General features: G+C 68.4%; 103 protein-coding genes and 1 pseudogene. 50 read left to right on the forward strand and 54 right to left on the reverse strand.

The window, feature by feature from the left end:
- Positions 1-94 precede the first annotated feature (94 nt).
- From ACFYY8_RS12660 to ACFYY8_RS12690, 7 genes are all read right to left on the reverse strand, one after another.
- The gene (locus tag ACFYY8_RS12660) at positions 95-757 is read right to left on the reverse strand and encodes a pentapeptide repeat-containing protein (protein WP_390040105.1); all 663 of its coding nucleotides are present in this window, start codon (positions 755-757) and stop codon (positions 95-97) included.
- A gap of 43 nt (positions 758-800) precedes the next feature.
- Complete coding sequence (amcA, locus tag ACFYY8_RS12665) at positions 801-989, reverse strand: multiple cyclophane-containing RiPP AmcA (RefSeq protein WP_362784437.1); 189 nt, start codon at positions 987-989, stop codon at positions 801-803.
- The gene (gene amcB / locus ACFYY8_RS12670) at positions 986-2,119 is read right to left on the reverse strand and encodes a cyclophane-forming radical SAM peptide maturase AmcB (RefSeq protein WP_390040108.1); all 1,134 of its coding nucleotides are present in this window, start codon (positions 2,117-2,119) and stop codon (positions 986-988) included. Before amcB ends, amcA begins: the two co-directional genes overlap by 4 nt.
- Positions 2,120-2,231: 112 nt before the next feature.
- Positions 2,232-2,456, reverse strand: a complete 225-nt coding sequence (locus ACFYY8_RS12675) for a BldC family transcriptional regulator (RefSeq protein ID WP_390040110.1) — start codon at positions 2,454-2,456, stop codon at positions 2,232-2,234.
- A 307-nt stretch (positions 2,457-2,763) separates the two neighbouring features.
- The gene (locus ACFYY8_RS12680) at positions 2,764-3,063 is read right to left on the reverse strand and encodes a hypothetical protein (RefSeq protein ID WP_390040112.1); all 300 of its coding nucleotides are present in this window, start codon (positions 3,061-3,063) and stop codon (positions 2,764-2,766) included.
- Between the two features lie 59 nt (positions 3,064-3,122).
- Positions 3,123-3,473: a hypothetical protein gene (locus ACFYY8_RS12685; RefSeq protein ID WP_390040114.1), complete on the reverse strand. Its 351-nt coding sequence runs from the start codon at positions 3,471-3,473 to the stop codon at positions 3,123-3,125.
- Positions 3,470-3,697, reverse strand: coding sequence for a hypothetical protein (locus ACFYY8_RS12690; RefSeq protein WP_390040115.1), 228 nt, complete (start codon positions 3,695-3,697; stop codon positions 3,470-3,472). The genes ACFYY8_RS12685 and ACFYY8_RS12690 overlap by 4 nt, the downstream gene beginning before the upstream one ends.
- 261 nt (positions 3,698-3,958) lie before the next feature.
- Between ACFYY8_RS12690 and ACFYY8_RS12695 the strand changes: the two genes are divergently transcribed.
- On the forward strand, positions 3,959-5,104 hold the full coding sequence (locus ACFYY8_RS12695; RefSeq protein WP_390040117.1) for a hypothetical protein: 1,146 nt from the start codon (positions 3,959-3,961) through the stop codon (positions 5,102-5,104).
- A 21-nt stretch (positions 5,105-5,125) separates the two neighbouring features.
- Positions 5,126-5,434 (forward strand): 4a-hydroxytetrahydrobiopterin dehydratase, encoded by a 309-nt coding sequence (locus ACFYY8_RS12700; RefSeq protein ID WP_390040119.1) that lies wholly within the window; start codon positions 5,126-5,128, stop codon positions 5,432-5,434.
- 237 nt (positions 5,435-5,671) lie between these two features.
- Here the strand turns inward: ACFYY8_RS12700 and ACFYY8_RS12705 are convergent, their stop codons facing one another.
- A complete protein-coding gene (locus tag ACFYY8_RS12705) occupies positions 5,672-6,046 on the reverse strand; it encodes a hypothetical protein (protein WP_390040121.1) in 375 nt (124 codons plus the stop codon).
- Between the two features lie 202 nt (positions 6,047-6,248).
- On the opposite strand from ACFYY8_RS12705, the gene sigJ reads away from it, so the two are divergent.
- Positions 6,249-7,145 carry an RNA polymerase sigma factor SigJ gene (sigJ, locus tag ACFYY8_RS12710; protein ID WP_390040123.1) on the forward strand — a complete coding sequence of 299 codons (897 nt, stop codon included), beginning with the start codon at positions 6,249-6,251 and terminating at the stop codon, positions 7,143-7,145.
- A 286-nt stretch (positions 7,146-7,431) separates the two neighbouring features.
- On the opposite strand, the gene ACFYY8_RS12715 is transcribed toward sigJ, so the two are convergent.
- The 4 genes from ACFYY8_RS12715 to ACFYY8_RS12730 form a co-directional block, all read right to left on the reverse strand.
- Complete coding sequence (locus tag ACFYY8_RS12715; RefSeq protein WP_390040125.1) at positions 7,432-8,046, reverse strand: hypothetical protein; 615 nt, start codon at positions 8,044-8,046, stop codon at positions 7,432-7,434.
- On the reverse strand, positions 8,043-8,594 hold the full coding sequence (locus ACFYY8_RS12720; RefSeq protein ID WP_352014021.1) for a sigma-70 family RNA polymerase sigma factor: 552 nt from the start codon (positions 8,592-8,594) through the stop codon (positions 8,043-8,045). The genes ACFYY8_RS12715 and ACFYY8_RS12720 overlap by 4 nt, the downstream gene beginning before the upstream one ends.
- A gap of 672 nt (positions 8,595-9,266) precedes the next feature.
- A complete protein-coding gene (locus ACFYY8_RS12725; RefSeq protein WP_390040127.1) occupies positions 9,267-10,691 on the reverse strand; it encodes a gamma-aminobutyraldehyde dehydrogenase in 1,425 nt (474 codons plus the stop codon).
- A gap of 8 nt (positions 10,692-10,699) precedes the next feature.
- Entirely contained in the window at positions 10,700-11,635 is a 936-nt protein-coding gene (locus ACFYY8_RS12730) for a TIGR03619 family F420-dependent LLM class oxidoreductase (protein ID WP_390040129.1), read from the reverse strand.
- A gap of 159 nt (positions 11,636-11,794) precedes the next feature.
- Between ACFYY8_RS12730 and ACFYY8_RS12735 the strand changes: the two genes are divergently transcribed.
- Positions 11,795-13,501 carry an amidohydrolase gene (locus ACFYY8_RS12735; protein WP_390040131.1) on the forward strand — a complete coding sequence of 569 codons (1,707 nt, stop codon included), beginning with the start codon at positions 11,795-11,797 and terminating at the stop codon, positions 13,499-13,501.
- A 50-nt stretch (positions 13,502-13,551) separates the two neighbouring features.
- Here ACFYY8_RS12735 and ACFYY8_RS12740 read toward each other — a convergent pair whose 3' ends face one another.
- Both ACFYY8_RS12740 and ACFYY8_RS12745 read right to left on the reverse strand, forming a co-directional pair.
- Positions 13,552-14,355, reverse strand: a complete 804-nt coding sequence (locus tag ACFYY8_RS12740) for an ABC transporter permease (RefSeq protein ID WP_390040133.1) — start codon at positions 14,353-14,355, stop codon at positions 13,552-13,554.
- Positions 14,352-15,311 (reverse strand): ATP-binding cassette domain-containing protein, encoded by a 960-nt coding sequence (locus ACFYY8_RS12745; RefSeq protein WP_390040135.1) that lies wholly within the window; start codon positions 15,309-15,311, stop codon positions 14,352-14,354. Before ACFYY8_RS12745 ends, ACFYY8_RS12740 begins: the two co-directional genes overlap by 4 nt.
- 81 nt (positions 15,312-15,392) lie before the next feature.
- On the opposite strand from ACFYY8_RS12745, the gene ACFYY8_RS12750 reads away from it, so the two are divergent.
- Positions 15,393-16,154: a TetR/AcrR family transcriptional regulator gene (locus tag ACFYY8_RS12750; protein WP_390040137.1), complete on the forward strand. Its 762-nt coding sequence runs from the start codon at positions 15,393-15,395 to the stop codon at positions 16,152-16,154.
- Positions 16,155-16,173: 19 nt separating this feature from the next.
- Here ACFYY8_RS12750 and ACFYY8_RS12755 read toward each other — a convergent pair whose 3' ends face one another.
- On the reverse strand, positions 16,174-16,797 hold the full coding sequence (locus ACFYY8_RS12755) for a dioxygenase (protein WP_390040139.1): 624 nt from the start codon (positions 16,795-16,797) through the stop codon (positions 16,174-16,176).
- Positions 16,798-17,256: 459 nt separating this feature from the next.
- Here ACFYY8_RS12755 and ACFYY8_RS12760 point away from each other — a divergent pair, with 459 nt between their 5' ends.
- Positions 17,257-19,764: a M28 family peptidase gene (locus ACFYY8_RS12760; protein ID WP_390040141.1), complete on the forward strand. Its 2,508-nt coding sequence runs from the start codon at positions 17,257-17,259 to the stop codon at positions 19,762-19,764.
- Positions 19,765-19,907: 143 nt separating this feature from the next.
- Here ACFYY8_RS12760 and ACFYY8_RS12765 read toward each other — a convergent pair whose 3' ends face one another.
- The 3 genes from ACFYY8_RS12765 to ACFYY8_RS12775 all read right to left on the reverse strand — a co-directional run bounded on the left by ACFYY8_RS12765 (position 19,908) and on the right by ACFYY8_RS12775 (position 23,197).
- Complete coding sequence (locus ACFYY8_RS12765) at positions 19,908-20,753, reverse strand: fumarylacetoacetate hydrolase family protein (protein ID WP_352014012.1); 846 nt, start codon at positions 20,751-20,753, stop codon at positions 19,908-19,910.
- 78 nt (positions 20,754-20,831) lie between these two features.
- Complete coding sequence (locus ACFYY8_RS12770; protein ID WP_390040143.1) at positions 20,832-21,761, reverse strand: catechol 1,2-dioxygenase; 930 nt, start codon at positions 21,759-21,761, stop codon at positions 20,832-20,834.
- Positions 21,749-23,197: an aldehyde dehydrogenase gene (locus ACFYY8_RS12775; RefSeq protein ID WP_390040145.1), complete on the reverse strand. Its 1,449-nt coding sequence runs from the start codon at positions 23,195-23,197 to the stop codon at positions 21,749-21,751. The genes ACFYY8_RS12770 and ACFYY8_RS12775 overlap by 13 nt, the downstream gene beginning before the upstream one ends.
- 119 nt (positions 23,198-23,316) lie before the next feature.
- Between ACFYY8_RS12775 and ACFYY8_RS12780 the strand changes: the two genes are divergently transcribed.
- The 3 genes from ACFYY8_RS12780 (at position 23,317) to ACFYY8_RS12790 (ending at position 25,949) form a co-directional block, all read left to right on the forward strand.
- Positions 23,317-24,009, forward strand: coding sequence for a gamma-glutamyl-gamma-aminobutyrate hydrolase family protein (locus tag ACFYY8_RS12780; protein WP_352014009.1), 693 nt, complete (start codon positions 23,317-23,319; stop codon positions 24,007-24,009).
- 240 nt (positions 24,010-24,249) lie between these two features.
- Complete coding sequence (locus ACFYY8_RS12785) at positions 24,250-25,188, forward strand: hypothetical protein (protein ID WP_362911244.1); 939 nt, start codon at positions 24,250-24,252, stop codon at positions 25,186-25,188.
- A gap of 197 nt (positions 25,189-25,385) precedes the next feature.
- On the forward strand, positions 25,386-25,949 hold the full coding sequence (locus ACFYY8_RS12790; protein WP_390040148.1) for a DUF11 domain-containing protein: 564 nt from the start codon (positions 25,386-25,388) through the stop codon (positions 25,947-25,949).
- Positions 25,950-26,119: 170 nt separating this feature from the next.
- On the opposite strand, the gene ACFYY8_RS12795 is transcribed toward ACFYY8_RS12790, so the two are convergent.
- The 3 genes from ACFYY8_RS12795 to ACFYY8_RS12805 all read right to left on the reverse strand — a co-directional run bounded on the left by ACFYY8_RS12795 (position 26,120) and on the right by ACFYY8_RS12805 (position 29,083).
- Complete coding sequence (locus ACFYY8_RS12795) at positions 26,120-27,145, reverse strand: DUF11 domain-containing protein (protein WP_390040150.1); 1,026 nt, start codon at positions 27,143-27,145, stop codon at positions 26,120-26,122.
- Positions 27,146-27,489: 344 nt separating this feature from the next.
- Positions 27,490-28,062 carry a MarR family transcriptional regulator gene (locus ACFYY8_RS12800; RefSeq protein ID WP_352014005.1) on the reverse strand — a complete coding sequence of 191 codons (573 nt, stop codon included), beginning with the start codon at positions 28,060-28,062 and terminating at the stop codon, positions 27,490-27,492.
- 211 nt (positions 28,063-28,273) lie between these two features.
- Complete coding sequence (locus ACFYY8_RS12805) at positions 28,274-29,083, reverse strand: acetoacetate decarboxylase family protein (RefSeq protein ID WP_352014004.1); 810 nt, start codon at positions 29,081-29,083, stop codon at positions 28,274-28,276.
- 175 nt (positions 29,084-29,258) lie between these two features.
- Between ACFYY8_RS12805 and ACFYY8_RS12810 the strand changes: the two genes are divergently transcribed.
- Positions 29,259-30,623, forward strand: coding sequence for a glutamine synthetase family protein (locus ACFYY8_RS12810; protein ID WP_390040152.1), 1,365 nt, complete (start codon positions 29,259-29,261; stop codon positions 30,621-30,623).
- Between the two features lie 61 nt (positions 30,624-30,684).
- On the opposite strand, the gene ACFYY8_RS12815 is transcribed toward ACFYY8_RS12810, so the two are convergent.
- Entirely contained in the window at positions 30,685-30,885 is a 201-nt protein-coding gene (locus ACFYY8_RS12815; RefSeq protein WP_352014002.1) for a ferredoxin, read from the reverse strand.
- Positions 30,886-31,013: 128 nt separating this feature from the next.
- Here ACFYY8_RS12815 and ACFYY8_RS12820 point away from each other — a divergent pair, with 128 nt between their 5' ends.
- From ACFYY8_RS12820 to ACFYY8_RS12830, 3 genes are all read left to right on the forward strand, one after another.
- Entirely contained in the window at positions 31,014-31,637 is a 624-nt protein-coding gene (locus ACFYY8_RS12820; RefSeq protein WP_390040154.1) for a TetR/AcrR family transcriptional regulator, read from the forward strand.
- 183 nt (positions 31,638-31,820) lie between these two features.
- Positions 31,821-33,215, forward strand: coding sequence for a YncE family protein (locus ACFYY8_RS12825; RefSeq protein WP_390040156.1), 1,395 nt, complete (start codon positions 31,821-31,823; stop codon positions 33,213-33,215).
- The gene (locus tag ACFYY8_RS12830; RefSeq protein ID WP_390040158.1) at positions 33,212-34,297 is read left to right on the forward strand and encodes a polysaccharide deacetylase family protein; all 1,086 of its coding nucleotides are present in this window, start codon (positions 33,212-33,214) and stop codon (positions 34,295-34,297) included. The genes ACFYY8_RS12825 and ACFYY8_RS12830 overlap by 4 nt, the downstream gene beginning before the upstream one ends.
- 3 nt (positions 34,298-34,300) lie before the next feature.
- Here the strand turns inward: ACFYY8_RS12830 and ACFYY8_RS12835 are convergent, their stop codons facing one another.
- Positions 34,301-35,140, reverse strand: coding sequence for an SAM-dependent methyltransferase (locus ACFYY8_RS12835; RefSeq protein WP_390040160.1), 840 nt, complete (start codon positions 35,138-35,140; stop codon positions 34,301-34,303).
- A 146-nt stretch (positions 35,141-35,286) separates the two neighbouring features.
- Here ACFYY8_RS12835 and ACFYY8_RS12840 point away from each other — a divergent pair, with 146 nt between their 5' ends.
- From ACFYY8_RS12840 to ACFYY8_RS12850, 3 genes are all read left to right on the forward strand, one after another.
- On the forward strand, positions 35,287-36,174 hold the full coding sequence (locus tag ACFYY8_RS12840) for a helix-turn-helix domain-containing protein (RefSeq protein WP_390040970.1): 888 nt from the start codon (positions 35,287-35,289) through the stop codon (positions 36,172-36,174).
- Between the two features lie 82 nt (positions 36,175-36,256).
- Positions 36,257-36,919: an HAD family hydrolase gene (locus ACFYY8_RS12845; protein WP_390040162.1), complete on the forward strand. Its 663-nt coding sequence runs from the start codon at positions 36,257-36,259 to the stop codon at positions 36,917-36,919.
- Positions 36,916-37,074, forward strand: coding sequence for a hypothetical protein (locus tag ACFYY8_RS12850; RefSeq protein WP_390040164.1), 159 nt, complete (start codon positions 36,916-36,918; stop codon positions 37,072-37,074). Before ACFYY8_RS12845 ends, ACFYY8_RS12850 begins: the two co-directional genes overlap by 4 nt.
- A gap of 233 nt (positions 37,075-37,307) precedes the next feature.
- On the opposite strand, the gene ACFYY8_RS12855 is transcribed toward ACFYY8_RS12850, so the two are convergent.
- Together ACFYY8_RS12855 and ACFYY8_RS12860 are read right to left on the reverse strand one after the other, a co-directional pair.
- Complete coding sequence (locus tag ACFYY8_RS12855) at positions 37,308-38,162, reverse strand: inositol monophosphatase family protein (protein ID WP_390040166.1); 855 nt, start codon at positions 38,160-38,162, stop codon at positions 37,308-37,310.
- A complete protein-coding gene (locus ACFYY8_RS12860; protein ID WP_390040168.1) occupies positions 38,159-39,031 on the reverse strand; it encodes a DUF5919 domain-containing protein in 873 nt (290 codons plus the stop codon). Before ACFYY8_RS12860 ends, ACFYY8_RS12855 begins: the two co-directional genes overlap by 4 nt.
- Before the next feature lie 293 nt (positions 39,032-39,324).
- On the opposite strand from ACFYY8_RS12860, the gene ACFYY8_RS12865 reads away from it, so the two are divergent.
- From ACFYY8_RS12865 to ACFYY8_RS12885, 5 genes are all read left to right on the forward strand, one after another.
- Positions 39,325-39,552, forward strand: a complete 228-nt coding sequence (locus ACFYY8_RS12865) for a hypothetical protein (protein ID WP_390040170.1) — start codon at positions 39,325-39,327, stop codon at positions 39,550-39,552.
- Positions 39,549-39,932 (forward strand): hypothetical protein, encoded by a 384-nt coding sequence (locus ACFYY8_RS12870; RefSeq protein WP_390040172.1) that lies wholly within the window; start codon positions 39,549-39,551, stop codon positions 39,930-39,932. The genes ACFYY8_RS12865 and ACFYY8_RS12870 overlap by 4 nt, the downstream gene beginning before the upstream one ends.
- 59 nt (positions 39,933-39,991) lie before the next feature.
- A complete protein-coding gene (locus ACFYY8_RS12875) occupies positions 39,992-40,330 on the forward strand; it encodes a hypothetical protein (protein ID WP_390040174.1) in 339 nt (112 codons plus the stop codon).
- Between the two features lie 353 nt (positions 40,331-40,683).
- On the forward strand, positions 40,684-40,917 hold the full coding sequence (locus ACFYY8_RS12880; RefSeq protein WP_390040176.1) for a hypothetical protein: 234 nt from the start codon (positions 40,684-40,686) through the stop codon (positions 40,915-40,917).
- Between the two features lie 17 nt (positions 40,918-40,934).
- Entirely contained in the window at positions 40,935-41,159 is a 225-nt protein-coding gene (locus ACFYY8_RS12885; RefSeq protein WP_390040178.1) for a BldC family transcriptional regulator, read from the forward strand.
- A gap of 232 nt (positions 41,160-41,391) precedes the next feature.
- Here ACFYY8_RS12885 and ACFYY8_RS12890 read toward each other — a convergent pair whose 3' ends face one another.
- Positions 41,392-42,210 (reverse strand): SAM-dependent methyltransferase, encoded by an 819-nt coding sequence (locus ACFYY8_RS12890; RefSeq protein WP_390040180.1) that lies wholly within the window; start codon positions 42,208-42,210, stop codon positions 41,392-41,394.
- A gap of 401 nt (positions 42,211-42,611) precedes the next feature.
- Here ACFYY8_RS12890 and ACFYY8_RS12895 point away from each other — a divergent pair, with 401 nt between their 5' ends.
- The 5 genes from ACFYY8_RS12895 to hutI all read left to right on the forward strand — a co-directional run bounded on the left by ACFYY8_RS12895 (position 42,612) and on the right by hutI (position 49,257).
- The gene (locus ACFYY8_RS12895) at positions 42,612-43,475 is read left to right on the forward strand and encodes a MurR/RpiR family transcriptional regulator (RefSeq protein ID WP_352013983.1); all 864 of its coding nucleotides are present in this window, start codon (positions 42,612-42,614) and stop codon (positions 43,473-43,475) included.
- Positions 43,476-43,565: 90 nt separating this feature from the next.
- Positions 43,566-45,236 (forward strand): urocanate hydratase, encoded by a 1,671-nt coding sequence (hutU, locus tag ACFYY8_RS12900; RefSeq protein WP_352013982.1) that lies wholly within the window; start codon positions 43,566-43,568, stop codon positions 45,234-45,236.
- A 47-nt stretch (positions 45,237-45,283) separates the two neighbouring features.
- Positions 45,284-46,441, forward strand: a complete 1,158-nt coding sequence (locus ACFYY8_RS12905) for an allantoate amidohydrolase (RefSeq protein WP_390040972.1) — start codon at positions 45,284-45,286, stop codon at positions 46,439-46,441.
- A gap of 119 nt (positions 46,442-46,560) precedes the next feature.
- Entirely contained in the window at positions 46,561-47,841 is a 1,281-nt protein-coding gene (locus ACFYY8_RS12910) for a formimidoylglutamate deiminase (protein WP_390040183.1), read from the forward strand.
- Between the two features lie 255 nt (positions 47,842-48,096).
- On the forward strand, positions 48,097-49,257 hold the full coding sequence (gene hutI, locus ACFYY8_RS12915; RefSeq protein WP_390040185.1) for an imidazolonepropionase: 1,161 nt from the start codon (positions 48,097-48,099) through the stop codon (positions 49,255-49,257).
- Between the two features lie 75 nt (positions 49,258-49,332).
- Here hutI and ACFYY8_RS12920 read toward each other — a convergent pair whose 3' ends face one another.
- Together ACFYY8_RS12920 and ACFYY8_RS12925 are read right to left on the reverse strand one after the other, a co-directional pair.
- Positions 49,333-49,632 carry a putative quinol monooxygenase gene (locus tag ACFYY8_RS12920; protein WP_390040187.1) on the reverse strand — a complete coding sequence of 100 codons (300 nt, stop codon included), beginning with the start codon at positions 49,630-49,632 and terminating at the stop codon, positions 49,333-49,335.
- A gap of 34 nt (positions 49,633-49,666) precedes the next feature.
- Complete coding sequence (locus ACFYY8_RS12925; protein WP_390040189.1) at positions 49,667-50,707, reverse strand: aldo/keto reductase; 1,041 nt, start codon at positions 50,705-50,707, stop codon at positions 49,667-49,669.
- A gap of 132 nt (positions 50,708-50,839) precedes the next feature.
- Between ACFYY8_RS12925 and ACFYY8_RS12930 the strand changes: the two genes are divergently transcribed.
- Positions 50,840-51,715, forward strand: coding sequence for a helix-turn-helix transcriptional regulator (locus tag ACFYY8_RS12930; RefSeq protein ID WP_390040191.1), 876 nt, complete (start codon positions 50,840-50,842; stop codon positions 51,713-51,715).
- Here ACFYY8_RS12930 and ACFYY8_RS12935 read toward each other — a convergent pair.
- The 4 genes from ACFYY8_RS12935 to ACFYY8_RS12950 form a co-directional block, all read right to left on the reverse strand.
- A complete protein-coding gene (locus tag ACFYY8_RS12935; protein ID WP_390040193.1) occupies positions 51,693-52,472 on the reverse strand; it encodes a MerR family transcriptional regulator in 780 nt (259 codons plus the stop codon). The two genes, ACFYY8_RS12930 and ACFYY8_RS12935, sit on opposite strands and share 23 nt — an antisense overlap.
- Before the next feature lie 102 nt (positions 52,473-52,574).
- Positions 52,575-52,868: a hypothetical protein gene (locus ACFYY8_RS12940; RefSeq protein WP_390040195.1), complete on the reverse strand. Its 294-nt coding sequence runs from the start codon at positions 52,866-52,868 to the stop codon at positions 52,575-52,577.
- 314 nt (positions 52,869-53,182) lie between these two features.
- A complete protein-coding gene (locus ACFYY8_RS12945) occupies positions 53,183-53,695 on the reverse strand; it encodes a GNAT family N-acetyltransferase (protein WP_390040197.1) in 513 nt (170 codons plus the stop codon).
- A 688-nt stretch (positions 53,696-54,383) separates the two neighbouring features.
- The gene (locus ACFYY8_RS12950; protein ID WP_390040199.1) at positions 54,384-56,147 is read right to left on the reverse strand and encodes a hypothetical protein; all 1,764 of its coding nucleotides are present in this window, start codon (positions 56,145-56,147) and stop codon (positions 54,384-54,386) included.
- Positions 56,148-56,387: 240 nt separating this feature from the next.
- Between ACFYY8_RS12950 and ACFYY8_RS12955 the strand changes: the two genes are divergently transcribed.
- Positions 56,388-57,086: a 2-phosphosulfolactate phosphatase gene (locus ACFYY8_RS12955; RefSeq protein WP_390040201.1), complete on the forward strand. Its 699-nt coding sequence runs from the start codon at positions 56,388-56,390 to the stop codon at positions 57,084-57,086.
- 109 nt (positions 57,087-57,195) lie between these two features.
- Positions 57,196-57,588 (forward strand): hypothetical protein, encoded by a 393-nt coding sequence (locus tag ACFYY8_RS12960; RefSeq protein WP_390040203.1) that lies wholly within the window; start codon positions 57,196-57,198, stop codon positions 57,586-57,588.
- A 128-nt stretch (positions 57,589-57,716) separates the two neighbouring features.
- Here ACFYY8_RS12960 and ACFYY8_RS12965 read toward each other — a convergent pair whose 3' ends face one another.
- From ACFYY8_RS12965 to ACFYY8_RS12975, 3 genes are all read right to left on the reverse strand, one after another.
- Positions 57,717-58,604: a hypothetical protein gene (locus ACFYY8_RS12965; RefSeq protein WP_390040204.1), complete on the reverse strand. Its 888-nt coding sequence runs from the start codon at positions 58,602-58,604 to the stop codon at positions 57,717-57,719.
- Entirely contained in the window at positions 58,601-59,176 is a 576-nt protein-coding gene (locus ACFYY8_RS12970; RefSeq protein WP_390040206.1) for an RNA polymerase sigma factor, read from the reverse strand. Before ACFYY8_RS12970 ends, ACFYY8_RS12965 begins: the two co-directional genes overlap by 4 nt.
- 111 nt (positions 59,177-59,287) lie before the next feature.
- Entirely contained in the window at positions 59,288-60,478 is a 1,191-nt protein-coding gene (locus ACFYY8_RS12975; RefSeq protein WP_390040208.1) for an MFS transporter, read from the reverse strand.
- Between the two features lie 101 nt (positions 60,479-60,579).
- On the opposite strand from ACFYY8_RS12975, the gene ACFYY8_RS12980 reads away from it, so the two are divergent.
- Positions 60,580-61,161, forward strand: coding sequence for a TetR/AcrR family transcriptional regulator (locus tag ACFYY8_RS12980; RefSeq protein ID WP_390040210.1), 582 nt, complete (start codon positions 60,580-60,582; stop codon positions 61,159-61,161).
- A 23-nt stretch (positions 61,162-61,184) separates the two neighbouring features.
- On the opposite strand, the gene ACFYY8_RS12985 is transcribed toward ACFYY8_RS12980, so the two are convergent.
- A complete protein-coding gene (locus tag ACFYY8_RS12985; protein ID WP_390040212.1) occupies positions 61,185-61,955 on the reverse strand; it encodes a hypothetical protein in 771 nt (256 codons plus the stop codon).
- Positions 61,956-62,259: 304 nt separating this feature from the next.
- On the opposite strand from ACFYY8_RS12985, the gene ACFYY8_RS12990 reads away from it, so the two are divergent.
- Positions 62,260-63,549, forward strand: a complete 1,290-nt coding sequence (locus ACFYY8_RS12990) for a cytochrome P450 (protein WP_390040214.1) — start codon at positions 62,260-62,262, stop codon at positions 63,547-63,549.
- Here the strand turns inward: ACFYY8_RS12990 and ACFYY8_RS12995 are convergent.
- Together ACFYY8_RS12995 and ACFYY8_RS13000 are read right to left on the reverse strand one after the other, a co-directional pair.
- On the reverse strand, positions 63,501-64,184 hold the full coding sequence (locus ACFYY8_RS12995; protein WP_390040216.1) for a TetR family transcriptional regulator: 684 nt from the start codon (positions 64,182-64,184) through the stop codon (positions 63,501-63,503). The two genes, ACFYY8_RS12990 and ACFYY8_RS12995, sit on opposite strands and share 49 nt — an antisense overlap.
- A 173-nt stretch (positions 64,185-64,357) precedes the next feature.
- A complete protein-coding gene (locus ACFYY8_RS13000; RefSeq protein WP_390040218.1) occupies positions 64,358-65,626 on the reverse strand; it encodes an MFS transporter in 1,269 nt (422 codons plus the stop codon).
- Positions 65,627-65,776: 150 nt separating this feature from the next.
- On the opposite strand from ACFYY8_RS13000, the gene ACFYY8_RS13005 reads away from it, so the two are divergent.
- Together ACFYY8_RS13005 and ACFYY8_RS13010 are read left to right on the forward strand one after the other, a co-directional pair.
- Positions 65,777-65,977 (forward strand): hypothetical protein, encoded by a 201-nt coding sequence (locus tag ACFYY8_RS13005; protein ID WP_390040220.1) that lies wholly within the window; start codon positions 65,777-65,779, stop codon positions 65,975-65,977.
- Positions 65,978-66,117: 140 nt separating this feature from the next.
- Positions 66,118-67,227, forward strand: coding sequence for a serine hydrolase domain-containing protein (locus ACFYY8_RS13010; RefSeq protein WP_390040222.1), 1,110 nt, complete (start codon positions 66,118-66,120; stop codon positions 67,225-67,227).
- A 365-nt stretch (positions 67,228-67,592) separates the two neighbouring features.
- Here ACFYY8_RS13010 and ACFYY8_RS13015 read toward each other — a convergent pair whose 3' ends face one another.
- A complete protein-coding gene (locus tag ACFYY8_RS13015; RefSeq protein WP_390040224.1) occupies positions 67,593-67,754 on the reverse strand; it encodes a lasso RiPP family leader peptide-containing protein in 162 nt (53 codons plus the stop codon).
- Between the two features lie 190 nt (positions 67,755-67,944).
- Between ACFYY8_RS13015 and ACFYY8_RS13020 the strand changes: the two genes are divergently transcribed.
- Positions 67,945-68,256: a hypothetical protein gene (locus ACFYY8_RS13020; RefSeq protein WP_390040226.1), complete on the forward strand. Its 312-nt coding sequence runs from the start codon at positions 67,945-67,947 to the stop codon at positions 68,254-68,256.
- Positions 68,257-68,479: 223 nt separating this feature from the next.
- Here the strand turns inward: ACFYY8_RS13020 and ACFYY8_RS13025 are convergent, their stop codons facing one another.
- Complete coding sequence (locus ACFYY8_RS13025; RefSeq protein WP_390040228.1) at positions 68,480-68,896, reverse strand: ribonuclease domain-containing protein; 417 nt, start codon at positions 68,894-68,896, stop codon at positions 68,480-68,482.
- 198 nt (positions 68,897-69,094) lie between these two features.
- Positions 69,095-70,042, reverse strand: coding sequence for a helix-turn-helix transcriptional regulator (locus tag ACFYY8_RS13030; protein WP_390040230.1), 948 nt, complete (start codon positions 70,040-70,042; stop codon positions 69,095-69,097).
- Between the two features lie 157 nt (positions 70,043-70,199).
- On the opposite strand from ACFYY8_RS13030, the gene ACFYY8_RS13035 reads away from it, so the two are divergent.
- On the forward strand, positions 70,200-71,144 hold the full coding sequence (locus tag ACFYY8_RS13035; protein WP_390040232.1) for an alpha/beta fold hydrolase: 945 nt from the start codon (positions 70,200-70,202) through the stop codon (positions 71,142-71,144).
- Positions 71,145-71,352: 208 nt separating this feature from the next.
- Here the strand turns inward: ACFYY8_RS13035 and ACFYY8_RS13040 are convergent, their stop codons facing one another.
- Together ACFYY8_RS13040 and ACFYY8_RS13045 are read right to left on the reverse strand one after the other, a co-directional pair.
- Positions 71,353-72,663 carry an FAD-dependent oxidoreductase gene (locus ACFYY8_RS13040; protein ID WP_390040234.1) on the reverse strand — a complete coding sequence of 437 codons (1,311 nt, stop codon included), beginning with the start codon at positions 72,661-72,663 and terminating at the stop codon, positions 71,353-71,355.
- Between the two features lie 27 nt (positions 72,664-72,690).
- Positions 72,691-73,263, reverse strand: a complete 573-nt coding sequence (locus ACFYY8_RS13045; protein WP_390040236.1) for a TetR/AcrR family transcriptional regulator — start codon at positions 73,261-73,263, stop codon at positions 72,691-72,693.
- Positions 73,264-73,375: 112 nt separating this feature from the next.
- On the opposite strand from ACFYY8_RS13045, the gene ACFYY8_RS13050 reads away from it, so the two are divergent.
- Positions 73,376-73,507 (forward strand): hypothetical protein, encoded by a 132-nt coding sequence (locus ACFYY8_RS13050; RefSeq protein ID WP_390040238.1) that lies wholly within the window; start codon positions 73,376-73,378, stop codon positions 73,505-73,507.
- A 202-nt stretch (positions 73,508-73,709) separates the two neighbouring features.
- Here ACFYY8_RS13050 and ACFYY8_RS13055 read toward each other — a convergent pair whose 3' ends face one another.
- Positions 73,710-73,955: a hypothetical protein gene (locus tag ACFYY8_RS13055; RefSeq protein WP_390040239.1), complete on the reverse strand. Its 246-nt coding sequence runs from the start codon at positions 73,953-73,955 to the stop codon at positions 73,710-73,712.
- 757 nt (positions 73,956-74,712) lie between these two features.
- On the reverse strand, positions 74,713-76,818 hold the full coding sequence (locus tag ACFYY8_RS13060; protein WP_390040241.1) for a HelD family protein: 2,106 nt from the start codon (positions 76,816-76,818) through the stop codon (positions 74,713-74,715).
- A gap of 676 nt (positions 76,819-77,494) precedes the next feature.
- On the opposite strand from ACFYY8_RS13060, the gene ACFYY8_RS13065 reads away from it, so the two are divergent.
- A complete protein-coding gene (locus tag ACFYY8_RS13065) occupies positions 77,495-78,580 on the forward strand; it encodes a hypothetical protein (protein WP_390040243.1) in 1,086 nt (361 codons plus the stop codon).
- A 189-nt stretch (positions 78,581-78,769) separates the two neighbouring features.
- Here ACFYY8_RS13065 and ACFYY8_RS13070 read toward each other — a convergent pair whose 3' ends face one another.
- Positions 78,770-83,149 carry a hypothetical protein gene (locus ACFYY8_RS13070; RefSeq protein ID WP_390040245.1) on the reverse strand — a complete coding sequence of 1,460 codons (4,380 nt, stop codon included), beginning with the start codon at positions 83,147-83,149 and terminating at the stop codon, positions 78,770-78,772.
- Positions 83,150-83,408: 259 nt separating this feature from the next.
- Between ACFYY8_RS13070 and ACFYY8_RS13075 the strand changes: the two genes are divergently transcribed.
- Positions 83,409-84,371: an alpha/beta fold hydrolase gene (locus ACFYY8_RS13075; RefSeq protein ID WP_390040247.1), complete on the forward strand. Its 963-nt coding sequence runs from the start codon at positions 83,409-83,411 to the stop codon at positions 84,369-84,371.
- Between the two features lie 145 nt (positions 84,372-84,516).
- Here ACFYY8_RS13075 and ACFYY8_RS13080 read toward each other — a convergent pair whose 3' ends face one another.
- The 4 genes from ACFYY8_RS13080 to ACFYY8_RS13095 form a co-directional block, all read right to left on the reverse strand.
- The gene (locus tag ACFYY8_RS13080; RefSeq protein ID WP_390040249.1) at positions 84,517-84,732 is read right to left on the reverse strand and encodes a hypothetical protein; all 216 of its coding nucleotides are present in this window, start codon (positions 84,730-84,732) and stop codon (positions 84,517-84,519) included.
- A 489-nt stretch (positions 84,733-85,221) separates the two neighbouring features.
- Positions 85,222-85,731, reverse strand: coding sequence for a DUF397 domain-containing protein (locus tag ACFYY8_RS13085; protein WP_390040251.1), 510 nt, complete (start codon positions 85,729-85,731; stop codon positions 85,222-85,224).
- Positions 85,667-86,020, reverse strand: coding sequence for a hypothetical protein (locus ACFYY8_RS13090; protein ID WP_390040981.1), 354 nt, complete (start codon positions 86,018-86,020; stop codon positions 85,667-85,669). Before ACFYY8_RS13090 ends, ACFYY8_RS13085 begins: the two co-directional genes overlap by 65 nt.
- Before the next feature lie 144 nt (positions 86,021-86,164).
- On the reverse strand, positions 86,165-86,350 hold the full coding sequence (locus tag ACFYY8_RS13095; RefSeq protein ID WP_390040253.1) for a DUF397 domain-containing protein: 186 nt from the start codon (positions 86,348-86,350) through the stop codon (positions 86,165-86,167).
- 122 nt (positions 86,351-86,472) lie between these two features.
- Between ACFYY8_RS13095 and ACFYY8_RS13100 the strand changes: the two genes are divergently transcribed.
- Positions 86,473-86,913 (forward strand): hypothetical protein, encoded by a 441-nt coding sequence (locus ACFYY8_RS13100; RefSeq protein ID WP_390040255.1) that lies wholly within the window; start codon positions 86,473-86,475, stop codon positions 86,911-86,913.
- Positions 86,914-87,217: 304 nt separating this feature from the next.
- Here ACFYY8_RS13100 and ACFYY8_RS13105 read toward each other — a convergent pair whose 3' ends face one another.
- The gene (locus ACFYY8_RS13105; protein WP_390040257.1) at positions 87,218-87,991 is read right to left on the reverse strand and encodes a GntR family transcriptional regulator; all 774 of its coding nucleotides are present in this window, start codon (positions 87,989-87,991) and stop codon (positions 87,218-87,220) included.
- 1,012 nt (positions 87,992-89,003) lie between these two features.
- On the opposite strand from ACFYY8_RS13105, the gene ACFYY8_RS13110 reads away from it, so the two are divergent.
- The 3 genes from ACFYY8_RS13110 to ACFYY8_RS13120 all read left to right on the forward strand — a co-directional run bounded on the left by ACFYY8_RS13110 (position 89,004) and on the right by ACFYY8_RS13120 (position 94,767).
- Complete coding sequence (locus ACFYY8_RS13110; protein WP_390040259.1) at positions 89,004-93,941, forward strand: DNRLRE domain-containing protein; 4,938 nt, start codon at positions 89,004-89,006, stop codon at positions 93,939-93,941.
- Positions 93,942-94,077: 136 nt separating this feature from the next.
- Positions 94,078-94,551 (forward strand): hypothetical protein, encoded by a 474-nt coding sequence (locus ACFYY8_RS13115; protein WP_390040261.1) that lies wholly within the window; start codon positions 94,078-94,080, stop codon positions 94,549-94,551.
- A gap of 12 nt (positions 94,552-94,563) precedes the next feature.
- The gene (locus ACFYY8_RS13120; protein ID WP_390040263.1) at positions 94,564-94,767 is read left to right on the forward strand and encodes a transposase family protein; all 204 of its coding nucleotides are present in this window, start codon (positions 94,564-94,566) and stop codon (positions 94,765-94,767) included.
- Positions 94,768-94,891: 124 nt separating this feature from the next.
- On the opposite strand, the gene ACFYY8_RS13125 is transcribed toward ACFYY8_RS13120, so the two are convergent.
- Positions 94,892-95,488: a TetR family transcriptional regulator gene (locus tag ACFYY8_RS13125; RefSeq protein WP_390040265.1), complete on the reverse strand. Its 597-nt coding sequence runs from the start codon at positions 95,486-95,488 to the stop codon at positions 94,892-94,894.
- A gap of 69 nt (positions 95,489-95,557) precedes the next feature.
- Between ACFYY8_RS13125 and ACFYY8_RS13130 the strand changes: the two genes are divergently transcribed.
- Positions 95,558-96,097, forward strand: coding sequence for a nuclear transport factor 2 family protein (locus ACFYY8_RS13130; protein ID WP_390040974.1), 540 nt, complete (start codon positions 95,558-95,560; stop codon positions 96,095-96,097).
- Between the two features lie 220 nt (positions 96,098-96,317).
- Here the strand turns inward: ACFYY8_RS13130 and ACFYY8_RS13135 are convergent, their stop codons facing one another.
- Positions 96,318-96,671: a nuclear transport factor 2 family protein gene (locus ACFYY8_RS13135; protein WP_390040267.1), complete on the reverse strand. Its 354-nt coding sequence runs from the start codon at positions 96,669-96,671 to the stop codon at positions 96,318-96,320.
- A 99-nt stretch (positions 96,672-96,770) separates the two neighbouring features.
- On the opposite strand from ACFYY8_RS13135, the gene ACFYY8_RS13140 reads away from it, so the two are divergent.
- From ACFYY8_RS13140 to ACFYY8_RS13165, 6 genes and pseudogenes are all read left to right on the forward strand, one after another.
- Positions 96,771-97,361: a TetR/AcrR family transcriptional regulator gene (locus tag ACFYY8_RS13140; protein WP_390040269.1), complete on the forward strand. Its 591-nt coding sequence runs from the start codon at positions 96,771-96,773 to the stop codon at positions 97,359-97,361.
- A gap of 104 nt (positions 97,362-97,465) precedes the next feature.
- Positions 97,466-97,675, forward strand: coding sequence for a hypothetical protein (locus tag ACFYY8_RS13145; protein WP_390040271.1), 210 nt, complete (start codon positions 97,466-97,468; stop codon positions 97,673-97,675).
- 137 nt (positions 97,676-97,812) lie between these two features.
- Positions 97,813-98,196, forward strand: a complete 384-nt coding sequence (locus ACFYY8_RS13150) for a VOC family protein (RefSeq protein WP_390040273.1) — start codon at positions 97,813-97,815, stop codon at positions 98,194-98,196.
- A 60-nt stretch (positions 98,197-98,256) separates the two neighbouring features.
- A complete protein-coding gene (locus tag ACFYY8_RS13155) occupies positions 98,257-98,694 on the forward strand; it encodes a hypothetical protein (RefSeq protein ID WP_390040275.1) in 438 nt (145 codons plus the stop codon).
- Positions 98,695-98,827: 133 nt separating this feature from the next.
- A complete protein-coding gene (locus ACFYY8_RS13160; protein WP_390040277.1) occupies positions 98,828-99,673 on the forward strand; it encodes a hypothetical protein in 846 nt (281 codons plus the stop codon).
- Between the two features lie 112 nt (positions 99,674-99,785).
- Positions 99,786-99,953, forward strand: a pseudogene (locus tag ACFYY8_RS13165) (transposase); the annotation flags it as partial.
- Between the two features lie 357 nt (positions 99,954-100,310).
- On the opposite strand, the gene ACFYY8_RS13170 reads toward ACFYY8_RS13165, so the two are convergent.
- Positions 100,311-100,712: a hypothetical protein gene (locus tag ACFYY8_RS13170; RefSeq protein ID WP_390040279.1), complete on the reverse strand. Its 402-nt coding sequence runs from the start codon at positions 100,710-100,712 to the stop codon at positions 100,311-100,313.
- 377 nt (positions 100,713-101,089) lie between these two features.
- Here ACFYY8_RS13170 and ACFYY8_RS13175 point away from each other — a divergent pair.
- Positions 101,090-101,532: hypothetical protein (locus tag ACFYY8_RS13175; protein ID WP_390040281.1), on the forward strand; the 443-nt coding region annotated here is incomplete at its 3' end.

Below are 101,532 nucleotides of genomic sequence, written 5' to 3' on the forward strand. Positions count from 1 at the left end.
TCGCCGCCAGCAACGCCTCAGTCTCAGCCGCTACGCCCATACCAGACCAACGAGTGGCATCTCCGAAGGCTACGGGTTAATTATCTGCAAGCCCTTAGCCAACGGTGATCTCCAGCTCGGCCGCGAACGCCTCGGCGAGATCCTGGAGCTGAGACCGATCAACGATGATCTTCCTGAGGGCGCTCACTCCACGGAGGCCGGACAGGTCGTTACCGCGCAGGTCGCAGGCCTGGTAGACGCCGCCGTCGAACTCGGTCAGACGCAGGTCGCACTCGTCGAACGCCACGCCGCCCAGGTCGGACCCGCTGAACCGCGCTTCCCGCAACGAGCAGTCAGCGAAGATCACCGAACCCACGGCACGAAGCCGGGTGAAGGCCGTGTAGTCGAGCTTGCACCGTTCGAAGACCACGTCATCGAACGTGACGTCCTCCCATATGGCGCCGAGCGCCTTGCAGTCGGTGAACGTGACCCGAGAGAGCTTGCTGTCCACCCAGCGGAGGCCGGACAGGTCGCACTCGGTGAACTCCACCGAGTGCAGGCTCAGATCGTCCAGGCGGGCACGCTGGGTGGTGAGACCGGCGACGCGTCCGTCCATGAGTTGGGTTTCCGACAGGGACAGTTCGCGCAGGCTGGCGCTGGCATATCGGAAGTCGCGCAACCGCCCGTCCTCGCCCTCCAGCGAATCGACCTCGTCGAGGTCCGCGTCGTCCAGATCAGGCAGTGTGACGCTCGTCTGGCGTATGGTTCGTGTGCTCATCGTGCCTTCCAGGGGGATGCTCGGTCGCCTAGCCGGCCATTTACTACTTTTTCTTGCTCCAGTTGTCCCAACCGGGCCTGTTGTCGAAGGCTCCGCCCTTCTGGTTGTCCCAGCTCGGCTTGTTGTCGAACTTAGCGGCTTGAAGCGGACCAGGGGCTTGAAATGCGCTGGTACTGATCAGCTCATCGATCACCTTCGCATCTGCCGTGGTCAGGTACTCCAACATGGTCATGCCGCGTTCTCCTTTTTGGTTGAGGTGTACAGGGCAGTGACGAGGGCTTGGCGAGTGAGCCGGCAGTAGTCGGTCTCAGTCGTGGCGAAACTGCCGTTCTCGAAGTAGCGGTTTCCCGCCTGGGCGCCTTGGCAGAATTTCCAGAATTCGCATTCAGCTTCGCAGCGCCGCAGGCCGGCCATGAACTCGCGGACGTAGCGCAGCCGGTGGGCATGGACCAGCATGCTGGAAATGGTCTGAGAGCAGACGTTCCCGGCGAGGAAGCTGCCATAGGTTTTGTCGTCGATGCCTGCCAGTTCAGGCGACATCAGCACCACGTTTCCATCCACCGAAACGGTCGGAATCGGATCGAGCCCGTACCTGCACCACTCGTCGAGTTGCCCGCTGCGGGCGAGATACAGATAATCGGCGAGCCGATCGAGTTCCCGCAGTGCGGGTCCCCCGCGATGGGCTCTGCGCCAATCCATGACCCCCTTCCAGAACCGTTCGGCCTGGTCTCGGGTGATCTCGCACCGCCGATCGTTGACACCTTCCATCTCCTCCACGTTCAGTCCGATGGTGCTCGGTCCCAGATCGGCGAGGGTATCGAGGAGTGACTCGGGCTGTTCGATGCCTTCGGTCCCCACGACAGCGATCACGCTGAAGCGGATACCGTGCTCACGCAGGCGGTCGATGCCACGCACGATCCGGTCGAAGGCCGGACGGCCGCGCAGATCGACTCGCCGAGCGTTCAGAGCCGCCGGGCCGTCGATACTGACGCCGACACGGATCTGGTGACGAGCAAGCAGGTCGCACCATTCGTCGTCGACGAGGGTGGCATTGGTCTGCATGTAGTGCTGAACCTGCCCCATATCGCGGAACTGTTCGAACGGCATGAGCAGCGCGTGGAACTTGCGCAGGCCCAGAGCCATGGGTTCCCCGCCGTGCCACACGATTTCCAACGGATGGTTGGGGCTGATCAGCTCGGCCGCTGATTCGGCAATGGCTTGGGCGACCTTGGGAGACATCTCATTGCTGAGACGCCGGTGCGGAAGGTAACAGTAAACACAATCAAGATTGCATAGTGTGGTCGGCTGTAGTATTAGGGTTCTGGTCTTTCCGAACCACCGATGGAATTCTAGATCTTCCATTTCGCGGCATTCCTTTCATCAGGGAAGAACCGGGTTTTTGGCGGGAAAATCGTTAATATCTGTGTGCTCTCCTTCCAGCGGCTATCGCAATTAGTCGGGCCTGGAAGAGCGATCAAGGCGAGGTGTTGAGGAGGGCCTTGATGTCGGTTTCGCGGTAGCGACGTTGTTTGCTGGGGGTTCTTACCGAGGGGATGCGGCCGGTGAGGGCCCAGCGGTTGACGGTTTTGGGGTCCACCCCGAAAATCCGGGCGACCTCACCAGGAGTGAGGAGGCGTTCGGTGGTGTCCGGCCCGGTGGCGAAGGTCCCGTCGGGGGCGACGACCTTGAGTGGGGACATGCGGTTCTCCTGGAGGGACTGATGCGGTGGGCAGGCGTTCAGTAGCTGCTGCGGTGGAGGATCTCGTCTTCGCGAGGCGGGTGCCCGGCCCCGAGCCGGGGAGCAGGCGGCCGGGCACCCTGGAGGAGGACCAGCCCCAAACTCGGGGCTGGTGCGCCAGACGGCTCCCCCTTCCCCAGCACGTCAGCGTGCGTGGAAGCCGTCTCGCGGGGTGTGCGGCTCAGGTCCCTCCTACCTGAGCCGCACGTTCATGGGGTACGGCGAGGCGGCGGGTGGGATGACGTTCCACCGCCCGCCGTACCGGCTCCTAGGAGCGCAGAAGTCTGCGCAACGCCGTGGACCGACCTGGCCCGACGGCGTGAACGGCCCGGGAACCCCAAGCGGTTCGAGCTTGCAGGGCGCGGGCGACGGCCACGGCCTGAATGCTCGGCGGCACCACCGGAGACACCTGGGCGGCCAGCTTGCGATCCAGCTCCTCGGCGGACTCGGCCCGCACCAACAGCACCTTTCCGGGGTACGGCCTGCCGGACAGGACGCTCCGGTAGGCGCTCCACAGGCCGGACCGCGAGCTGTGGAAGATCAGCCAGTCCGGGTGAGCCGTCTGCACGGAGTTACAGGCTCGATCTGAAAACTCAGAAACTTGACGAGAAGCCCAGGCCGGGATCATCACGCCGCCCTCCCACCTGGCGAACGCCCTTTTTCCACGACCCGACCCCGCACCTCAGCGGCCAGCCGCCTCCGCCGAACCAACGAAGGCGGCACAAGCCGAATCGCCCGGATCGTCTCCGCCTCCCGCATCCGCTCCTCCAACCCCTCACCCGTGACGTCCTCGACGATCACCGGTCGCGGGCCGTCCCAAGCGGCCATGGCGTAGAAGCACCGCTTTCCCAGGCTGTAGAGAACTGTCCACTCAGCCCACGCCAGGTCGATCCGCTCCGCCTCGGCGCGAGCCGGGCCGTCCCAGACTCGCCGATACACCGGCGCGTACGGCAGGCCGTCCCGATGCCGCCCGGTCACGATGACACCCCCTCAACAGCGGTGCGGGCCTTTTCCTCCTGCTCGGCCACGGCCTCCCGGACCTCCTCGAAGGTGTCGGCGTCCACCGTCGGCTCCGCTCCGGCGCGCAACGCCGTACGCGGAAAGGCTCGGTTGCGGATGGCCCAGAACCGGCCGGTGTCGCTGATGATCAACCGCCAGCCAGGGATCGCCGGTGCGGTCGTCGTGGACGTGTCGTCATGCACGACTCAGACCTCCTCTGTCCGATCAAGGAACCGTCTCGGTGGTTCAGCCGCCGGGCGAGTCCGCCGGTTGCCTCAAGTGCTGATCTGTAGTCATCCCAGCGCGTTAAGTACACGCGCGAACAGGTGGCAGTAGGGGAGACTGAGGGAAGGTCGTGGTTCCCCAGCCCCGTGAAGAGGTGCGTTGCGATGCCCGGCACAACACCCCCATGGGCCGTGCGGCTACGAGCTGAACGACGTAAGCGCCGCTGGACCCAAAAGGAAATGGCGCGAGAACTCGTCAGGGCTGCCGGGCCGGAAACGCAGAGCCGCCTTCCCGAACGCGAAAGCCTCATCCGCAACATCAAGAAATGGGAAGCTGGCGAACACCAGCCCAAAGACCCCTACCGCCTGCTGTACTGCCAGGTGTTCTGCCTCGAAGAGGCCCAGCTCTTCGATTCCGCTAGGCCAGAACAGCGCACCATCACCGACGTGGACGCAAGTACCATCGAGCCCACTCCGTACCCGCCCCACCAAGGCCCCGTAGCACCGGAGCTCGTCATGTACTTCCTCGAACAGCTTCCCGGCCACTACAAGGCCGACATGTGGCTAGGACCTCGCCACCTCATTCCCACCGTCGCAACCCAGGCTCAGCTGATCAGAGAACTCGCCCAAGCAGCTGACGCACCCGTGCGCCGTGGCCTGTTGAGCGCCGGAGTCGCCTACGCGGCGCTGCTCGGCTGGCTCTACCAGGACGCGGGCGACATCAAGCACTCCGGGAGCTGGCGAACCCTCACTCTGGACATGGCCCATCGCTCCCAGAACCCGCAACTCATCAGCTATGCCCTCACCAACAAGGCGATGCTGGCCGTCGATCTGGAAGACGGCCGGATGGTGGTCGACTACGCCGAGGCCGCGCTGGCCGAAGAGAGCAAACTGTGCCCGAAGGTCCGCGTTCTCGCTCTGGTGCATCAGGCGCATGGTCATTCGATGCTTCCCGCGAAGGACAAGGAGCAGGTCGATCGTCTCCTTGACCGGGCCGCCGAACTGGTAGGCCATGTGGATGACGAACACCCATGGGGCAATGCATGCCGCCGAACCCCCGGATACATCGACATCCAACGGGCGACCGCGTACCTGCGGCTCGGGGCCTACCGTGAGGCCATCACGCTCTGGGACCAAATCCTGGGCGCAGCCCCGGAATCAGCCCGGCGCGACAACGGCGTTTTCTGGGCGCGTCATGCAAGCGCTCTGGCGGCGATTCCCGAGCCGGAACGAGTTATCCAGATCGTTTCGACCACCGCACCGATCGCTCAGGGCACAGGATCGGTGCGGCTACGTCAGGAGCTCAAGGCTATTCCGCGACACGCGACGGCATGGGCGGCCACAGCTTCAGGCCGGGAACTGGCTGAGATCATTTCCTTGGTTTGACCCCTCACGATGGAGATGACGATGACCCTCCACCCGTTGTCCGATGAGGAGATCGCCGAGCGTCTGGCCGGGCTGCCCGGCTGGGAACGGAACGGGCACACGATCGAGCGCACCTTCCGGCACACCTACCACGAGTGCGTCCACCTGGCCGTGTACGTCGCGGCCAAGGCCCGCGAGGTCGGACACCACCCCGACATGCACATCACCTGGCAACGCATCCGCTTCGCCGTCACCACCCACGACGCCGGGCACCGCCTCACCGCCAAGGACTTCGACCTGGCCCACCACATCGACGCCATCGCCACCGCCCACGGCGCCGAACCAGCCTGAACCACACACTCCACAGGTTGGCGCGGACAAGAGCCCGGGGTTCGTCGCGGCCTGCCTGATCTGGGACTTTACCCTCGGGCCGCTCATCACCCTGAAGGGTTCGCAACAGCATCTCAGTCGGCGCGGTCTTCTCCGCCGAGGTGAGTCGCTCATCACCCTGAAGGGTTCGGGACTCGGGCCATCGCGCCTTCGTGTGCCACGAAAGGTGGTTGGCGGCCGAGGGGGTGAAACACGGGTTCAGGGCCTGCGCCAGGTCCGGGCCAGGGCCAGCAGGCTCAGGCCGAACATCAGGACGCCCAGGGGGAGGTGGACCGAGGGGATGTGGGCGATGCCGAGCAGTACCTGGACGGAGGCCAGGACGAGGAAGCCGGAGGCGTGGAGGATGGGGCGGGGGGAGCCGCCGCCTGGTCTCCAGGCCAGGATCGCCGCGAGGACGTAGAGGACCGACGCTCCGTACATGACGCGGGCTCCGGCGCTGTGCAGGGTCTCCCCGTAGGGAGTGGTCAGCAGCAGTCCGGCGGAGGTCGCCTGAACGAAGATGGTCAGGGTCTGCAGAGCGATCGCGATCCGCAGAAACGAGAAGTTGCGCTGTGCCGTCACCTGAGTGGCCATGTCACGGTCCCCTGTTCCGCCCTGGAAGTGTCTCGAAGTGCCTGTTGGTGCCTGGTAGTGCTCTGAAGTGCCTGGAAGTATCCAGAAATATCCGGACACATCAGGAAGTGCTGAAAAGTACCCCGAGGTAGTGGATCGATAAGGTCTCATCAGTCCGACGACGCAGGCCCGCGAAAGGTAAGGCGAGGAGGCGGCCGGGAGCATGGACACGGCTGGGACGGCCGCTGAGCGGCGCCAACTGATCAATGTCGCCTACCGGTTGCTCGGTTCACTGGCCGAGGCCGAGGACGCCGTACAGGAGGCCTATACGCGCTGGTACGCGCTGCCGCGAGGCAAACGGGAGGAGATCGCGTCCCCCGGCGCCTGGCTGACGACCGTGACCGGCCGCGTCTGCCTGGACGTGCTCGGTTCCGCGCGGGCCCGGCGTGAGCGCTACGTCGGCGCGTGGTTGCCCGAGCCGCTGCCCGACCGTGCCGAGTGGGGCCGCGGCCAGGGCGCCGACCCCGCCGACCAGCTGGTCCTGGACGAGTCGGTGGCCATGGCCTTCCTCGTCGTCCTGGAGTCGATGACCCCGGCCGAGCGGGTGGCGTTCGTTCTGCACGACGTCTTCCGCTACTCCTTCGCCGAGATCGCCGACGTTCTCGACCGGACCCCCGCGTCCTGCAAGCAGCTGGCGGCCTCCGCCCGGCGGCGGGTGGACGGCACACGGGCCCCGACGACGGCGACGGTGGCGACGACAGCGCGGGCCGACGCGGTACGGCAGGTCAAGGAGGCGTGGGAGACGAAGGACATCACGGCCCTCGTCGGCCTCCTCGACCCGGCCGCCGTGATGGTCGCCGACGGCGGGGGAGCGGTCGGCACCGTACCGCACCCGGTCGAGGGCGGCGCGCGCATCGCCCGGTACATGGTCGCCATCGCCGACATGGCCCCGGGGCTCGAACTTCTGGAGCGGTCGGTCAACGGCATGCCGGGTCTGGTGGCCCGGCGTGCCGGTGTGGTCACGACCGTGGCCGCGTTCGACATCGTCGACGGTCATGTCACCCGGATCTGGGTGGTCCGCAACCCGGAGAAACTACGCCTCTGGGCACAGGACGGCTGACACTCCGGCGGAGAACACAAGAAGGGACGTGCCTGGTGGGCACGTCCCTTCCTCATGGAAGACCTCCCCGATCGGAAAGCCTCCTCCGGATCAGAAAACTCGCTTCTCCGGATCAGGAGGCTCGCGACCTGAAGAGGCCCGCTTCTCCGGGCCAGAGGGCTCGCGACCTGAAGGGGAGGCCGTCAGGAGTGGCCGATCACCACGGCTTGATCACGGACCCCGGCGGCCACGGTCGGGGCGGAAGGAGTGGAGGGCGCCTGGACGGCCAGGGGCACTCCTGGCGGGTTCAGCTTCCCGCCGGGGGCCCGCCGGAGCCGTCGACGTCGTTCCAGAGCGGGTCGTCGACCACAACGCATGGTTTGACCTGGCCATTGACCACGTAGGTGGGGAGCTGCCACTGCGTCCCCGATCTCGCCGACCCGAACACGCGGTCCTTGTTCTCGGTGAGCATCATCACCAGGGTCTGCCCGTTTCCGACATACCGAGGATCGATTTCCAACCCTCCTCCGTGAGGCAGCAGGCGAACGGCCTTGGCGGACGCGGAGCCCTCCCATTCCTCCGGGGACGCGCCCCCAACGATGTCTCCCCTGTTCCCCTGGCACGCCTTACCGGACTTGAGGTAGGTGATGTCCGCGGACACCCCCATCCTTTTCAGATCCTGTTCCAGCTTGTCGGCGTCCCTGAACTCGTTCAGCTTGACGTTGATCGTGCCGTCGGTGTTCTTGGTCACCGCGTACGCGGCCTGTTCCGACCCGGTCAGCAGCGGCATCGCGATCGTCGCCGCCGCGGCCAGCCCGGCCACCGCCGCCCCCGTGAGCAGGCGGCGACCGATGCGTCGACGGTTGGCGCGCGCGGTGATCTCGGCTTTCATCTGCATCAGTATCTGTTCCTCGAAACTCATCCCAGTGTTCCTTCCAGAACGAAGGGCAATCCCCGCAGCCTGCGGCGAGCGCGGTGCAGCCGCACCTTGGCGGCCCCCGGCTGGATGCCGAGGGCCACCGCCGCCTCGGTGACCGTGAGCTGGTCGATGACGACCAGTTCGAGTACGGCGCGTTCCCCCTTCGGCAGGCCGGCCATGGCCGTGAAGAGCCGCCTGGCGGGCTGCTCCGCGTCGATGCGCTCCTCAAGCTTGGCGATGTCGTCACTGTCCAGTGGTCGCCTCCCGCTCATCCGACTCGCCAGCCGCCACTCCTTGAACGACCGCCGCCGCTCGGTCGAGACCCTGTTGCGTGCCACGCCGTACAGCCACGCGAGCTCGGTCCCCTGCTCGGCCCGGTAGGTGTGGGCGGAGTTGAGCACCGCCATGAACACCTCGGCCACCATGTCGGCCACGGTGTGCGGGTCGTCGACGCGTCGTGCGAGGAAGCGGGTGACCGCATCGACGTGCCGCCGGTAGAAGGCTTCGAACGCCGCGTGATCTGTGGCGATCTCCGCCTGTTTGCGAAGCACTGGCAATGCCCCCCTTCATTGGCTAACACCCCCTTTGGTCAGAATCTCCTAAAGGGTTACAAGGGGCGGATCCGCTCCTCCGGCCCGGCTGGAGCGGCGCCGTCGTCCCAGGTCGAAACGCCACACGACACAGGGCGGGAACATGAGCACCCGCCCTGTGCGCGACCACTCACCGCCTTCGCGAGGGTGACGGAGGCGTCGGTACCGGTTGCTTCGGTCGGCTCGTCCAGTGAGAACCGGGTCCACCGCAGCCCACGCATCGCCCGGTACATGGTCGCGACATGGCCCCGGAGCTCGAACTCCTGGAGCGGTCGGTCAACGGCGTGCCGGTGTGGTCACGACCGTGGCCGCGTTCGACGTCGCCGACGGTCACGTCACCCGGATCTGGGTGGTCCGCAACCCGGAGAGACTACGTCTCTGGACACAGGACGGCTGACACCCCAAACAGACGCTTCAGCTGGAAGAGCCCTGGACGGAAAGCTTCAGCGGGCAGGCCTCAGGTGGAAGGTCCGGACGGAAGGCGCCGAGCGGAAATCCCGGCTGGAAGAGCCCAGGTGGAAAGGCCGGATGGGAAGGAAACAGAGGAAGGGGCGTGCCCGTTGGGCGCGCCCCTTCCTCGTCGGAAACCCCGGTCGGCGAGCCTCCTCCGGACAGAAGGCTCACGACCGGAAGTCAGGAGTGGCTGATCATCACGTGCTTGATCCGGGTGTAGGCGTCGAAGCCGTACCGCGACAGGTCCTTGCCGGTTCCCGAGTGCTTGAAGCCGCCGTGGGGCAGTTCGGGGATGATCACCTGGTGGCAGTTGACCCAGACCGCGCCGAAGTCCAGCTCCGCGGTCAGCCGCATCGCCCGGCCCGTGTCGCGGGTCCAGACGCTGGCGGCCAGGGCGTAGGGGACGCCGTTGGCCAGCTCGATCGCCTCCCGCTCGTCGGCGAAGGACTGCACGGTCACGACCGGGCCGAAGACCTCCTGCTGCACGATGTCGTCGTCCTGGCGGACCCCGGCGACCACGGTCGGGGCGAAGAAGTAGCCGGGCCTGTCCAGGCGGTGGCCACCGGTGACGACACGGGCGTGGCCGGGCAGCCCCTCGACGAAGGAGGCGACCCGTTCGGCCTGCGCGGCGTTGTTGGACGGACCGAGGAAGACGCCCTCCTCGTCGGGGGCGCCGACGGTCAGGGCGTCCGCGGCCTCGGCGAGAGCCTGGGTGAAGGCCTCGGCGACGCTCTCCTCGACCAGGACGCGGGTGACGGCGGTGCAGTCCTGGCCGGTGTTGAAGAAGGCGGCCTCGGCGACCGAGCGGGCCGTCTCGACCACGTCCACGTCGCCGAAGACCACGGCCGGGGCCTTGCCGCCCAGTTCGAGGTGGACGTCCTTGAGGTCGTCGGCGGCCGAGCGCATGACCTCGATCCCGGCGCGGGTCGAACCGGTGATGGCGACCATCTCGACGCCGGGGTGCTCGACGAGCGCCCGGCCCGTGTCGCGGTCGCCGCAGACGACGTTGACGACGCCGGGCGGGAAGACCTGCGCGCACAGCTCACCGAGCAGCACGGTCGAGCCGGGCGTACTGTCGGCGGGCTTGATGACCAGGGTGTTGCCCGCGGCCAGGGCGGGACCGATCTTCCAGGCGGCCATCATGAGCGGGTAGTTCCACGGCGTCACCTGGGCGACGACGCCGATCGGCTCACGCCGTACGAACGAGGTGTGGCCCTCGGCGTACTCGGTGGCACCCAGGCCCTCCAGGACCCGGGCGGCGCCGGCGAAGTAGCGGATGGCGTCGATGGACCCGCCGACGTCCACGCGGCGGGTGATGCCGCGGGGCTTGCCGGTTGACCGTACCTCGGCCTCGGTCAGCGCGTCGCGGTTCTCCTCCATCAGCCGGGCGAGGTCGAGCAGGAGCTCCTGCCGCCTGGCCGGGGTGCTGCGCCGCCAGGAGCGGGCGGCCTCGGTGGCGGAGGCGACCGCGGCGGCGACGTCGTCGGCGTTCGAGCGGGGCGCGCGGCCGTACACCTTCTCCGTGGCCGGGTCGACGAGGTCCATCCACTCGCCGCCCGCGGGCTCCCCGCTCTGCCCGCCGATCACGTTGCGCAGCGTGTCCATGGGTCTCCTTAGCTGGTGAGGGTCTCGACGCGGGCCATCACCCGGCGGCAGAAGGCCGCGACGTCGTGCGGGTCGTCGGTGAACTGGGAGGGCTTGATGCAGAAGGTGTCGAAGCCCTGGGCCATCTGGTCGGGGATGGTGGACAGCGCCTGGTCGAGGTCGGCGACCGAGTCGTTGTCGGGGAAGATCGCCCGGGTGCCGCCGATCATCTCAAGCTCGGAGATGTCCCGCCCGGCCTCGCGCATCGCGTTCGCGAGCAGGTCGAGCTCCTCGGGCTTGGGCCTGCCGAGCGGGTTGAAGCCGTGGCCGTAACGGACCAGGCGTCGCAGCAGCGGGCCGTGCAGGGTCTGGCCGCCGAACCAGAGGGTGGGGCCGCCGGGGCGGAAGGGCTTGGGCTCCAGGTAGACGTCCTCGAACGGGTAGTACTCGCCGTCGAAGCTCGCCGGGGACTCCCGCCAGAGCAGGTCCCAGGCGGCCAGGTGCTCGTCGAGGAGCTTGCCGCGCTTCTCGTACGGCACGCCGAGGGCGGCGTACTCGTCGCGGCTCCAGCTCACCGTGGGGAGCACGACGAGGCGGCCCTCGCTGAGCCGGTCCAGGGTGGCCATCTCCTTGGCCAGCAGCAGCGGGTGGCGCAGCGGGGCCAGGATCGCCCCGGCGACGAGCCGGATCTGGCTGGTCACCGCGGCGATGGCGCTGAGCAGGACGATCGAGTTGGGCCAGGAGGTCTTCGGGTCCTGGTTGCCGGGCAGGGCGTACTCCCTGGGGTTGGGCATGACCCCCAGGGCGCCGGAGTCGGGGCCGAGCACCACGTGTTCGCTGAGCATCACCGAGTCGAACCCGGCGTCCTCCGCCTCACGGGCCCACCGGACGACGGAGGCCAGGTCGTCTCCCGGCGTCATCGTCCAGTTCTCGCTGAGGATGAGCAGCATCTTGGGGGTCGCCACGGGCACGCCTCCGCCTGTCGTCTAAAGATTTGGGTCCAAACGGTATGTCCCGGGGGCGGGTGTTGGCAAGGTTTGTACGCCGTGAGCTGCACGGCGCCCCATTGACGGAGAGTCATTTGGGTCCATACATTCATTCAAACAACCCCTTGGAGGCCTCCGATGTCCCAACCAGCGGACCTGATCCTGGTCAACGGCGACGTCCTGACCGTCGACGCCGACTTCTCCGTGGCCCAGGCGGTCGCGGTGCGGGACGGACGCATTCTCGCCGTCGGCGAGACCGCGGAGATCGAGGCGCTGGCCGGACCGGAGACCCGGGTGATCGACCTGGCGGGCCGTACGCTCCTGCCCGGCATCAACGACTCGCACCTGCACGGTGCCGCCTGGGGTCTGACCAGGCCGCCCTTCGCGCTCAGCGTCGGCTACCCCGCCGTCAAGTCCATCGCCGACATCGTCGAGACCGTACGGCGGGCCACCGAGACCACCCCCGAGGGGGAGTGGATCACCGGCCTCGGCTGGGACCTCGGCTACCTCGCCGAAGTCCTCGCCGACCCGTCCCGCCGGCCGCACCACCGCGACCTGGACGCCGTCTCCCCCGACCACCCGGTCGCGCTGACCGACTTCTCCGCGCACATGCTGTGGGTCAACGCCAAGGCCCTGGAGATCGCCGGGATCACCCGTGACACCGTCGCCCCTCCCGGTGGGGTGATCGAGGTGGGCGCCGACGGTGAGCCGACCGGCATCCTGAAGGAGGCCGCCCAGGCCCTCGTGCAGGGCCTCATCCCGGTCGCGAGCGTCGAGCAGCGCAAGGAGGCCATCCGCGAGGCCGTCGCCGCCCTGCACGCCGAGGGCATCACCAGCTACACCGAGCCCGGCCTCGGCCCCGGCGGCACCCAGATCCTCGGCGGCGGCCTCAGCACCGAGTCCCTCGACGCCTACATCGAGCTGGCCCGTGCCGGGGAACTGGCCGCCAGGGTCAGGGTCCTGCTGCTGCCCGCCGCCATCGGCGGCTCCGCGGCCGACCTGGTCGCCGGGCTCGAAGGCCTCGGCGTGCCCGACGACATCGACCCCGACCTGCTGTCGGTCATCGGCGTGAAGATCTTCGCCGACGGTGTCCCGCCCAACGAGACCGCCTGGATGCACGAGCCGTACGGCAGCGCGGGAGGCTACGGCTCGCTGTGCGTGCACGGCGCGACCGCCGCCCTCCAGGAGGCCGAGCTGCGGGAGATGATCAGGCACGCGCACGCGGCGGGCTACCAGCTCGGGGTGCACGTCACCGGTGACCGGGGCATCGACGCCGTGGTCGACGCCTTCGTCGCGGCCAACGAGGTCCACCCCAGGCCGGACGCCAGGCACTACCTCATCCACGGCGACTTCGTCTCCGCCGAGAGCCTGGCCAAACTCGCCGCGCACGGCTACTCGGTCAACATGAACCCCGGCATCAAGTGGATGACCGCCGACATGATGGACGACATCCTCGGCAAGGCGCGCTCGGAGTACCAGTGGCCGGTCCGCTCCGCGGTCGAGGCGGGCGTCGCGGTCTGCTCAAGCTCGGACGCGCCGATCACCGAGCCCAACTGGCGCCAGGCCGTCGCCTCGATGATGCTGCGCGAGTCCAAGGCGACCGGCAAGGTCAGCGGCCCCGACCAGTGCGTGGACCTGGCCACCGCGCTGCGCGCCTACACGATCAACCCCGCCCGCCAGGACTTCGCCGAGTCCTGGAAGGGCAGCGTCGAGGTCGGCAAGATCGCCGACCTGTGCGTCCTCGGCGGTGACCTGCGCGCCGGTGACCCGCACGACTACGCCGACATCCCGGTCGACCTGACCGTCCTGGGCGGGAAGGTCGTCTACGAGCGCACCGGGAACTGAGCCACCAAGCGAGGGGCCGTCCCGGGGGTGCGCCCGGGACGGTCCCTTTTTCATGTCCTGCTCAGGTTGCGATATCTCCGTACCGACAGCGGCAGGAAGACCGCGACGAGCAGCAGTGGCCACGCCACCGCCATGGGGATCGCGTTCAGCGTGATCCAGGACCCGGCCTCGAAGCCCGGGGTCCCGAACAGGTCCCGTACGGCCGCCGCCGTGACCGAGAGCGGGTTCCACTCGGCGATCGCGCCGAGCCAGGAGGGCATGGTCGCCGGGTCGACGAAGACGTTGGACAGGAAGCCCACCGGCCAGACCAGGATCTGCACGGCCGTCACGGACTCCGGGCCGCCGGCGGCCAGGCCCGCCAGGATTCCCACCCACAGCAGGGCGAAGCGCAGCAGGAGCAGCAGCCCGAACGCGGCCAGGGCCGAGCCGGGCCCCTCGTGCCAGCGCCAGCCGAGCGCGAGCCCCGCGCCGACCATGACGGCCAGGCCGACCACCGAGTTGAGCATGTCGGCGACGCAGCGACCCGCCACGACGGCCAGTGAGCTCATCGGCATCGAGCGGAACCTGTCGGTCACGCCCTTCGCGGCGTCGGTCGTCACGGCCATCATGGTGTTCTCCAGCCCGAAGAACACGGTCATGGCGAACATCCCGGGCATCAGGAAGTCGAAGTAACCTCCCCCGCCGGGCACCTCGATCGCGCCGCCGAACAGGCCGCCGAACATCAGCGCGATCATGACGGGGAAGACCCAGCCGATAGCGACCGTGCCGGGCCGCAGGGCCCAGTGGTTCAGGTCGCGCCTGGTGATCGTCCAGGTGTCCGCGAAGGCCCAGCCGACCGTGGACAGTGCCGTCATCGAACGACCTCCTTGGTGAGTTTGAGGAAGACCTCGTCGAGTGTCGGACGGCGCAGGGTGATGTCCTCGGGCTCGACGCCCGCCTCGTTCAGCGCCGAAACCAGCTCGGCCAGCGCGCGGGTGCGCCCGGCCACCGGGACGCTGACCCGGTCGCCCTCGGCGTACGGCTCGCCCGAGGCGACCCGGCCCGCCAGGGCGAGCACCGTCGTCACGTCGTCACCACCGGACAGCGCGACGTCGATCCGGTCGCCGCCGACGGTGGCCTTGAGCTCGTCCGGCGTGCCCTCGGCGACGACCCGGCCGGCCCTGAGCATCGAGATCCGGTCGGCCAGCCGGTCGGCCTCCTCCAAGTACTGGGTGGTCAGCAGCACGGTCGTGCCCGACTCGGCCAGCTCGCGGACCGCCTCCCACACCTCGGCGCGGGCCGCCGGGTCGAGACCGGTCGTCGGTTCGTCGACCAGCAGCACCGGCGGCGCCACGATCAGGCTCGCGGCCAGGTCGAGCCTGCGCCGCATGCCCCCCGAGTAGGTCGAGACCGATCTGCCGGCGCTCTCGGTCAGGGAGAAGCGTTCGAGCAGCTCCTCGGCCCTGCTCCTGGCCGCCGGGGCGGGCAGGTGGTTCAGCCTGCCGAACATCACGAGGTTCTGCCGCCCGGTCAGCACCTCGTCGACCGCGGCGTACTGCCCGACGAGCCCGATGTTCCGGCGGACCTGCCGGGCCTGCGTCCCGACGTCGAACCCGGCGACGCTCACCCGCCCGGCGTCGGCTTCGAGCAGCGTGGCCAGGATCCGGACCGCGGTCGTCTTGCCCGCCCCGTTCGGGCCGAGCAGCCCGCGCACCGAGCCCGCCCGCACCCGCAGGTCGAACCCATTCAAACCCGTCCCCTCCGGGGTCTTCGGGTAGCGCTTGCGCACACCCTCGGCGTCGATCGTGAACTCGGGTCGCCCCACGTGCATCCCTTCCTTTCGTACGGCGTACCGTACACCGTACTGAATGACTATAGTGGGGTCAACGCCGAAGGTTTGGAGACTGTTCCCGTGAGCGGAAGAAAGGGCGCCGACCCCGCCCGCAGCCTGGCCCTGCTGTGGGGGGCGCACGGCAGGCCGGGAAGGTCCGGGCTGACCATCCGCGCGATCGTCGAGGCCGCCGTCGATCTGGCCGACGCCGAGGGCATCGAGGCCGTCTCCATGCGCCAGGTCGCCGAGCGGCTGCGGGTCGGCACCATGTCGCTCTACACCCACGTGCCCGGCAAGACAGAGCTGGTGGACCTGATGGTCGACACCGCGTACGGCAGGCTCTATGACGACGTGGACGCGCCCTCCGCGCAGCCCGGCGGCTGGCGGGGGGCACTGCGGTTCGTCGCCGCGCGCAACTGGGACCTCTACCTACGCCACCCCTGGATGCTGCAGGCCACCGGGGGCCGCCCCGCCCTGGGACCGAACGCGGTGCTCAAATACGAGGCCGAGCTTCGCCCCCTCGACGGCATCGGCCTGACCGACCTGGAGATGGACGCCGTCCTCACCCTGGTCCTGACCCACGTCGAGGGCACCGCGCGGACCAGGGCGAGCCTGGAGGAGGCCCGGCGTGACAGCGGCCTGACCGACGACGAGTGGTGGGTGGCCAACGCGCCACTGCTGGACAAGGTCGCCGACGAGACCAGGTTCCCCGTCGCCTCCCGGGTCGGTCAGGCCGCCGGCCAGGAGTACGACGCCCCCGCCGATCCGGAGGTCGCCCTGGCCTTCGGCCTCGACCGCATCCTCGACGGAGTGGCCACCCTGATCACCGGCCGGGAGGGCTGACCCGGCCTTGAGGTCGGCCTCAGGGCCGGGTGCCGGTGGAGTCGAGGACGAAGACGTAGGTTGCGTTGCCGGCGTACACGTTCAGCAGCAGCCGGGGGTCGAAGAGGACGTCGGAGCTGTTGCGCGGTTCCCCGGGGAAGTAGAGCTGGGTGGTCAGCAGCCGCAGGCCGGGGGCCTGGATCTTGACGTGGATGTGCCGGGTGCGCCCGGGGTAGGGACCGGGCACGACCGTGGTCAGCTTGAAGGCGCCCTGGGGGTCGGTGAGCTGGTGGCCGCGGAACGCGAACCCGATGCTGTCGTATTTCCCCTGGCTGTCCGCGTGCCAGAAGTCCATCAGGACGTTGGGCAGCGGGTCGCAGGAGCGGTTCACGACGAAACCGCTGACCTTCAGCGGGGTGCCGGAGCCGGGAAAGACGTTGCGCGCGGGAGAGCTCGGCCTGAAGTGGACGCCCACGGGCTGCTGGAGGGTCGGGTCGTCGTCGCAGAACGGCGTGGGGTCGAGGAGCCGCCCGGTCTCCCCGGCCGACGCGGGTGCGGCCTGGCCCAGCAGCAGCGGGATCGGCACACCCATCAGGGCAGCCTTCAGCAGCGCCTTCCTGCTGATGCCGTTCTCGGTCTCGTCGGTTACGCGATCGGCGCCCACGGTGGTCTCCTCGGCGTACGGGGGGTGTCCGGTTCCTCGGAGAACGGCAGGAGCCGGTTTGTTTAAGGTCGCATGGAATTGAGATCATTTGCACCCAACGGGCGTCCATAGTCTCGGGTAATACCCCCTGGCTGTTCATTGTCCGAGGCGTCGCACCCTCGATATAGGGCCTTCCTTTTCATGAAATTTCGGTAATTGGTGGGCGAGACCTCCCTGGCCACAGGGGTGGTTTTTTCGGGGGAGGATACGTAGCTTCTTCTACTGAGCCACGCATGTGGCGACGGTTTTTCGGTGGCCACTTAGTGCTTACCGTTTGACCGGAAAAGTTAGAACCGTATCCCTTTTCTGCCCCCCAATCCCCGTGATGTTCCGTACCTTCCGGATGTTTCCGGTGGCGTCGGCGCCCGGTGTTCCCAGCGAACACCAGGCACGCGGGGAAGCCAGGAAGGAACGACACGCATGAAACGTAAGGGATTGATCGCGGTGACGGTGGGTGTCGCCACGGTCGCGGCGACCACGCTCTACACGGCACCCGTGAACGCGGCCGGACAGACCACCCCGGGAACGTCGAACGCGACGACGGCCGACCCAGGAAGCGACCCCAGGACGCTGGCCGCGCAGGCCGCGGACAAGGCGGTCGCCGAGGGGCTGGGCGTGTTACGCAGGGGCCCGGAGGAGAGCTTCGAACGCACCGGCGTGACCTCCGGCGCCGACGGCACGCAGTACGTCGGCTACGAGCGCGCCTACAAGGGGCTGCCGGTGGTCGGCGGCGACGCGGTGGTCGTCACCGACGCCGCCGGAAAGATCATCGACACCGTCGCGGCCACCGGCCCCACCGGGGACGTCGCGGTGACGCCGAAGGTCAGCACGAGGAGCGCCCTGAGGACCGCCAAGGCCAGGTTGTCCCAGGTGGACAAGGCCGAGCAGCCGAGGCTCGTGGTGCGGGCCGGGGAGAAGGGCGAAAGGCTCGCCTGGGAGGTCGCGGTCTCCGGCGTCGCCGACCGGAAACCGAGCGTCCAGCACGTCTTCGTCGACGCCCTCGACGGCTCGGTCATCGACGCCTACGACCTGGTCAAGTACGGCACCGGCAACGGCTTCTACAACGGCCGGGTGACGATCTCCACCTCCGGCTCCGCCGGCTCCTACACGATGAAGGACCCCACCCGCAGTGGCCTGGCCTGCGGCGGGCAGAACGGCGCGCCGTACACCAAGGACGTCGACTCCTGGGGCGACGGAACCGGCACCAGCCTGGAGACCGGCTGTGTCGACGCCTTCTGGGCCGCCCAGAAGATGTGGGACATGCTCCGCGACTGGTTCGGCTACAACGGCTTCAACGGCCGTGGCGGCGGCTTCCCGACGCGGGTCGGCATGAACGACGCCAACGCGTACTGGAGCGGCTCCTACGCCGTCTTCGGCCGCAACCGGGCGAACACCCAGCAGGCCACCGCGTTGGACGTCATCGGCCACGAGTACGGCCACGCCGTCTTCCAGTTCGCGGGCAGCGGCAGCATGGGCACCGGGAACGAGTTCGGCGGGCTGAACGAGTCGGCGGGTGACATCTTCGGCACGCTGCTCGAACACTACGCGAACGTCCCCGGCGACCCGCCGGACTACACCATCGGCGAGGAGGTCGACCTGCTCGGCACCGGCCCGATCAGGAACATGGCCAACCCGTCGCTGATCGACAGCGCGCCCAACTGCTACTCCTCCACGATCCCCATCACCGAGGTGCACGCCGCGGCCGGGCCGCAGAACCACTGGTTCTACCTGCTGGCCGAGGGCACCCACCCCGGCGGCGGCAAGCCGAACAGCCCGGTCTGCTCCGGCCCGTCCTACCTGGCCGGCATCGGCATCAAGAAGGCGGGCAAGATCTTCCTGAACGCCCTGCTGCGCAGGACCTCGACCTGGCGTCACACCGACGTCCACCGCGCGACCCTCGCCGCCGCGGCCGAACTGTACGGCTCCCGCAGCGTCGAGTACGCCGCCGTCTGGGCGGCCTGGAGGGCGGTCAACGTCCCCTCCGCCACGCCGACCCCGCCCCCGGTCCCGGTCCCCACGGTGACGCCGGTGGTGGCCCCCACGGGACCCGGTGACCCCCCTGGGGTCAGCCTGGCCAACGTCAAGGCCCACCTGCAGCAGTTCCAGTCCATCGCATCGAGCAACGGCGGCACCCGCCGTTCGACCGGCGCGGGTTACACCGCCTCGGTCACCTACATCGAGAACAAGCTGCGCGCCGCGGGCTACACCGTGACCCGGCAGAGCTGCACCAGCGGCTGCAGCCGGGGCGCGGGTCCCAACCTGATCGCCGACTGGCCGGGCGGCGACGTCAACCAGGTCATCATGGCCGGTGCCCACCTCGACAGCGTCTCGGCCGGTCCCGGCATCAACGACAACGGCTCAGGCTCCGCCAGCCTGCTCGAGGTCGCGCTGACCCTGGCCCAGTACAAACCGACCGTGGCCAAGCACGTGCGGTTCGGCTGGTGGACGGACGAGGAGCAGGGCCTGCTCGGCTCGAAGTTCTACGTCAACTCGCTCGGCTCGGCCGGGCGATCCAAGATCAAGCGGTATCTGAACTTCGACATGGTCGGCTCGCGCAACGGCGGCTACTTCATCAACAACATCTCCACCGCGGCGGCGGCCGATCTCAAGGCCTTCTACAACCAGATCGGTGTCCAGACCGAGGAGAACGTCGAGGGCGCCAACCGCTCCGACGACGCCTCCTTCCGCAACGGGGGCATCCCCACCTCCGGGGTCGCGGCCGGGGCCAGCGCCCGTAAGACCTACGCCCAGGCCTCCAAGTGGGGAGGTACGGCCAACCAGCCCTACGACTCCTGCTACCACTCCGCCTGCGACACCACGAGCAACATCAGCGACACGATCCTGGACCGGGCCGCCGACGCCACCCTCTACGCCATCTGGCGGGCGGCCGTGAGCACCGGCCCGACCCTCGCGCAGCCCCAGCCGTGACACCCGCTGTGACACTCGCGATGAGGCTGTGACGCGCGCCTGAACGGGAGAACCCCGGCCGGATCACTCCGGCCGGGGTTCGCCCGGCCCGCCCGTCCTCGGCCCCCGCGGAGACGCGGTCACGGGCCGGCCGGACAAGGCCGTTAGCGCTGGGGAGCGCGGATGCCGCGGAACTCCCAGTCGCCGCCGAAGGTGGTGGAGATGACCTCCTCCGACTCGGTCGGCTGGGCGCCGCAGTCGTCGCGGATCGGCGCGGGGCCGGTCACGATGTGGTTGGTCAGCTTGCCCAGCCCCTCGACCTCGACCTCGACCACGTCACCGGGCTGGACCGGGCGGGAGTTGGCCGGGGTGCCCGACAGCAGCACGTCGCCGGGGTAGAGGGTGATGGTGCGGGCGATGTCGGCCACCAGGTAGTGCATGTCCCACTCCATCTCGTCGGTGGAGCCGTCCTGCACCACCTTCCCGTTGACGAGGGTGCGCAGCCGCTTGTGGTGGAAGTCCCAGTCGGTGACCAGGCCGGGGCCGAGCGGGCACAGCGTGTCGGAGCCCTTGACGCGCAGCATGGACCCGGCGTCGGTGTCACGGAAGTCGTGCAGCCCGTAGTCGTTGCCGATGGTGTACCCGGCGATGTAGTCGCCCGCCTCCTCGGGGGAGACGTTACGGGCGGTGCGGCCGATGACGATGGCCACCTCGCCCTCGTAGTTGAGGTACTTGCAGCGCTCGGGACGGACCACGGCGCCCTTGTGCGCGTTGAGGGCGGAGGTGGGCTTGTGGAAGTAGGTCGGGGCGTCGGGCAGGGTGGTCATGAACTCCTCGACCCGGCTGCGGTGGTTGAGGTGCACCGCGACGACCTTGGAGGGGACGACCGGCGGCAGGTGCACGGCCTCCTCGACACCGACCACCCGCCCGTCGGCGCTGACCAGTTCGTCGCCTTCACGCCGCACCTGGGTGGCGGCGCCGTCGAGCAGGATTCTGCGATATTCGGGCATCAACGGCCCTTTCCACGTTGGGAGTCGGAAAAAGCGAGAACTGGGGCGCCGTCCCACGACGGTACCGGAACGCGCAGGTCAGCCGGGGTAGGGGTAGGGATAGGGGTCGTTGGAGGGGTCGGTGCGGTGCGGAGCCGGGAAACCGTCCGCGGGCGGGTCGAACCACAACAGGACCTGACCGGTGCCCACGGAGTTCTCGTACTCCCCGTACTGCCGGCCCGGCGCGGTGCAGTCCCCCTCACCCAACGCGCCGATCATCATGAGGTAGTGCCCGAACCGGGCCTCCGGCTTGAACCGGGCGAACTCCGGCATGGTGTCCAGCACCCGGGCGTGATCGCCCTCCTTGAACCAGCCGATCCGCTCGTAGTCGGCGGCGCGGGCCTCGGGGGTGATGATGTGCTCGGGGCCGGACGCCTCGTGCGCCCGCAGATGCCGCAGCGGCCAGAAGGTGTGCGACAGGGCGCCGGAGGCGATCAGCAGCACCTTGCGGTCCGTCGCGGCGATCGCGTCCCCCAGGGCGCGTCCGAGCCGCAGGTGGTCCTCGGCGTCACCGGTCTGACACACCCCGATGCTCACCCACCGCTTACCGGCCACCCCCAGATGCGTCCACAGGTTGGTGGTGGCGTAGTAGATCGGCAGGTAGGGGTCCTCGATCGCGGTGATCCAGGTGGCGTGGTCGGCCGCCCGGGCGGCGATGGCGTACGCGAGTTCCTGGTCGCCGGGGAAGTCGTAGGGCATCCGGCACATGCCGCGGGGCAGTTCCTCGGAGGTGAACAGGCCTGCGCGGTGCTGCTGGGCGGTGACGACGAACTCGACCGTGGTGGCCCAGTGCGAGTCCAGCACCACCACCGTGTCGTAGTCCACCGTCTCGAAGACGTCCTTACGAAGTTGCTGCAGGCCGGTGACCAGGGTGATCTCCTGGCCGTTGTTCAGCTCCCGCCGGGTGGCCTCGGGAAGGACGATGGTGGGCACGTGGGCCAGCAGGCCCGCCCCGACTACCTGACCCATGGCGCGCTCACCGTGTTCTTCACGTCGCAGTAGAAGTCGAAGCTCCAGGTGCCGCCCTCACGGCCGACCCCGGACTCCCGGGACCCGCCGAACGGCGCCTTGAGGTCACGCACGAAGAAGCAGTTCACCCACACCGTCCCGGCGACGAGCTGGGCGCTGACCCGCTCGGCCCGCTCCTGGTCGCCGGTGAACAGGGTGGCGGCCAGCCCGAACCGGGTCCCGTTGGCCATCTCCACCGCCTGCTGCTCGCCGGTGAAGGTCTGCAGGGTCAGCACCGGCCCGAAGACCTCCTCGGTGAGGATCTCGCTCCCCTCGGCGGCACCGGTGATCAGGGTCGGCCGGTAGTACTGGCCGCCCAGGTCGGTGTTGGGGCCGCCGCCGATGACGGCCTTCGCCCCGGCCTCCAGGGCGCGCTGGACGAAGCCGTCGATGCGCTCCAGGTGCCTGGGGTGGATGTTGGGGCCCAGGTCGGTGGACAGGTCCCGGGGGTCACCCTGCTTCAGGGCCTGAGCGCGTTCGACGAACCGGGCGGTGAACTCCTCGGCGACGGACTCCTCGACGAGCAGGCGGGTACCGGCCAGGCAGACCTGCCCGGCGTTGTCGTACTGCTCGACCGCCAGGTTCACGGCCAGGTCCAGGTCGGCGTCGGCGAACACGATCAGCGGAGACTTGCCGCCGAGCTCCAGCGACAGCGGGGTGAGGTTCGCGGCGGCGGCGGAGGCGATGGTCCGGGCCGTGGGCACGGAGCCGGTGAAGCTGATGCGCCGCACCCGGGGGTCGGCGACCAGGGCGGCGCCTGCCTCGGCACCGTAGCCCTGCACGACGTTGAACACCCCGGCGGGCAGCCCGGCCTCGGCGGTGATGTCGGCCAGCAGGGAGGCGGTCAGCGGCGTCCACTCGGCCGGCTTGAGCACCACCGTGTTGCCCGCCGCCAGCGCGGGCGCGATCTTCCAGGTGGCCAGCATCAGCGGCGCGTTCCACGGCGTGATCAGCGCGCACACCCCGGCCGGGTCCCAGCTGACGTGGTTGGTGTGACCGCGGGTCTCGAAGTCCTCGTGGCCCAGCTCCAGCAGCCAGTCGGCGAAGAAGCGGAAGTTGTGCGCCACCCGCGGCATGACCCCCCGCAGATGGGAGCGCAGCAGGGCGCCGTTGTCGGTGGTCTCCACGATCGCCAGGTCCTCAAGCCTGGCCTCGACCCCGTCGGCGATCGCGTGCAGCAACCGCGCCCGCTCAGCCCGGGAGGTCGCGGCCCAGGCGGGGAAGGCGGCGTGGGCGGCGCCGACCGCGGCGTCGACCTCGGCCGCCCCACCCCGGGCGACCTGGGCGAGCAGGGTCTGGTCGATGGGGGAGTGGTCGTCGAACGTGGTGGGCGAGCTGACCCGCTCGCCGCCGATCCAGTGATCGCCGTGGACGGGGATACCGGCGACAGTGGCCATCCGCTTCTCCTAATCGTTTGGCTCCAAACAACCTAGGGTGAGCCGCAACGGCAGGTCAAGACCTAGGAGGAGCTCTAGGGTACCGTTTGGCTTCAAATGAACCTTTGAAGGAGTCCGGGATGTCTCGACGTCCGCTCATCGCGATCCCGTCGCGTTTCGCCGCCACCACCTCCGCCCTGCGGTACGAGGCCGTGGTCACCGCCCGGGCGCTGGCCGACGCGGTGTACCGGGCGGGCGGGGAGCCGTTCCTCATGCACCCGGTCGACGCCGAGCGGGCGGCCGAGCGGCTCGCGGTGGCCGACGGACTGCTGCTGCCCGGCGGCGGCGACCTGGCCCCGCAGTCGTACGGCGAGGCCGTGGCGCACGAGACGGTCTACGACGTGGACGCCGAGCAGGACGCCTTCGACCTGGCCGCCGCCGAGTACGCGCTGACGACCGGCCTGCCGACGCTGGCGATCTGCCGGGGGCTGCAGGTGGTCAACGTGCTGCGGGGCGGCAGGCTCCGGCAGCACATGGAGGCCGACCACCGTCACATGGTGCACCCGGTGACCGTACGGCCGGGCTCGCTGCTGGCCGGGATCACCGGGGAGAGCCGGATCAGCGCCTCGTGCTACCACCACCAGTGCGCCTCCGGGCTGGGTGAGGGCCTGGTGGCGGTGGCGCACGCCGTGGACGGCACGGTCGAGGCGGCCGAGCTGCCCGACGCGGCCGGGTGGTTCCTCGGGGTGCAGTGGCACCCGGAGGACACCGCGGCGAAGGACCCGGCCAACCAGTGCCTCTTCGACGCCCTGGTGACCGCCTCCCGAAATTAAGGGTGATTGTTCCTATTTCATTCACCCTTGTCCCAGGCGTTTGCTGCATTGATCGGATGAAGGTGGTTACAACCGCATAACGATGCCGATAAAGCATGCATGGTGAAGTGCGTGAGTATTGTGATTGCAGGGGCTTGCGTGGCTATGGCCACTATTGTGGGATTTGTTCCCAGGGCCTACGCGGCTGACTACGACACGGCGTGTGCGAATCCCACCGTTACCCTCACCAGCGGGAGCCCCGTGCCACCGATCTCCGCGGGCATGGTCGTGCTCTTCCAGGCGGGGACCTACAACAGCCTCTCGGCGATGGTGACCGGCGGTGGCGTCGCCTGCCTGGCCCCCGGGGCGAAGTGGACGGTGACCTCCTTCGGCGTCGCCCCGGTCGGGTCGATCCACGTGCGGGGCGAACTCGACGTGCAGACGCTCCAGGCGCTGAGCAACGGCTTCCTGCTGGAGAACGAGGGCACGGTCTCGGTGAGCGGCATCATCCAGGCCGGTGCCAACTCGGTGCTGATCAACCACAAGGGGGCCACCTGGCAGGGCACCGGATCACAGACGCTGTTCGGTACGGCGAGCCTGACCAACGAGGGCACGATCGACCTGGTGGGCTCGCTGACGCTGGCCGAGCAGAGCTCGTTCACCAACGTCGGCGACACCACGGTCGGCGCCTTCCAGAACGGCTCGACCACGACGAACACCGGGACCATCACGGTCATCGGCTCGGCCACAACCTCGGGAACCCTCTACAACAGGTGCATAGCCGACTTCCGGTTCGGCTACGAGTCCGAGGGCTCGACCACCAACGAGGGCATCGTCCTGGCCACCGGCGGTACCGCGAACAGGATGGGTCTGTACATCTCCGGGACCTACACCAGCACCGCGACCGGCGTGACCAGTGGCAGTGACTTCACCATCGCCGTGACCGGGCAGATGACGGGCGCGGGGAGCTACCGCTTCACCGGCCTCACCGTGGTGGCGGGTCGCGCCGCCGGCAGTCCGCAGATCGTCTTCTACGACACCTCGCAGACGGGAAGCCAGATCTTCGACGTGGTGACGGGCACGGTGACCAACGTGGTCAGGGCCGTGGTGCCCCCGCCCGACCCCGCCGTCCTGCCCGCCGGATGCGCCGCGGCGGGGGTCGACCTGTCCATCACCAAGTCGGTCAGCCCGGTGAGCTGATCGTCCGCGCTGTCTGACGAACTGGTCTGCCCTGGGTGTGGCACGATGCCGACAGACTGTGACCGGGTGTATAACTCGTGGAGTTTTCCCTGTTCAGCGACTTGATCGGCTTATGAGTGAAGAGATCGAACGCCGTATGGCCAATGGCTTTGTTGTCTCTGGCCTGCATCCAGGGACCGGCCGAAGCGGAAGAAACCGTGCGCGCCGGTCATGAGGTGGTCTTCGCCATGACCATCAGGAACGTGGGACCCGCGGTCGCGCGCGAGGTCGTCGTACGTGACCCGCTCGACGACCGGCTGACGTTCCTCTCGGTCAGCCCCGACTCCTGCGGTTACCAGGACCGGGTGCTGACCTGCCGGTTGGGGAGGTTGGGTCCGGAGGAGGCGGTCACCGTCGAGTGGCGGGGGCTGGTCTCCCCGGACACACCGGACGGCTACCGGCTGCGCAACGTCGCGAAGGTGTCGGGCGTGACCCCCGAGTCGCGTCTCGACAACAACCTCGGGCGCGCGGAGATCACGGTGACGAACCGGCCGCCGCACGTCAAGAGGCCTCCGCACGTCAAGAGGCCTCCGCACGTCAAGAGACCTCCGCATGTCGAGAGGCCGCCGCTCTTCGAGAAGCCGCCGCTCGTCGCCGGACCGGCGCCGGTGCCCCGGGAGGAACTGCCGTTCACCGGCTTCCCCGCCTGGCTGCTCGGCCTGGCCGGGCTGCTGGTCGTCGCGGGCTCCGCCGTACGGTGGACGGCCCGCCGGACCGGTTGAGCCCTGCCCTGAAACCGCCGTGAAACCGTCCTAGAACCGTCCTGAGACACACAGCAGGCGGCTCCCGACAAGGGAGCCGCCTGAGCCATGTCGTGGCCGCTTCTGCGTCCGTTCGGTCCGTCGGGCTCGCCGTCCGCCTGGGCGGACGGCGAGCGCTACGGGAAGCGGGGTTATCCGGCCCGCACGGACTTGGTGATCGTCAGATCGGCCACGGCGTTGACCGGCGTGTCGATCGTGATGTTGTTGTTGTCGGTGTCGGGATCGGGGTTGTCGCCGGTGACGCTGGCGGTGTTGCTGACCGTTCCGGTCACGGTGGCGTCGACGTTGACGTTCAGCACGATGTCCGTGCTTTCTCCGGCGGGCAGGGTGCCGACCGGGCAGGTCACCACCTGTCCCGCGGCGGTGCAACCGGACGGTGTGCTGGAGACGAACGTCAGACCGGCGGGCAGGGTGTCGGTGACGACGACTCCGGTGTCGTCCGACGGCCCGTTGTTCGTGACCTTGATGGTGTAGGTGCCGGTGCCACCGGAGTTCAGCGTGCCGGCCGTCTTGGTGATCGACAGGTCGGACTCAGCGGCGACGTTGATGTTGGCGTTGTTACTGGTCTCCGGCGTCGAGTTGTCGGAGTCGACGTCGGCGACGTTGGGAATGACGGTCCCGACCGGCGTGTCGGGCCGGACCCTGACCGTGATGTCCCAGGTCTGCGTCGCGCCGACGGCGAGCGAGGCGACCGTACACGTGACGACCTGGCCCTCGGCCGTGCATCCCTCGGGCAGCGGAGGGACGATCTCAAGCCTGGGGTCCAGGGTGTCGGTGACCACGACGTTGGTGGCGACCGAGGGGCCGTTGTTGGTCACGCTCAGCGTGTAGATACCGGTCTGGCCCGCGTTGACGGTGGCCTCGGGGTCGGCCTGCCTGATTCGCAGGGCCCGGGGCGTCTCGCGCAACACCGTGCGGTGATGGACGACCAGCCGGGCCCTCTTCTGGTCGGCGGCCGCCCGTGCGCGGTGCCGGAGCACGGGCCCCCTGGCCGTCTTGGCCCTCCTGGCCACCTTGCCCATCCTGTCGACGTGGGCCGACTTGGCGATCTTGGCGATCTTGCCGGCCTTGGGGGCGCCGGTCGTGCCGGCCGCGCTCGCCGAGGTTGGGAGGGCCATCATGAGCGCGCAGGTCACCGCTCCCACGGACAGCCACACCGAGCGACGAGAACGCAGGATAGCTTTGGCGAACAATGTCTCTTTTATCACGGTTCTCCTTTTAGGTAATAAAGCAATGCATGCTATTTCCTTGAGAAACGCGAGGTCGCGCACCCGGTGTGGTGTTTTGTCAATGGTTTGTAGTAGGGGTTTCCGATGGGGTGGTTAACGGAAAGCCGCGATGGTCTTCCGTTAACTCCCCTAGGGAAAGGCCAGGGGCAATCGTCCCGGAATGGCAAATAGGGTCATATCAACCGGGTTTTGTCCTTCAGGCCGGAAAGCGCAAAAAGGCGGGGTCCCACCCGGAGAACGAGTGGGACCCCGCCCGAGGCGGAGCGAAGGGGTTACTCGGCGCGGCGGCGGCCACCGCGACGCGGCGGAGCCGGGTTCTCCTTGCGGAGCTTCGCGCGGCGCTCCTCGCCGTGCTCCTCAAGATGGGTGACGATCCGGCGCAGGGACTCCGCCAGGGTCACGGCCTCCTCGGCGTCGAGGTCGGTGACCACGAACGCCTCCTCGTCGTTGAAGGCGGGGAAGAGCCGCTCCATCAGCGAGACCCCCTCGGGGGTCAGCCGCAGCAGGGCGAGCCTGCCGTCGTCGGGGTGCTGGCTGCGGACGGCCAGGCCACGGGACTCAAGGGTCTTGATGATGCCGGTCAGCGTGCCCTTGGAGATGCCGGCCTCGGCGGCGACGTGCCGGGTCTCGATCTCCTCCCATATCCACACCACCCACAGCACGACGAACGCGCTCCAGGTCAGGTCGGCCACGCGCAGGGCGGAGTTCTCCAGGTGCTGTCGCACGGCGGTCGCCGCGCGGTGCAGATTGGAGACGGCGGCCAGTGCCTCGCGTCTGATCGGGATGCTCCCGAGGCGGCGGCTGACCGCTTCCTCGGTCTCCGTCAATGAATAGTACGCGGGCACGCGAACTCCTCGATGTCGTACGGCGGGCGGTGGCCGGCCGGGAAGAACAGATCCTCACGCCATTTTCGACGGCGTCACTCCCTCCGCCGGTCAGGGGAGCGCTCTCCTTTCCATCCCAGCGGATGTTCGCCGCGCACGTCAACGGACTGGCGCCGGATATGACAGGACCCGTACGGGGTTGCACCGTACGGGCCCTGTCATATCCGGAAAGTCACTCGGCTCCGGAACCACCCGCCTGCAGCAGGGTGCCGCCGTTCCAGACGACGCCGACCTGCCGGTAGTAGCCGCCGATGACCTCCTCGACGCGCAGCGCGGACAGCTCCTCGGTCGGGGCGTCGAACAGCTCGATCTCGGCGTCGCCCTTCCAGGCCTGGCCGCCCTCGAAGGACTGCCCGGCGCTGGAGATCAGCTCGTCGAGGGCCAGGCCGCCGCCCGGCTCGATGGAGGGCAGCCAGCGGTTGTGGGCCATCGGGTGGCCGTTGACGAAGCCGTTGGTCTCGCTGGGCTCGTTCAGCCGTACGACGGCCTGGGCCAGACGACGGTCGGCGGCGGCCAGGGTGGCGCCGAACGTGCCGCCCTCGCCGATGCGGGGCGCGGCCTGGCCGTACGGGTAGGGGCGGGTCTGGTGGATCGAGCCGAGCTTCTTGGGGTAGCCCTGGTGCATGCCGCGGGCGATCGCGAAGTCCTTGTCCACCCAGATGTAGACGCAGCGGGAGAAGGTGCGCCCCTCGAAGGCGCAGCGGACCACGACGAAGCACTCCTTGTACTGCGAGCGCACCGGGTCGAGGAGCTCCTCCTTGCTTCCCGAGCAGGACTGCCAGTCGGCCCAGATGATCGCGACCGCGCCGGGGTCCTCGTCGGCGAGGGTCAGGGGCTCGGGCAGCAGCTCGGCCACCCTGGCGGGGTCGGTGCGATACTCGACGGTGAGCAGATCACCGGAGTAGTACCACGGCGGAGCCGGGACCAGCGAGGAGCGGCCGGTCGCCGTCTTGGGAGTGAAGAAGCCGCGCACCGTGGCCACGATGTCTCCTTGCCTAGGGAACGTCTCAGACTGTTTGGGGCCATACGATATGCCTTGAACTGCGAGATGTCACGATGGGAACGGCCGCCTTCCTGGCTGGAGCCTTGTTCCCCGGCCGTTCGGGGCGTATGTTTTGCATCCAAACGAAATCCTGGGACGAACCAAGGGGGACGCAGTGAGCGCGGAGTCCGCAGAACGGACGGTCGAGCGCCTGAGCGAACAGGGCATCGACGTCGTCCGGGTCGGCTACCCCGATCTGATCGGCACCGAGCGCGGCAAGGACGTCCTGCTGGAACGCCTGCCCGACGTCGTCCACAGCGGTGTCGCCTTCTGCCAGGCCGTCTACTACACCTCACCCCAGGGGGACACCGTCCCCGTCCCCGGGGGTCTGGACCGGGGCCTGCCCGACGTCTCCATCCGCCCCGACCTGGGCACCCTGGTCGAGCTGCCCTGGGAGCCCGGCGTCGCCCACGTCCTCGGCGACGCCTGCGACCCGGCGACCGGCGAGCCCTTCCTCGAATCCCCCCGCCAGGTGCTGCGCGCGGCCGTCGCCCGCCTGGCCGACCTCGGCCTGACCGCCATAGCCGGTCCCGAGCTTGAGTACTACCTGCTCGAACCCGACCCCACGCCCGGCTCGTCCACCGGGTGGCGGCGCTACGACGACGCCCTGGGCAATGTCTACGTCACCGGGCGCAAGGGGGACCGCCTGTCCCACGTCCTGCGCACGCTGCGCACCCTGCGCAAGCTCGACATCGGCGTCACCATGGGCAACCACGAGTTCTCCGGCGGTCAGTTCGAGATCAACCTGCACCACTCGGAGGCTCTCGACGCCGCCGACCGCGCCTTCCGCTTCAAGGGCGCGATCAAGGAACTGGCCCGGCACGACGGCCTGATGGCCACCTTCATGGCCAAGCCCTTCGACGACGAGGGCGGCTCGGGCTTCCACGTCCACCTGTCGTGTACGGACGCCGAGGGCCGCAACGTCTTCGCCGCCCAGCCCGGTGACCAGGACGCCGAGCACGGCCTCTCCGCCACCGCGCTGCACGCCATCGGCGGCGTGCTCGCCCACGCCCCGGCCCTGGCCGCGCTGCTCAACCCCACGATCAACTCCTATAAGCGCTTCGGCCCCGACACCCTGGCGCCCTGGCTCAACGACTGGGGGCTGGACAACCGCAGCGCCATGCTGCGCATCCCGCCGGAGCGCGGCGCGGGCAGCCGCATCGAGGTACGGCTCGGCGACGCCTCGGCCAATCCCTACCTGGGCATCGCGGGGCTGCTGGCCGCCGTCTACCTCGGCATCCGCGACCGGATCACGCCTCCGGCCCCGCTTGAGGGGTACGGCTACGACGCCACCAAGGCGCCGGTGCTGCCGATGACGCTGCCCGCCGCGCTGGACGCCTTCGAGGCCGACGCGGAGCTGACCGAGGTGCTGGGCAAGGAGTTCGCCGCGGCGTACCTGGTCTACAAGCGTGACGAGGTGCAGCGCTTCTCCAGGACCGTCACCGACTGGGAGTTCCGCGAGTACGCCTACCACCTCTGATGATCTTCCCGTCCCGGCCGGACTTTCGCGGGTCACGTGGCCGGGACGGGGAGCCAGGCGGTCAGTCGTCGAGAAGCACCGAGATGGCTCCCGAAGGGCACAGCCGCTCGGCCCGCTGAACCGCGGCTCGCTGGGCGGCCGGAGGCTCGGCGTCGAGAAGGACGACGGTGCCGTCGTCCTCGCTCTGGTCGAACACCTCGGGCACCGTGAGTGCGCACATGCCCGCGCCCACGCACCGTTGCGTGTCGGTGTGGATTTTCATCGGATCCTCCAGTATGTGTGGCCCGTGCGGTGGCGTGGGAGGAGATCGTTTGTCATCTCCCATAAAAGTACATGTGGTGTAAGTTTGCAATAAGTGCATAACATAATTCCATGCACTAAGATTCGCCCATGGGTGAGGTCCCCGGGCTGCGCGAACGCAAGAAACTCCGTACCAGACATGCTCTGATCTCCGGCGCCCTACGCCTCTTCCTGGAGAAGGGCTACGAGCAGACGACCATCTCCGAGATCGCCATGGCCGCCGACGTCTCGACACGGACGTTCTTCAGCTACTTCGCGAGCAAGGAGGAGGTGGTCCTGTGCGACGCCAGGGAGAGCCTCGACCGCCTGCTGCGGACGGTCGCCGAACGCCGTCCTGACGAGGGCCCCGCCGACCTGCTGGCCCGCGCCGTGGAGACGATCTTCGAAACCCTGGCCGAGGACGACGAGATGGGCTGGCAGATCACCGAGATCAACCGCCTGGTCATGAGCGTCCCCTCGCTCAGGGCGCAGGCGCTGCTGCTGATGTTCGACGTCCAGCACCAGATGGTCGAGGCCCTCCAGGAGGCCTTCCCCGGCGAACTCGACGCCGTCGAGGCGTGCGCCGCCGTCGGCTCCGTGGTCGGGACCGCCAAGCTCGCGATCTCCATGGGCCTGAGGCGGGGCGGCCCCGCCGAGGAGGTGCTCCAGGGGTGCAGGCGGGCCGTCGGCCTCACCCTCGCCGGGCTGCGCGCCGTACCCCCCTTCGAGAGCTGACATTTCCTGACTCGGTGGCCGTCGCGCGCCCGGGAGCGGGAAAAGGCGGGCCACCGATGACCATGGTGTGACCCTTTCCTGACCGAGGGGTTCCTAGCGTCTTCCCTGGGCCTGTTCCGCGGGGAGTCGCCTGGGTGATCCGCGGGGCGGGCCCTCGTTGGAACCAGGGCGACGGGGGCGGTCATGAGACGGCTGGAAGACGGACGAGGGCGGCTGCGCGCCGGCACCGCCCTGGTCATCGTGCTCGCGTGTGCGCCGGGGTGCGGGAGCGGCCCCGCCGTACCGGCCGGTCCCGCCGAGCCCGCCGGGTCCCCGCACGGGCGGGTCCCGGTGAGGGGGGCGCCGGAGACGCCGGACGTCTACGCCCACGACCGGCCGGGGATGCTCAGCCCGGCCGTGAAGGACTTCCCCTCGCGGGTCTACGTGCCCAACAGCGAGAGCGACACCGTCAGCGTGATCGACCCGAGGACCTACCGGGTGATCCGCGAGTTCCCCGTCCACGGACGGCCACAGCACGTCGTCCCCTCGTGGGACCTCAAGACGCTGTGGGTCAACAACAACGACGGCAACACGCTCACCCCGATCGATCCGAAGACCGGCAGACCGGGCAGGTCCATCCCCGTCGACGACCCCTACAACCTGTACTTCACCCCGGACGGCCGTACCGCCCTGGTGATGGCCGAACGCAACAACCGCCTCGACTTCCGCAACCCCCGCACCATGCGGCTGCGGCACTCGCTGCCGATGCCCTGCCGGGGCGTCAACCACGGCGACTTCACCGCCGACGAGACGGTCTTCCTGGCCAGCTGCGAGTTCTCCGGCCAGTTGGTGGCCGTGGACGTGGCCGCCAGGAAGGTCCGCGCCGTCGTCGACCTGACCCAGACGAAGGTGCCCCACGGCCACCCGGACACCGACGGCGTACGGCACGCCGCGGCCGACGGCCACGCGACATCCGGAGAGCACGCGCGGGCTGGGCACGCGATGCCGGGTGGGCGGGTGCCCGGGGGGCAGGTGAGGACCGGAGAGCACGCGCCGGGTGGGCATGTGACGTCCGGAGGACACGTGGTGGCCGGGAGCCGCATGGTGCCCGGAGGGCATGGGATGGCCGGGGTCCGGGGGAGCATGCCGCAGGACGTCAAGTTGTCCCCCGACGGCACCACCTTCTACGTCGCCGACATGTCCAGGAACGGGGTGTGGCTCGTCGGCGCGAAGGACTTCCGGGTGAAACGCTTCGTCAGGACCGGAGCGGGCGCCCACGGGCTCTACGTCAGCCGTGACTCGAAGCTGCTGTACGTGTCCAACCGGGGGGAGGGGTCGGTCTCCGTCATCTCCTTCGCCCGCCACAAACCGGTCGCCACCTGGCGTATCCCCGGTGGCGGCTCACCGGACATGGGCGGCCTGTCCGCCGACGGGCGCCGCCTGTGGCTGTCCGGCAGGTACGACGGGGTCGTCTACGTCCTCGACACCGCCGACGGCCGTCTCATCCGCAAGATCCCCGTCGGCGCCGGACCGCACGGCCTGGCCGTCTACCCCCAGCCGGGACGCTACTCGCTCGGCCACACCGGGATCTTCCGGTGAACGGGGAGGCCGTGGTCGGACGGCGCCTGGTCCTGGGCCTCGGGCTCGTCGCCGCCCTCGGCGGCGTGGTCTCCTGCTCCCCGGGCAGGAAAGGGCCGGGCGCGGCTCCCGAGATGGTCCCCGAGGCGGTCCCGCGGACGTTCCCCGGGGGGACCTCCCCGGTGCCGACCCCCCGGCCCCTCTCCGTCCCGGCCGCTCCGGGCCTCGCTGTGGGCCCCCGCCAGGCCGTTCAAGAACCCTGGCAACCCTTCCCCGACGCCCGGCACCCCGCCCCGGGCCCCTGGCGGCCCACCGCTCCTGGGCAGGCCGCCTCGGATCTCCAGCGCCCCGCCCCGGGCCCCTGGCGGACCGCCCCCGGTCCCGGGCAGGCCGTTCAGGACCCGTGGCAGGCCCTGGGCGTTCACCCCGCCCCCGGCCCCGCCGCCACCCCGGTCACCCGGAAGGGCATGTCGGCCAGGAGGCGGTCCGGTGCCGGGGGCACGGCCCGCGAGGTGAGCAACGGTCCCCGGGACCGGCCGAAGGTCGCGCTGACCTTCCACGGCGCCGGACCGGCCGACCTGGCCGAACGCGTCCTGTCCGAGGCCGAGCGGCACGGCGCCCACCTGACGGTCCTCGCGGTCGGCGACTGGCTCGCCCGGTATCCCCGGATGGCCCGGCGCGTCCTGTCCGGTGGCCACGACCTGGGCAACCACACCGAGCACCACCTGGACATCTCCTCGATGGGGGAGCGCGAGGCCTACGACGAGATCGCCCGGTGCGCCGCCAGGCTGCGCCGCCTCACCGGGACGATCGGCTCCTCCTTCAGGCCGTCGAGAGCCCACCACGCCACGCCCATGGTCCGTGAACTCGCGGCGCGCGTCGGCTACCGGACCTGCCTGTCCTACGACGTGGACTCCGACGACCACAACGACCCCGGTGTCGCGACCGTCACGGCCAACGTCCTGGACACCGTACGGCCGGGCTCGATCGTCAGCCTGCACCTGGGCCACCCCGGTACGGCGGAGGCGATGCCCCACATCCTCAAGGGCCTTGCCCGCCGCCGCCTCCAGCCGGTGACCGTCACCGACCTCCTCGCCCGCTGACGGTCAGGGCTTTCTGGCGAGGGCACCGTACTGGGAGATCCGGGTGGGGAGTTCACCGATCTCGGGGAGGTCGGGGCGCCACAGGGAGCACGAGACCAGGCCGGGGTCGAGGATTTCGAGGCCGTCGAAGAAGCGGGCGATCTCCTCGCCGCTGCGGGCGGTGATCGGGGGCGTGGCGTGCTCGTTCCAGAACCGCATCGCCTCGACGTTCGCCTCCCCGCCCAGCTCCAGGGTCGGGTGGGTGAGCACCAGGTAGCTGCCCGAGGGCACCGCCGCCATCAGCCCGCGCACGATGGACAGTGCCTCGTCGGTGTCGAGGATGAAGTTCAGGATGCCCAGCAACATGACCGCGACGGGCCGGTCGAGGTCCAGTGTCCTGGCGGCCTCGCGCAGGATCGTCGCGGTGTCACGGGCGTCGGCGTCGATGTAGTCGGTCGCGCCCTCGGGCGTGCTCGTCAGCAGGGCGCGGGCGTGCACCAGCACGAGGGGGTCGTTGTCGACGTAGACGATCCGCGACTCGGGGGCGAGGCGCTGGGCGACCTCGTGGGTGTTGTCCACGGTCGGCAGGCCGGTCCCGACATCGAGGAACTGCCTGACGCCCGCCTGCCCGGCGAGGTGGTTGACCACGCGGCCGAGGAAGGCGCGGTCGGCGCGGGCGACGTGCACGATGTTCGGGAACATGCCGAAGACCCGTTCGCCGACCTCACGGTCCGCCGGGTAGTGGTCCTTACCGCCAAGCCAGTAGTTCCAGACCCTGGCGTTGTGCGCGACCCCGGGGTTCAACCTGGTGGCCTCGGAGAAACCCGTCCTGTCGTCCACAAGTTCTCCCTGCTCCCGCGTCATGACGCCTCCGCCATGATCATTAGGATGATAATGAACACTTGGTTCCATGGATTCATCCCCCTGTGCCTGACCTGTCCGGCATGTAAAGCTTGGACCCGGCCGTACATCCTGAATAGGGAGCGAGCGTGCGTACTGTTCGGACGAGCATGACCTCGTCGGAGGAGAACCTCACGCCTGACTACCGGCGGGCGGGACCAACGGTGGCGCGGATGCTGGTCGGCGCGCAGCTGCGCCGGCTGCGCGAGGCCAGGGGCGTCACCCGTGAGGAGGCCGGGGAGCACATCCGGGCCTCACACTCCAAGATCAGCAGGCTGGAGCTCGGCCGTACCAGCTTCAAACGGCGTGACGTGGCCGACCTCCTCACCCTGTACGGCGTGGCGGGCGAGGCCGAGCGCGCGACGCTGCTCTCGCTGGCCGAGCAGGCGAACGTGCCGGGGTGGTGGCAGGACTACCACGACGTGGTGCCCGACTGGTTCGACGCCTTCCTCGGCCTCGAACAGGCCGCGAGCGTCATCCGCAGCTACGAGGTCCAGTTCGTCCCCGGCCTGTTGCAGACCGAGGGCTACGCGCGGGCCGTCGTCCAGCTCGGCCGTCGCGACGTCAGCCCCCTGGAGGCCGAACGACGGGTGGCCCTGCGGATGCGGCGCCAGGAACTGCTGCTCCGGAGGAACCCGCCGAAGCTGTGGATGGTGATCGACGAGGCCGCGCTACGCCGTCTCATCGGCGGCTCCGTGACGATGCGCGCCCAGATCGAGCACCTCATCCGCCTGTCCGAGCTGCCCCACGTCACCCTGCAGATCATGCCGTTCCACACCGGCGGACACGCCTGCGCGGCGGGCCCCATCACGATCCTGCGCTTCCCCGAGGGCGAACTCCCCGACGTGGTCTACCTCGAACAACTCGCCGGCGCCCTCTACCTGGACAAACCTTCGGAGACCGAGAAGTACTGGCACGTCATGAACAGCCTCGACATAGAAGCCGAACAACCGAACGCGACCCCGGTGATCCTGGAGCGAATCCTCAAGGAACTGTGAGGGCTTCGGGCTTTCGCTGAGGGTGTGCTTCCTGTCGTCTTCATGTCCGCTTGCGCGGGAAGGGGCGTCGTAGGCTGCGGGCATGATTCGCGCGGTGGTGTTCGATGTCGGTGAGTGCCTGGTGGACGAGAGCCGTGAGTACGGCACCTGGGCGGACTGGCTCGGTGTTCCCCGGCATACCTTCAGTGCCGTGTTCGGTGCGGTGATCGCTCAGGGGCGTGACTACCGGGAGACCTTCCAGGTGTTTCGCCCCGGGTTCGACCTGGACAAGGAGCGGGAGGTTCGTGCGGCGGCGGGCCGGGCGGAGACCTTCGGTGAGGAGGACCTCTACCCGGATGTACGGCCCGCGCTGGCGGCGTTGCGCGAGGCTGGCCTGTGGCTGGGGATCGCCGGTAACCAGACCGTGCGGGCCGGTCGCATCCTGCGTGAGCTGTTCGCCAAGGACGTGGACCTGATCGGCACCTCCGACGACTGGGGGGCGGCCAAGCCTGACCCGTTGTTCTTCACGCGGCTGGCTGAGGTGGTGCCGTTCGCGGCCGGGGAGATCTTGTATGTGGGGGATCGCCTGGACAACGACATCCGCCCGGCGGTGGCGGCGGGGATGAGGACCGCGCTGGTCAGGCGCGGCCCGTGGGGGACCATCCAGCAGGCCGACCCGGAGGCCGCCCGGCTCCCCAGCCTGCGCCTTGACTCCCTGGCCGACCTGCTGGGCGGGATAGAGACGCTCAACGCTGAAGCGCGATGAGGGTGGTGCGCCACGTCGCCCAGGACGACGGTGCGCTGTTTCCTGGCCTCGTCGGGCAGTTCGTCCAGAACGTGAAGAAGGGTCTGGCGGGCCTGGGGCAGGTGGCCTGCCTTGAGCTGGGTGTTGCCTTTGAGGGAGGCCAGACGGATCGGTGAGAACCAGTCGAACCACTCCGGCAGCGGAGTTTCGTCAGCGTCGGCCAGGGCGTCTTCTGCCTTGGTGATGACGCGTAGTGCTTCCCGGTGCTTGCCGCATCGTGTCTCACATTCCGCTTCGACCGCGTACAGCCAGGCCGTGAAGAGCGCGGGTGTGGAACCCGCACGTCGCATGTAGGCACGGGCGGCGCGGAGTCGTTCGGCGGCTCCGTCCTGTCGTGTGGTGTTGCTCGTCACTGGGGCAACTCTGGAGGATTCGTGAGCGCGGGACGAGAATGATCTTCCCCGAAGGTGCTCTTGTCCGCTTTGGCAATGAGATCAAGTAGATCAGTGAGGATCGCCGGGGTGGTGGCGATGGTGGCCTGGGCGTTGACGGTGTGCGGAGTGCCGTCCAGATCGACGACCACAGCCCCGGCCTCGCGGGCGATGAGCACGCCTGCGGCGGTGTCCCATGGCTTGTTGCTCAACATGATCGCCGCGTCGATCCGTCCCTCGGCGACCCAGGCCAGATCGACGGCGGCCGAGCCGAACATCCGGACCCGCTGCACCCGGGCGGCCAGCTCCCCGGTGACGGCCAGGCGCAGCCGGTTCCTCGCGTCGGCGGCCTGTCCTACGGCGTAGTCGCCGATGCCCACGATCGCCTCGGTCAGGTCGTCGGTTCGGCCGCAGTGGATGGGGTGGCCGTTGAGGTGGGCGCCGCGATGGTGGGCGGCGCTGTAGCGGGAGCCGAGGAAGGGCAGGTCGATCACTCCGAGGATGGAGGTGTCGTTGTCGATCAGGCCGAGGGAGACGCCGCACAGGGGGATGCCGTGCAGGAGGTTGGCGGTGCCGTCCACCGGATCGAGCGCCCACACCTGCCCCTCTTCCCTGGCTGGACCGCCCTCTTCCTCCCCGAGGAAGGCGATCTCCGGGGTTTCCCGGGTGAGGAAGTCACGCACGGCATGTTCTACGGCGTAGTCGACCTCGGTGGCCATGTCACGGTCGCCTTTGGCGGTGACGATCCCGGGAAGACGGGTTCTGACGATCTCGGCGGCGATGGTGACGGCCTGCTCGGCGATGGGCAGGACCGTACGGACGTCAAGGGTCATACCGGCAGGCTCCGCTCCCACAGCGAGGTGAACACCCGATCGAAGACGGGGAACAACCCGTCGGCGGCGGTGTTGTCGTTGATCACAATCGTAGGGGAGTCGACACCGCGCGCTTGCGGGAGGTACGGCTGGACCACGCAGGTGGCACCGTCCACGATGAGGATGTTGAAGCGGATCGTCTCGTCGTAGACGCGCAGTTCGAGCAGGTCAGCGGCCTCGCGAGGGAGCTGGTCCCTGAGGCGGGTCAGTATGTTGATGTTGAGCGCGGTCAGCGTGACAAGGGTGTTGTCTTTGTAGCCTTCCTCGTCCTCGCGGGCGCGGATGGCTGTTCCCTTGGGGTCGAGGAACAGGCATCGGATGCGGGTGCCGTTCTCCAGCAGACTTTTGAGGCGGTGGTCGGGGTAGCTCTGGCAGAGCACGTTGAGCGACAGGCCGGCGGCGCTGATCTCTTTGGCGGTGTCGAATAGGACGGTGGGTGGGTAGGTGGAGGCGAATGCCGAGCGGCTGCCGAACACGGCCGTCACGTCGGCCAGCTGAGGCGCGGGGGCGGCTTCGACGGAGGGGGCGGCGTTTTTCGGCAGGTGGGTGTCGCTTCTGGGGGTTGAGTTCCGGGTGCTGTTCGGGGAGAACAGTTCTTCGACGGTTCGGCCGGGGAACATCGCCTCCAGGACCCGGCAGTGGTCGGAGTAGGGCAGGCCTTTGAGTTCCCCGGAGAGCCAGCGGTGAAGCTGGGCGCGGCTCGGCCATTTTCCTTGCAATGTTGAGTCCACCAGCTTGGCGGCTTTGTCGTATTCCTTGCAAAAGGTCTTGTATGTCTGCCAGTGACGTTGCTGCAAAAGTGACTTCAGGAGGATCTGCTGGTCAGCCATGGTTTGCGCCTTAATGAGGAGGGACTGCAAGAGCAGGCTACCGGCGAAATCAAAGCGAGAGGAGACATAGACGAGACAAAGCGAAACGTGATGGGCGCAGATGAAACAGGAAGGCGGTCGAGACGCGACGCGGCGTTGGGAGATCCTCAGAACGTGCGAGAGCTGAGGGCGCGGCAGGCCTTCAACTGTTGATCGGGCCTCTCACATACCTGCTGTTTTCTCAGCGAATTACGGCGGACCTCCCCGGTTTTCATGGCGCGGGAACAGGTCCTTGATCGCAAAGGGGCGCGACCGTGTACGAAGGCAAGTCCGAAACGGCCGCACCGGCGATCCCGGGGTGGCGGTTGATCATCAGCGACGCCGGACGGTTCTGGGCGATCCGCAATCGGGCGTTCCCGCGTACGGCATTGCGCGCTGGGGCCGAGCCGACCGTGGACGCCGACACCTTCGAGCAGGTCCAGGAGGCCGTGGCCGCGCAGGAGGAGAAGGCTCGCGACGCTGTTGCGGGGGTGGTTTCGTGACCGGGCGGCATCGGGATGGCCTGCCGTACGCGCCGGTGTATCGGCGGGTGTGGGATGGTCCGGCGCGGGCCGAGGCCGAGCGGATCAACCAGGTGTGGGCCGACTGGACGGTTCTCTACAGCCTGGGGCGCCGCTGCTTCTACGCGATGGCTGTCTGGGACGGGCCGCGGCCGGTGATCGTCGAGGACGTCACAGGCGACGGGCTGGAGGAGCGGATGCGGGAGGCGGAGATGATCCGGGCGATGCGGCTCGCGGCTTCCACGTCGAAGTCTTCCCCGGCGCCGGTTCGTGGCGGGGCTTCCCGTAGGAGGGGTGGGGCGCTCGGTGAGGAGTCGGAGTTCGCTGGGGGACGGCGTTCGCCGGGTGGGAGGGCGGCATGATGCTCCCGGCCTGGGCTTCTCGTCAAGTTTCTGAGTTTTCAGATCGGGCCTGTAACTCCGTGCAGACGGCTCACCCGGACTGGCTCGTCTTCCACAGCTCGCGGTCCGGCCTGTGGAGCGCCTACCGGAGCGTCCTGTCCGGCAGGCCGTACCCCGGAAAGGTGCTGTTGGTGCGGGCCGAGTCCGCCGAGGAGCTGGACCGTAAGTTGAGCGCCCAGGTGTCTCCGGTGGTGCCGCCGAGCATTCAGGCCGTCGCCGTCGCCCGCGCTCTGCAGGCCGCTCGGGTCAGGCAGTTGGCGAGGGCATCCGGTCTGGTCCAGGCCGCTCGAACCGTACGGACCGGTCAGGGCGCCGCGCGGGAGCGTCCCACCGGACTGCGCAGGTTGCTGCGCTCGTGAAGCCGGTACGGCGGGCGGTGGAAATTCATCCCACCCGCTGCTCGCCGTACCCCATGAACGTGCGGTCCAGGTAGGAGGGACCTGGGCCGCACATCTTCGCAAGGCGGCTCCCATGCACGTTCTGAGCGTGGTGGGGAAGGGGAGTCGTCTGGCGCACCGGTCTCACTCGTGGGGCCGGTCCTCCTCCAGGGTGTTCGGCCGTCGTGCTCCCCGGCTCGGGGCCGGGCACCCGCCCCCTCGAAGGGCCTTACGACCGCCCTCATGACCTGCACGAAGAAAGGTCCACGGACTTCGGTGAAGTGCCCCCGGCCTGCGGCCTGAGTTTCTTGTCCGCCCTCCGAACGAGGACGACCATGACCGACTACGAGCGACGAATGATCGACCTGCTCATCAGCGCCCACCCCGCCTGGCGCTACGAACACCTCCACCTGCCCGGCCTGCCCCGATGGTGGGCCATCCGCTACAAACCGCTCCGCCCCGACCAACGCGCGGCCGGAGCCCGCGACATCCTCGGCAGAACCACCCTCCACCGGCTCGCCAAGGCCCTGGCCCGGAACGACGAGATTCTCCACCGCACCCGCCATTGACCCCCTACGGAGCCCCCATGTCCCCACTCAAGGCCGTAGCCCCCGACGGCACCTTCACCACCGGTACCGGCACCACCGAACGCCTTCTCACCCCCGGCGAAGTGGCCCGCATCTTCGGCGTCGACCCCAAAACCGTCAACCGCTGGGCCCTGACCGGCCGCATCCCCTCAGTGAGAACCCCCAGCAACCAACGCCGCTACCGAGAAACCGACATCAACGCTCTCCTCAACGCCACACCTTGATCGTTATCTCCCGCCTCTTCGAGGGGCGGCAGACAATCCCCGCGTGCGCGGGGAGCACCACATCGCGGGCAGCAGCATGACGTCGTCCTCGGGACCATCCCGCGCGGGGATGGTCCCGGGCTTCCCACCCCAGCAGCCGACGACGTCCGGTGCTCCCCGCGCACGCGGGGGTGGTCAGGTCGGTTGTGTGATGTGGTCGGACGCGCAGGGAGGCCCTGTTGAGGGGGAGGCGCTATTCCTTGTGGCCGATGCCGCCGACGACCCAGATGGAGTCGAGGCGGTGGATCAGGTCGTCCTCTGGGCGCCATTCGGGGATGTAGACGACTCCGGGGTCCACCAGGGCGAGGCCGTCGAAGTAGCGTTCGATCTCGGCCTTGCTGCGCAGGCCCTTCCTGTGGGGGCCGGTGACGGCGCCCTCGTTCTGGTAGAAGGCGGCGAGCTTGGCGGTGGCCTCGGGGCGCAGGTCGCCGACCGGGTGGGAGATGGCCAGGTAGCTGCCCGGCGAGATGGTCTTGCGGAGGTAGTCGATGATCTGGTCGACCTGGGAGTCGTCCTGGATGTCCTGGAGCACGCCGAACAGCAGGATCGCGACCGGCTCGTCGGGGTTGATCATCTTGGTGAGGCCGGGGTCGGCGAGCAGTGCCTCGGGGTCGCGGAGGTCGGCCTCGACGACCACGGTCAGCCGGTCGTCCTGCAGCAGGGCCTGGCCGTGGACCACGACCATGGGGTCGTTGTCGACGTAGACGACCCGTGCGTCCGGGGCCACCGCGTGGGCGATCTCGTGCACGTTGCCCTGGGTCGGCAGGCCGCAGCCGACGTCGATGAACTGCCGGATCCCGGCCTCCTGGGCGAGGAATCGTACGGCCCTGCCGAGGAAGCGCCGTCCCTCACGCCAGAGCACGGGCAGTTCGGGGGTGATGGCCATCGCCGCTTTGGCCGCTTCCCGGTCGGCGGCGAAGTTGTCCTTGCCACCCAGGAAGTAGTCAGCGACCCGCCCCATGTTCGGGGTCGTGGTGTCGAGCCTGGGCCTCTCCGGCTTCGACGATGCCACCGTGTTCTCCGTCCAGCAGATCCATTTTCTGCGGAGGTTATCCGCTTTTCTTATGCCCCGGGGTCATATTCCGGCAACCGGTAGCCCCAGCCTGGCGGTTCATGGTGCTTTTCGCGCGGGTCATGTCCACTTCCGCGCATGATCATGCGTTGAGGGCCCGGGCCTGGCACGGAAGGCGGGCAAACGACGGTGACGGCTGTCACTGGTCTCCGGCGGACGGCCAGCCGGGCGGTGACCGAATAGCCCTTTAGGGAGCCTCCACCGTTCTGCATGTAGCCATGCAGGCGGCATGATGAATGAATATATTCCATGCCCAAGTCTGAAGCCCGGCTCCGCTTCAGGCCCGGGTTCTGAGTCACGGCCGCGCTGGGCCCCGCCCGATGTCCCGACCGAGGAGAAGCATGAGTCACGACGACGCCGGACCCCGCATGCTGCGGCTGTTCGAGGGGCATCGGCTGACCCCCGCGCAGCGCAGGATCGCGCACTGCCTGGTGCAGCACGCCGGGGAGGCGGCCTTCCTGTCCAGTGTGGAGGTCGCCGAGCTGGCCGGGGTCAGTCAGCCGTCGGTGACCCGCTTCGCGATGGCGCTCGGGTTCGACGGCTACCCCGCGCTGCGCAGGCAGCTGCGTGAGCTGGGCTCCCCGGAGACGGTCGTCCAGGACGAGGCCGGGGAGGGCGCGGAGGAGGAGGCGCCGAACGAGTTGCAGCGGGCCGTACTGGCGGAGATCGCCCACCTGCGGCGGCTGGCCGGGACGCTGGCCGATCCCAAGCCGGTCGTCGCCGCCGCGCGGCTGCTGTCGGTCTCCCGGCCGCTGCCGGTCCTCGGACTGCGGGCCGCCGCCGCGCAGGCCGCGGGGTTCTCCTACTTCGCGGCCAAGGTCCACCCGGACGTGCGGTTGCTCGACGAGGGCGGGTCCATGCTGGCCGACCGGATCGAGCGGGCCGCGGCGGCGGGGGCGACCGCGCTGCTGTGTTTCGCGCTGCCCCGCTATCCGGCGGAGCTGACCGAGGCGCTCACCGTCGCCAGGGACGCCGGGCTGAGCGTGGTGACGGTCGCCGACAGCGCCTTCGCGCCCGCCGCGGCGCTGTCGGACGTGGTGCTGGCCGCCGAGGTCGGCACGAGTCTGGTCTTCGACACGGCCTGCGGCCCCATGATGCTGGGCAGAGTCCTTCTTGAGGCGATGTGCGATGAGATCCCGGGGGCCGAGGGACGGCTTGAGGCGTTCGAGGTGTCGGCCGCGGCCAGGGAGATCTTCACGGACTAGCCTGTTGACTGAAACTATTCAAGCGGGATACAAGTGAATACATCTATTTGAACATGTCGGCTGACGGCCGACGTGCTGGAGGGCGGAAGCGTGGCTGAGCAGAACGGCCGAGGTCCGATCAGGGCTCCGCGTGGGACGGAGCTGAACACGCGCGGCTGGCAGCAGGAGGCCGCGCTACGGATGCTCATGAACAACCTCGACCCCGAGGTCGCCGAGCATCCCGACAAGCTCGTCGTGTACGGCGGCACCGGCAAGGCGGCGCGTGACTGGCGCTCCTACGACGCCATCACCCGCACCCTGAGCACGCTGAAGGGCGACGAGACCCTGCTCGTGCAGTCCGGCCGTCCCGTCGGCGTCATGACGACCCACGAGTGGGCGCCGCGTGTCCTGATCGCCAACTCCAACCTGGTCGGCGACTGGGCGACCTGGCCCGAGTTCCGGCGCCTCGAACAGCTCGGCCTGACCATGTACGGGCAGATGACCGCCGGGTCGTGGATCTACATCGGCACCCAGGGCATCCTCCAGGGCACCTACGAGACCTTCAGCGCCGTCGCCGCCAAGCGGTTCGGCGGCTCCCTCGCCGGGACGATCACCCTCACCGCCGGGCTCGGCGGCATGGGCGGCGCCCAGCCGCTGGCCGTCACCATGAACGGCGGCGTCGTCATCTGCATCGACTGCGACCCGCGCAGCATCGACCGGCGCATCGAGCACCGCTACCTCGACGTCAAGGCCGACAACCTCGACGAGGCCCTGCGCCTCGCCTACGAGGCGCGCGACGCCCGCAGGCCGCTGTCCATCGGTGTCGAGGCCAACGCCGCGCAGGCCGTACCGGAACTGCTCGCCAGGGGCGCCGAGATCGACGTCGTCACCGACCAGACCTCCGCGCACGACCCGCTGGCCTACCTGCCGATCGGCGTCGCCTTCGAGGACATGGCCGACGAGGCCGCCAAGGATCCGGAGGGCTTCACCCAGCGGGCCCGCGAGTCCATGGCCAGGCACGTCGAGGCGATGGTCGGCTTCCAGGACGCCGGGGCCGAGGTCTTCGACTACGGCAACTCGATCCGCGGCGAGGCCAAGCTGGCGGGCTACGCGCGCGCCTTCGACTTCCCCGGCTTCGTGCCCGCCTACATCAGGCCGCTGTTCTGCGAGGGCAAGGGCCCCTTCCGCTGGGCCGCGCTGTCCGGCGACCCCGCCGACATCGCCAGGACCGACCGGGCCATCCTCGACCTGTTCCCCGAGAACGAGTCTCTGGCCCGCTGGATCAAGATGGCCGGGGAGCGCGTCCACTTCCAGGGCCTGCCCGCGCGCATCTGCTGGCTCGGGTACGGCGAGCGCGACCGGGCCGGGGAGCGCTTCAACGACATGGTCGCCTCCGGCGAGCTGTCCGCCCCCGTCGCGATCGGCCGTGACCACCTCGACTGCGGCTCCGTGGCCTCGCCGTACCGGGAGACCGAGGCGATGCTCGACGGGTCGGACGCCATCGCGGACTGGCCGCTGCTCAACGCCATGGTGAACGTCGCCTCCGGCGCGTCGTGGGTCTCCATCCACCACGGCGGCGGCGTCGGCATCGGCCGTTCCATTCACGCGGGCCAGGTCACGGTCGCCGACGGTACGGCCCTGGCCGGGGAGAAGATCCGCCGGGTGCTGACCAACGACCCCGGTATGGGCGTCATCAGGCACGTGGACGCCGGATACGACCGGGCCAACGAGGTCGCCGAGGAGCGCGACGTGCGCGTCCCGATGCGCGAGGGCGACGCGTGAGCGACGCATACGAGAAGGCGGGCGCGGCGGGGGAGGGCTTCCGCCGGATGTGGCGGGAACTGCTGCCCGTCGGCCGGCACGCGGGCAGCGGCGGTTACCGGCGCCACGCCTGGACCTCCGCCGACGCCGAGTGCCGCGCCTGGTTCACCGAGCAGGCTGAGGCCAGAGGCCTGAGCCACGAGATCGACCGCAACGGCAACCAGTGGGCCTGGCTGGGCGACCCGGCCGCCGGGGACGCCGTCGTCATCGGCTCGCACCTGGACTCGGTGCCGGACGGCGGCGCCTACGACGGCCCGCTCGGCGTCGTGTCCTCCTTCGCCGCCCTCGACGCGCTGCGCGAGCGGGGTGTCACCCCGTCAAGGCCGCTGGCCGTCGTGAACTTCGGTGACGAGGAGGGCGCCAGGTTCGGCGTCGCCTGCGTCGGGTCACGGCTGATGGCCGGTGTCCTGGAGCCGGGCCACGCCAGGGACCTGCGTGACGGTGACGGCGTACGGCTGGCCGACGCGATGGAACGCGCGGGCCGGGACCCGGAGGCGATCGGCCGCGACGACGAACGGCTGTCGCGGATCGGGGCGTTCGTCGAACTCCACGTCGAACAGGGCAGGTACCTCGCGGACACCCCGCACGCCGTCGGCGTAGCCTCCGCCATCTGGCCGCACGGCCGCTGGCGGTTCGACTTCCCCGGCGAGGCCAACCACGCCGGGACCACCCGGCTCGTCGACCGCCACGACCCCATGCTCGCCTACGCGGCGGCCGTGCTGTCGGCCAGGGAGCTGGCGCGGGACGCCGGGGCGCTGGCGACCTTCGGCAAGGTGCGCGTCGAACCCAACGGGACCAACGCCATCGCCTCCCTGGTGACGGCCTGGCTCGACTCGCGGGCCGCCGACTCGGCGACGCTGGACGCGCTGGTCAAGGCCATCACCGAGGCCGCCGAGGGGGCTGAGGTCACGCGTGAGTCCTACACGCCGGTCGTCGACTTCGACGTCCCGCTGCGGGACCGGCTGGCCCGGGTGCTGGGCGGCGTCCCGGTGCTGCCGACCGGCGCCGGGCACGACGCGGGCATCCTCGCCTCCGCCGTACCGACCGCGATGCTCTTCGTGCGCAACCCGACCGGGGTCTCGCACTCCCCGCACGAGCACGCCGAGGAGACCGACTGTCTGGCCGGGGTGAGCGCCCTGACCGACGTTCTTCAGGACCTGCTGTGAACGGCAGGTTCTGGGCGAGACACGCCTGGACGGGAGGGGCACAGGCAGGAGCCCCCGGTCCCGGAACCCCTGGGGCTGGGGTATCCGGGTCCGGGGGTTCCGACCCCCTTGAGTCCGGGGTGCTCATCGAGGTGATCGACGGCCGGATCATGGCGTTGCGGGCGGGCAGCGAGCCGGGAGACGCCGTCGTTCTCGACGGGCTGGTACTGCCCGGACTGGCCAACGCCCACTCGCACGCCTTCCACCGGGCGCTGCGCGGCGAGACCCAGGTCGGCGGCGGCACCTTCTGGACCTGGCGGGAGACGATGTACCGCGCCGCCGCGGCCCTGGACCCCGACACCTACCTCGACCTCGCCACGGCCGTCTACGCCGAGATGGCCCTGGCCGGGATCACCTGCGTCGGCGAGTTCCACTACCTGCACCACGCGCCGGGCGGCACGCCGTACGCCGACCCCAACGTCATGGGGGAGGCGCTGGTCGAGGCCGCGGCGCGGGCGGGCATCCGGATCACGCTGCTCGACACCTGTTACCTGTCGTCCGGGTTCGGCGCGCCGCCCGACGCGACGCAGGCCCGCTTCAGCGACGGTACGGCCCACGCCTGGGCGGAACGCGCCGAGGCGCTGGCCGTCGCGCTGGACAAGCACCCGCACGCCGTCGCCGGCGCCGCCGTGCACTCCGTGCGGGCCGTCCCCGCCGACCAGCTCGCCGTCGTCGCGGCCTGGGCCGAGGGCAGGCTGGCGCCGATCCACGCGCACCTGTCCGAGCAGCCCGCCGAGAACGAGGGCTGCGTCGAGGCGTACGGCGTCACGCCGACCAGGCTGCTGGCCGACCACGGCGTGCTCGGCCCCCGGGCGACGGCCGTACACGCCACCCATCTGACCGGCGACGACGTCGCCCTGCTCGGCGGCAGCGCCACGACCGTCTGCATGTGCCCGACGACCGAACGGGACCTCGCCGACGGCATCGGACCGGCCAAGGACCTCCAGCTCGCCGGGTCGCGGCTCACCCTGGGCAGCGACAGCCACGCCGTCATCGACCTGTTCGAGGAGGCGCGCGGCATGGAGCTCGACGAACGGCTGCGCACCCGCCGCAGGGGGCACTGGAGCGCCGACGAGCTGCTGCGCGCCGCCACCGGCGACGGACACGCCTCACTCGGCTGGTCGGAGGCGGGCCGCATCGAGGTCGGCGCTGTCGCCGACCTGGTGACGGTCTCCCTCGACTCGGTCCGCACCGCCACCCCACGGCCTCGCCCGGAGACCGCCGTCTTCGCCGCGACGGCCGCCGACGTGCGGGACGTCGTGGTCGGCGGCCGGCTGGTCGTACGGCACGGCACCCACCGGCTCGTCCCCGACGTCCCCGCCGCCCTGCGCCGGGCGGTCGGCCGCCTCTGGGCGTCGTGACGCCGTGCCCTCCCCGTCGCGCCGGAGCCGTGCCGTCTCGTACGGCAGGACCTCTGAGCCGACGTACGCCGTGGTCTCCTCGCCGCGTCGGAGCCGTGTCACCCGGCACGGCGGCGGCATCATGAACGCAGGGGCCGGTCCCTGGTCCGTCCCACACCATGCCGTGGTGAGCACCGGGACCGGTCCCTGTACCCATTCACGCCGTGCCGTGGTGGGTCCCCGTTCCACCTGTCTTTTCGCACGCCCGGAGGTACCGTGAGCCTGCTCGTCACCGGTCTGTCCCGTCTCGTCACCAACGATCCGTCGCTGGGGCAGGGGCCGCTCGGCGTGGTCGAGAACGCCGCCGTCGTCCTCGACGGACCCACGGTCGCGTGGGTGGGCCCCGCCTCCTCGGCTCCGGCGGCCGACGAGGTCCACGACGCCGGGGGCAGGGCCGCGATCCCCGGCTTCGTCGACTCCCACGCCCATCTGGTCTTCGCCGGGGACCGCACGGCCGAGTTCGACGCCCGCATGTCGGGCACGCCGTACACGGCCGGGGGGATCCGCACGACGGTCGCGGCGACCAGGGCGGCGAGCGACGCCGAACTGTCGGCCAACGTCGCCAGGCTGGTCGCCGAGGCGCTGCGCCAGGGGACCACGGTCATCGAGTGCAAGTCCGGCTACGGGCTCACCGTCGAGGACGAGGCCCGTTCGCTGCGGATCGCCGGTGAGCACACCGACGAGGTGACCTATCTCGGCGCCCACGTGGTCCCGGCCGACACCGACGCCGACGCCTACGTGGACCTCGTCACCGGGCCGATGCTCGACCGGTGCGCGCCGTACGCCCGCTGGGTCGACGTCTTCTGCGAGCGCGGCGCCTTCGACGGCGACCAGGCGCGGGCCGTCCTCGAAGCGGGCGCCAAGCGCGGGCTCACCCCCCGGGTCCACGCCAACCAGCTCGGTCACGGCCCTGGAGTACGGCTCGCCGTCGAACTCGGCGCCGCCTCCGCCGACCACTGCACCCACCTCGACGACGCCGACGTCGACGCCCTGGCCTCGGGGAACACGGTCGCCACGCTGCTGCCCGGCGCCGAGTTCTCCACCAGGGCCGCCTACCCGGACGCCCGGCGCCTGCTGGGGGCGGGGGTGACGGTGGCGCTGTCCACCGACTGCAACCCGGGATCGAGTTTCACCACGAGCATGCCGTTCTGCGTGGCCGTCGCGGTGCGGGAGATGGGGATGACCCCGGACGAGGCCGTGTGGGCGGCGACGATGGGCGGGGCGCGGGCGCTGCGCCGTACGGACGTGGGCCACCTCGGCCCCGGCGCCCGCGCGGACCTCGTCCTGCTCGACGCCCCCTCCCACGTCCACCTGGCCTACCGCCCCGGCGTCCCCCTCATCTCGGCGGTCTGGCACCGGGGCGAACGCGCCGTCTGACCCTCGGATGAGCGAATGCGGGAAACTATCCCGCACTGTGCGCGAAACTATCCCGCATTCGCGCACGGTTCTCGGTCATCCGTCGAACTTCGTGGGGGTGAAGGTGCCGACGGTCATCGGGACGGCGAGGATCAGGTCGAGGACCTGCCGCACGTGCTGGAAGTGCGGGGCGGCGAAGTGTTCGGTCAGGGCCTCGGGGCCGGTCCACTCCTCGACGACGACCATCCGGGCGGGCTCGTTGGGGTCGACGTACGGCCGGTAGGTCAGGCAGCCGGGCTCGTCCAGGGACGGTTCGATCATCGCTTCGAGCGCGGTACGGAGCCGGTCCTCCTGGCCGGGCTTGGCCAGGAGTTCGGCGATGACGGTCAGGGACATGTCAGTACTCCCTTCTTGGTTCGTGGAAAGGGCGTCACGGACGGGCCTGGCCGACGCCCGCGCCCGAGGTGGTGATCGCGACGGCGATCTCCTCAAGGTCGGCCGGGGTGAGACGGACCGCGTCCGCCGCGATCCACCCGTCGACCTGCGCGGCCGTACGGGCTCCGACGATGGCGCCGGTGATGCCCGGCCAGGCCAGCGTCCAGGCGATGGCCACCTCGGCGACCGTCACGCCGTGCCGCGCGGCGACGGGGCGCAGGGCGTCGGCGAGCCGGAGGTTGGCGGGCAGGCCCGTGGTGAAGTCGCGGTGGGCTCGCCGCCAGTCGTCGGCGGGCAGGGAGGCGACGCGTTCGGCGGAGAAGGTGCCGGTGAGCAGCCCCGACTGGAGCGGTGAGTAGACGATCACGCCGGTGCCGTGGGCGTGGGCCCAGGCGACCTCCGCCGCCGCCGAACGGTTGATCGCCGAGAACGGCGGCTGGACGACGTCGACATGGGCGATCTCCTCGGCCGCCTGGAGCTGCTCGGGGGAGTGGTTGGACAGGCCGATCGCCCGGACCTTGCCCTCGGCCTTGAGGTCGGCCATGACCTGCCAGTACTCCTCCAGCGGCGTGGCGTTCGGCGAGACGGCGCCACTACCGTCGCCGGTGAACTCCAGTGACTCGCCGGTGTCCGGCCAGTGCACCTGGTACAGGTCGATGTGGTCGACCCCGAGCCGCCGGAGCGAGTCCTCGACCTCGCGGCGCACACTGGCGGGCTTCATGATCCGGAGCGGCGCGGCCTGCGGGTTCTCCGGGTCCCAGACCAGGCCGACCTTGGTGAACAGGTAGGGCCGGTCGGCCTCGGGCAGGCCCGCCACGGCCCTGCCGACCAGCTCCTCGGAGTGGCCGAGGCCGTAAACGGCGGCGGTGTCGATCCAGTTGACGCCGGAGGTGACCGCGCGCCGGATGGCGGCGATCGACTCGGCGTCGTCGGTGGCGCCCCAGCCGAAGTGCCAGCCGGGGCCGGCGACGGCCCAGGAGCCGAAGCCGAGACGGCTGACGTTCATGCCGGTGCTGCCAAGGGGAACGGTGGTCATGTCGGTGCCTTTCGGGGTTACCGGGTTGATGTCCACCACTTTCTTGGTCTTTCCCCGGCCCATCCAGTGGCGGCCCGTGCCTGGGCATGGCATGACCAGGCTGGAGTTCCAGAGGGCGGGGATACTGGATTCATGGCACTGGACAGACGTGTGGAACTGGGCGAATTCCTGAGATCCCGTCGCGCCAGGCTGCGGCCCGAGGAGCTCGGGCTGCCCGCTTACGGCGGCAACAGACGTGTCCCGGGGCTGCGCCGGGAGGAGCTGGCCATGCTCGCCGGGGTGAGCGTGGACCACTACGTACGGCTTGAGCAGGGCCGTACCCTGCACTTCTCCGAGGCGGTCCTGGACGCGGTCGCCCGCGCGCTGCGGCTGGACGCGACCGAACGCGATCACCTGTACCGGCTCGCCCGCCCCTGGTCGGAGGCCGACCGGCGGGAGAACGCCCCCGAGCCGCAGCGGGTCAGGCCGGGACTGCGCAGGCTGCTCGACCTGGCGTCCGGGGTCCCGGCGTACATCGTGGGCCGCAACACCGACGTCCTGGCCTGGAACCCGCTCGCGGCGGCGTTGATCACCGACTTCGGCGCGCTGCCGCCGCGGCGGCGGAACCTGGCCCGGCTGGTGTTCCTGGACGAGGGGACGCGCGACCTCTACTCCGACTGGTACGCCAAGGCCGCCGACGTGACCGCCTTCCTCAGGCTCGACATCGCGCGTTATCCCGACGATCCGGAGACGGCGGTGCTGGTGGACGAGCTGTCGGCCGCCAGCCCCGAGTTCCGGGAACTCTGGAGCGAGCACGGCGTCCGCGACAAGACCCACGGCCGGTACGTCTACCGGCACCCGGTGGTCGGTGAGCTGGACCTCGGATATGAGACGTTCCGGCTGCCCGACGACCCGGACCAGGCGCTGGTCGCCCACACGGTCGAGGAGGGGTCCGGCTCGGAGACCGCGCTGCGGCTGCTGGCGCTCTGGGCGAAGGAGAGCCTCGTCAGCCCTCGGCCGCGTTCCTGACGCGCTCCAGGTAGGGGACGAGGGCGGCCATCAGGTCGGCGGGCCAGGGGAGGTTCCGGCTGAGTTCGGCGCTGTTGTCCCGCCACATCCGCCGGGCCGCCTCCTGGGTGTCCCCGGTCGTCCCGCCACCGGGGTGGAAGGCGGCGCCCAGTTCGTCCCAGCGGGCGACGAGCTCCCGGACCCGGGGGTCGTCCACGGGGGTGTCGGCCCGCACGTGGCCGAGGAGCTCCTCGACCAGACCGGCCCAGCGGGTCCTGGCCTCCTCGACGGCGTCGGCGCCGAGTGCGGCCCTGCGCTCGGCGAGCTGTTCGCGCTGTTCCGGGGTGAAAGAGGTCTCGAACACAGAGATCATCTCCAGAGTCGTCATGAACTGCCCCGGGTCGGGCATCGCGCCGCCGTCGAGCTGCCCCAGCAGGTCGCGCAGCCGCAGCTTGAGCCGGTCGATCCGCTCGGCCTGCTCGTCCAGGCCACGGAGCTGCGCGGACAGCAGCCCGCGCATCGTCGCCAGGTCGTCCGCCGGGCCCGCGAGCACGACCGCGATCTCGTCGAGTGACAGGCCGAGCGAGCGCAGGGCCCGCACCCGGTACAGCCGCCGCAGGTCGTCCTCGGTGTAGCGGCGGTGCCCTGAGGCGGTGCGTTCGCTCGCCGACAGCAGGCCGATCTCGTCGTAGTGGTACAGCGCGCGCACGGTCGTCCCGCTGGCCCGCGCCAGTTCTCCGATGCTCCACCGGCGTCCGGTGATGTCCTTCCCGGTCACCCTTGAAAAGGTAGAACCCCCCGTTACGGGGGGTTCAAGTCTCTTCTGGAGGAAGCGAGGCTTCGGGGGGTGCCGACCGGGAAGGCCGACACCCCGGTTCTCTTAGAAGAAACGGACGGGGAAGCCGTTGAAGACGCCGCCCCGGCAGAAGCCCCAGCGCCCGATCACGCGCACGGGCACGCCGCCGCCCAGCTGGCACCGAGCCGGAGAGATCCAGCGAATGGTGATCTCGCCCGTCTCGTCGGCCTCGGGTGTGGGGTCGTTGGCGGTGGCCGGGGCGACGACGATCTCGGCGGGAGCCGGGTCGGCTGCTGCGCTGGCGGGCACCCCGGCGGCCAGCGGCGTCGCGACGACCGCTCCTGCGAGTGCCAGACCTGCGAGAAGACGACGGATCATGTTGAGTCCCTTCACGGTTTGTGATGTTGACGTAACCGATCGTGACTCATTCTCGGCTGGGCGAGGCTCTCCCACGCCGGGCCATTTGACTGACTGTGAGTTTTTAATCACTGACGGTAATGCCGTCCTCCCTTGTTCCTCGGCGGCCTTTCCGGAGGCATTTCCCGTTTTGTTACTCCAGAATGGTGTGTTCGGCGGGGAAAGGGTGCTTTATTTATTACGCGAGAAAAGAGGGTCGTTTATCTGCATTTAGCGGCTGGATGTCGGCATTTTCTGCCAGATGGCGGTGATCGTTGGGGGTAGGCCGGGGGTCCTCACGGCTCGTCGATGACCCCCCGGAGGGTGAACGAGATCCAGGCGTCGGGTGGCAGGTCGGGCCGGTTCGGCACGGGCCGGTGCTCCTCGGTCCAGGCGTCCCCGGCGATCGCGGTCGCGGCCCGGCGCCAGAAGCGCGCGGCGCCGGCGTTGTCGTCCTGGAAGGCGATCTCCCACGTGCCCGGATGCCGGGCGACGACCTGCCGTACGGCGCGCAGCCCGACGCCTGTTCCCCGCACACCGCGCACGACGAAGAAACCGCTCAGCACGTGGACCGGGCCGTCCAGGCCGCGGACGACGGCGAGGCCGAGAGGGCGCTCGCCGTTCGTCACCAGGTACGGCGCCCAGCCGGGATCGGTGAACGCCGCGTACAGCCGGTCGCTCCTGAAGGTTCCGTCCACGTCGGGCAGGGCTCCGCGAAACTCCGACATGTCATGGCAGAACATCAGCCAGAGCCGCTCGGCGACGGGCAGATCGGCTTCCTGGGCGAGCCGTACGAACACCTCTGACATGGATCTCCCCGGTGAAGGTCGTGGAACGCGAAAAGCCTCCTCGCGGGACGAAGGTCCGGGACGAGGAGGCTCGATGTTTCCCAGGAAACATATCAGGGTTTCCTCGCGGCTTGGACAGAATGCGCCAGGTCGATGAACTTCCGGATGTTTCGCAGTGGTGTGGGACGGTCTCGGCCGGGCGGTGTGCGACGCTCGTCAATCTCGAACCCGGTAACTTATACACGCCGGACTTCACGCTTTGACTAGATGTTGTGGGAAATTTCGGTGCGTGGTATCCGTTCGGACGGTGAGATCTGAGCGGCTGCGGCCCGATCAGGCCTGCGTGCCGTACGGACCGCGCTTCCACTCGATGGTCACGCATCTCATCGCGGAGAGGTTCGATCCCGGTCGTCCGTGCCGACGTCGCGGAAACCGTCAGAACTCCTGCAGAAACCATCAACGACGCCGATCGGAATAGCGTGCGCAAAAGGTTTACGCGTCACGGAGAGGGTGATTCGTGAGCGACATCCCGAATTGATTCGCTTGTCTGCGAAGCACTTGAATGACGTTTGCGGGATGGTGGGGAACACGGCACGGACAGGAAAAGCGTTGCCGGGTCTCACCCGTAGGGAGGGACCGGTGGGCGAGCCACGGGCGTCCGGATGTCCGCCCGTGGCCGCTCAGCTCTCGGTCCGGTCGGCGCCGGGCCTCACCGGATGAGCTGCTCGACGTTGATCTTCACCTCGTAGACGTCCCGGTACGGGCTCGTCCCGCCACTGCTCAGGGGCCACAGGAGGGGCAACGGCTGCGTCAGGTCGAAGGAGATGGTCGGTGTGGTCGGCTGGACGGTGTCGACCGGATAGATGTTCCACCGCGGGGTCGTCGTACCCCCCGTCCCAGGGGAGGACTGCGAGCCGGTGGGCGTGGGCCTGGGCTGCGAGCCGGGGTTCGTGGGGAACAGCGGCGGATCGAGGTTGACGAAGGTCATGGTCGAGCGCGGACCCACGTTGGGGGTGCTGCTGCCGCCTCCCCCACCGCCGCCGGTGCCGCCGGTCGATCCACCGCTCTGGGTGGGGGTGACGGGCAGGTTGTGGCGGTCGTTGCGGCTGGAGTCGCACGGCTGCGCCGCTCTGGCCGGTGGGCGCGCTCCGTCGGGCGCCTTGACGCGCAGCCCGAGTTCACCCGCGATCATCAGGGCGTAGTGTCCCGCCAGCGCCTTCTGCCCCTGCTGGTTGGGATGCCCCGACTGCTGCTTCCGGTTGAAGGAGTCCCCGCCGGGTGCCAAGACGAGGTTGCGGGTGTAGGGGGTTCTGGTCCCCAGTTCGTGGCCGGCGAAGGCGTTCTCGATGTCCAGCAGGTCGGCGGAGATCCCGTGGTCGGCCAGGATCTGCTGCGCCTTCTTGATGGAGGCGGTCAGCCGAGGCGACAGGGTACGGAGTCTCGCCCAGTCCGCGTCCCGGTTGAGGATGAACGTCAACCATCTCATCGGGCCTCCGGGAAGGCGGTCGTTCGCGAGAGACTGGGGGTAGTTGACCATCATGATCCTGGCCTTGCCGCCGGTGGCGGTCTTCGTCGCCCGCACCAGCTGCACCAGTCGCGCCGACAGGGTCGACGGTTGCGTCAGCGGACGGACGAACGGCGGGCGCGGAGGTTCCGAATCCGCCCATTCCTGTTCGGAGGTGCGGGTGGTGTCGAACAACGGCTCGGTCTCCGCCTCGACGGCGCTCAGGTCGCCCTTCTTTTCGAGGAGGGCCTGCAGTCTGGGCCCGAAGTCGACGTCGTTGCCGCCGAAGCCGGAGATCACCAGGTCGGTGGCGTTGTCCAGCCCCTGGCTCTGCGGCGGGTTGACGCGGCCGTGGTCGTTCTGGCCTACGAAGAAGTGCTCGCTGGCGGCGCCGGAGGAGGCGTTGAAACGTACGTCGAAGAAAATCTCGGGATTGGCGCGGCGCAGCAGGTCGATGCCCTGCAGGACCGCCGCGTTGGCCGAACGGTGCCGGAAGTCATCCTCGTAGTCGGCCTGGGTGTGCCCCACCGCCGGGATGGGTGGCTTCCCGTTACCGACCCAGAGGTAGGGATCGGGCAGGAAACCGCGCTTGTTGAAGTAGTCTCCCGCCCCCTCTCCGGATATGTACGAGTCGCCCATGATGACGATCTTCACGACCTTCTGCCCCGGCAGGGGGACACCCTGGCGGAACTGGGCGGGTTTGTCGTCCCCCCAGAACAGCGGCCCACCCGGCCCGATACCCGTCGGCGGGCAGGTGTCGGTCGGCGCGTACCGCTGAGCCAGGTAATCCAAGCCGTTGGTGTTGGGGAGGTTCGCGAGCGTTTCGGCGTCGTAGTCGTTGAGCAGCGGGACGTCGCCGCCCACGGTGGCGCTCGCGGGGGTGAGGCCGGAGGCCGCGACCAGGACGGTGGCGAGGGCCGCTCCCGCGAGCGCGCGAGGCAGGGGGCGATGTAAGGATCTTCGCGTCATGCCGTCAACTATGAGCAACGCTCACATGGGGTACCTCCTGCTGAGGAAGGAGTACACCCCCCGCCGACCGGCCGCCGTCCCCTCCTGCCGGGGAAGGATCCCCCGGTCGCATCCGTGAAGGCGATGGATGGATTCGTCCTGGTCACAGGCGTGGTTCGGCGACTGGGCGCCGTACGGGCCGAGGACCGCCGCTGTTGCGGGTCGTGATCCCCGAGCCGGGTCTGTGCGACCATGACCGGAATGGACGCCCGTTTCCTCGGCATCGCCGACCTGGTCGAAACCCCGTCCGTCGCGGTCGTCGTCGACGTCATGCGCGCGTTCACCGTGGCGGCCTGGGCCTTCGCCCGGGGGGCGGAGAAGATCGTTCTCGCGGGGTCACCGGACGAGGCCCTGGCGCTGAAGGCCCGTCACCCGGACTGGGTGGCGCTCAAGGACGGTCCGCCCGCGCCCGGGTTCGACGCCGTCAACTCGCCGGGCCTGCTGCGGTCCACTGACCTTGGCGGACGGACCGTCGTGCAGAAAACCACGGCGGGGACGGTCGGCGCCCTCGCGGTCAAGGACGCGCCGCTGGTGCCGTGCGCGGGCTTCGTGGTGGCGGAGGCGACGGCTCGGCTTCTGCGGACGTGTGAGAGCGACAACGTCACGTTCGTGGTCACCGGCGAGGACGGACAGGCCGACGAAGACCTGGCGTGTGCTCAGTACATCGCCCGGAGGGTCACCGAGGCCAGGACGGACGCCGCCGAGTTCCTCCGCCGCGCCGCCGGGTCGCGCGCGGCCACCGAACTGGCGGAGGGGGTGCGGCAGGGAGTCCATCCCGACGACGTCGCGCTCTGCCTTGAGGTCGACCGGTTCCCCTTCGCCATGGTGGCGACCCTGGAAGGCCCGCTCATGGTCCTGCGTCCTTCACGAGACCCTCTGGGCGGTTCCCTCGGCCGCTGACCGTTCGACGGCGGCGAGGAGCCGGTGGTGGCGTAGGGCGGTCTCGAAACCGGGATACGGCTGCCGGGCTTCGGCCAGAGCCCGGGCCACCTCCTGGTAGAGGGCCGCGATGTTGGCCGGAGGGCCGGACGCTGTCCGGAGCCGTGCGAAAGGCGTCGGGCACGGCCAGGACGTCGTCGAACGGCTGGTCCGCGGGGCAGTGGACCTGGTCGCGGGAGAGGGCACGCCCCACGGTTGCCTGTGCGTCAACAGCGTGCACGCCTGCGGGCCCGACGCGCACGCCGTACGGCGGGACGCCATCGCGGTGCGCAAGGCCGGTGAGGCGGCGCTGCGCAGAAGGCTGGAACAGGCCACCGACCTGCCCTCCCGCCACGACCCGGCCACCCTGGCCGCCCTCGTCCACACGATCACCGACGGCATAGCCGTACAGGCCGCCACGGGCCGAAGTCACGACGAACTACGCCGGATAGGCGACCTGGCCCTGCACGCCGTACTGACCTGAGAACCGCGGCTCACCATCAGGGCGACCCCGCCACGTCCGCCGAGCTGAGCCTGTCGGCCGGCTCGGAGAACGCCTCCTGATGGCTGGAGGAGGGCCTTTCCGAGTACGACATATGGTCGAGTGCCGGTTCAGCGGTGCCGGGGGAAGGCGAGGTTTCGTGTGACGTACAGGCGGATCGTTCCCTTCGTCGATTCGTCCGCCTGCCAGACGAGCCAGTCGCCTCCCACCGGGGTGTTCTGCTTCGTGGGGTACATGACGTAGGGCATGTCCGGGTCGCGTGGCCTGTCGGGGGCGGGTTCGGTGACCAGGTAGGTGGCCCTGAGGCCGCGCCTGCCGATCTCCGGGAGGACCTCGCCCACGGTCCTGCCCTCGATCCGGTACCCGCCCAGCGAGGTCGCCCTCACCCAGGGCGGAGGCGTCTTCGCCAGGTAGTGCGGCCGGTCGTCGGGGACCGGATCGCAGGGCGCCACCGGATCCCGCATGAGGATCGTGCTGGTGCCGTTCCATCCGTTGACGGGATCGACGTACAGGGTCCAGACGAAGGTCTGGCCGGGTTTGAATAGCTTGGTGTCGATCTGCATCCGCCAGGCCCCGGGATCACCGGGGACGTTCGTGGGCGTGCGGTAGAGGCCTCCGGGAACGTCCGTCACGACGGTGCCGCGTGGCTCCCTGCATTTCCGGCCGGCCGGGACGTAGTCCACGACGGCGGGCACGTCGAGCTCCCGGAGCTGCCCGGTCAGCCCCTTCACGTCCGGGAAGTCGCCGGGTGCGACGTCGCGTACGGTGACGTGCACGACGCCGTCGGAGTCCTTGGTGACGGCGTAGGCGGGGGCGGCCCCGCCGATGGACGAGACCGTGATCACGCTCGCCACGACGGCGACCGCCGCCCCCGCCGCCAAGGTCATGACGATCCGGCGGCGTGGCCGTCCGGCCCGCTCGGCCGCCGCCCGCGCCGCCACGTGCTCCTTCAGCTCGGCCAGCCGGCGCTCTTCGAAACCCGCGAGAGATCCGTTCATGACGATCCTTCCAAGATGGTCTCCGGGCAGGTGCCGGGTTCGTTCACGAGTCGGCGGTGCGCGCGGTGCAGCCGTACCCGGGCGGTGGCGACACGGATGCGCAGGGCCGTGGCGGCGTCGGTGACGGACAGGCCGTCGACGTCCACGAGTTCGGCCACGGCCCGCAGGCCCTTGGGCAGCCGCGCGATGGCCGCCAGCAACGGGCGGGTGGCCCGTTCGGCGTCGATGCGTTCCTCCAGCCGCGCGATGTCGTCGTCGTCCAGAGGGCGGCGCCCCGCGGCCCTGCCGTTCTTGTGCAGCTCCCTGGCCGCTCTGCGCAGCTCGGACGCCACCACGTTGCGCGCGATGCCGAACAGCCACGCCTCCTGGCTGCCCCGGTCGGGCCGGTAGGTGTCCGCCGCGTCGACGGCGGCCAGGAAGACCTCGGTGGTGAGGTCGTCCACCGTGTGCGGGTCGGTCATCCGGCGGGCCACGAAGCGGCTCACCCGTTCGACGTGTCTTCGGTAGAAGACCTCGAACGCCTCGGGATCCCGCATCGTCTGCCGGAGATCCTCCGGTGGAATGTCTGCCATCCACTGCGCCTTCCGCTGACTCGGGACTTTCCCCTTCTTGGCGAGCAGCGGGGTGGGATATTACATCCCGGTCGGATCCGCCTCCCGTCGTACCGGGTCAAGTCCCTGACGTCACCGCAGGCCCGGGTCGCGGCGCGCGCTCCACACGGCCAGTGCGGCGGCCAGGAGGAGGGCGCCGGCCAGCCAGAGAACGCCCCGCAGGGGCAGCGCGTCGACGACGGTGCCACCGGCCAGCGCGCCGAGGCCGATGGCGAGGTTGAACACCGCCACCCACAGGGCGGAGGCCTCCTCGACGGCCTGGGGCGCGGCCTTGATCATCCAGGTCTGCAGGCTGGTGGAGACCCCGCCGTAGACCAGGCCCCAGATGACGAGCAGGGTGACTCCGCCCACGGCGGTGAGTCCCGCGACGGGGTAGAGGAGCACGGTCACTCCCAGGGCGGTGGCGATGGCCAGGACGGTGCGGTGGAGCCTCCTGGCGACGACGGCACCGGCGATGAAGTTGCCCGCGATGCCGGCGACGCCGAACCCGAACAGCAGGGGCCCGACGAATCCCTCGTTGACGCCGGACAGGTCCCGCAGCACGGGGCCGATGAAGGTGTAGGCCGAGAAGTGGCCGGTGACGATGAGGAAGGTCGCCAGGATGCCGATCCGGACGCCCTGGTTGCGGAACTGGCCGACCAGCCGTCGCAGGGCGACGGGCCGCGCGGCGGTCAGCGGTGGCAGTACGGCCAGCAGGGCGACCAGGACGACGAGCGCGAGGACGCTCAGCGCGCCGAACGCGACCCGCCAGTTCGTCAGTCCGCCGAGGACGGTGCCGATGGGGACGCCGAAGACGTTGGCGGCGCCGACGCCGCCGAAGATGACGGCCGTGGCGCGTGGCACGTCGGCGGGTGCGACAAGCCGTACGGCCAGGCCACCGGCGATGGCCCAGAACCCGCCGATCGCGATCCCGACCAGCACCCGGGAGACGATCAGGAGCGGGTAGTCGGGAGCCAGGGCGGAGGCCAGGTTGGCGAGCGTCATGAGTCCCATCAGGGCGACGAGCAGGAGCCTGCGGTTCATGGTGCCGACCAGGATCGGGACGGCGGGCGCCGCGACGGCGGCGACGACGCTGGGGACGGTGACCATCAGGCCCGCGGCGCCCTCGGACACCGACAGCGCCGATCCGACGGGACTGAGCAGCCCGATGGGGAGTTGCTCGGCCGTCACCAGGAGAAAGGTGCCGAGGGCCACGGCGGAGACCGCGATCCAGTGACTTCTCGGTGAGATGTTCGGCTCGGGCAGCGTACGTTCGGTCGCCATCACGTCGGGTTCTCCTCACTCATTCGGGAGCGATCGCTCCCATATGACGGCACACCCTAATACGGGAGCGATCGCTCCACAACTTTGGTAGGGTTCGTACCATGGCGCGACCCAGGGAGTTCGACGAGCAGGACGTGATCGACAGGGCGACCCGGCTGTTCTGGTGCCGTGGTTACAACGCCACGTCCGTGCGTGATCTGGGAACCGAGCTCGGGCTCAAGCAGAGCAGCCTGTATCGGACCTTCAACGACAAGCACACGCTGTTCCTGCGCGCGCTGGACCACTACCGGGCGACCGAGTCCACCCAGGCCGAAGAGCAGCTGAACGCCCCAGGCTCCTGCCTCGACATCCTGCGGGAGTGGCTGCTCTGGCTGGTCGGCCACGAGGCCGGACGGGGCTGCTTCGTGGTCAACACCGCCACCGAACTCGGCGCCGCCGACCCCGAGGTTCACGAAAGGGTCGAGGCCGCCTTCGACGTCACCCGGCGGACCCTGGCGTCGCTGCTGCGCCGCGGCGTCCAGGAGGGCGACCTGCCCGCCACACTCGACGTGGACGCCGCGGTGGAGACGCTGTTCACGACGGTGCTCGGGCTACGCGTCCGCGAACGCGCAGGACACGACCCCCGACGACTGGCCACGGTCATCGACTTCACGATCGGAACGCTCACGGCCCCGGCGCCCTGATCGTGGGGGTGTCTCGAAGCATGTCAACTCGTCGGCACCCGGACCAGATCGGCCGGAGGGGCGACCACGGTCGTATGGTCCCAGTCGGAGAAGATGATCTCCGTCGACGCCTTCGCGGTCAGCCGCAGCCGTACCGGCCGTCCCTGGTCGTCGAGCCAGAGGTCGTACGTGGCCCGCGCGCCGAACTCCTTGAGCAACCGGTCGCGCAGCCGCGCCTGTGCCGCCCTGTCACCGGCCCGGACCTTGTCGTACTCCTCCGTGATGTCCTGCATGATCGGTAGCGGGTCGTACGCTTCGAGGAACGCGGCGAGATCCAGCGCGTCGAGTGCCGCCCGCACGTCGATGGCGACCGTGTAACGGTCGAGCCCGCCCTCGGACGTCTGGCCGCCCACCCGTCCCCGCGCCGCCAGCAGCGCGTGCACCCGGTGGCTGTTCACCAGCGTCATGGCCTGGTCCGTCACCACGGTGATGCCCAGCAGGTTGTACGGCTCGTGCTCTCCGGTGATCTTCTCCCAGGTCTTGCCCGGAGCCACCTCGTCCTGCATCTGCATGTACGCGGTACCTCCTATCCGGATGAGCCGCCCACGCAAGCCAAGATCGGCGAAGACGTCCTGGTCCTGTCCCCTGGTGACCAGGGTGGCGCTCTGGATCCCCTGCTTCGCCACTCGCCTGACATCCGGGTGCGCCTGTAGATATGTCTCGACATATCCGGCGATATCGGGAGCGGTCTTCATCCCCGAACCGCACCCCGCCACCAGCAGCGCTAATACGGCGATCACCACATATCTGGGCACGCGGTCATGCTGGCACGGTCATATGCAGAACCCTCTGAGGGGAACGTGCGGATCACGTGCAGAAGGACCTGTCCTGAACCCCGAAGTCACGCGTCGGCTTTCGTGCCGGATACGAATTCTCGGCGTTGTACGGCACGGCGATTATGGAATGTCCTCTTTTGGAATGGTTGTGATGCGTGACTGGTATGGCGTCGGCTGACTGTGTTCTCGACGGGCGGAAAAAGTCAAAGTTGCATGGCGTGCAAGTCCGGGTATGGTCGAAAACAGGACGCACCATCCACTGTGATCCACCACAGGAGCGCTGATGCCTCGTTCCACCACCGAGATCCATCGCGTCGAGGAAGCACCCGAGGCCGACCAGGCCACATTGCGGGTGCAGTTGCCCGACGAGCTGAAGGTCAGGCAGTGCCCGTTCGATCCGCCGCAGGCGCTGGCCAGGATGCACGCGCAGGCGCCGGTCAACCAGGTGACACTGGGCACCGGAGAGAAGATATGGGTGGTCACCGGCATCGACGAGGCCCGCTTCGTGATGTCCGACCCCCGTTTCAGCGCCGACCGCTTCAACCGCCGCAACGCCCTGATCTCCGTCCCCGAGGAGATGCGCGCGAAGCTGTTCGACGCGCGCGCCATGGCCGGGCAGTTCGTGGCCATGGATCCGCCGCAGCACACCCGCCTGCGCAAGCTGGTCGTCGGCCAGTTCACCCTGCGCCGGATGCGCGCGCTCGTCCCGCGCATCACCGAGATCGTCAACTCCCACCTGGACGCGATGGAGGCGGCGGGCACCTCGGCCGACCTGGTCCGCGCGTTCGCCCTGCCCGTGCCCTCCCTGGTGATCTGCGAACTGCTCGGCGTCCCGTACGAGGCCCGCGCGGACTTCCAGCGCCGCACCTCCACCCTCATCCGCATGGGCACACCGGTGAACGAGGTGGTGCGGGTCCGCGAGGAGATGCGGGAGTTCATGCACGAGCTGGTGGAGGCCAAGCGCGCCCAGCCCGATGACGGCCTGATCTCCGGGCTGATCCACGGCGACCACGCCGGAGAGCTCACCGACGACGAGCTGGTCGGCATCGCGAACCTGCTGCTCGCCGCCGGGCACGAGACCACGGCCAACATGATCGCCCTGGGCGCCTTCGCCCTCCTGGAACACCCCGACCAGCTTGAGCTGCTGCGCGACAACTCCGAGATAGCCGACAGGGCCGTCGAGGAACTGCTGCGTTACGTCTCGATCCTCCACATGGGGCCGTTCCGCGTCACCACCGACGAGGTGGAGGTGGGCGGTGTGCGGGTCCCCGCGGGCGACACGGTGATGATCTCGACTCCGGAGGTCAACCGGGATCCCGCCCACTGGGAGGAGCCGACCACCTTCGACCTCACCCGCGAACGCAACCCGCACCTGGCCTTCGGGTACGGCATCCACCAGTGCCTCGGTCAGCAGCTGGCCCGCGCGGAGCTGAGCGTCGCCCTGCCCGCCCTGGTGCGCCGCTTCCCGCACCTGCGGCTGGCCTGCCGTCCGGATGAGGTGCCGATGCGCGACGACATGTTCATCTACGGCGTGCACTCCCTGCCCGTCGCCTGGGACGCTCCCCAGGCCTGAGCCCGTACCGGTTCCGGGCGACCGTTCGTGTCAGCCCGGGACCGGTCGAGCGGGGCGCCCAGCCCCGCGTCGAGCTGGGCCACCACCGTGTCGATGAGCGCGCTGAGCGGGCCCGGCTCGCTCAGCCAGCGCTGGGTCGCCACCCGCAGCGCGCTCAGCATGCACGACGCCACCAGGCCCGGATACAGGTCCTCGTCCCCGACCCCCGTACGCTCCGAGACCGCGGCGGCCAGTTCGCGCTCGCGCGCGGCGAACGCCTTGAGCCGGTACGGCAGCAGCGCCGGGTCACCACGCAGGACCTGGAGATGTTCGACGTGGAAGCGCAGCTTGTCCTCGTCGACCACCTCCAGCACGGCCGCACGCAGCGCCGCCAGCACCGGTTCGGCGGCGGGGCGCCCCCGGAAGGCGGCGACGATGGCCTCGGCGATGGCCGCGTCGCCCGCGACCACCGCCTCCTCCTTGCAGGAGAAGTAGTTGAAGAAGGTCCGCAGCGCGACCCCGACCTCCTCGGCGACCTGCTCGGCGGTGACGTTGGCCACCCCGCGCTCGGCGCACATCCGCAGCGCCGCCTCGCTCAACGCCGCCCGGGTCGCGCGCTTCCTGCGCTCCCGCCGCCCCATGCCGCCTTCGTCCATGCACCGCACCTCAGCGCTCGCGCCTGCCGTACCCGGAGAATAGATGGTCACCCGCCGGGCGACCATGGCGATACGCCGGTGAACCGTCCGGCGCGGAGCCGAGGACGGCCGTGCCGGAGGAAGGCCTTTCACGATGAGGGGTCCTCCTCATCGATCTTCCAGGACGACGGCCGTCACGCGGATGTGGTTCGCACGGCGCTCTCCGCGACGGGGTCCGGGCGCGCGTCACGCAGTGCGGCCTCGACGCGGCGGTTGCTGGTCATGGTCGCGGTGACGGCGGTCATGGTGAGCAGGAGGCCGGCGGCGACGTACAGCGGGGTGCGCAGACCGTAGGCGTTGGCCAGCCCGCCGCCCAGGAAGGCGCCGAACGGGGCGGCGCACATGGAGAGCATGCGGGAGGTGGAGGCGACCCGGCCCATCAGATGGGCCGGGACGATGGCCTGCCGGAGCGAGGGGCCGAGGACCATCGTGGCGCCTATGCCCGCCCCGCAGACGGCGAGCGCGAGCCCGGCCACGTACGCGTTCGGCGCCGCGGCGAGTCCCACGATGGCGAGGCCCTCGATGGTGGCGGTGCAGGTCAGCGCGGTTCCGGTGCCCAGGCGCCGGCCGAGGAAGGAGGCGACGCCCGCGCCGAGCAGGCCGCCCGCGGCCTCGGCGGTGAGGAGCAGGCCGAAGCCGAAGGCGCCGATGCCGAGACGTTCGCGGGCGAACAGCGGCAGGACGGTCTCCACGGCGAGGAAGGCGATGTTCCCGACCGCCGGACGCAGCGCGAGCCCGAGCAGCAGCCGGTCGCGGAAGACGTAGGAGGCCCCGGCCCGAGCCTGCCTGAGCAGTGACTCGCGGGCGCTCGCCACAGGGCGCGGTACGGCGGGCAGCGACCGGACGAGCAGCGCCGACACCGCGAACGACACCGCGTCGGCGAGCAACGGAACCGAACGTCCGAGCGCGAGCAGCGCACTGCCCACGGGTGGCCCGGCGAAGCCGGACGCCGCGGTCTGGGTGCCGCGCAGGCGAGTGTTGGCCCGCTCCAGCTGGGCGGGGTCGCGGCCGAGCAGATCCGGCAGGTACGCCGTCGCGGCCGTGTCGAAGAACAGCGCGCCGAGGGAGAGCAGGAACGCGACGGCCGTCAGCAGCGGGACGCTCAGCACGTCGAGCGCCGCAGCGGCGGCGGGTACGGCGAGCAGCACCGCACGAGCGGCGTCCGTGACCCACATCGTGCGGCGGCGGTCCCAGCGGTCGACCAGCGCGCCGCCGAGCACTCCGAACAGCAGCCAGGGCAGTGTCCCGGCGGCCGTGACGACGGCCAGCACCATCGGATCCCGGGTCAACGTCAACGCCAGCAGCGGCAGCGCGGCATGCATCACACCGTCGCCGAGCGAGGACACCGTCTGCGCGGTCCACAGTCGTCCGAAGCCGACAGGTAACTTCGCTACGTCACTCATCGGATGCGGCGTCCTCCCCGACCTGGCCGGCGGAGGCCTCAGAGGTGCCCGCCGCCATGGTCGCGGCGAGAATCTTCGTTTTCATCCCGTTATGTTCCTCTATGGGAGAGAGCGCAGAACCGGCGCCCCCGAGGTTTCCGCGCGGCTCCGATGACGGCGGTCAGCCTCCACGTGAACACGTGGGACAACGCGTTCCACCCGCCGCCGCTGGTCAAGAAGCTCAAGGACGAACTCGGCCGCTTCCGCACGCCGACGGCGGGGCCGGTCGGGTTCGCCTCGCCGTCCGAGCCCTTCCGCGTCGCCGCGGAGCTTGTTCGTCACCGCCGGCTCACCACAGGTGACCCCGCCTGACGGCGTCCCTCCCAAGTCGGAGATCGTCGTGTCGAACCAGGGTTTCCGTAGGGGACAACTCCGATGCCGTACCGCCCTCTCACGCCAGATCTTGATACGGCGGAGGCCGAGAGCCGGACTCCGTGAATCGGAGGAACACCGTGAAGGGAAGACGCACCAGCGCGGCCGTCGTGGCGTGCCTGACCGTGTCGTTGCTGGCGACGCCCGCCGTGACCGCCGCCGCGGCGGCGGACGCGAGCCCGAGCGGTCGGCCGAGTCTGCAGGCGATGCTGGACAAGGTCGTCGCAGGCGGTGCGGTCGCCGCGATCGCCGAGGTTCGCGACGGGGACAGGACCTGGCGAGCCGCGAGCGGCAAGGCGAGGATGAACAACGCCCAGCCGGCTCCGGTGAACGGGCGCTTCCGGGCCGGGAGCGTGACCAAGTCGTTCACGGCGACCGTGGTGCTTCAACTGGTTGGAGAGGGAAGGCTGCGCCTGTCCGACAGCGTGGAGAAGTGGCTGCCGGGGCTCGTGGACAAGGGCGCCGACATCACGATCAGGCACCTCCTCCAGCACACCAGCGGCCTTCCCGAGTACTCGACGGACATGATGGACGAGGCGGGCATCCCCAAGGAGCGCTACCGCACCTGGTCGGCACGCGAACTGGTGGAGAAGGCGGAAAAGCTCCCGCGCGACTTCCCGCCCGGGTCCGACTACAAGTACTCCAACACCAACTACATCGTGCTCGGCATGCTGATCGAGAAGGTCACCGGCAGGCCGTACGCGACAGAGGTCAGGGAGCGGATCCTGCGACCGCTCGGCCTGCGTGACACCCGCGTGCCGGGAGCCTCGCCGGAGGTGCACGGCCCGCACGCCCACGCGTATGTGCCGGTCACCAGGGGCGGCCAGGTCGTCCCCGTGGACGTCACACGGTTCAATCCCACGATGGCCGGTGCGGCGGGCGAGATCGTCTCCACCACCGAGGACATCAACCGGTTCTACCGCGCCCTGTTCCAGGGCAGGCTGCTCCGTCCCGGCCTGCTGAAGGAGATGAAGGATCCCGGCACGACCGGGGGGTACGGACTGGGGCTGGAGCTGGCGCCTCTTCCCTGCGGCACCGCGTTCGGCCACGGCGGTGGCGCCCCGGGCTACCTCACGGTGGCGTTCAACTCAGCCGACGGTTCGCGACAGGTCACGTTGTCGATGACCCCGTTCTCCGGCGACCCTCATCAGGCGGCCATGACCCTGCTGACCTCCGCGCTGTGCCCTTAGGACGTGACTCATGGTGAGGGCGAGGGGTTCGTCTTCGCCGGTGTGAGGTCCCTCATGTCGTCCCGCGTCGCCCGCCGTGATGCTCACCGACGGGCGACGTGGGACTTCCTGGTGCGGCGAGACCGTTTCCGATCGAGGATTCGTCAGCGCCGCCGGGGCCCTACGAGAGAAACGGGTGTCGTCGCCCCGGCCCTCCGGCTGGTCTCTTGGCGGAGGGCGGCGCTGGGCGTTCGTCGTTCCTCGTGGGTGGACGGCGGGTCGGCGGGAACGAAAAAGCCGCGCTGTCGGGCGCGGCGGATTCCATGATGGTGATCTTCGGGGGCGGGGACCCTGGCGGCAGGGCCCCCGCAGGACGTTTACCGCTCCTAGAAGTCGGGGTCGTAGCGGTGGAACGGCGGGAAACCACCGTCCGGGGCGGGTCCGTTGACCTCGCCCAGGGTGAGGTCGGCGAAGTCACCCACTTCGACGAGCATGGGCTTGTCGTAGCGCACGGTGTTGTCCATGTCGTGCTCCTCCTTCGTGTGCATCGTCCCCGATCCCGTCCGCTACTCAAGGTGGTCGTCCGGACACTCTTTGCTGTCCGGCGGTTGTCGGCAATGCTCCATGGGTGTTCGTGCCGCCGGTCGGACCCTCGGTCGTCGCCGCCATTCGCGTGCTTTCTCTTCGCCTTTCTTTTGATTACTCTTTGTAGTAGATCAAATACAAGGAGTGATTCCTATGCGACATGTGATGTCCACGGTCACGGGCGCTCTGGCCGTCGGGGCCGCGCTCATCGTGGCCGCCCCCGGCTTCGCCTCCGCCGCGACCGGGACCTTCGAGTACAGCTCTCGCGGCATCTCGCGTACCTTGGACAACCCGAACGACCGGCAGTGCTACGACCTCGGTGATGCCGTCGGCGCCGAAAACGACACCGACCGTGTCGCGGTGCTGTACACCGGCAGAGGCTGCCGTGGAACGGCTGTCGCGAGGGTCGTCCCGGGTGGTTCCGCCGTGCGGGTCCGGTACGCGAGCGTGATCTTCGAGAGCTGACGGCGTCGAGGCGGGGGCTTGCCGCGGTGTGGCGGGAGGCCCCCGAGCGGTCGAACGAGTGCGGAAAGGCGTGACCGCTGACAGGTGTTCGGGTTCTCCGGGTACGGGGGTCGGCGGTGGCCGGTGATCGGTCGTCCGGGTGTCCCCGGGGCACGGCCTCATCGGCGGAACGACCGGAATCCGGCGACGCGACGCCGGTGGCGCTGTCGCCGGAGGGTCGGAATCAGAGCTGGTAGAAGTTCCTGTAGTGGTCGGGGGAGTACCAGACGGTGCCGGTGTCGCGGTCGAGGACGATCCGGTGGGCGTCTCGGGGGCTGCCCTGGTGGCGGGGGAAGACGTCGTATTCGGCGTAGTCACCCCCGGCCGGAAGCTGGTGCTCGCGGTTGCCGAAGACGCCGCCGCTGAAGTTCGACTGGCCGTTGGGCCAGGGGAACCATCTACGGGCGGCGGGGTAGTGCAGTTGGGTGCCCCAGATCATGTTCGCGTTGCGGGCGGCGGCGCAGCCGGGGACGGTGCAGTCGGGGTAGACCGTCGCGGGCGCGGTGTGCGCGGCGGCGGGGGAGAGCGTCCCGGTCAGGCCGGTCAGCAGGGTGATCGCGGCGGCCAACGCCACGAGGAGCCGGGTAGGAGAAGTACGCATGGGGGGCCTTTCTAGGCGACATCCCTACCATCATCACCTCATGGATGCATTCGACTACTTACCGTAATGGTTCAGGCGTGTTCCAGATACGCGGAAGTGGCGCGAAGGCCACGACGGTTTGATCGCATGACACGAGACGGCGCATCGTGACCGAGAGGATGTCGTTCGGCGGGTTCTCGAACAGCGCGCGTGCCGGTCTCAGCCGTATCGCTCGACGAGCGCGTTGCCGATCGAGGCCAGGTGGTCTCGCACCCCTGGCGGGCCGGTCACCTCCAGCCATTCGACCAGCCCGGAAAGCTCGCCGGCGAGCGTGTGCTCGTCGTAGCCGCGGATCACGACCTCGATGCGGCCGTCGGGCGTGGAACCTCCCACTTCGAGCCGATCGCCGAACGCCATCCGGAGCAGGCCTATCCCATGGGGCACGCATACCGCCTGGATTTCGAGGGGCGTTCGCCCGCGGTCGATCTTGTCGGCGATCTCGCGCCAGCTCTCGGCGAGGTCGAAGTCCTCAGGTCGGTGCACGGGATCATCGGTCGGGTCGACGGACGACACACGGTCGATCCGGAAGGTCCGCCGACCGGCCTCGGTGCCGGAGACGAGGTACCACGACGGACCTTTGGCGACGATGCCCAGCGGGTGGACGGTTCTCACGGTTTCGGCGCCTTTGCCGTCGACGTAGCCGAGCCGCACCTGGACGCCGCGGATCACCGCGTCCTGGAGTTCGTCGAGGAAGCGAGGTGGTCGGTGCTCGATCCGACTCGACCCCCATCGTTGCGGGTCCATGACCAACGACGACGCCGCCGCCTCGGCCTGCGCCCGGAAGGGCTCCGGCAGGGCGTGGACGAGTTTGCGCAGGGCCGCTTTCACAGCCGGTGTCGCGGCCGAGGCCTGGCCGGCGACCAGGAACAGGGCGCGGGCCTCACCCGCGGTCAGTCCGGACAGGTCGGTACGGGCGCCGCCCACGAGACGCCAGCCGCCGCCTCGGCCCTGCATGGAGTACACGGGAACCCCGGCCATGGCCAGGGCGTCGAGGTCGCGGCGGGCGGTGCGCTCGGAGACCTCCAGTTCTCGGGAGACCTCCGCCGCCGTCACCTGCTCGCGCCGCTGCAGCAGGAGAAGGATGGCCACCAGCCGGTCGGTTCGCACGCCGACAACACTTTCACAGGAAACCGGTCATGAGGTGACCGGTTTCGGTCGGCAGGATGGAGACACAACCTCACCGGCATCGGCCCTCGGCCTTTCGGAGGTGCTCTTCGGGCACCTCCGTCCCCTGATCACTCCGAAAAGACGAAGAGGAAACGCAGTGTTCGATCCAGCCGATTTTCCCAAGCCCACTCTTGTTTCGGTCAACGGTGTGGAACTTGAGGTCTTCGAAGCAGGCCGACAAAATGCGGGGAAACCCATCGTGCTCTGTCACGGCTGGCCGGAGCATGCTTTCTCCTGGCGCCATCAGGTGCCCGCCCTCGCCGCGGCGGGCTACCACGTCATCGTCCCGAACCAGCGGGGTTACGGAAACTCGTCCCGCCCGGCCGAAGTGACGGACTACGACATCGCGCACCTGTCGGGTGATCTCATCGCACTTCTCGATCACTATGGATACGAAGACGCCACCTTCGTCGGTCATGATTGGGGGGCGGCCGTCGTCTGGGGACTGACCCTGTTGCATCCGGACCGTGTGAACAAAGTGATCAATCTGAGCCTGCCCTACCTGGAGCGCGGAGAGAGACCCTGGATCGAGTCCATGGAAGAGGCGTTCGGCGGCGACTTCTACTTCGTCCACTTCAACCGGCGGCCGGGTGTCGCAGACGCCGTGTTCGAAGAGAACACATTTCAGTTCCTCCGCAACGTCTACCGGAAGAACGAGCCCCCCAGAGAGCCTCAGCCGGGGATGGCGTTGATCGATCTCGCCAGAGCGGAGAAGCCACTCGGTGAGCCCGTGATGAGCGACGGCGAACTGGCCGTTTTCGTCTCCGCCTTCGAGTCGACAGGGTTCACGGGCGGTATGAACTGGTACAGAAATCTTGACCGTAACTGGCACCTGCTGGCGGACGTGAACCCGATCATCCACCAGCCCACACTCATGATCTACGGCGACCGGGACGTGGTCGCGAAGTCTGAAAGGCTGACGGATTTCGTGCCCAACGCGGAAACGGTCAGCCTGGATTGCGGTCACTGGATCCAGCAGGAGAAGCCGGAGGAAACAAACCAGGTGATTCTGGAGTGGCTGGGCCGGCGGGACGCCACCTGACGCGTGTTCCAGGAGCGCTGTGAGCCGGTCACCCGACGGCCCGCAGAAGCAGGTGCCGGCCATGGACGGAAGGCGAGGTCTCCGGTAGGCCGTTCGACGACCAGGAAGAACGAGACCGGGGACCTCGGGGCGGCACGACCTGACCGCCGCGCGGTTGGCGGTGCCGCGGCCGGACACCGACCGGTCGGTTGGAACGCCCGGTGAACGGTCAGTCCGAGAAGATCGCGCGGCGCAGCGGGGGGAGTACGCCGCACAGCCGGAAGAACGTCCGTGCGACGGTCCGGACCGTACGGCTGGGCAGGGTGGCCAGGCGCAGGTACATGGTCGCGGCTCGCACGGCGGCGAAGCCGTTCCTCAACATCGCGCGCTCGTACTCGGCGAGGGCGGGGAGCAGGTCGAGTTCGCCCCGGTCGACCGCGACCAACGCGCGGCGCAGCACGTTGGCGTCGTACAGCGCGGCGTTGCCGCCGAGACCGCCGACCGGCGGCATGGAGTGGACGGCGTCGCCCAGCACGGTCACGTTCGTGGTCGTCCAGGGCCTCACCCGTTCGGCGGCGGCGAAGTCGAACCGCTCGACGGTGTCCGCGGGCGTCCGGGCGATCAGCTCGCGCAGGCCGGGATGCCAGTCCGTCAGGCGGGACGCGACCAACTCGCGCAGCCGTTGCCCGCGCTCGCGCTCCTGGGTACCGGGCGGGTCCGTGGGCGACACGCGCCGGTGGGCGACGTAGGCCCACATGACGTAGTCGTCGTCCCCGGCGTCCTGGACGAGGAGATCCGGGTCCAGGCCGACGGCCCGCATCCGGTCGCCGACACGCTCGACGACGGCCTCGTCCGTCTCCCGGCGGCGGAACACCGCCGTGAACAGGAAGTCCCGCTTCGGCAGGAACATGTTCTTGGTGCTGACCACCTCCTCGGGCAGCCACGCCGCTCCGTCGCCGAGCCGGAGTTTGCCGCCGATTCCGACGCCGGGTACGGAGGACCGCCGCGCGTGCGGCAACAGCTGCCGCCGTACGCGCGAGTTGGCGCCGTCCGCGCCGACCAGCAGGTCGCCGGTGGCCGAGGTGCCGTCGGCGAAAAGGGCGGTGACGGTGCCGTCGGGGTTCTGCCGGTAGCCGGTGAACTCCTTGCCGAAGCGGACGATGTCATCCAGACCGGCGAGCAACAGTCGCCGCAACGTGATCCGGCTGACCGCGTGCGTCTGCTCGGACGGGTCGAGCCCCGCGGGCGGGGCGTCCTCCCGCATCAGCAGCCGCATCCGCTCGGTGAACACCCCCATGCCGGGTCCGGGATCACCGGCGGTGGCCACCAGGATCTGCCAGAGGTGTGGAGGGAGGCAGTCGTGCAGTGCCCGGCTGCCGACCGGTTCGATGTTGAGCCGGTATCCCTGTAATCGTGCGTCGGGCGCGGCGTCGCGTTCGAAGACCGCCACGTCGATCCCGGCGGCGTGCAGGCCCTGCGCCAGGCACAGGCCGCCGATGCCGCCGCCGACGATGACGACCCGGAGCGTACGTGTGGACATGGATGCTCCTCCTGAGAGCGAACCGAGTCAGGTGCGGATCAGTAGCCGTTCGAGAAGTTCGAGGACGTCGTCGGCGCGGTCGGAGGTCAGGCTCGCTCCCTTGACGGTGGCGATGACCAGCTCCGCTCCCGTCGCCGGATCGACACCCGGGGCCAGCGCTCCGGCAGCGGCGGCGTCGGTCAGCAGAGCGCGCAGGGAGTTCCGCCAGCCCTCCTCCCTGCCGGCGATGATCTCCCGCAGCTCGGGGTCGCGCCGGGCCCGCAGATCCAGCTCGCGCAGGACGATGTGGAGCTCGGGCTGGTCGACGATCTTCTGGCGGAGCGCGGCCAGGTGGCCCCGCAGACGCTCGACGGAGCTTCCGTCCGGCGGTGTGGTCGACCAGAACTGCCGGGTGGTGTGGTCCACGACCGCTATCACCAGATCCTGCTTGGTGGGGAAGTGGTGGTGGATCGACGAGTGGTCGATGCCCACCTGGGCGGCCACGTCCCGCATCCGCAACCGCTCGAACCCGCCTTCGGCCAGACATCGATACGCCGCCTGCACCAGCGCGTTCCAACGCTCCGGACCCCCCGGCGGTCTACCTCGTCGCGTCGTCGCCATGCTCGCCCTCTTTAATCCACCAACCACTTGGTGGATTAGTATCAAAGGCGTCGGCGGGGTGTCAAGCCGCACGACGCCCCGCCGTGGCGAACGGTCTGCCACCACTGGCGCCATGGGGAAACGCCCTGACCACACGACGGAATGCGGGAACGGCCAGGTCGGCGAGCGCGAGGCCGCCGCGGCCGAGGAGGGTACCCGCATCGCGCGCGACGTGCACGACATCGCACCCACTCCGTCGGGCTGATGGTCGTGCGGGCCGAGGCGGGCCCGGTGGCGCTGAAGAGCGATCCGGCCAAGGTCGAGGCGGCCTTCGACACGATCGGCGAGATCGGCCGCTCCGCTCACTGACCTTGGAATCGATCATCTGGTCGGATGCGGGCCTACGGAAACCAGGGAGCGGGTCCGCGCGGCCGTTGCCTCACCTCTCCGACGCCGCTCCCCGCGAGCTAGACGTTCAGGTCCGCGAAGGCGCAGATCGCGTAGACGGTGAAGTCGAGCGCGAAGCCGTAGTTGCCGGGCGGAACCACCTCCCAGCCGTTGGTTCCCGCCGGGCGGGAGGCGCTGGCCGAGATCCCGTTGGGCATGGTGTACCCGCCGCTCAGCACCCGCTTGCCCGGGCTGCACACGGCACTCTGGGGCGTGGATGAGAACGGCGGATTCGTGAACTCCTCCTGCACGATCTCCCAGCCCAAGACACCGTCCCGGCCGGGCTCGCCCGCCGGCCCCTGCGGGCCTTCCGGGCCTTCCGGGCCCTGTGGTCCGGGTGGGCCTTCAGTGCCCTGTGGTCCTTGCGGTCCGGGCGGTCCGGCTGGGCCTTCAGTACCCTGTGGTCCCTGTGGTCCCTGTGGGCCGACTGGACCTTCCGGGCCTTCCGTACCTTGTGGGCCGGGTGGGCCTTCCGGCCCTGGCAGGCCGGGCAGGCCAGGACGGCCGGGTGGGCACTTCCTGCAGCGGTGGTGGCCGCAGCAACTCGGCGAATCGGTGGCCCCGGCCATCGTCGAAGCAGTCTGAGCGGAGACGGGGGTCTGGACCGAGACGGCCCCGGCTCCGCCGAGCAGCAAGGCGCCCGCCGCCAGCACGGAACAGGCGGGGACGGATCGAATGCGGAAGATCATGGTGCTCCTCGTGTGTTCGGAGCCCAGATACCCGCGACCTCGGGCGCCGCAGACGTTCACATGATCAAACTTCCGTCCAATGATCGGTAAACCTGCTCAGGAGACGGGTTTCCCGAGCAGGCCCTTGGCAAAGGCGGCGAAGGCGCGTGTCGGCCGCGCTGTCCCCGGCGCGCCGAGGACCTGGCGACACCCACAGGCCGATCGGCCACTCGTCGGCGGCGGTCCGCCCTCGTTCCTCAGCCCGCCCCGGCGCCCGGAACGACCGGCGAGCCGGTCGGTGTCGGCGCCGGAATCCGGTCCTCCCCAGAGGCCGAGTCCTGGAGTCGCGAACCCTTCAGGGCGATGAGGGACCCGTGGGGTGCCCAGGGGTGCCGACGCGATCGATCGTGAGCGTGATGAGGCGTTTGGTCGCCCGGGTCTGCGCTACGTAGAGGTCTCGGAGGCCGGCCTCGCTCGCCCCCTCGATCTCGTCCGGGCCGACGATGATCACCGTGTCGAACTCCAGGCCCCGCGCGTCGGGCGCGGCCACGACCGTGGCGTCGCCTCCGAGGGATCCGGGTTCGATCTCCATCGCGCGCCGGGACGCGACGACGACGCCGACGAGTTCTTCGGGGTGCTCCTCCCGAAGTCGGGCGAGGAGGTCGACGACGCCGGTGTCGACGTCGGCCTCGGCGACCGTGACGGAGGCCGGGGGTTCGCCGTGGCGGATGGAGCGGGAGAGGCGCTGCGCGGGGGCGATTCGGGCGAGCAGGGGCCCGGTCGCTTCCAGGATCTCGGCGGTCGTGCGGTAGTTGACCGTGAGCGTGTGGTGGACGTACCGGTCCGCGACGAACGGCTCCAGCGCGTCCTCCCAACTCGTGACGGTGGTCGTCGACCCTGTCTGAGCGAGGTCGCCCACGATGGTCATCGAACGGTTCGGGCAGCGACGCATGAGCATCCGCCACTGCATCTCGGAGAGCTGCTGCGCCTCATCGACGACGATGTGCCCGTAGACCCTTTCTGGGGGCCCGTCGACGAGCGCCTGCGCTTCGTCCAGCAACGGGAGATCCGCGCTGCTCCACCCCGCTCTGACTCCCTCGACGATCGAGTCGATGTGTTCTTCGGCAAGCTCGGCGAACGCGTGAGCGAGCGCACCGGGATCGGAGAGCAGGCCACGCAGGATGTCCTCCGCGCGAAGGCGAGGCCAGACCGTGTCGACCATCCGGTCGATGCCGGTGTCGCCGAGGAGGTCGTCCCGGATTCGGTCCCAATCGATGTCGAGCCCGTCTTCCTCCGGTTCGGGATCTCCCGGACGGTGCGCGAACATGCGATCGAGGTCGATGCCGCTGAATTCCTTGAGCTCGGCCTCGAAGTCCGTGATCTCTTTCGCGGTCTGCTGCTCCAGTTCGTTCACGAGTTCGTCGACGATGTGCTCAAGGAACAGTTCCCTCGCGCGGTTGTGACCGATACCGCCCTGCAGGGCGCCGCGTCGGGCGGCATCGACGCGTGTGGAGTCCAGGGTGACGCTGCCGTGCGCTGTGGTGAGCGACAGGGGCACGCCGTACGGTTCCCGGGCCCGGACCCGCCGCGCGAGCGCCTCGGCGAAGTGCGCGCGTCCTTTGACGCGGGCGATCGCCTCCGGCTCGGTTCTCGTCGCCTCGACCCCCACGAGATCAGGCGCCGTGGCCAGCTCGACGTCGTTCTCACCGAGCGATGGCAGCACGTTGGAGATGTAGGCCAGGAAGCGTCTGTTCGGGCCGAAGACGAGCACGCCGCGCTCCGTGATCGCGGGGAACGCGTACAGCACGTACGCCGCCCGATGCAGGGCGACGATGGTCTTGCCCGTTCCGGGGCCGCCGTCGACGACCGTGATCCCGCGATGCTCGGACCTGACGATCTCGTCCTGCTCCCGCTGCAGGGTCGAGGCGGCCTCGCGCATACGCCCCGTCCGCGCCCCGCTCAACGCCGAAACGAGAGGGCCGTCGCCGACGACGTCCGCGGCGGTCGGGTCGGTCCCGTCGAGGATCTCATCGGTGACGTCGACGACCCTGCGATCCTCGATGCGCAGGTGACGACGACGACGCAACCCCAGCGGTGAGGCCATCGTGGCCGCGTAGAAGGGCCGCGCGGCCTCGGCCCGCCAGTCCACCAGCAGTATCTCGCCCGACTCGGAACGCAGTCCGATGCGGCCGACATGCAAGGACGCGCCGCCTTCGGAACCGTCGATGCGCCCGAAGCACAGAGACCGCTCAGCCAACCGGAGCCGACCGATGACTCCGGCCAACCGTGAGACTTCCGCGTCTCTCGCCTGATGACCTTCCGGGCCCTCGACCGGAGCGGCCATCACCTTCTCCCGCGCCGCGATGCTCTCGGCCTCCTCCGCATCAAGACGCGCGTACATCACCTCGATCGAACGCTGCTCGTCCGCGATCTGTCCCACCTTGCCGGCGACCGTGTCCACCACCGGTGCTCCCCTCGTCGGGCGTCCATCTTGGAGGGCGATTTCGTCAAAGACAAATTTGACTTTCCCGGCAGAATTTGGCCTTCTGACCAGCCTTTACGAAGGAACGCGCGACGCCGGGCCAAGGCATGAACGCGCTTGTCGCGCAACCGCTCGCGACGGCGCACCTCCCGACGAACGAGCCGGGCGACGCGTCACTGTGCCGCCGTCAACCACCGATGGCCGACGCCGGTCGGACGTCGAATGTTCCGACTGCACCCAGCCTCCCCGTAGACGCACCGGCGAGGCATCGGTGCTCACTCCCGTAGGAGTGAGCCTGGGTTCGCACCGGTTCGGCTACCGCGTCAGGAAGGCCCCGTCCACGGCGACGCCGTTGATGAGGGATACGCCACCCCGCCTTCTTCCGGCACGCGACACACCCACCCGCGCGTGCGATCCGTCACCGCAAGATGACGCGCCCGCGCGGAGGAAAACCTCAGTGGGCCTCGGCATCGTCAGCATCTGGGACCTGCGGCCCGACGACCACACCGTTTGTCAGCCGGTGGTCATTCGTGGTGGGGGCCTGTCTCATGGCGCGGATCCGAGTGCAGGGGCCCATGAGTGGGGCCCGGATAGCATCGAACACGCAGAGTGGTTACTCGATCACACAATCGGAACATGGGGAAGGCAACGGAGCATGGCATTCACCGGTCCGGCCGTCGGCAAGCGGTACAAGATCAAGCATGTGAAGAGCGGGAGATACCTGGCGCACGCTCAGCTCGCCAAGGGGCAGGCCTACGAGTACGTTTTCTACCCGACGAGCGCCGACCCGGACTACTTCATGGTGCTCATCTGGGGCAGCCCCCACCTGGAATGCCTGAAGACCGTGAATGGGGAGTCCCTGTTCACCTCGCTCTCACCCGTCAAACCGGAGAGCGGGGGCCAGACGGAGAACACCGTGCAGGACGAGAAGAAGGCGATCTTCGCGCTGGAAGCCGTGGGCGACAACTTCCTGTTCCGCCATCCCGACACCGACACCTACCTGCACTCCTGGGTCAGGAACCCGGACTTCACCCTGCTCCGTGCGGGCAGCCGTGAACAGGCGGTCGACGACGTGTTCGCCCTGGAGGAAACAGGGACCTACGACGCCGTCGTCAAGGCGTGGGAGGAGGCCAAATCCATCACGGGCGCGATTCCGTCACCGCCGAAGCTGACGTCGTTGGACAAGCCCGCCGACGATTACCCCACCGATCCCAAAGAGGGCCCTCTGACCGGCAAGACGGTCGTCCCCTGGTTCCTCGTCGAACGCGACGGCACCCACAACGCCGATTGGCAGGCGTTCAACACCCCCTACTACGTCATCGACCGGCATTCGCGCTGGCACCTGGAGAAGTTCCAGGTGTACGCCAACCACACCACCGAGTCACGCGAGTGGAGCACCACCGTCGGCGTGACCAAGACCGAGAGCACGGAGATCGACAGAACGCTCAACATGAGCGTCACCGCCGAGGCCGGCTTCGCCTTCGAAGGCGTCAGCGCGGGCATCAGCACCACCGTGTCGAAAGGGCTCGACGTCCGATGCGTCAAGGCGACGGAGACCAGCTGGACCGGCACCTACAAGGAGTCCAAGCAGATAGCGCCCGTCGGAGGCGACGAGGCGATCGGCACCTGGCTCCGCCACGACCAGTACCGTATCTACCGAGCCGACGGGCAACACCTCCTGATACCTTTCGAGGTCGTCGACCCCACCCCGTACCAAGACAGCTACACCGACAAGGCATAGCCACACCTAACGCCACCGTGGCTGACCTCGCGTGAAACACAAGCGGCCGGCCGAGGCACGCACCGGTTCGCCGCCCTGGAGCGGCTCGGCATCATCTGACAGCTGGGCCGCTCCGACGCCCCGGCCGCCTCGCTCCGCTGTGACGGTTCCGGGGCTCCATGCGGAGCACGGCGGAGAAAGCGCCTGACCTTATCGAACGGCCGGGCAGTTGGGCTGGTGGTACGGCTCGCCGGGAATGTATCGCCGCCACTCCTCGCGGGTGAGCGGCTGAACCGCGATGTCACACGCTGCTCGCAGAAGACCGTGAAGATCGTATGGCAATCCAACGTTCCAGAGCCGCACCGTCTGGTCGGCTCCGGTGCTGGCCAGGCGCGTGCCGTCCGGACCGAACGCCACCGACGATATGGGGCCGCTGTGCCCGATGAGGGGCGCTCCGATCTGTTCGCCGGTGAATGTGTCCCAGAGCCGCACCGTTTCGTCCATTCCGGTACTGGCCAGGCGAGTACCGTCCGGACTGAACGCCACCGAGCCCACCGCACTGGTGTGTCCGGTGAGGGGCGCGCCGATCTGTTCGCCGGTGGCCGGATCCCACAATCGCACCGTCTGGTCGGCTCCGGCGGTGGCCAGGCGAGTACCGTCCGGACTGAACGCCACCGAGTACACCCGGCCGATGTGTCCGGTGAGGGGCGCGCCCACCTGCTTCCCGGTGGTCGGATCCCATAACCGCACCATCCGGTCGTATCCGGCGGTGGCCAGGCGCGTGCCGTCCGGGCTGAACGTCACCGAGCTCACCGCGTCGGTGTGTCCGGTGAGCGGCGCGCCGACCTGTTTACCGGTGGCCGGATCCCACAATCGCACCGTTTCGTCCATGCCGGCGCTGGCCAGGCGCGTACCGTCCCGGCTGAACGCCACCGAGAGCACCACACTGGTGTGTCCGGTGAGGGGCGCGCCGATCTGCTCGCCGGTGACCGGATCCCAGAGCCGCACCGTTTCGTCTACGCCGGCGCTGGCCAGGCGAGTACCGTTCCAGCTGAACGCCACCGAGTACACCTCGTCGGTGTGTCCGGTGAGGGGCGGGCGGGCCTGTTTACCGGTGGCCGGATTCCACAGCTGCACCGTCCGGTCGGCTCCGGTGCTGGCCAGGCGAGTGCCGTCTGGACTGAACGCCACGGAAGGCAACGCGTTGGTGTGTCTGGTGAGGGGCGCGCCGACCTGTTTACCGGTGGTCGGATCCCATAACCGCACCATCCGGTCATCTCCGGTGCTGGCCAGGCGCGTGCCGTCTGGACTGAACGCCACCGAGTACACCCGGCCGGTGTGTCCGGCGAGGGGCGCACCAACCTGCTTACCGATGACCGGATCCCACAGCCGCACCATCTGATCGGCTCCGGTACCGGCCAGGCGAGTACCGTCCCGGCTGAACGCCACCGAGTACACCACATTGGTGTGTTTGAGGGGTGCGCCGATCTGCTCACCGGTAACCGTGTCCCAGAGCCGCACCGTCTGGTCGGTTCCGGCGGTCGCCAGGCGCGTGCCGTCTGGGCTGAACGTCACCGAGTTCACCGTGTCGGTGTGTCCGGTGAGGGGTGGGCGGGCCTGTTTGCCGGTGGCCGGATCCCACAATCGCACCGTACCGTCCATTCCGGCGCTGGCCAGGAGGGTGCCGTCTGGGCTGAATGTCACCGAGTTCACCGCGTCGGTGTGTCCGGTGAGGGGTGCGCCGATCTGTTTGCCGGTGGCCGGATCCCAGAGCCGCACCGTCTGGTCGGTTCCGGCGGTCGCCAGGCGCGTGCCGTCTGGGCTGAACGTCACCGAGTTCACCGCGTCGGTGTGTCCGGTGAGGGGTGGGCGGGCCTGTTTACCGGTGGCCGGATCCCACAATCGCACCGTACCGTCCACGCTGGCGCTGGCCAGGAGGGTGCCGTCCCGGCTGAATGCCACCGAGTTCACCGCGTCGGTGTATCCGGTGAGGGGCGCGCCGATCTGTTTGCCGGTGGCCGGATCCCACAATCGCACCGTACCGTCCATTCCGGCGCTGGCCAGGAGGGTGCCGTCCGGGCTGAACGCCACCGACCTCACCACATCGGTGTGTCCGGCCAGGACAGCACGTGCGGGTCTGTTGAGGAGCGCGGCCAGGCTCACCCGTGCCTCACCGGTATCGGCGATGGCCTGCGCCGCGATGGCGAGTCGCGCCGATGTCGCCGGGTCGTCGGACAGGGCTTGGCTGTAGGCGGCCACCTCTCGGGACAAGGCCTGGGTGCTGCGCTCCAGGGCGAAGACGCGTTGACGGTCGGCCTCGGCGCGTTGCAGGTTGGCGTCTTGGCCGAAGCGCACCGCGGCCACCGCGGTGATGATCGCGACTATCAGCAGCCCGGCCAGCGCCATCAGCATGACCTGTCGGCGACGCTGGGTCCGGGTGGCGGCGTGGGCGCCGGCGTGAAGGAATTCATCGCCTAGATCGGGCAGGTCGAAGGCGGCATAGCGGCCCGGGTCGGCTCGCCAGCGGACGACGGCCTCATCGGCGACCTGCAGGCGGACCCCGCGATACAGGAACGAGGTGTCCCGGTCGTGCTGGTCCCAGTCGGTGGCGTCTTGCAGGATCTCGGTGTGCAGGACGCGGTCGGCGTGCTCGTCGGCCAGCCAGGCGCGTAATCGCGGCCAGGAGTCCAGTAGCACGTCGTGGGCGATCTGCACCCGATCGACATCAACGACGACGAGCCGCTGCCGGGCGAAGGCCTCCAGCACCTCCTCGACCGCGGCACGCTCGGTCACGGGACGGCCGGTGTGCAGGGCGGTGCGTTCGACGGTGCGGCGGGCCAGGGTGCCGTCGCCGGTGACGGCGGTCAACCGTTCGAACACCCGCCGCGCTGTCTCCTGCCGGTCCGGGGCCAGGCCGGTGTAGGCGGTTTCGGCGCTGGTGGCCACCGCGTGGGTCACCCCACCGGTGCGGCCGTATCCCCGGCTGGTGAGCCGGTCGCCGTCGCGGTGTTCCCAGACGGTCAGCATGGTCTGCGACAGCAGCGGCAACGCCCCGGCTTCATACCCGCCGCCCGGGACGCGCAGCTCGCTGAGGATGGTGTCGGTCAGGCCCGGTTCGATGGTCAGAGCGGCGGCGTCGGCGGGGCCGGTGATCGCCCGCCGCAGGTCCGCCTCCTCCATCGGGCCGACGATGAACACTCCGTCCTGCAGCGCGGCGGCCAGGTGCGGGTGGGCGGCGCACCGGTCGACGAAGTCGCCGCGCACCGCGACCACCACCAGCGCCGCCGCATCACCGTCCGGCCCGCATGGGACGGTCGCGGCCGTGTGCAGCGCGGTGATGAACGCCTCCCGCTCGGCCACGGCCTGCTCGCCGGTGCCGGGGGCGAGGGTGAAGATCTCCTCGAGCTGATCGACGACCAGCACCAACCTGCCCTCGGCAGCAACCGCGGAGGGGAGGGTACGGCGACGGGCATCAACCTCAACGGCTTGACGCACCAGCGGCGGCGCCTGCCCGGGATCGTCGGACAGGACGCGCGCCACATCGGGTGCGGGCAGTCCGGCCAGCCCGGCCAGGGCGCCCGCCAAGCGGGCCAGCGGGGAGCCGGTCGGTTCGATGACCCGCACCGGCCAGTCCCGGGCCGCCGCCGTCAGCTCGCCCCGGCCGATCGCCGGAAGCAGTCCGGCCCGCAGCAGCGAGGACTTACCCGCCCCCGACGCACCGGTCACCACCACCAGGCCCGGTACGGCCAGTCGCCGTGACAGGTGGGTGACCAGTCGCGCGGTGAGCATCTCCCGGCCGTGGAACACCTCAGCGTCGGCCTCTCCGAAGGGCACCAGCCCCCGGTACGGGCTCCGGTCCGCCCACCGTACCCGGCCGTCCCCGGACACGCCGTTCGGGCGTTCGCGCTGGGACAGGTCCGACACCAGTTGCAGCAGCAGCCGGGTGTCGGTCGCCTGCCGGTACTGCAGGTCCACCACCAGACCGAGCCGCGACCCCTGCTCGTCCTGGCCGTCCCGCAACGTCCGCAACTGGCTGGTGACGTCGGTCAGGACGAAGGCGAACTCGGTGAACTCCCGGCCCAGACCGGCCAGCCCACGTGTCAGGTGCTCCTGCAGGTCACGGTCCCCGGCCTGGATCGTCGCCTCGATCGCGGCCCCGACCGCACCGACCTCTCCCAGCAGGCGCGCGAGTTCCATCCGCAGCTCCTCGGCTTGGGCGCCACCGCTCTCCAGGACCTGTTGGATGCTCCACTCCAGTTCGGCTTCCAGGTCCTGCGGCGACGGCTCACCACCGCCAGGGCCGTCGCCGTGGTTTCCACCGAGGCGGGTGACGGCGGCCTTGACGAGGTCGGTCAGCACGTTGCCGCCGACAGCGGTGGCCGCCCCGAGCACCGCCGCCCCGGCCGTGGCGTCGCCTGGGTCCAGGAACGCCCCGAACGCCCCCACCGACAGCACCGCCAGCAGCACCGGAGGCGACCAACGACGTGCCCCCGAGACGGTGGTGTGTGCCATCCTCCCCATCCGGGCCCGGATTCCGGCCCGCATCAGCTCCGACTGGGTCTCCCGCTCGTGGTGCCTCTCAGCGCTCACGCCGCCACTATCACCCGCCCAAGGCCGAAAAATCCACGCAATCACGGATCATCCGCCGATCAGACGACACGACCAACAACGCCATCGCCGACGATCGCCCCGGCCGCACCACGGTGAGCGCCGTCACCGGTGACAATCTTCTGTGTAGGACTTCGAACGGACGAGCTCACCTGGCGGCTGGCCTGCTGTGGTGGGGTGCGGAAAGGCGATCCGCGGGTCATGCTCGTCAACCGCTGTCCGCCTTGGCACCGAACCATCCGTGTTCGGCAAACCGCCCGCCAAACGCCGGTTCGGCTACTACGTCACCCCGATCCTGGCCGGAACCCGCCTGATTGCCCGGGTTTCGACTCTGCGGGAACATTTGTCCAAGACCGGCGGTCGGCCGCCCGTGCACAGTCTCCCTATGAGGGAATACGACATTGAGCACTCGCATGGGATGCACGTGGTCCATGACGGCCCGCGGCAGGCACCGCCGTTGCTGCTCATCCACGGGTCGGGGGCCTCGGGCGGTTTCTGGGGTCCGGTGGTCCCGGCACTGGCCGGTCACCATCACGTCATCCGGGTCGACCTGCCGGGTTGCGGCCAGTCCCCGCCCGCGCCGTCGTATGACGTGCCCGCGCAGGCGGGTCAGGTGGCGGCGCTGCTGGACGACCATGAGCTTCGTCATGTCGCCGTGGTCGGGCACTCCAGCGGCGGCTACGTCGCCACCGCGCTCGCCGAGCAACGTCCCGACCTCGTGGGTTCGCTTTCGTTGATCAGTAGCGGCCCGAGTCCGGATGCGCTCCTTCGGCAGCCGTTCATTCTTCGGGTGCTGCTGGCCCCGCCGTTGGGCCCGCTCATTTGGCCGAGGCGTTCGGACGCGATGATCCGCAAGGGGATCAGCGCGATGGCCGTTCGCCCGGTGGACCTCCCGGACGACGTGGTCGCCGACGTACGGGGCATCACTTACCGCGTGATGAGGACGGTGCTGCGCCAGAACACCGCCTACATCGCCGAACGGAGCGTGCCCGAGCGTCTGGCCGCCCTCGGGATCTCCGTACAGGTGATCTTCGGTGCTGCGGACCCCCGCTGGGAACCGTCCTCGGCGCACCGGTACGACGCGGTGCCGGACGTACGGGTCGAGCTGCTGCCCGGCGTCGGGCATCTCCCCATGATGGAAGCGCCCGAGACGACCAGCGAACTGCTGCTGTGCTTCACGGCAACGGCCGCCGACAACCTGTGACCCCTGATGGATAGGCCGCGGTATGGCGGAGCGCGGGCGATGTCGCTGAGGTGCCCGCGCGCTCGTCGACCCGCTCGAACATGCGGAGCCCGGGAGAGGTCGATCGCGTCCGCGGCCCTGAGCCTGGTCGGCGGCACCTCGTTGGTCAGTCGTGGGAGCGACGACGGACGATCGCATCGCTGATCTGCTGTGCCGCGTACAGCTCGGGTGCCACCCACTGCAGGGTCGCGTCGCCTGGGTTTCCGGGTTCGGCGATCACCTGCGGCAACGGATCCTCATCCTTGCCCGGCACCCAGGTCGCAGGGTCAGGCCGCTCAGGCAGGCGCTGGAATCGACCGGCCGGCTTCTCATCGCTCGTCATGATCAGTTAACGCCGTCCCCCTTCGCGGGGTTCCACGCCTTCGGACGCACGGCCTTGGACCTCACCGTGAGAGCCGGTCCGACCTCTCGGCGCCGTACGGACACAACGAGACCGAGGGACGGCCGGGCATCGAGAGCCCCGATTCGGCCGGAGACTTTCAGGGCGGTGAAGAACGCGACGTCTACCTGAAGGCGATGGGCGCGTCGAGTTGCGAACCCTTCAGGGTGATGAGGAACGGCCTTCTACGAAATGGCGCTCGACGCCGTCGCCGGTTGCGAACCCTTCAGGGTAATGAGAGATCTGAGGGTGAATTCCCAGGTCAGGTGGGTTGCGCAGGGGTGGGTGGGCTGTTTCTGCGGCAGTCCGGCGGTAATGCAGAAGTGCAGGTCAGAGTGTTGATCATCTTTGGGTACGGCCCCGGGCTGTGGGGCTCTGTCCATGATGACGGGTTCGCCGGTCAGTAGTCGAACGTTCCGAGTTTTATGTCGCCTATGAAGGCGTTCCATTCGGAGGCGCTGAGGGGTTCTTGCTGTCGCGGACGGCCACCAGGCCGGGGAGGCCGGTGGCGACCTCTACGCATTGCCCGTTGGCTCCGCTGAGGCTGCTCTTGTGGAACTCGGCGCTGGACAGGTCGGGGGACATGGGGTTCCTCGCCTTCGGACAGGCGGTCTTGGTCCTCACTGTGAGAGCCGGTCGCCGCCCATGCAACCTCTCGATGCCGTACGGGCGCAACGAGGCCGAAAGGTGGGGCATCGAAGGCGTCGATTCGGTTGGGGAATGTTGTGAACGAGAAACTGCCAAGACCTGTGGATTCGCGATCCCCTGCGACGTCCGCCTCCCCGCATAAGGGCCGGATGGAGGGCAGGTGCTTGCGAGGAATGTTCGGCAGAGGGCCTTGGAACGATCAGCACCTGGCGGCGGACATGCCGACTCGTCAGGACGGTTCGTGGGCCAGTCGTTTGAGTGCAACGACCTGACTGCCTGCGAAACCGGCGACATCTGCCGCGACCGTTGCAAGAGTGAGCAGGACAAGCACACTCGCCGCCGTCGCAGACGCGACGGCGAGCACGCATGCCGCAAGTAGGTTCGCCAGAAGTACCAGGCGAAGGCTCCCCATCGAAGGACGGAGACTGAGCCGCCACACGACACCGGACCACAGCACGACGGCCACACCGATGCCGCCGACGACAAGTGCCGGCAGCCTCACCGCAGGCGCGGTCAGGGGCGCGGTCGAAGCGATCACCACCCCGACGAGCAGGCAGTAGAGCGCATCAGCGCGGAGACTCAACCGACCAAGCCGACTCCCAGACATACGCAGAGGCTAACGCCCGCCCGTCATGGACGTACAGCCCAAGATCTTTGCCTGCGAGCATCTCGTCCAGGCGCAGGTGACCGTCCCCCGTTCGTTGGCGTGGCCCTTGCCCGGATCACATTAGGGCGGGGCCGGAGGGGTTTTGCTGTCGCGGACGGCGACCAGGCCGGGGAGGTTGGTGGAGACCTCAACGCGGTTGTCGTGGGTGCCGCTGAGGCTGCTCTTGCGGAACTCGGCGTTGGACAGGTCAGGGGAGATGGCTGCTCCCCGCCTTCTCGGGGAACCTGATTCCCGCCGTACGAACAAGACCCCGGCGCTGTGAATGGTGCCAGGGTCCTTGGGAGTGAAAGTGGTCAGGCGCCGAAGGCGCCGATTGGTGTCCCCGGTTCCCCGGGCCGACCGGGCTCCTACCCACCAACGGACCGGTGGTGACGGACGTGCTCTTGGCGCTCATCGCGGAGGCGGCTGCTCGGACACTGCAAAAATCGCGGACTGTGGATGATCCGCACTTTTGTGAAGAGAACGAGCCGACCGTCGCAGCGGTGGAGCGATGGCGGCGTGATCGATCCGGTGCTCTGGCTGCTGACGGGATCGCCCTTACCGTGAGGGGTCCGTTCGACGCCCCCGGCATGGATCCCGTCTACGTCCTTCAGCTGGAGCGGGCTTCGATCGAGTGTGTGATCGCGGTCTTCCGGGGCGGCACGTTGGACGTGACACGCGTTGATCGGGATGACCAGTCGATAGAGCATGAAGGCGTCCAAGTCACCTCTGCCGCCGAACTGGCGGAGGCGCTGGATCGGATCGTCTGGAAACAGCGGCGAGGTGGTTCTGAAGGTCATGGTTTTCGGCGCTCGCACCCTGGCGTTTGATCACCTCGGGGTTCGCGGCCTGGGCGATCCCCCGAAACCGTGGAGTCCATGATCTTCATCTATGCGAGTCGGGTGACCATTGAGGACAGGTAGCCCTGCGTCGTGTTGACATCCAAGGCTTTCGTCTGGACCCGGTCTCACCCGAGCGTAGAACTCACGACACCGTTGTCCACAGGCGAACAGGTGAATGTGGGCGTACGGCAAGGCCGCAGGAGCCCAAGAAGCCCTTGGACGGGAGGCACTACCTCGCGCTGGTGCGGCAGGGGCTGGGCAACCGGTAAACGCGCCTGATCGTGGGGGTGTCTCAGGTCTGCGGTATTTCGTCGATCGCTGTGCCGTAGATCACCTGGTATCGGTCCACGGGGATCACGATGTCGGCGGTTTCGACGGGTTGTTCGTCGGCCCAGTAGGTGCGCTCGATGGTGAGGACGATCGAGCCCGGCGCCATCTGCAGGCGGGTCGCTTCGGCGGTCAGTACCATCCGGGCGGATATGGCCTCGGCGGAGTGGGTGATGCGTATGCCGATCGCCATCATGCGTTCGACGACGCCGCGTCCGGCGTAGGGGCCGTCCTCGGGAAGGACGATGGGTGTTCCCTTGGTCAGGGCGAAGGGTTCCCAGCTTGTGGAGAGCATCACCGGTTCGTCGTCGGCGGTGAAGACGTAGTCGGTTCTGATCGCGTCCGGCCCGGTGTCGCTCTCGGTGAGCAACAGTCTTTGCCGTACGGCGGGTGGTGCGGTCTCGGTGTGGCTGCTGTACTGCCAGCCGCCGTTCACTCCTTGGGCTTTCATCTCGGCGGCGAAGGGGCTGCCGCCGCGCAGAGAGCGATGCCAGGAGCGGACGAGTCTTCGGGGAGTTGGGCGTTCCCGCACGAACGTCCCCGCTCCTGGACGTGCGACGGCGTGCCCCTCGACGACCAGCGTCCGGATGACCTTCCGCGCGACACCATCGGAAACCCCGAACTGTCGGGCGATTTCCGTCTGTGAGGGGAGGGCGGCTCCGGGGGCCAGTTCGCCATTGACGATCTGCTGACGGAGCTGATCTGCGATAGCGAGGTACAGGGCGCCTGACTGATCCACGATTCCAGCTTGACAGCAGGCTATCTTGCTCAGCAAGCTGGGTACCGTGAAGTGAAGCAGGGTATCTAGGAGGGTCGGTGTATGAAGCCACGATTCCCGCCCGGCCAGAGATGGTGGAAACCATCCAAGCTTGGGCGCGCAACCTTGCTCTAGCCGCTCATCTCGACCTCGCTGATGCGGTTCAACAGGTGGCCGCAGCTCTTACCGAGGATGCGGTTCGGCGGAATCAGCCCACGGCGACCGTGACCGTGCAGATGACGCTTTGGGAGACCGGACTGCGCCTTGAAGTGCGGGACCCCGGAGAGAACGACCGGGTCGAAAGTGAAGGTGTCGCAGTCGTATCCCGACTCGCACGCGCATTCGGCACAAGCAAGAATTCGCCTTGCCTCAGGCACGCCTCCAGTGGAAGCCGATCGCTCGTTCGGCGGCTGAGTAAAAAATTCATGTTCTGTTTCCCCTGCTCAAGCGCGGCGCCTCCTCGGGGCCAGCGGTGTGGCGAGAATCGGTGTGGCTTTGAGCGTTCAAGGACGCGAAGCCAAACCCTTACTCATTGACGCTCCGGCTGCTGGTTCCCCCATATCTCGACCCGCTTGATCCGAGGTGGTTTCGGGCGTGCGCGAATGCAATAAAGGTTGAATTTTGGATCACCTCGCCTGTTGTGCTTCGAATTTTAGGTCATCCTTGTTTAGGATTTAAATTCCATGACCAAATTACAAATAGTGAAGCTGTTGTCACGTGAGAGGTTGTTCTTGTTCGGATAATTTCAATTTGCTTTACTTGGGTGTTCTTGGCGTGTGAGGATCGCTTCGTCCTGTGACGATCTATCGGAAAGGTTGGAGTGAAACCTAAACACTCAAGGTCTGGCGTGTTAGTCCGCGTCTATCGCCGTATGTCTTTGACGGCGGCTCTCGGGCTGTCCGCATCACTGCTGACGGTGCCCGCCGCCGCTGCCCCCACTCCTCCGTCAGCCTCCGCCATTCCCGCCTCGAGACCAGTAGCCGTCTCTGATCCCGTGGAGAATGCCAAAAAGCAGGCAAAACAACAGAACAAACAAGTCGAGATCGAAGCGCTGTACACAGAGAACACGACCACGGTCGCCAACCCTGATGGCAAGACAATGGGCACCTATGTCTACGCCGCCCCCGTTCGCGTCAAAAAAGACGGCGCGTGGAAGGCAGTCGACACCACACTGATCGAAGAGGGCGGGGTCGTCAGGCCCAAGGTCTCCACATTGGACGTGACGCTGTCCGCAGGGGGCGACACCGTTCTGGCCAAGGCGAGGACAGCCAAGGGCGAGACGACCCTTGGCGTCCCGAACGCGCTGCCCAAGCCGGAACTGTCCGGCGGTTCGGCCACCTACCAGTCGGTTTATGGCCAGGACGTCGACCTGGTCGTCACCGTCACGTCCACCGGAGTGCGCCAGGAGATCGTGATCCGTCGGCGCCCCACCGGAAAACTCGACCTCCGCCTTCCGGTGAAACTGCCCAAGGACGTCGCCTACGGCAAGGACTCCTCCGGTAGGGCGACCCTGCCAGCGGTCGACGGCGACGGAAAGGAAGGCAGGGCCGCCCCACTGACTCCGGCGTTGCTGCTGGATGCCACGGCTGCGGACCAGGCCGGACCTCTGGGCGACGGACAGGTGAGCACGGTTCCAACAGCTGTGAAACAGACCGCCAAAGGGCCGGAACTGGCCTTCGCCCCGGATATGGCCTTCCTGAACGACCCGAAGGTGACCTACCCGGTCAGGCTGCTGCTGGACTCCACCGATTGGTACGGCCCCGGCATGCCATCGGACACTTTCGTCAACAACGACACCTGGCACCAGGGCGGTCCTCACCAGTTCATGGACACACTGGTGGCTGGCAACGGCGGCGGTGCGATCTGGCGCAGCTACATCCGCTTCAACCTCACCGACGCGCCTTTCATGGGCAGGAAGATCCTCAACGCCGATGTTCGGCCGTGGGGTTACCGCGCTCATGCCTGCGGGGCCGAAGTTGGAAACATCGCCGTGCGGCGCATCACCTCTGACTGGTCGATGAACACTCTGGACTGGAGCTACCAGCCCTCGACCACCAGCGCCGGCCAGGGCCTCAAGGGCAGCGGGGTGGGTCGCAACGACGCCAACCAGCCCTGCCCGGGACTGCCCTCTCAGGAGATCTATTACTCGATCGAAGGCATCGTCCAGGACTGGGCCAACGGCCAGCCCAACTACGGCCTGCAGGTCCGCGCCGAAAACGAGAATGTCTTCAACTACCGCGAGTACCTTTCAGCCGAATGGGTCGGAACCAGCGGCCGAGGCCCTGTCATCTTCGTCAAGTACGAAAACCCCGAGTACCTGAACGTCATCCGTGACTACCCCGCTGGTCAGCAGATACCTTCAACGTCCTATGCCGAGGACAAGGCGTGGGTGGATGCCGGAAACGTTTACGACGACACTCCTCCTGGAAACGTCATCTCCCCTGAACAGGCGATTGAGAACGCCATCGCCAACAGAAGTTCCGCTCGAGCCCGGCTGTTGGATGCCTATATTCCCGAAGGACTCTCCGACGCAGAGATCGAGGAAGGTGCCGAACCGAATCTTGGTTCGCCCCCGGACACGCTTCCTCCACCCAACCCGTTGCCCACCCCGTTGCAGCCGACCCGAGTCCTGAACGCGAACCCGTTCTTCGAGACGGAGAGCAGCCCATGGACGGTGACGAGTGGTGCACTGGAACAGTCGCCGGATCGGGCACACGAGACAGGCGGAATGTCATCGGCGAAGATCACGCCTGAGAATGGAGGGACGGAGGTTGTGCTTCGGTCCGAAGCCGACATCGCCGTACACCCCAGCTACCTGCATGCGGTCAGCGGATGGTTTTATCCCGCAGGCGCAGAAACCACGATCCAGTACGGCATCGACTGGTTCGATTCGGCGGGATCTCTCATCAGCTCAAGCACGTCAAGCCACTCCCTGCCAGCCGACACGTGGACTCCAGTCAGCGAGCAGGACTTTCCGCCAGGAAACGCTGCGAAGGCACAGGTCAAACTGACGGTTTCAGCCAACCAGTCGACCCCGGTCCTCTATGCCGACGAGTTGAAACTTCTCGGTCCCGACACGACGTCGACCAATCCGCCAGAGGAGAAGACGGTTTCGTTGCCGGTGCAGACGGATACCTGGATCGACGACCAGGGATCCTCTGCCTCAGAGGGAAGCGTTCTGTGGACCGGTGTGTACAGCAACGGAGCTGTGAAGGACGTTGAGCGTACGTATCTGAAGTTCGACACTTCCTCTCTGGCGGGCAAGACGATCGTCGATGCCAGGCTGGAGTTGTGGAACGCCTACTCCTACGGTTGTGGTGACAGCGGTTCGGGGATCAAAGCGCAGCGGGTCACTGGTGCATGGGATGCCGCCACGTTGAGCTGGGGCAACCAGCCTTCGACTACGACCAGCGGTGAAGTGGTCGCCAGGGATCCCGGTGGATGCACGGACAATCCGCCGCGCGAGGTCGCCTGGAAGTGGCCGGTAACCGGCGTGGTGCGGGACTGGGCGTCAGGTCAGGCCAACCATGGTCTGCTGTTGCGCAGCGTTGACGAGTCGGCTTCCGCTCCGGTGTACGACCGTAGCTACTACGCCTCCGAAAGCGAGGAGGACCCCAACACCCGTCTGCCAGTGCTGAAGGTGACCTATACGGACGGTTCGGGCTCCACTCCGTCACCCACCGCGAGCCCTACCCCGACGGATCAACCCACTCAGCAGACTGCCTCGTTGCCGGTGCAGACGGATACCTGGATCGACGACCAGGGATCCTCTGCCTCAGAGGGAAGCGTTCTGTGGACCGGTGTGTACAGCAACGGAGCTGTGAAGGACGTTGAGCGTACGTATCTGAAGTTCGACACTTCCTCTCTGGCGGGCAAGACGATCGTCGATGCCAGGCTGGAGTTGTGGAACGCCTACTCCTACGGTTGTGGTGACAGCGGTTCGGGGATCAAAGCGCAGCGGGTCACTGGTGCATGGGATGCCGCCACGTTGAGCTGGGGCAACCAGCCTTCGACTACGACCAGCGGTGAAGTGGTCGCCAGGGATCCCGGTGGATGCACGGACAATCCGCCGCGCGAGGTCGCCTGGAAGTGGCCGGTAACCGGCGTGGTGCGGGACTGGGCGTCAGGTCAGGCCAACCATGGTCTGCTGTTGCGCAGCGTTGACGAGTCGGCTTCCGCTCCGGTGTACGACCGTAGCTACTACGCCTCCGAAAGCGAGGAGGACCCCAACACCCGTCTGCCAGTGCTGAAGGTGACGTACACCAGCGGTGCTGCCTCCACCACATCGTCGGCGTCCGGCCCGGACACGACAGTTTCAACCCCGTCGTCTGGAATCTCGAAAGGGACGGGCGGACGGGCGAAGTCGCCGTCGGCTACACCTACACTCGCCTCGGTACCGACCGTTGGTAAATCGTGGGTGCGGCCGTTCACCCTACAGGACGGCCATGCTTTTACATCAACGACAACGCCATACTTCATGGTGGGCGTCCTGGATTCCAGGCGCCGTCGTTCGGCGGTGAGCGTTGAGGTAGCTCATGATCCGAAGGCGTCGTCGCAAGGCAGGGGGGTGATCTGGTCCGGGGTCGCCGAGAACGTCTCCTCCGGCTCCACCGCACTCCTCCGAATCCCGGGGAAGAGACTGGCCGACGGGTGGAAGGTGCGTTGGCGCGCTCGCGCGACTGCCGACGGTGTTTCCGGCACATGGTCGAACTGGCAGAATCTCACCGTCGCTCAGGAGAAAAATCCGCAGGCCAATCACTCGACCGGCACTTCGGGGCTCGCCGCCTCTCCGAAGTCCGCTGCTTATCTAAAGAGCATATTACCGGTCGAGGGGGCACATGCTCCTCAGGCAACTTACAACGAATGCAGATCGGCTCCCGACATCGGGTCCAATAAGGGGTACGTCAAGAATCGTTTCTCCTATTGTATAGAGCTGGCGTGGTATGGTCGTCAGTATGTCGGAACCAGTAAGATTGGTGAGGCTACCGGGCGCTACCTTTATCGAATATCAACGAATGTGGATAGTCGTGAGTTTGAGGTGTCCCGGAAGATATCAGTGGATACTCGAACCGGAAGTCTGAGCAATGCATCAGTCGAATTCTCCTATGTCGTCAAGGATTCGAGTGCTCCCGGCAACCCGGGTACCTGCGAACGTAAGAACCTCGTCGGGATGACCGGGGAGCACACACTCGACGAATGGGTGGCGAACACCCAGGAGTGGCACACGACGGAGACCTTCAGGTCCACTGGAACCAGTGGCCCCGACGAGATGGGCGGGTGCACGATTGAGGCTACTGGGGCCATGCGCTTCCCCTACATCGTGGCCAGCGTTAAGAAAAGTGCGCAGAGCGATCGTCCCCATACTATTCGCTGCGACAGAGCCAAATCGCTTAACACGTGGCACAACGGTGTGGGCAAGGGAGGGTGCGTCATCCTGGAGGGAATACCCGCGATCGTCATGCACAGGAACGATGTGAGCGCAAGGGGAGTGACGTTCCCTGAGGTATACGACCACATCAAGCGAGCTCTGACTAACGGTGGGAATGGGACCGATCCGAAACCTGGAGGGCGCGCCTTCCCCAGAATCACCTCTCTCAAAGAAATTCCTGGATTTGGGTGGGGGGCCATAGGTGACGGGAAGAATTCTTTCCTCACGAGAGAGCCATACTCCACGAGGAGAAACGCGAACCGGGCGGCAGCTACATCGACGTGTGACTTGGAGTTCGGGAGGAGGAGGCCTGAAGGGAAGGGCTGTGACGAATTTCCTTTCGCGTCGACTCGACAGGGTGCGGCATATGCGAATCCTCCGCACAACTACTCCGTAGCCTTGGTCGATGGGGATGAGAACGAGGAACACGGAGACGTTCTCAACGCGTGGTACCAGAACAATCGGATATTGTTGACGGACATCTTCTGGGTGGACGTCCAGTAAGGATGATCAAGTGTCTCGTCCAGGCGCGCTGTCATCCGGCGCGTCTGGACGAGATCTTTTTCGTGATGGGATATTTCCTTCTCGATGGTAGTCCCATCGTAGTTCGCACCTAGTTATGGAAGGCGTTGATGTGTGAATGGCGAACATGGTGACGGCCTGTACCGACACAGTGCAGGTCTCGAACAGAACATTCCTTGTCATCGACGAAGAGGTCCTGTTAGGCGAGGCCGCGGCTGATGCGGTGGCCCCTTGGGACCATGTCGCGGTAGAGGGCTGGTTCGCTCCGGCCGGTAATGGCGCCCGGGTTACCGTCGACACCAGGGACCAGGTGGTGGATGTGCGGTTCGAGCTCTGGGACGGGCCGTCGCCCCCCTCGGAGACATGGACCAAGGAGTGGAGGGGAGAGCTTTCGCTCTATTCAGGAAAGGTGTGTTTGACAGATTGGAGGGAGAACTTCCCGCCCCTGGTGGTCTTCGATCTGGGGCGCCGCCAGGCCAGGTGGGGGGTTCATGCCTGCATGCGGCAGTTGAGAGAGCCGACGAAAAGCGATCCCCAGATCACCTCCTATGATTTGGAGTTCTACCTCGTTCGGTTCTGGCCTGAAGGTTGATCTTCCTTTGTCGTGATCAGCGCCTCGTCGCCGGGACAGGCTGCGGCGAACTGCCCAGCGTGCGGCGTACCGTCCTCACGCGTTCACGGCCGTTATCGGCGGCTGCTACAGGATTTGCCTGCAGGCGGGTGGGCCGTGCTGACCGCACTGACCATCCGCCAGCTTCGGTGCGGCGTCGGCAGATGGTGGGGCGGGTGGCGTCGAACCCGTCGGTGATCTGCTGGACGGTGTAACGGCGTTTGCCGTCCTCGCCATCTCGTCGTCCATCTGGCGCGCAGGCTTCACCTGGCGAGGCCTGGTCGGAGCCTCTGGCCGCTTCCAGGCATCCGGAAACACCCTGTCAGTGCGCGAACTCTTCGCGCAGGAACGTCAGGGCTTGTTCGCAATGTGCGACGACGGTGCTGCGCCGGCCGGACTGGATCCAGGCGACAAGCGCCACACGGATCGTTCCGGTGACGGCGTGGGTGATGACACGCGCGCGGAGCTCGGCCTCGGGAGTCCGGGGCACTCCGGCCAGCAGGGCTTCGACAACGTGCTCCTGGTCGCGCCACACCAACTGGTGGATGCGAGCTTGGAGTGCCGGTGTGGCGTTGAACAGGTGATACGCGCCGCGTGCGCGTTCGGGGCGGCGGGCGGCCAGCGCGGTGATCATCGACCGCGCCACGAGGTCCACGTCCGTTTCGTGAGGGCGGCGCTCGGCGAGGGCTGCCCTCATCGCGGTCTCCACCTCAGGGTCGACCACGAGAACGTCTTCCTTGGCGGGAAAGTAGCGGTAGAAGGTCCGCGGCGACACGTCGGCCGCCGCCGCGATCTCCTCCACCGGTACGGCGTCGTACCCCTTCTCCTCGAACAGCTGCAGGGCCGCGTCGATGATCGCGTTTTGAGTACGCCGTTTTCGGCGCTCGCGCAGGTTGGACTCGGCATCACGGGCTGTCACGGTCGAGACCGTAGCACGATTTGGCAGACCTGCCAAATGGCAGACCTGCCAAATGGCAGGGTTGCCATAATGGCATGTCTGCCATTAGCTTCTGCGTACGGCGATTGCCTGCACACGACCAAGCGGGAGGAAGACGGCTATGAGCCTCGAAGACGTCATGAATCACTACTGGGAGGCGTACAACGGCCACGATGTGGATGCCGTTCTCGCGCTCATGACGGACGACGTGATCATCCAGTTCCCCACCACCCGGAGCCGATCCAGGGCAAGGAGAACATCCGGCCGGTGTGGTCGATGCTCTTCGGCAAAGTCACCCCTGACATCCACGAGGAGGTGGTCAGGACCGTGGTCGAGGGCGAAACGGTCGCATGCGAGTTCGTCGAGACCGGCACCCTCACCGTCCCGCCGGGGTTGGCCGACGACTCTGTCACCGGCCCAACACGTGGTCGGCCGTACAGGATGGACATCGCCGCGTTCTTCTCCTTCAACCGTGAAGGCCTGATCACGCGGGTGCGCTCATATTGGGACACCGGGGCATTCGCCGAGCAGATCGGCATCGACGTCGCCGTTATTCGCTCCATGCAGTCTCGCGCCCGAACGCTTGCGTGAGAGCCGGAGGTCAGGTCTCCGGCGAACGCTCGGCGAAGCCGCCCCCGTTTCCCGGCGCCAGGCTTGTGACCAGGTCAAACTCGTACACCGCTGCCGTGGGTGCAACTCGCCTCATCAGATGGTGGGCGGCGGGTACGAAGATCAGGACTATTGGCAGGCTCGGGCTGCCAGGGTTGCGTCCATCCGCCAGGGCAGCCCGAGCATCACTGCTTCCTACGGGTCAACGGCGTAGCCCTGCGGTGTCGAAGGCGACCATGGAGTCGATGACGACACCGTCCTTCAGGAGCATGCGGTCGATGCCCTCCCAGAAGATGGCCTTGCCGCCGGCCGTGGCGGTGGCCTGCCAGCTGATGAAGCACAGGTCACCGTCGGTCGCGTGGTGGGTCACCGACAGCCGCACGTCCGGGAAGCGCTCGACGATCGAGGCCACCTGGGCCTTCCAGGCGTCCAGTCCGTTGAGCGGTTCGGGCCTCCCCGGGTAACGCAGCACGATGTCGGGCGCCGACAGGGTGTGCACCTGTTCGGGGTCGGGTGCTGCCCAGAAGGTCGCCCAGCGGTTAACGAAGTCAGACATGACAGCTCCTTGATCTACATACTTGTAGTACGTACTTGAAGTACGTACTTGAGGTCGGTAAATTAGCGCCCGCAGGTTCGAGGGTCAAGTGGGGGGCGCATGGGCAGCCGCAAACAGGTCGACCGGTCGCGTACGACGACGGCGACGCTGGTGACGGCGGCAGGGGAGCTGTTCGGCAACGATGGCTATGCGAACGTCTCGATCGACGAGGTGGCCGCCGCAGCGGGGGTCTCCAAAGGCGCTGTTTACCACCACTTCGACGGCAAACCGAGCCTGTTCGCTGCCGTGTTCACCCATGCGCAGCGCCAACTTGCCGAGCGGTTGCACGCCGAGGCGGACGGCGCGTCAACCGGTTGGGAGGCGGTACGGCTGGGCTCACACGCGTTCCTGCGTGCCTGTCTGGTGCCGGCCGTTCGGCAGGTCATCGTCCTCGACGCGCCGACTGTTCTAGGCCGCGACGAGGTCAGACGAATCGAGGAAGAACACGTGGCGCATCTGCTGGTGGCCGGACTTCGCCGGGCGGAGCAGGAGGGCAGCGTTCGCCCCGGGAACTCCGAACTGCGCAGCCACCTCATTCTCGGCGTGCTGTGCGAGGCGGCCCTCGCCCTTGCCCGTTCCCTTGATCCGGAGCAGGACCTCGCCCGCGTCAGCGCGGAGGTCGACACGCTGCTTGAGGCCTACCGCACCTGAGCGCGGGCCACGGATCAATCGCTGATGGGAGACCGCGAGTTGGCTGCCTGAGGCGCCAACGACGCGCGGGACGATCCAGGGCTTTCGACAAGGTGAGATTCCTGGTGAGTCATCGACCGCCGGAGGCGCAGGCGCCGTACCCCACCGGCCGGACGCTCGCAGACGGCATCAGCTTCTGCCTCACCCGGGACGCCGCCTTCACGCTGGACCAGCTCACCACCCCGGACCGGTCTGAGAGTGCGTTACGTGAGTCTTTCAGCGGCCACCAGGGCAACTACGAGCTGCGTGAGATCGTCAACGCGATCCGCTATTAAGGCGTGTGTCGAAAGCGTCGGTCATAGCCACCCGTTGCTCTGAGGCAGGGGTAAACCGCTATTTCAGCGGTGGATGTGGCGAGTACGGTGTGGCTGTGGGCCGGTGATCGCGTGCAGCGGCTTACGGAGACAGACGCGTGGACCCGAAGGAGCGAATAGTGCCAGGCGCTGAACTGCGAGGGGTGACTTTGGACTGTGCCGACCCGCAGACGCTGGCGGGCTTCTACGGTGCACTGACCGGGATGCGCGAGCTCTTCAGTACGGGCGAGTTCGTCGCTCTGACGAACGGCTCCGGCTGTGATCTGGGATTCCAGCGGGTTGACGGATACCGGGCTCCGCAGTGGCCGGGTCAGGACGTGCCACAACAGTTCCACCTGGATTTCCGCGCTGACGACCTCGATGCGATGGAAGAGCTGGCGCTGGAACTCGGCGCGGCCAAACCGGACCATCAGCCCGGCGACGGACGCTGGCGGGTACTCCTGGATCCGGCTGGCCACCCCTTCTGCCTGACGTCTCCCTGACATCACTGGCGTGACAGGTATCCCCCGTCGGGCGCCGTACCGCTCGGGCCGGGTCGAGCGGTGCATCAGCTGCTGGCCGCCTCGGAGCGGGCATGGCGTCGAATGCGCTGGTCACAGCCACTCATTGATGGCCGCTACCAGGACAGTTGCCTCGTAGCGGACCGCGAGTTTGTCGTACCTCGTGGCCATGGCGCGGTGTCTCTTGAGGCGATCGATGCCGCGCTCGACTGCGTTCCGACTGGTGAGCGCTCTGCCCGGCCCCAGGCGACGCACGCGGATCTTCTTCAGTACGGGTTCAAACTGCGGAGAGTCGCCACGCTGCCCGGCCGTGATCACGATCGACATTGGTTTCTCGCCCTGCTCGACGGCCAGGTGCAGCTTGGTGGTCAGGCCGCCACGCGAGCGTCGGAGCCCGTGGTCGTCCGGCTCGGTGGCGACGCCACCGGGCGGTTCGACCTGCAGGCCCCCCTTTTCCGCGCCCCGGCGGCGTGCTGGTGATCGCCGCCAACCGGCACGTCAGCGTGCGAGGCGCCGAGAGCACGGCCGCCGAGGTCGCTGCCCTTCTGGCCACGTCGTGAGATGACCGATTCGTGCAAGAGAAGCCCGAGGCCGACGGCGTATCGTCGCTCGCATGAACGACCTTCTGCACCGGGCGAGCGGCTACCTGCTGCTCCACGCGAGGCTTCTCGACAGGCTCAGGTTCGAGGCGCTGTTCGGCGGCGGCTCCCGGGCCCGTGTGCTCGACGCGCTGCGCGGCTACCAGAACGCCGACGGCGGCTTCGGCCACGCGCTGGAGCCCGACCTGCGCGGCTCCGGCAGCCAGCCGCAGCCCGTCGAGATCGCGTTCTGGCTGCTGGACGAGCTCGACGCGTTCGCCGACCCGATGACGGCCGCCGCCTGTGACTACCTGACCGGCATCAGCACGCCCGAAGGCGGCGTGCCCTTCATGCTGCCCACCGACGCGCCGCGCGCCCCCTGGTGGCAGACCGACGCCGACCCGCCCGCCAACCTCAACCCCACCGCACCCCTCGCAGGCCTGCTCCACAAGCACGGAGTCACCCACCCGTGGCTCGGGCCCGCCACTGACTTCTGCTGGTCACGAATCGCCGGCCTCGACAAGATGCAGCAGTACGAGGCCCGCGCCGTGCTCACCTTCCTGGAGCACGTACCCGACAGGGAGCGGGCCCTGGCCGAGTTCACCCGCCTCAAGCCCGCCTTCCTGGCGGCCGTCTCCCTCGAACCCGACCAGCCGGGCCACGTCCACTACCCGCTCGACTTCGCCCCCGAGCCGCTGCGGCTGCCTCTGTTCGACACCGCCGTGCTGGAGCTCCACCTGGACGTGGCAGTGCGCGACCAGGCCGACGACGGCGGCTGGGCTCCCAACTGGGAGATGTGGACCCCTCTCGTCCAGCACGAATGGGGCGGCTACCTCACCGTGGGCACGCTCAAGACCCTGCGCGCGTACGGACGCCTCTAGCGAACCGGTTCCGTCGTAGGCCCCGGTACTCCAGTGACGTTTTGAGATCATGGTTGGGGTCTACGCCGGTAGTGGCATCGGCGAGCGATGACCTGATGGCGGCGACGCCACTGTGACCAGCGCAGAACCTCCGCGATCCCGCAGGGCCGGACAAAGGCGAAAGCGCCTGGATGATCGCTTGGCCCTGCAGGGCATCCTGTTCGTGCCGCACACCGGCATCGCCTGGGAGTACCCGCCCCAGGAACTCGGGTACGGCTCGGGCATGACGTGCTGGCGGCGGCACCAGTCGGGTGACGTCGTCGCGGTTGCCGCCGGTCAGGATCACCGCCAAAGGGATGCCGGTGGAGGTGGTGCTTGCTGCCGGATCGTCGACCCATCCGCTGGGTGGTCCGCGACGACATGCACGAGGCCTTCATGACGCTGGTCGCATCGATCATCTGCCGGCGGTGCCTCGTCCGCTGATCATCCTGGTAGGAGTCACAACGAAGCACTACCGGGAGGAGTGCTTGTCGATGAGCACCGAGCGGGTCGCGTGCAATGCTCCCAGGAGCCGCAGCCGGTCCGCGTCGGCGCTGCCCGGTTCGGCGGTGAAGACCATCATGACCGGTCCGGGGTTGCCGGGCAGCGGATAGGTGTCTCAGTCCAGGACGATGTCGCTGGCCTCGGGGACCCGGAAGGCCTTGGTGCCGCTGACCGACGCGCGTACGTCATGCCGGGCCCACAGCCGCCGGAACTCGGCGCTGCGGATGCTCAGCTCACCGACGATCGCGGTGGCGCGCGGATGGGTGGGGTCGGTGGCGACGGCGGCGCGCATCATGCCGATGTAGTCCAGAGCCTGCCGCTCCCAGTCCGGGCAGCTCCGCTCGCCGGTCAGCGTGTCGTCGAACATCAGCAGGAGCATGTTGAGCCGGTGGCGCGGGTGGGCGTCCGGGTCGCCGAACAGCGCCTGCGCCATCGGGTTCCAGTCGAGCAGGTCGAGGTGCCGTCCGAGCGCGTCCAGGACATCGTCGGACGGGCGCACCTCACGGCCCTGCTCCATCCGCTGGTAGTAGTTCGGTGCTCAGCCCGGCCAACAAGGCCCTGTGGTCATAGGAAGCCCGGCGGAGCGGTCGCACCAGGAGTCTCATCCTTCGATCGAGACGCGCCCCCGGGAAGGCGAGGTGCCCCCCGCGTGCCGTTTTGCCCATATTATTTATCGTGGGTTGTGATATCCGAAATGTTCCATCTCCGCGCTTTATGGCCCCACGCCTCTGTATAATTTATGCGCCGAAATATAATCTATGCGCCGAAATTGAGGAGTGGAATACTTGCGCCCATCTGGTCCAACCCGGCCAGGATCAAAACGAGGACAAAGGCGAGGCTGACCGCGCCCTTCAGTGCCCTGATGACTCGTCTTGAGCGGAGAAGGAGATCTCCATGTCGGGTTCAGGAAAAGCGAAACCAGTCGTGTGGCGCTGGACGGCGATATTCGGGGCCTTGATAGGCATGATCATGGTCAGCGCTCCGCTCCCGGCCACCGCCTCCGCGCAAGCGGACGGCCTTCCGGCGCTGACCTTTAACGCGGGGCCACGACCGGCCGCTGTCAACGTGACCGACACCGGTTCCCGAATCAGCCAGGCCGGTACCGACGCCGCCCTGGCCGTTCCCAACCGGAACGGGAAGTCCGACCTCGCCGCGTCCTGGAACAGCGGCGACACGCTGTCCACCGCGGTTTACCTCTCGGACGGTTCGCGGTTCCCGGGGTGGACTCAGTGGAGTAACCGTGATGGTGGCTGGATTGACGCGCCCAGCCAGAAGTGGGTCGCCGGGGACTTCAACGGTGACCGGAGGACTGATATCGCGGCCATCTGGAATGACGG

Source organism: Streptosporangium sp. NPDC001559 (assembly GCF_042893955.1).
In the GTDB taxonomy this organism is placed as follows: Bacteria; Actinomycetota; Actinomycetes; order Streptosporangiales; family Streptosporangiaceae; genus Streptosporangium.

Coding starts and splice junctions, on each gene's coding strand:
- ACFYY8_RS12840 (WP_390040970.1), top strand. CDS start 35,287: ATGACCTCGTCGGAGGAGAACCTCACGCCTGACTACCGGCGGGCGGGA.
- ACFYY8_RS12955 (WP_390040201.1), top strand. CDS start 56,388: ATGGACGCCCGTTTCCTCGGCATCGCCGACCTGGTCGAAACCCCGTCC.
- ACFYY8_RS13040 (WP_390040234.1), bottom strand. CDS start 72,663: ATGTCCACACGTACGCTCCGGGTCGTCATCGTCGGCGGCGGCATCGGC.
- ACFYY8_RS12695 (WP_390040117.1), top strand. CDS start 3,959: ATGGCGCGAGAACTCGTCAGGGCTGCCGGGCCGGAAACGCAGAGCCGC.
- ACFYY8_RS12675 (WP_390040110.1), bottom strand. CDS start 2,456: ATGTCCCCACTCAAGGTCGTCGCCCCCGACGGGACCTTCGCCACCGGG.
- ACFYY8_RS13115 (WP_390040261.1), top strand. CDS start 94,078: ATGGCGAACATGGTGACGGCCTGTACCGACACAGTGCAGGTCTCGAAC.
- ACFYY8_RS13020 (WP_390040226.1), top strand. CDS start 67,945: ATGCGACATGTGATGTCCACGGTCACGGGCGCTCTGGCCGTCGGGGCC.
- ACFYY8_RS13015 (WP_390040224.1), bottom strand. CDS start 67,754: ATGCACACGAAGGAGGAGCACGACATGGACAACACCGTGCGCTACGAC.
- ACFYY8_RS12735 (WP_390040131.1), top strand. CDS start 11,795: ATGTCCCAACCAGCGGACCTGATCCTGGTCAACGGCGACGTCCTGACC.
- ACFYY8_RS12860 (WP_390040168.1), bottom strand. CDS start 39,031: ATGGCTGACCAGCAGATCCTCCTGAAGTCACTTTTGCAGCAACGTCAC.
- ACFYY8_RS12820 (WP_390040154.1), top strand. CDS start 31,014: ATGGGTGAGGTCCCCGGGCTGCGCGAACGCAAGAAACTCCGTACCAGA.
- ACFYY8_RS12920 (WP_390040187.1), bottom strand. CDS start 49,632: ATGTCCCTGACCGTCATCGCCGAACTCCTGGCCAAGCCCGGCCAGGAG.
- ACFYY8_RS12990 (WP_390040214.1), top strand. CDS start 62,260: ATGCCTCGTTCCACCACCGAGATCCATCGCGTCGAGGAAGCACCCGAG.
- ACFYY8_RS13140 (WP_390040269.1), top strand. CDS start 96,771: ATGGGCAGCCGCAAACAGGTCGACCGGTCGCGTACGACGACGGCGACG.
- amcB (WP_390040108.1), bottom strand. CDS start 2,119: ATGGAAGATCTAGAATTCCATCGGTGGTTCGGAAAGACCAGAACCCTA.
- amcA (WP_362784437.1), bottom strand. CDS start 989: ATGACCATGTTGGAGTACCTGACCACGGCAGATGCGAAGGTGATCGAT.
- ACFYY8_RS12765 (WP_352014012.1), bottom strand. CDS start 20,753: ATGCCCGAATATCGCAGAATCCTGCTCGACGGCGCCGCCACCCAGGTG.
- ACFYY8_RS12980 (WP_390040210.1), top strand. CDS start 60,580: ATGGCGCGACCCAGGGAGTTCGACGAGCAGGACGTGATCGACAGGGCG.
- ACFYY8_RS12740 (WP_390040133.1), bottom strand. CDS start 14,355: ATGACGGCACTGTCCACGGTCGGCTGGGCCTTCGCGGACACCTGGACG.
- ACFYY8_RS12725 (WP_390040127.1), bottom strand. CDS start 10,691: ATGGACACGCTGCGCAACGTGATCGGCGGGCAGAGCGGGGAGCCCGCG.
- ACFYY8_RS12760 (WP_390040141.1), top strand. CDS start 17,257: ATGAAACGTAAGGGATTGATCGCGGTGACGGTGGGTGTCGCCACGGTC.
- ACFYY8_RS12775 (WP_390040145.1), bottom strand. CDS start 23,197: ATGGCCACTGTCGCCGGTATCCCCGTCCACGGCGATCACTGGATCGGC.
- ACFYY8_RS12815 (WP_352014002.1), bottom strand. CDS start 30,885: ATGAAAATCCACACCGACACGCAACGGTGCGTGGGCGCGGGCATGTGC.
- ACFYY8_RS12905 (WP_390040972.1), top strand. CDS start 45,284: ATGTGGCGGGAACTGCTGCCCGTCGGCCGGCACGCGGGCAGCGGCGGT.
- ACFYY8_RS12995 (WP_390040216.1), bottom strand. CDS start 64,184: ATGGACGAAGGCGGCATGGGGCGGCGGGAGCGCAGGAAGCGCGCGACC.
- ACFYY8_RS12780 (WP_352014009.1), top strand. CDS start 23,317: ATGTCTCGACGTCCGCTCATCGCGATCCCGTCGCGTTTCGCCGCCACC.
- ACFYY8_RS12970 (WP_390040206.1), bottom strand. CDS start 59,176: ATGGCAGACATTCCACCGGAGGATCTCCGGCAGACGATGCGGGATCCC.
- ACFYY8_RS12940 (WP_390040195.1), bottom strand. CDS start 52,868: ATGATCCGTCGTCTTCTCGCAGGTCTGGCACTCGCAGGAGCGGTCGTC.
- ACFYY8_RS12745 (WP_390040135.1), bottom strand. CDS start 15,311: ATGCACGTGGGGCGACCCGAGTTCACGATCGACGCCGAGGGTGTGCGC.
- ACFYY8_RS12975 (WP_390040208.1), bottom strand. CDS start 60,478: ATGGCGACCGAACGTACGCTGCCCGAGCCGAACATCTCACCGAGAAGT.
- ACFYY8_RS12850 (WP_390040164.1), top strand. CDS start 36,916: ATGAGGGTGGTGCGCCACGTCGCCCAGGACGACGGTGCGCTGTTTCCT.
- ACFYY8_RS13130 (WP_390040974.1), top strand. CDS start 95,558: ATGGCATGTCTGCCATTAGCTTCTGCGTACGGCGATTGCCTGCACACG.
- ACFYY8_RS12855 (WP_390040166.1), bottom strand. CDS start 38,162: ATGACCCTTGACGTCCGTACGGTCCTGCCCATCGCCGAGCAGGCCGTC.
- ACFYY8_RS12930 (WP_390040191.1), top strand. CDS start 50,840: ATGGCACTGGACAGACGTGTGGAACTGGGCGAATTCCTGAGATCCCGT.
- ACFYY8_RS12835 (WP_390040160.1), bottom strand. CDS start 35,140: ATGACGCGGGAGCAGGGAGAACTTGTGGACGACAGGACGGGTTTCTCC.
- ACFYY8_RS12825 (WP_390040156.1), top strand. CDS start 31,821: ATGAGACGGCTGGAAGACGGACGAGGGCGGCTGCGCGCCGGCACCGCC.
- ACFYY8_RS12925 (WP_390040189.1), bottom strand. CDS start 50,707: ATGACCACCGTTCCCCTTGGCAGCACCGGCATGAACGTCAGCCGTCTC.
- ACFYY8_RS12705 (WP_390040121.1), bottom strand. CDS start 6,046: ATGGCCACTCAGGTGACGGCACAGCGCAACTTCTCGTTTCTGCGGATC.
- ACFYY8_RS13050 (WP_390040238.1), top strand. CDS start 73,376: ATGGGGAAACGCCCTGACCACACGACGGAATGCGGGAACGGCCAGGTC.
- ACFYY8_RS12715 (WP_390040125.1), bottom strand. CDS start 8,046: ATGAGTTTCGAGGAACAGATACTGATGCAGATGAAAGCCGAGATCACC.
- ACFYY8_RS12660 (WP_390040105.1), bottom strand. CDS start 757: ATGAGCACACGAACCATACGCCAGACGAGCGTCACACTGCCTGATCTG.
- ACFYY8_RS12950 (WP_390040199.1), bottom strand. CDS start 56,147: ATGACGCGAAGATCCTTACATCGCCCCCTGCCTCGCGCGCTCGCGGGA.
- ACFYY8_RS13080 (WP_390040249.1), bottom strand. CDS start 84,732: ATGACGAGCGATGAGAAGCCGGCCGGTCGATTCCAGCGCCTGCCTGAG.
- ACFYY8_RS12945 (WP_390040197.1), bottom strand. CDS start 53,695: ATGTCAGAGGTGTTCGTACGGCTCGCCCAGGAAGCCGATCTGCCCGTC.
- ACFYY8_RS13025 (WP_390040228.1), bottom strand. CDS start 68,896: ATGCGTACTTCTCCTACCCGGCTCCTCGTGGCGTTGGCCGCCGCGATC.
- ACFYY8_RS13135 (WP_390040267.1), bottom strand. CDS start 96,671: ATGTCTGACTTCGTTAACCGCTGGGCGACCTTCTGGGCAGCACCCGAC.
- ACFYY8_RS12895 (WP_352013983.1), top strand. CDS start 42,612: ATGAGTCACGACGACGCCGGACCCCGCATGCTGCGGCTGTTCGAGGGG.
- ACFYY8_RS12845 (WP_390040162.1), top strand. CDS start 36,257: ATGATTCGCGCGGTGGTGTTCGATGTCGGTGAGTGCCTGGTGGACGAG.
- ACFYY8_RS12770 (WP_390040143.1), bottom strand. CDS start 21,761: ATGGGTCAGGTAGTCGGGGCGGGCCTGCTGGCCCACGTGCCCACCATC.
- ACFYY8_RS12965 (WP_390040204.1), bottom strand. CDS start 58,604: ATGAACGGATCTCTCGCGGGTTTCGAAGAGCGCCGGCTGGCCGAGCTG.
- ACFYY8_RS12880 (WP_390040176.1), top strand. CDS start 40,684: ATGACCGACTACGAGCGACGAATGATCGACCTGCTCATCAGCGCCCAC.
- ACFYY8_RS13045 (WP_390040236.1), bottom strand. CDS start 73,263: ATGGCGACGACGCGACGAGGTAGACCGCCGGGGGGTCCGGAGCGTTGG.
- ACFYY8_RS12960 (WP_390040203.1), top strand. CDS start 57,196: ATGTTGGCCGGAGGGCCGGACGCTGTCCGGAGCCGTGCGAAAGGCGTC.
- ACFYY8_RS13005 (WP_390040220.1), top strand. CDS start 65,777: ATGACGGCGGTCAGCCTCCACGTGAACACGTGGGACAACGCGTTCCAC.
- ACFYY8_RS13170 (WP_390040279.1), bottom strand. CDS start 100,712: ATGGAGCAGGGCCGTGAGGTGCGCCCGTCCGACGATGTCCTGGACGCG.
- sigJ (WP_390040123.1), top strand. CDS start 6,249: ATGGACACGGCTGGGACGGCCGCTGAGCGGCGCCAACTGATCAATGTC.
- ACFYY8_RS12885 (WP_390040178.1), top strand. CDS start 40,935: ATGTCCCCACTCAAGGCCGTAGCCCCCGACGGCACCTTCACCACCGGT.
- ACFYY8_RS13000 (WP_390040218.1), bottom strand. CDS start 65,626: ATGAGTGACGTAGCGAAGTTACCTGTCGGCTTCGGACGACTGTGGACC.
- ACFYY8_RS13065 (WP_390040243.1), top strand. CDS start 77,495: ATGGCATTCACCGGTCCGGCCGTCGGCAAGCGGTACAAGATCAAGCAT.
- ACFYY8_RS12700 (WP_390040119.1), top strand. CDS start 5,126: ATGACCCTCCACCCGTTGTCCGATGAGGAGATCGCCGAGCGTCTGGCC.
- ACFYY8_RS13085 (WP_390040251.1), bottom strand. CDS start 85,731: ATGTCGCCGGTTTCGCAGGCAGTCAGGTCGTTGCACTCAAACGACTGG.
- ACFYY8_RS13160 (WP_390040277.1), top strand. CDS start 98,828: ATGAACGACCTTCTGCACCGGGCGAGCGGCTACCTGCTGCTCCACGCG.